The following is a 112,958-nucleotide window of genomic DNA, read 5'->3' on the forward strand; positions in this document are numbered from 1 at the left end:
CCTGGGCGGGCCAATCAACAAGGCCGCGTATGCGTTCTCTGTCGGCTTGCTGGCGGCGTCCAGCGGTGCGCCGATGGCGGCGACCATGGCGGCCGGCATGGTGCCGCCGATCGGCATGGGCATCGCGACCTTCCTGGCCCGGCGCAAGTTTGCCCAGACCGAACGCGAGGCCGGCAAGGCCGCGATGATTCTGGGCCTGTGCTTTATCTCCGAAGGCGCGATCCCGTTTGCTGCCAAGGACCCGCTACGGGTGATTCCGGCCAGCATCGCCGGTGGCGCGTTGACCGGCGCGCTGTCGATGTACTTCGGCTGCAAACTGGCGGCGCCCCATGGCGGCCTGTTTGTGCTGGTGATCCCGAATGCGATGAACCATGCGCTGCTGTACTTGCTGGCGATTGCCGCCGGTAGCGTGTTGACGGGGTTGGTGTACGCGCTGATCAAACGCCCGGAAGCGGTGGAACTGGCGGTCACACCCGCCCAAGCCTGACGCTGTGGAAAATGTGGGAGGGGGCTTGCCCCCGATGGCGATGTGTCAGTCACCCAATGAATGGACTGACCCACCGCCATCGGGGGCAAGCCCCCTCCCACATTAAGATCTGCGAGGCTTTGAAGGCGGTGTCATATCGGCTTCATCCCTGCGTGTTCTAGTTGCCCTTTTGATACTCAAGAGGGCATCTGCATGAGCCATTTCGATCTCGGCCGTCGCCGCGTGATGCAAGCCGTCGGCGCGGGCCTGTTGCTGCCGGGGCTGGCGCCGGCGGTGATTGCGTCGGTGAAGGACCGGCCGCAACTCACCGATGGCGTGCAGTCCGGCGACCTGCTCGGCGACCGCGCGATGATCTGGAGCCGCAGCGACCGCCCGGCGCGGATGGTGGTGGAATGGGACACCCGCAGTGTGTTCAGCAACCCACGCCGATTCGTCTCGCCGCTGGCCGACAACCGCAGCGACTTTACCGCCCGCGTCGAACTCACCGGCCTGCCCGCCGACCAGGCGATTTTCTACCGCGTGCAGTTCGAAGACGCCCAGACCGGCGTCGCCAGCGAGCCCTGGTTCGGCCACCTGCGCAGCGTGCCGCAACAGCGTCGCGATATTCGTTTTGTGTGGAGCGGCGATACCGTCGGCCAAGGCTTCGGCATCAACCCGGACATCGGCGGCATGCGGATCTACGAAGCCATGCGCCTGCGCCTGCCGGACTTTTTTATCCACAGCGGCGACACCATCTACGCCGACGGCCCGGTGCCGGCGCAACTGACCACCGAAGGCGGGCGCATCTGGCGCAACATCACCACCGAGGCCAAGAGCAAAGTCGCTGAAACCCTCGATGAGTATCGCGGTAATTACCGCTACAACCTGCTGGATGAAAACGTGCGGCGCTTTAACGCCGAAGTGCCGCAGATCTGGCAGTGGGACGACCACGAAGTGGTGAACAACTGGTCGCCGAGCAAGCAGCTCGATGAGCGTTACCAGACCAAGGACATCAACACCCTGGTCGGCCATGCGCGTCAGGCCTGGCTGGAATATTCACCCATGCGTCGGCAAAGCGCCGACGGCGGCGGGCGGATTTATCGCAAGCTCAGTTACGGCCCGCTGCTGGATGTGTTCGTGCTCGACATGCGCAGCTATCGCGGGCCCAACGATGACAACCTGGGCGGCGCCAAACCCTTCCTCGGCCGAGAGCAACTGGACTGGCTCAAGCGCGAACTCAAGGCGTCCCAGGCCCAATGGAAGGTGATCGCCGCCGACATGCCGATCGGCCTCGGCGTGCCCGACGGCGAAGTCAGCCCGGGCGTACCGCGCTGGGAAGCGATCGCCAACAACGACCCCGGCCCGGCGCAAGGGCGCGAGTTGGAAATCGCCGAGCTGCTCGGGTTTCTGCGCGCGCAGCAGGTGCGCAACCATGTGTGGTTGACGGCGGATGTGCATTACTGCGCGGCGCATCACTACCACCCGGATCGGGCGGCGTTCCAGGACTTCGAGCCGTTCTGGGAGTTTGTCGCGGGGCCGTTGAATGCGGGGAGCTTCGGGCCCAATCCGCTGGATAAAACCTTTGGTCCGCAGGTGGTGTTCGAGAAAGCACCGCCGGCGCAGAACACCTCGCCGTTTGCCGGGTTCCAGTTTTTCGGCGAAGTGCAGATCGATGGGCAGACGGCGGAGTTGACGGTGATGCTGCGTGATCTGGATGGGGTTTCAGTGTTCGAGCAAAAGCTGCAACCGGTCTGATTGAGGGTGCAGTCAAAAACTGATTGGAGTGCAGTCAAAAACTGACTTGGAGTGCAGTCAAAAACTGATTTGGAATACAGTCAAAAACTGTGGGAGGGGGCTTGCCCCCGATAGCGGTGTGTCAGTAACCCATGAGTTGACTGATCCACCGCCATCGGGGGCAAGCCCCCTCCCACATAAGTTCTTCAGTGGTTAGAGGATCTCAGTAGACATCGCGGCGATAGCGGCCCTGTTCGATCAAGCGCTCCACCGCCTCACTGCCCAGCACCTCATGCAGCACCTGATCCACCCCCGCGGCCATCCCCTGCAAACTGCCGCACACGTAAATCGCCGCGCCGTCCGTCAGCCATCGACGCAACACGTCCGCCGATTCGCGCAGGCGATCCTGCACGTAGATCTTTTCCTCCTGGTCGCGGGAAAACGCCAGGTCCAGCAGCGCCAGGTCACCGCTGGCCAGCCAGCCTTGCAGTTCGTCCTGACACAGGTAGTCGTGGGCGATGGTGCGTTCGCCGAACAACAGCCAGTTGCGCTGCTGACCGTCGGCAATGCGTGCCTTGAGCAAGCTGCGCAAACCGGCGAGGCCAGTGCCGTTGCCCAGCAGGATCAACGGCGCAGGCGCGTCCGGCAGGTGGAAACCACTGTTGCGGCGCAGGCGCAGGCTGATGCTCGAGCCGAGGGCCGCGTGTTCGGTCAGCCAGCCCGAGCCAAGGCCGAGGGTGCCGTCTGGATGACGTTCCTGGCGCACGATCAACTCCAGCACGCCGTCGCTGGGAATCGAGGCGATGGAGTATTCGCGCATGCCCAGGGGCGCCAGCGCGTTCACCAGCGCCTGGGCATGCAGGCCCACCAGATGGGCGCGGTTGTCCGGTAATTGGCGGGTGGCCAGGGCCTGGTCGAGGGTGTGCGCCAGGCCGTCGATCAGCACGCTCTCGCTGCCGGCCAGGCCCAGGCCTGCGAGGAACTGCGCGATGGCCCGGCTGCCGTTGCGCGGCAGGATTTCCACCAGGTCGCCGGCCGTCCAGCGTTGCCCTGACGGCACGCTCAGCTCCAGCAGGTACACAGCCGAACCGACACTGCCAGGGTTGAGCAAGGTGCGCTGCTTCAAGCTGCAGTTTTCATACTGTGCGCTCGGCCACGCCGCTGTCGGTGCGTGCCCGGTGAGTTGCCCCAGCTGTTGTTGCCAGTGCTGCAGGGCATGGGTGTCGCCGCTGTCGACTTCCACGGGGGCGAACAACGGGGTGCCGCCCTGGTTGGTCAGCCAGAAGTGCAGGCGCCGCGCAAAGCCGCAGAAGTGCTGGTACTGGCGATCGCCGAGGGCCAGTACCGAGTAGTTCAAGCCTTTGAGGGACAGGTCCTGCCCGAGCACGCTGCGCTCGAAGCCACGGGCGCTGTCGGGGGCTTCGCCGTCGCCGAAGGTGCTGACCACGAACAGCACATTTTCTGATTGGCGCAGTTGGTCCTGGCTGACGCTGCCCAGCGGCTGCACGTTCACTGGCAAGCCCGCGGCCTGCAGTTGCCCGGCGGTCTGCCAGGCCAGTTGTTCGGCAAAACCGCTCTGGCTGGCGAAGCCGATCAGCCAGGCCGGCGCATGGCTGTGATTGGCGCTGAGGCGCTCGCGGGCATCGCGTACCTGGCGTTTTTTACGGCGACGGTCGAGGTACAGCAGCCAGCCGGTGATGAAGAACAACGGCATGCAGAGCGCGCTGATGGTGAGGATGATCCGCCCCACCAGGCCGAAGTAACTGCCGGTGTGCAGCGCGTAGAGGCTGGTCAGCAATTGAGCCTTGAGGCTCTTGCTGGCGTAGCGCTCGTGGGATTTCACCGCGCCGGTGGCCGGGTCCAGGTTGATCTGGTTCAGCGCGCGGTCGTGGGGCGAGTTTTTCAGCAGGTAAAACACCGTGGCCGGCTGCCCGGCGACTGCCGGCATGCGGATGTTGTAGGCACTCAAGTCGGGGCCGGCGCTGCTGTAGATGCTGCTCCAGATCGCCGCGTAGTTGGCTTCCGGCGTCGGACCCGCGGGCGGTGGGCCGCGTTTGCGCATCCGTTCGTTCTGCGGGGCGTCGGACAGCAGCTTGTTCAGGCCCTGGTTGTACCATTCGTAGGACCACGACAGGCCGGTCAGCGCCGCCAACAGATAGAACAACAGGCACCAGGTGCCGAACACCGAGTGCAAGTCCCAATTGAAGCTGCGACCTTTTTTGCGCCAGTCCAGGGTCAGCCACACGCGCCAGTTCGCCACCTGGCGCGGCCAGCGCAGGTACAGGCCGGACAGGCAGAAGAACAGCAGGATCAGCGTGCAGGCCCCGGTGATTTGCCGGCCGGTGTCGCCCATGGCCAGGAAGCGGTGCAGTTGCAGGAGAAACCCGAACACGTCCTGGCCGACGGCGTCACCCATGTAGTCGCCGGTGTAGGGGTCGAAGTAACGCATCTGGCCGCGCCGTTCACCCGGCGGCGGGGTGAAGAACACGCGTGCGGCGGTGCCGCTGTCGGTTTCCACCCACAGCATCGACACGTGCTTGCCTTCGCTGGCTTCGAGCTTGCGCACCAGCTCGGCGGGCGGCAGTACCCCGGCGTCGCGTTTTGCCACGCTCAGCACGCTGGGGTTGAGCGCGCGCAGTATTTCATCCTGGAACGACACCGCCGCCCCGGTGATCCCCATCAAGGCCAGCACCAGCCCGGCAGTGATGCCGAAGAACCAGTGCAACTGGAACAGGGTTTTCTTCAACACGTCGGACCGCCTCGCTCATCTGGATATCTGTAGCACGGCGCGCATTATGCCGTGGGTTGTCGAGAAACTTTGTTGTTTAACACGCAAAAGCCCCACGCATCGATGCGTGGGGCTGTTGGCTGCGGGTTGACCGTTTAGAAGTGGAAGCTGGTGGTCAACAGCGCGGTGCGCCCGGCCGCCTGGTTGGCGAAGTGGGTCGAGAAGGCCTTGTCGTAGTAGGTTTTGTCGGTCAGGTTCTGCACGTTCAGTTGCAGATCGACGTTCTTGGTCAGCTTGTAGCTGGCCATGGCGTCGTAGCGTGTGTAGGACGGTACATACACGGTGTTGCCGGCATCGCCGTAGACCTCGTCGACATAGAACGCACCGCCGCCGATGGTCAGCTTCGACGTGATGTCGTAGGTGGTCCACAGGCTGAAGGTGTTCTTCGGCGTATTGGGCATTTGGTTGCCCTCGCTGGAGCCGGCGCTGAGCACCCCGTTGCGCCCGTTGCGTCCGGATTTGACCAGCTCGCTGTCGAGATAGCTGTAGCCGGCGAACACTTGCCATTGATCCGTGAGTTTGCCGCTGGCCGAGAGTTCGAGGCCATCGACGCGGGATTCACCGGCGTTCTCGTAGGTCAGGGCATCCACCAGAATGCGCGTGTTCTTCTTCTCGGTGCGGAACACGGCAGCCGTCAGCGAAAGGCGGTCGTGGAACAGATCCCACTTGGTGCCCAGCTCGTAGTTGACGGTTTCTTCCGGTTGCAGGTCGCTGGTGGCGGCGCCGGCGGACAGTGGGTTGCCGTCGGAGCCTTCACCGACCAGACCACCGGCCGGCGTGGCCGAGGTGGCGTAGGACGCATAGATGCTGGCGTTCTCCACCGGCTTCCAGACCAGGCCGGCCTGCCAGTTGAAGAACTGGCTGTCGTCTTTGATCTTGGTGCGCCCGGCGGTGGCGTTGGTGTTGGCCTCGGTGTCGAAGGTGTCATAGCGCAGGCCGACGTTCAGCAGCCATTTCGGGTCCAGTTCGATGGTGTCGAACACGTAGGCGCCGCGGCTGGTGGCTTTGGTGTTGGTGCCGTTGTAGTTGCGCGCGATGCTGCCGGTCCAGGCGTCGTCCGGGTTCGGGTTGCTCAGCGAGGTGCATTGGCCGCCCAGGCTGCCTTTGGCCACGGTGCAGACCGGGTTGGCGTTGGGGCTGATGGCGTAGCTGCTGACACGGGTTTCTTCGCCGGTGAACTCGAGGCCGGTGGAGTAGGTGTGCTTGAAACCCAGCGCGTGGAAGTTGCCGAACAGATCGGTCTGGTTGGTGGTGGTCTCGGTGGTCGACACGCGGCTGTTGGCGCGGCGCCACACGGTACCGAACTTGTTGACGTTGAGTTTGCTGTCATCCGGTTGCGTGAGGATATAGTCCTGGCCGGTGTTGCCATGGCGCAGGGTGTTTTTCAGCGTCATGTTGTCGTTCAGGTCGTGTTCGACGGAGACCGTGCTGATATCGGCGCGGGTCTTGCGGAAGTCGCGACTCTTCAGGCCGTAGAAGTTATTGCTGTCGCCGCCGTCGTTGGGTTTGTCGTGTACGTGGGCGGTGGCGGTCGCGGAGCCGTAACCGTAGGGGATCCCCGAATCCGGCAGGTCGTCGCTTTCCATGTGGTAGTAGCTGACGTTGACGCGGGTCGGCGTGCCCAGGCCAAAGGTCAGCGACGGTGCCACGCCCCAACGGTCGTAATTCACCGCGTCGCGGCCGGCGACGTTTTGTTCGTGGCTCATCAGGTTCAGGCGGAACGCGGCGCTGTCGTCGAGGAATTGGCGGTTGACGTCGAGCACGTAGCGGCGGGTCTGGTCGGAGCCGTAGGTGAAGCCGCCGTTGGTGAAGTCGCGCGCCTGGGGTGTCTTGCTCACCAGGTTGAGGCTGCCGCCGGCCGAGCCACGCCCGCCGAACGAAGAGTTCGGGCCTTTGCTGACTTCGATCGATTCGATGTCGAAGATCTCACGGCTCTGGCCGCCGGTATCGCGCACGCCGTCCAGGTAGGTGTCGCCCTGGGCGTCAAAACCGCGGATGAACGGGCGGTCGCCCTGGGGGTTGCCGCCTTCACCGGCGCCGAAGGTAATGCCGGGCACGGTGCGCAAGGCATCCTGCAACGAGGTGGCGGCGGTGTCCTTGAGCACTTGCTGTGGCACCACGGTGACCGAGCGCGGCGTGTCCACCAGCGGCGCAGTGTACTTTTGCGAAGAGGCTTTTTCGACCTGATAGGAGGTGGCGTCCTGTGCTTCCCCGGTGATGCTGGTGGCGCCCAGGGAGATGCTGTTGCGCTGGCCTTTCTGTTCGGTGTCGTCGGCCGCTTGCGCCAGATGGGCGACAGAGCTGGCGCCGAGTGCAACGCCGATGGCCGAAGCCAGCAGGCGTGGTGAACTGGCAGGTGTTTTTATGCAAGTGCGCGACATGACGTGTCCTTTCCCCAAGGATGTGAGGCCGCGGAATATAGGCTGAACAAGACTTTGTATCAATTGCGACTTATTGCTATTCGTAGCTAATTTACATTCTTTACACTTTTTCCTTACGGTTTTTACGATCTCGTTCGTCTTCGGGTTTTACAGAGAGGATAAGAATCAATACCATTAACGTCTTTCCGCTCTCAGGTAGTGCTCATGTTGCTGCATATTCCCGACCTGTTCTCTCGTGAGGAAGTGCAGCGCATTCGCCAAGCCCTGGAAACCGCCGACTGGGCCGACGGTAGAATCACCGCCGGGCACCAGTCCGCCAAGGCCAAGCACAACCTGCAATTGCCCGAAGGCCACCCGCTGGCCAAGGAAATCGGTACGGCGATGCTGGAGCGGTTGTGGCAAAACCCGTTGTTTATGTCGGCGGCGTTACCGCACAAAGTCTTCCCGCCGCTGCTCAACTGCTACACGGCCGGGGGCAGTTTCGACTTTCATATCGACAATGCCGTGCGCCAGCCCAAGGGCAGCCAGGAGCGGGTGCGTACCGATCTGTCGTCCACGCTGTTCTTCAGCGACCCGGAGGACTATGACGGCGGCGAACTGGAGATCCAGGACACCTTCGGCGTGCAACGGGTCAAGCTGCCCGCCGGCGATATGGTGCTGTACCCCGGCTCCAGCCTGCATAAAGTCAACGCCGTGACCCGCGGTGCGCGCTACGCCTCGTTTTTCTGGACCCAAAGCCTGGTGCGCGAAGACAGCCAGCGCACCCTGCTGTTCGAGATGGACGGTGCGATCCAGCAACTGACCGCGGCGGTCCCGGACCACCCGGCGTTGATCCAGCTCACCGGCACTTACCACAACCTGTTGCGTCGCTGGGTCGAGGTCTGAGCATGGGCTTTTTATTGCGCCGTGAAGAAGTGCTCAACGTCGAGCAGTTGCAGCGCATGCTCGACGACTCGCCAGTGCGCGCGGCCCAGGCGATCCTGATCGCGGCCAGGGAGGGCGTGGTGGATGCCCAGGCCTTGCTCGGGCAGATCCTGCTGGAAGGGCGCGGCATCGAGCGCGATGAAGCGCTGGCACTGCGCTGGTTCCAGATTGCGGCGCAGGGCGGGCACCTGATGGCGCGCAATATGCTGGGGCGTTGCCGCGAGCATGGCTGGGGCTGCGTCGCCGACGAAGCGGCGGCGGCGCGGAACTATCGGCTGGCGGCCGAAGCAGGGTTGGATTGGGGGCAATACAACTACGCCAACCTGCTGGCCACCGGTCGCGGTGTCGCCGAGGACCAGGCGCACGCGCTGAGGTGTTATCGCCAGGCGGCGGAGCAGGGCCACGCCAAGTCGATGAACCTGTTGGGGCGCTATCTGGAAGAGGGCCGGTTTTGCCCGAGGGATCCGGACGCTGCCGTGGCGTGGTATCGACGCTCAGCCGAAGCCGGGGATTTCCGTGGGCAGTTCAGTTACGCGGCGGTGCTGGCCGACAGCGGCCAGATCGAGGCGGCGCTGGTGTGGTTGCGCAAGGCGCTGGCGGGCGGCAATCTGAAGTTTTTGCGGGTGGCGCACAAGGCGCTGGCGCAGGCGAATGATCCGCGGATTCGGGCGATGGCCGATGCCTATGAGCAACATGCCATGACCTGTTTCTGAGCGATAAAAAAACCCATGACAGGTCATGGGTTTTTTGTTCGCCGCCGTCTTACACGTAATACGACTTCAACGGCGGAAAGCCATTGAACTCAACCGCGCTGTAGCTGGTGGTGTACGCACCGGTCGACAACCAGTACAACCGATCACCGATCGCCAGGTTCAACGGCAGGCCGTACTTGTAGTTTTCGTACATGATGTCGGCGCTGTCGCAGGTAGGACCGGCGATCACCACTTCTTCCATCTCGCCTTTCTTCTCGGTCCAGATCGGGAACTTGATGGCTTCGTCCATGGTTTCGATCAGGCCGGAGAACTTGCCCACGTCCGTGTACACCCAACGCTCGACGGCGGTGCGCGATTTACGTGCCACCAGCACCACTTCGCTGACCAGGATGCCGGCGTTGGCGATCAACGAACGGCCCGGTTCCAGGATGATTTCCGGCAGGTCGTCGCCGAAGTCTTCCTTGAGGAAACGGATGATTTCCTCGGCATAGGTTTCCAGGCTGTTGGTGCGGGTGATGTAGTTGGCCGGGAAGCCGCCGCCCATGTTGATCAGCTTGAGGTGGATGCCGTCTTCTTCCTTCAGGCGCTCGAAGATCACTTTGACCTTGGCGATCGCCGCGTCCCACACGCTGATGTCGCGCTGTTGCGAGCCGACGTGGAACGAGAGGCCATACGGCACCAGGCCCAGGTCGCGGGCGAGGATCAGCAGGTCCATGGCCATGTCGGTCTGGCAGCCGAATTTGCGCGACAGAGGCCAGTCAGCCGTGGTCGAGCCTTCGGTGAGGATACGCACATAGATTTTCGAGCCCGGCGCGGCCTTGGCGATGTTGCGCAGGTCGGCTTCGGAGTCGGTGGAGAACAGGCGCACGCCCTTCTCGTAGAAGTAGCGGATGTCCTTGGATTTCTTGATGGTGTTGCCGTAGCTGATACGGTCGGGGCTGACGCCGCGGGCCATGACCTTGTCCAGCTCGTAGATCGAGGCGATGTCGAAGCTCGACCCCTTGTCTTTCAACAGGTCGATGATCTCGACGGCAGGGTTGGCCTTGACTGCGTAATAGATTTTGGCGAATTCGAAACCGGCGCGCAGGTCATCGTAGGCCTGGCTGATCATCGCGGTGTCGATCACCACGAACGGGGTTTCTTGCTTGTCGGCGAACGCCTTCATTTTGTCAAAAGTGGCGCGCGCGAAATAATCTTCGACGTTGATCGACATGCTGGGAACTCCTAAGGGCAAACTAAATTGATCAATGGGTGCAAATGAACGTCCTCCGTATCCCCACTTTGGTTCGCCTACTTCCCAAGGCATGTCGCCGAAAGCAAAAAGGCCATGGGATAAGCTTCCCTTGGCCTTGCTGTCTCGTCGTCAGTACTTGAGCCGGATGGATCGTTTCCAGCATGGACGTTCGGCGCGAACTTTAGGGCGTGAGGGGCTTGAGATCAACTAAAAATGTCGCGTTTTTGCACGCGTTCGTCGCGGGACCGGGTGCAGCTACTTATGTAACCGACCGGTGTGACGGATTGATGTTCCCCGCAGGCGGATAATCAGGGGGATTTCCCTGACACACCACGGACCAAATGTGGGAGGGGGCTTGCCCCCGATGGCAGTGTGTCAGTCATGAATATATTGACTGATACACCGCCATCGGGGGCAAGCCCCCTCCCACAGTTTTAAGCGTGTTGTGTCAGGTCAGGCCAGGGCGGTTTCGGCAGGCGAAACGATACTGGTCTTGCCCCCGCGCGACTTGCCGGAGCTCAGGTACTCGGCAATCGATTCCTGGGTCACTTCGCCCAAAAACACCCGCTCGGCGTCCATCACCGGCAACCATGAACGGTTGAACTCGTACATGCGCGACAACAGGATGCGCAAGTGCTCGTCATACGCGGCCGTGGCGTTGAATTCGCGCAGGTATTGACCGCAAGTGCCGGTCTGACGGTGCAGGTCGCGACGGCGCACATAGCCCAGCGCCTTGTTGTCGGCGCAGGTGACCACCACATAGCGGCGGTCGAGTTCGTCCATCAGCTCCAGGGCATCGGCCACCGGGGTTTCCGGGCTGACCGACGGGGCGTTGTCTGCCGCGTCTTCGGCTTTTACCAGCAGCAGACGCTTGAGGGTGCTGTCCTGGCCGACGAAGTTGCTGACGAACTCATCCGCCGGGTGCGCCAGCAGGGTGTCCGGGTGGTCGATCTGCAGCAGTTTGCCGGCGCGGAAGATGGCGATCTTGTCACCCAGCTTGATGGCTTCGTCGATGTCGTGGCTGACCATGATCACGGTCTTGTTCAGCGCGCGCTGCATCTCGAAGAACTCGTTCTGGATCATCTCGCGGTTGATCGGGTCGACCGCGCCGAACGGCTCATCCATCAGCAGCAACGGTGCATCCGCGGCCAGCGCCCGGATCACGCCGATGCGCTGTTGCTGGCCACCGGACAGCTCACGCGGGTAGCGGTGCAGGTACTGCTTGGGCTCGAGCTTGATCATGCTCATCAACTCGCGGGCGCGGTCGTGGCATTTCTGCTTGTCCCAGCCCAGCAACTTGGGCACGACCACGATGTTTTCCTCGATGGTCATGTTCGGGAACAGGCCGATCTGCTGGATCACGTAGCCGATGTTGCGACGCAGGGTCACTTCGTCGAGGTCGGTGGTGTCTTCGCCGTTGATCAGGATCTTGCCCGAGGTGGGCTTGATCAGGCGGTTGATCATTTTCAGCGTGGTGCTCTTGCCGCAGCCCGAGGGGCCGAGGAATACGCAAATCTCGCCTTCGTTGACGGTCAGGCTTACGTCGTTCACGGCGGAGACAGTCTTGCCGTTGCTTTGGAAAGTCTTGGTCAGGTGTTGAAGTTCGATCATTTGAGCAGTCCTTTTGGAGTCAGCGAGCGTTGCAGCCATTGCAGAAGCAGGTCGGCGAAGATGGCCAGGAGACTGACCAGCACGGCGCCGACGATCAGCATCGACATGTCGCTGCGGCTGATGGAAGCCAGAATAAGTACACCCAGGCCGCCGGCGCCGATGGTGGCGGCGATGGTCATCACGCCGATGTTCATCACCACGGCGGTGCGTACACCGGCGAGGATCACCGGTACGGCGATGGGCAGTTCGACCATGCGCAGGCGCTGGCCGAAGGTCATGCCGATGCCTTTGGCGGCTTCGCGGATGCCCGGTTCCACGCCGGTCAGGGCCAGGTAGGTGTTACGCATGATCGGCAGCAGGGAGTAGAGGAACACGGCGGTGATCGCCGGCATTGGCCCCAGGCCCTGGCCGAATTTGGAGTAGAACGGCAGCAGCAGGCCAAACAGGGCGATGGACGGCACGGTCAGCAGCACAGTGGCGCTGGCTTGCAGCGGGCCGGCCAGGCTCGGGAAGCGGGTCATCAGCACGCCGAGGGGCACGCCGACGACAATCGCGAGGATCACGGCAATGCCGACCAGGGTGATGTGCTGCCAGGTCAGGTGCAGGACTTGGGCCCAATCAAGATGGGAAAAGGCGTTTAAAAATTCCATGTCTTCTCCTCTTAGTTGAGTGGATGCTGGCGCAGGAAGTCGGCGGCGACGGCGGATGGGCTTTCATGGTCGACGTCGACCCGCGCGTTCAGTTCGCGCATGGTTGTATCGTCAAACAGTGCGGCCAGTGGCTTCAGATCGGCGGCCAGTTGCGGATGAGCGTCCAGGTACACCTGACGCACCACCGGCGCGGCGGTGTAGTCCGGGAAGTAGTGCTTGTCGTCTTCGAGCAGCTTCAATTTGAAGGCATTCAGGCGACCGTCGGTGGTGTACACCAAGCCGGCAAACACCTGGCCGTTACGCAACGCGGTGTAGACCAGCCCGGCGTCCATCTGCCGGGTGTTTTTGCGGGTCAGGTTCATGTCGTAGAGCTTGACCATGCCGCCCATGCCGTCGGAACGGTTGGCGAACTCGGTGTCCAGGGCCACCAGGCGCGTGGCCTTGGTTTTTTCCGCGAGGGCTTGGGTCAGATCGCTGATCGTGTTGATCTGCGGGAATTCCTGGGCCACGTTCTCAGGCAATGCCAGCGCGTAGGTGTTGCTGAATTTCGATGGCGAAAGCCAGACCAGGCCTTTTTTCGCGTCGAGTTCTTTCACCCGAGCGTAGGACTGTTCGCTGTCGAGCTTCTCGTCCACATGGTTGTAGGCCACCAGCGACACGCCGGTGTATTCCCAGATCAGGTCCAGTTGCCCGCTTTCCTGGGCACTGCGCGCCAGGTTGCTGCCCAGGCCGCCGGTCACGCGGGTGTCGTAACCCTTGGTGCGCAGGTACTGGGAAGTGATTTCGGCGAGCAGGGTCTGTTCAGTGAACACCCGTGCGCCGATGCGGATGACCGGTTTTTCAGCGGCTTGCGCAACCCCTGCAAACAGCAGGACGCAGCTCAATATCAATGTCAGTTTTTTCATGTGAATTCCTTTGCCGAGCCTTAAGACGCACGCACTCCGCGTTCCAGCCAGAGGCGGCTGCCCATGGTCACCAGACCGTCGAGCAGCAGGGCCAACAGCGCGGTACACGCGGCGCCGAGCAGCAATTGCGGCTGATTGTTCAGGGCGATGCCGGGGAAGATCAGGCTGCCCAGGCTGTTGGCGCCGATCAGGAACGCCAGCGGCGCGGTGCCGACGTTGATCGCCAGGGCCACGCGCACGCCGCCGATGATGATCGGCACGGCGTTCGGCAACTCGACGCGAAACAGCACCTGGCGCGGGGTCATGCCGATGCCGGTGGCGGCTTCTTTCAGCGAGCCCTGGACGTTTTTCAGGCCTTCGTAGGTGTTGCGCACGATGGGCAGCAATGAAGCGAGGAACAGCGCGAAGATCGCCGGGCCGCTGCCGATGCCGAGGACGCCGAGGGCGATGGCCAGTACGGCCAGGGGAGGGACGGTGTTGCCGATATTGAAGATCTGCATGAAGCGTTCGGCGCGCCCGACCATGTTCGGGCGGCTGAGCAGGATACCGGCGGGGAGGCCCACAATCAGGGCGGCCAGCATGGAGACTAGGACGAGAATCAGGTGAGCTTGCAGGTAAAACAACAAATCGTCGCGGTACAGTTCGATGGTGTTGATGCCGATCCAGTGGATCAGCAGGGCCAGGAGAGCGACGACAACCGCTCCTCCTATCAGCCCTTTGCCATAGCGAATAGCCACAGGCGGACTCCTTTTTTCTTCTGTCGGCGAACACATTCCTGCGTGGCATGCCACTGCTGGCTGCCGTTGAATGTGGTCGCGAAAAGCAGCTCGCCCATGCCGGCAAAAGCGGCATGAGGTCAAGCCATGAGCGTAGCCTCGTCAGGCTAACTTGCTGATTTTTCAGCCCCTGTTTCGAGTGCGGTTGCAGGGGAGTGGACGTCTCTACCTTTTAAAAGGTTCCATACTTGGCAGTATTTAGCCACCCCCAACCGGGTGAACGGTGGTCCGGCACCCTGGGTTTGCGCTATACTCGCCGCCCTTTTTTGACTCACCTGCCAGGCGATTTCCCATGACCCACCAGGCCGCCGAAGTCGCGAAACGCCGCACTTTCGCCATTATTTCCCACCCCGATGCCGGTAAAACCACCATCACCGAGAAGCTCTTGCTGATGGGCAAGGCGATCGCAGTGGCCGGCACGGTGAAATCCCGCAAATCCGACCGCCATGCCACCTCCGACTGGATGGAAATGGAAAAGCAACGGGGTATTTCCATTACCACGTCGGTCATGCAGTTCCCGTATCGCGATCACATGATCAACCTGCTCGACACCCCGGGCCACGAAGACTTCTCCGAAGACACCTACCGCACCCTGACCGCGGTGGACTCGGCCTTGATGGTCCTCGACGGCGGTAAGGGCGTCGAGCCGCGCACGATTGCGTTGATGGACGTCTGCCGCCTGCGCGACACGCCGATCGTCAGCTTTATCAACAAACTCGACCGCGACATCCGCGATCCGATCGAGCTGCTCGACGAAATCGAAGCGGTGCTGAAGATCAAGGCGGCGCCGATCACCTGGCCGATCGGTTGCTACCGCGACTTCAAGGGCGTGTACCACCTGGCCGACGACTACATCATTGTCTACACCGCCGGCCACGGTCACGAACGCACCGATGTGAAAATCATCGAGAAGCTCGACTCCGACGAAGCCCGCGCCCACTTGGGCGATGAGTACGACCGCTTCGTCGACCAGCTGGAACTGGTGCAGGGCGCCTGCCACGAGTTCAACCAGCAGGAATTCCTCGACGGCCAACTGACCCCGGTGTTCTTCGGTACCGCATTGGGCAACTTCGGTGTCGACCACGTGCTCGACGCCGTGGTGGACTGGGCCCCGCGCCCGCTGGCCCGGGTCGCCAACGAGCGCACCGTGGAGCCGGTGGAAGAGAAATTCTCGGGCTTCGTGTTCAAGATCCAGGCGAACATGGACCCCAAACACCGCGACCGTATCGCCTTTATGCGAATCTGCTCCGGCAGGTACGAAAAAGGCATGAAGATGCGCCACGTTCGCACCGGCAAGGACGTGCGAATCGGCGATGCCCTGACGTTCTTCTCCTCCGAGCGTGAACAGCTCGAAGAAGCCTACGCCGGCGACATCATCGGCTTGCACAACCACGGCACCATCCAGATCGGCGACACCTTCACCGAAGGCGAAACGCTGGGCTTCACCGGCATCCCGCACTTCGCCCCGGAACTGTTCCGCCGCGTGCGTCTGCGCGACCCGCTGAAATCCAAGCAACTGCGCCAAGGCTTGCAGCAACTGGCGGAAGAGGGCGCGACCCAGGTGTTCTTCCCCGAGCGCAGCAACGACATCATCCTCGGCGCCGTCGGTGTGCTGCAGTTCGATGTGGTCGCCAGTCGCCTGAAAGAGGAATACAAGGTCGAATGCTCCTACGAGCCGATCACTGTGTACTCCGCGCGCTGGATCGAGTGCAGCGATAAGAAGAAGTTGGAAGAGTTCTCCAACAAAGCCGTGGAAAACCTCGCGGTCGACGGCGGCGGTCACCTGACCTACCTGGCGCCGACCCGGGTCAACCTGGCGCTGATGGAAGAGCGTTGGCCGGATGTGAAATTCCGTGCGACCCGCGAGCACCATTAAGCTCTGAGCGGTGGACAAGAGGGCGAAGCTGTCATGGCTTCGCCCTTTTTTATGTCTGCCGAAAATCCAAAATGTGGGAGCAGGCTTGCCTGCGATGCAGGCACCTCAGTCCATCAGGCACACCCAGTGGATGCCATCGCAGGCAAGCCAGCTCCCACAGTCAGGTTTTCATTAGTCAGGGGAATTGGCGCTAACCCCGCTTCCGGTCTAGCGTTTCGACTACGACACCCACTCACCGACGGAAATAGGAGACAAGGGTGCGTATAACTAAACGTGCCATTCCTCTGGTGCTACTGGTGTCCTTGGGGATCTCAAGCGCCGGGGCACATGGGCTGCAACTGGCCGACGCCGGAACGCCCCAGTGGAAAGACACTGGCCCCGTCACCAAGAAAAAACAGAAGGAGGTCAACTCCGGCGGCTGGCAGCCGCAGTCCCAACCCGCGCCCAAGGAGGATGCGGAAAACCCTTATAATGAAGGCGAAGACAGTGAAACCTACGACGATGGCGACAGCTAGTCGTAAATTCCGGGCAATAGAAAACCCCTTCTTCCCCGGCAGATGCGCAACAAGGGAGAAGGTTTTTTCAACGGATCAAAATCACGCTGTAGGATTTTTCTGTACGATCTTTCCCTGTCATTTGTGGTTCTACTCTTCTTTTGCGTGACCTCGCGTTTTGCTCTCGACGCTGAAGTCACTATCGATTAGTTTCTAATCCATTGGCAAATCTGAAAAAGCAAAGAGCCGCGGGCTAGAGTGTTCCGCGTTACTATCATCGAGTCTGGCTTCATTAATCGATGGGCTTGCGCGAGATGTCAATCAAGCGTCGATAAGTGCAATCATAAATCAGTACTGTGAATTCAGAATTTAAATGTGTAATAACGTTTCTTGACGACGTGGATCGGTGCGTGATATTCAAGTCGGCGTTGAAACGATATGCGCAATGGATAGCTCATTTTCTTCAAGGTCTCGCATGCGATGGATTGTATTAGTGTAAAAAATTTGTCCAAAACCTACCTGATTAAAGAGCGCTCGGAAGGGCCGCTCGGTTGGCTGACAAGTCTGGTATCTCCCAAGAGTTCAGAGAAGACGGCTGTTGACGATATTTCATTTACTGTCAAGCAGGGTGAGGTCGTAGGCTTTCTCGGACCGAATGGCGCAGGTAAAACCACTACATTGAAAATTCTGTCGGGGCTGCTCTATCCGACGGCAGGACAAATATCGGTTCTCGGTTATAAACCACAATTGCGGAGCAAGGAATTTCTCAAGTCCATCTCGCTGATCATGGGGCAACGTCAACAGTTGATCTGGGACTTGCCGGCCATGGAAACTTTCCGGCTGAATCAGAAGATATTCGAAATCTCCGATGAACAGTTCAAGCAGACCTATGGCTATCTGGATGAATTGCTTAAGGTATCGAAGTTGGCCAAGGCGCCGGTGCGAACCCTGTCGCTTGGCGAGAAAATGAAGTGTGAGCTGGTCGCATCGTTACTTCATGACCCCAAGGTTCTTTTTCTCGACGAGCCGACTATCGGACTCGATGTCGGGGTGCAAAAGATAGTTCGTTCATTTATTCGGGACTATGGCCGCGAGCGCAATGTGAGCGTTCTGCTGACGTCGCATTACATGCAGGATATTGAAGCCCTGTGTGAGCGAGTCGTTGTCGTTTCCGATGGCAAGATCTCCTTCGATGACACCCTGGAGTCGCTGCGTAAACGCATGTCGGATCACCGCATCATTACGGTGGAATTGTCTGAAAGCGTTATGGCTTCGGCACTTGGCCGGTACGGTCTGGTGCGCTCCGCAGACGGCTTTGTGCATGAGTTGCTGGTGCCGGCTGCTGAGGTGGTGTGTGTCTGTTCGCAGGTTCTGGCCGAGCAGCCGGTCATCGACATTTCCATCGGTGATCCACCGATCGAAGAGGCTCTGCTGAAGCTGTTCATGGCCTCTCAGGCCGACGCCGGGCAAAAGGTCAAGGGTGCGCCCGGGGAGTGTGTCGCGTGAGCCGGTTTGCCATGAAAGTCGCAGGCGTTGCGCGCACAGCCATTCGTCGCAAGGTTGCGCATCGCGCAGAGTTGTTTGTATTGGTACTCGCCTCTTTGGTGCCGTTATTCATGATGGTCATCTGGATGGGCATTGCAAAGGATGCCGCACTGGAAGGTTTTACCCCGGCCAGGTTTGCCGCTTACTTTGCGCTGGTATTTCTGGTTGGCGAAATCGTCTCCAGTACAGCTGCTGAAGAAGTAGAGAGCGACATTCATTCGGGGGATATTGGCAGTTTCCTGTTGAAGCCATTCAATATTGCCTTCTATTACTTTCTGGGTGAAATGGCTTCGGCGATGGTCAGAGTCATACCGATATTTTTCCTGGTGGCTGGCGTATTCCTATTTTCCGAAGCGGGTAAGTATTTGCACCTGAGCTATCTGATGCCTGCACTGCTCGGAGTCATACTGGGTTTTGCCATCAACTATTTACTTTATTTCATCGGCGGGCTTGCGGCGTTCTGGTCCGATCAGGCAAGTGCCTTTGATCTGGTGTTGACTTACATGCTCACGCTGTTTGGTGGGGTCCTTGCTCCGTTGACGCTTTATCCGGGCTGGATGCAGTCGGTACTTGAGTGGTCACCGTTCCCTTACATTATTAGCTTTCCAATCAGAATCATCATGGGCGAGTTGACAAACGAACAGTTGGTTAATGGATTGCTATTTCAGGTTGTGCTGGTTGCTGCACTTTCGTTGTTGGCTAATTTTATCTGGGCCAAAGGTGTAAAACGTTATTCGGTGTTCGGATAATGAAGACGTTGAGCGCAGTCAAGGCGCTTCTGACAGCAAGGTTGCAGGCCAATATGAAAGACCGCGTGCCGGTCTTTGTCAGCCTGTTGAATACAGCCCTACTGGGATTGTCCGTTTATGTCGTGATTGAGATTTTCTTTGGGAATGTCGAGACAATTGGTGGCTGGAATAAACAGCAGTCGATTGTGTTGTATGGTGCCTTTATCCTTATTCGCTCCTTTGTACAAATGGTGGTATTGCCCAACTGCGAGGCCGCCTCGAAGTTGATCATCAGCAAGTCCATTGATACTTATTTGTCCAAACCGGTTGATGTGCAAACCATTCTGGCCTTTGGGCAGTTGCGCCTCTGGCATATTTTCGGGGTCCTGCTGGGGCTGGGTCTGATGCTGGGTGGCAGTCGTGCGCAAGGGCAACTGACATTGCAGACGCTCGGCGCTTTCTTGGTCTTCATGGTCCTCGCGTGTGCGCTGGTTTATTCGGTCTGGTTCAGCATTGCCAGTCTGGCGTTCTGGACCAAGAAAACCGGCAACATTTCCCACCTGTTGTTTATGTTTCTGACCACCGGACGGTTCCCGTCCGGCGCGTATCCGGAGTGGATCCAGGTCGTGATCATGACCGTAGTCCCTGTCTTTTTCATCATGGAAGTGCCCGCGCAATCAGCGATGGGGATGACGACGGGGCGGTCTTTGGCGGGCGCTGTACTGGCGACTCTGGCCTTCTTGCTGTTGTCTCGATTGCTTTGGCATTGGGGGGTCAAGAAATACCTTCGAGAGGGCGCCTGACACTCGCAACACCGAAAAAAGCCCCTCCCGCCAGGCTGATGCGCAACCTGACGGGAAGGGCTGTAGAACGCTGTGTCACCGCGCCCCCCACAGGGGAGCGCGACGCTCGCTTCAGGCGACGAACTGCTCCGCATAGTGGCAAGCCACCTGGCGGTTATCCAACGCCCGCAACTGCGGCTCCTCGCTGCTGCACCGCGCCGTCGCATACGGGCAGCGCTTGTGGAAAGCGCAGCCGGACGGCGGGTTCAGCGGGTTGGGCAGTTCGCCGACGATCTTGATCTTCGGCTTGTTCGGGTCCGGGTGGATGGTCGGTGTGGCCGACAGCAGCGCCTGGGTGTACGGGTGCAGGGGGCGCGCGTAGATGTCGCCCTTGGGGCCGACTTCCACCGGGCGCCCGAGGTACATCACCATCACGTCGTCGGCGACGTGTTGCACCACCGCGAGGTTGTGGGAAATGAACACGTAGGCGGTGTTGAATTCCTGCTGCAGGTCCATGAACAGGTTGAGCACCTGGGCCTGGATCGACACGTCCAGCGCCGAGGTCGGCTCATCCGCCACCAGCACTTTGGGTTGCAGCATCATCGCCCGGGCCAGGGCGATCCGTTGGCGCTGGCCGCCGGAGAACATATGCGGGTAGCGCTGATAGTGCTCAGGGCGCAGGCCCACCTGCTTCATCATCGCCTGGACCTTTTCGCGGCGTTCGGCGGCGGACAGGTGGGTGTTGATCAGCAGCGGTTCAGCCAGTTGATCGCCGACTTTCTGCCGCGGGTTCAACGAGGCATACGGGCTCTGGAACACCATCTGCACGTCTTTGCGCAATTGCTTGCGCTGCGCCTTGTCGGCGCCGGCGACTTCCTGGCCGGCGATTTTCAACGAGCCCGACGACGGCTCTTCAATCAGCGTCAGCGCACGGGCCAGGGTGGATTTGCCGCAGCCCGACTCGCCCACCACGGCGAGGGTCTTGCCGGCTTCCAGTTCGAAGGACACCCCATTGAGGGCGCGCACGGTGGCGTGGCCCTTGAACAGGCCTCGGGACACTTCGTAGTGACGGGTCAGGTCGCGGGCGGTAAGAACGACGGCCATTACGCCACCTCCTGATTCAAGGGGTAGAAGCAGCGCGCGAGGCTGTTCGATTTAGGGTCCAGGCCCGGGCGGGTCTGGCGGCAGCTGTCTTGCACGTAGGGGCAACGCGGCGACAGCAGGCAGCCTTGCGGGCGGTCATAACGGCCGGGCACGATGCCGGGCAGCGTGGCCAGGCGCGCGGCACCGAGGCTGTGTTCCGGAATCGCCTTGAGCAGCGCTTCGCTGTAGGGATGCGCCGGAATGTCGAACAGTTGCGGCACCTGGCCGACTTCCACGGCTTGGCCGGCATACATCACACACACGCGCTGGGCGGTTTCCGCAACGACCGCGAGGTCGTGGGTGATCAGCACCAGGCCCATGTTCTGCTCTTTCTGCAGGGCCAGCAGCAGGTCCATGATCTGGGCCTGGATGGTCACGTCCAAGGCGGTGGTCGGTTCGTCGGCGATCAGCAACTTCGGCTCGCCGGCAATCGCCATGGCGATGGCCACGCGTTGGCTCATACCGCCGGACAGTTGGTGCGGGTAGGCATCCATCCGGCTGGCGGCGCCGGGGATCTCGACTTTTTCCAGCAGTTCGATGGCACGCTTGCGTGCTTGCTTGCTGGACATCTTCAGGTGCAGGCGCAGCACTTCTTCGATCTGGAAACCCACGGTGTAACTGGGGTTCAGCGCGGTCATCGGGTCCTGGAACACCATCGCCAGGTCTTTGCCGACGATCTGCCGACGCTGGCGGTTGCTCAGCTTGAGCATGTCCTTGCCGTCGAAGTTCAGGGCGTCGGCGGTGACGATGCCGGGGTGTTCGATCAGGCCCATCAGCGCCATCATGGTCACGGATTTACCCGAGCCCGACTCGCCCACGATCGCCAGGACTTCGCCTTTGTCGACGCTGATGTCGAGGCCATCGACCACCGGCACGGCGGTCTTGTCGCCGAAGCGCACGTTGAGATTCTTGATTTCTAACAGTGACATGGGAATCTCCTCAGGCGGCGTTCTTGAGTTTCGGGTCCAGCGCGTCGCGCAGGCCGTCGCCCATCAGGTTGATTGCCAGCACGCTGAGCAAAATGGTCAGACCCGGCAGGCTCACGACCCACCAGGCGCGTTCGATGTAGTCACGGGCCGAAGCCAGCATGGTGCCCCACTCCGGCGTTGGCGGTTGCACGCCCAGGCCGAGGAAGCCCAGCGCGGCGGCATCGAGGATCGCCGAAGAGAAACTCAAGGTCGCCTGCACGATCAGCGGCGCCATGCAGTTGGGCAACACGGTGATGAACATCAGGCGCGGCAGGCCGGCACCGGCGAGGCGGGCGGCGGTCACGTAGTCGCGGTTGAGTTCGCCCATCACCGCAGCGCGAGTCAGACGCACGTAGGACGGCAGCGAGACGATGGCGATGGCGATCACGGTGTTGATCAGGCCAGGGCCGAGGATCGCGACAATGGCGACGGCCAGCAGCAGTGATGGCAGGGCCAGCATGATGTCCATCAGGCGCATGATGGTCGGGCCGAGCAGGCGCGGGAAGAACCCGGCGAACAGCCCGAGCAGGATGCCCGGAATCAGCGACATCACCACCGACGACAAGCCGATCAGCAGCGACAGGCGCGAGCCCTGGATCAAGCGCGAGAGCAAGTCACGGCCGAGTTCGTCGGTGCCGAGCAGGAACTGGATCTGCCCGCCTTCCAGCCACGACGGCGGGGTCAGCAGGAAGTCGCGGTATTGCTCGCTGGGGTTATGCGGCGCCACCCACGGGGCGAACAGCGCGCAGAACACGATCAGCAACATGAACAGCAGGCCGGCAACCGCGCCTTTGTTCTTGGAGAAGGCTTGCCAGAATTCTTTGTACGGCGACGGGTACAGCAGGCTCTGATCGACTGCTGACACTGGAGTAGGTGTGGTCATGGTCATGATCTCAGCGCTGGTGACGGATGCGTGGGTTGGCGAAGCCGTAGAGGACATCCACCACGAAGTTCACCAGGATCACCAGGCAGGCGATCAGCAGGATGCCGTTTTGCACCACCGGGTAGTCCCGTGCGCCAATGGCTTCGATCAGCCATTTGCCGATGCCGGGCCACGAGAAGATGGTTTCGGTCAATACCGCACCGGCCAGCAGGGTGCCGACTTGCAGGCCGACCACGGTGAGCACCGGGATCAGCGCGTTCCGCAGGCCATGGATGAACACCACGCGCGCCGGCGACAGGCCTTTGGCCTTGGCGGTGCGGATGTAGTCTTCGCGCAACACTTCGAGCATCGACGAACGGGTCATCCGCGCAATCACCGCCAGCGGGATGGTGCCGAGCACGATGGCCGGCAGGATCAGGTGGTGCAGGGCGTCCCAGAACGCATCAGGCTCGTTGGCCAGCAGGGTGTCGATCAGCATGAAGCCGGTGCGTGGCTCGATGTCGTAGAGCAGGTCGATACGCCCGGAAACCGGGGTCCAGCCCAGGCTCACCGAGAAGAACATGATCAGGATCAGGCCCCACCAGAAGATCGGCATCGAATAGCCCGCGAGGGAGATGCCCATCACCCCGTGGTCGAACAGCGATCCTCGCTTCAAGGCCGCGATCACCCCCGCCAACAGGCCCAGGATACCGGCGAACAACAGGGCGGCCATGGACAGCTCCAGGGTCGCCGGGAAGAGTGCGGTGAACTCGGTCCACACGCTGGTGCGCGTGCGCAGGGATTCGCCAAGGTCGCCTTGGGCCAGCTTGCCGATGTAGTCCAGGTACTGCGCATACAACGGCTTGTTAAGGCCAAGGCGTTCCATTGCCTGTGCGTGCATCTCGGGGTCGACCCGGCGTTCGCCCATCATGACTTCTACGGGGTCGCCTGGAATCATGCGGATCAACGCAAACGTCAGCAACGTGATGCCGAAGAAGGTGGGGATCAATAACCCCAATCGGCGGGCAATAAAACTAAACATCTTGTGGTGTACCTCAATCAGCCGGTTAGGCAGGTCCGGCACCGTCAACGTCGACGGTGCCGAGCGTTTTTTCTTATTTACTTCACCTGGGTGGTGGCGAAGTTATTGGTCGTCAGTGGGCTTTGGGTATAACCCTCGACGTTTTTGCGCATGGCGGTGAACATTTTCGGATAAGCCATGGGGATCCACGGTTGATCCTTGTCAAAGACGTCCAGTGCTTGTTCATAGAGTGCAGCGCGCTGGGTGGGTTCAGCGATGGCGCGCGCCTTGTCGATCAGGTCCTGAAATTCTTTATTACACCAACGGGCGTAGTTTTCGCCGTTCTTGGCCGCATCGCAACTCAGGTTCGGGGTGAGGAAGTTGTCCGGGTCACCGTTATCGCCGGCCCAGCCTGCAGAGACCATGTCGTGCTCGCCCGCTTTGGCGCGTTTGAGCATCTCGCCCCACTCCATCACCTTGATGTTGACCTTCAGGCCGATCTGGGCCAGGTCCGCTTGCATGCGCTGGGCGCCGAGCATCGGGTTGGGGTTGGTCGGGCCGCCGCCGTTACGGGTGAACAGGGTGAACTCGGTGCCCTCCGGCACGCCGGCTTCCTTGAGCAGGGCGCGGGCCTTGTCGAGGTCGCGTGGCGGGTTTTTCAACGTGTTGTTGAAACCCAGCAACGTCGGCGGATACGGACCGGTGCCGACAACTGCGTTGCCTTTGCCGTACAGGGCCTCAGTGTAGCCGGCCTTGTCGAACGCGATGTTGATCGCGTGACGCACCCGTGCGTCGCTCATGTATTTGTGGGTGGTGTTCAAGGCAGTGTAGCTGGTGGTCATGGCCGCCAGTTCATCGACTTTCAGGTTCGGGTCTTTCTTGATGCTCGGGATGTCGTCGGGCTTCGGATACAGCGCGATCTGGCATTCGTTGGCCTTGAGCTTCTGCAGGCGCACGTTGTTGTCGGTGGTGATCGCCAGGATCAGCGGGTCGGCCGGCGGCTTGCCGCGGAAGTAGTCCGGGTTGGCCTTGAAGCGCACCTGGGCGTCCTTGGCGTAGCGGGTGAAGATGAACGGGCCGGTGCCGACCGGCTTGGCGTTGAGGTCATCGGTCTTGCCGGACTTGAGCAACTGGTCGGCGTATTCGGCCGAGTGAATCGACGAAAACGCCATGGCCAGGTCGGCCAGGAACGGTGCTTCCGGACGGGTCAGGGTGAAGACCACGGTGTGATCGTCGGTCTTCTCGACGCTCTTGAGCAGTTCCTTGAAGCCCATGCTTTCGAAGTACGGGTAGCCCACGTTGGACTTGGTGTGCCACGGGTGTTTCGGGTCCAGCTGGCGCTGGAAGCTCCAAAGCACGTCGTCGGCGTTCAGGTTGCGCGTGGGTTTGAAATAGTCGGTGGTGTGGAACTTGATGTCGTCACGCAGGTGGAAGGTGTAGGTCAGGCCATCGGCGCTGATTTCCGGCAGGGCCTTGGCCAGCGCCGGGATCACTTCGGTGGTGCCGGGCTTGAAGTCCACCAGACGGTTGAACAGGGTTTCGGCGGCGGCGTCGGCGGTGACGGCCGTGGTGTACAGGACCGGATCGAAACCTTCCGGGCTGGCTTCGGTGCAGACCACCAGCGGTTTGGCCGAAATGCCGACCGCCACGCTCAACAGCGCAGCGGCAATGGCAGCTTGTAACGGGAGCATGTTCATTCGGAGCCCTCTGCAATCGATGGGACCAGACGAGCATAGAGGGCGGGCTCGTCCTGAGCCCGCCGTCTACCTGGCGCTGATTAAAGGATGTTGAACGGGATGGTGGTGACCAAACGGAACTCTTTGATGCTGCCGTCGGACTGGAACTCACTGCCACGGTGCTCAACGTAGGTCGCACGAATGCCCGTGGCTTTGAGTGGGCCGCTCTGGATTGCGTAAGAGGCGCCTACACCGTATTCCTGGTGTTTTTCGCCGTCTTGGCTCTGGATGCCGTCATAGGCGAACTTGGCCCGACCACCGTTGCCGGTGTAGTGGGTGCCGTCGATGCCCCAGCCGCGCGCTGAGTAAGCGTTGAACTTCAGGCCTGGCACACCGTATTCGGCCATGTTGATGGCGTAGGCGATCTGGAAGGACTTCTCGTTCGGGCCGTTGAAGTCCGAGGTCAGGGAGTTGGCCAGGTAGATGCCGTTGGTTTCGTGCAGGTAGTCGAAGTACTCGTTACCGTTCACTGCCTGGTACGCGAAGGTCAGACTGTGCGCCTGGTGGGTCAGGCCGAGCGACAGCGAGTAGGTGTCGTTGTCGATTTCGCCCATCAACTTTTTGCCTTCGTCGACGGTCTTGTAGTAGTTCAGGCCGGTGGTCAGGCCCAATACCGAGCTGTCGCCCAGTTCATGGGTCGCGCCGAAGTAGTACTGGTTCCAGAAGTCTTTGACGTTGGCGGCGAAGATGCTGGTTTTCAGGCTTTTCAGCGGCTGGTAGTTCAGGCCCAGGGTCGACACCTTGTCGGTTTCAGCGCCGTTGCCGTATTCACTGCGGAATTTTGACAGGCTCTGTTCGGTACGTGGCGAAACGCGGTCGAACACGCCGCCCTGGAACGACAGGTTGCTGAACTCTTCGCTGTTGAAACTCACCCCTTCGAAGCTCGAAGGCAGCGCACGGTTGCCGATGGTATCGACGATGCCGCTGCTGAAGTTCTGGCGACCGGCGGTCAGGGTGGTGTTGGAGACGCGGAACTGCACGTTGGCCAGGCCCAGTTTGCTCCACTGGTCGACTGCATCGCCGTTGGAGTCGGCCAGGGTACGGTTGGAGCCGCCCTTGATGTCACGCTTGCTGCGGTCCAGGACCAGTGCGTTGTAGACCGCCAATTCGGTCTTGACGCCCACGGTACCCTGGGTGAAACCCGAGCTGGCGTTGAGGATGGTGCCCTGTACCCAGTTGGTACGATTGCGGTCGGTGCGGGTTTCGCCGTGCTTCTTGTACTCGAAGGTGCCCCCACGGTACTTGCTTTCATGGGAGTACCAGTTACGCGTGGTGCCGCCCAGGCTGAAGTCCTCGATAAAACCCTTGGCTTCGCTTTGAGCGCTGGTGCCGGCCAGTGTGGTGGGAACGAAGTCCTGGCTCTGGGTTTCCGCGTAAGCGGTCGCCGTGATGCTGCTGATGGCCAGGGCCAGAAGCGCTTTGCTGCTCAGTTTCATGGGTGAAGCTCCTTTGGTTCTCTTTTTTTATGCCGGTCTTTTAGGCGAACCGGCTATTGGTGTGTAACTCGTTCAAGCATTTGCAAACGTTTGCTGTAGGAAATTTCCCAACAGAAGGCTGCAAGTTTGCCGGAGAGTGTTATCCACTCCCCGCAATCCGGTTATTTTCTTATGGGGTGATACTGACGCCCGAGAACACGTTGCGGCCGAAGGGGCTCACTTGGAAACCTTCGACTTTGGCGCTTAACGGCTGGTTGACCGTCGAGTGGGCGACTGGTGTGATCGGCACCTGCGCTTTGAGCAGTTGCTGTGCCTGTTTGTACAGAACAGTCCGTTGTTCGCGGTCGGTGACGACCTTGGCTTGCTTGATCAGCTTGTCGTATGCCGGGTCGCACCACATGGAGTAGTTGTTCCCGCCGATGGCGTCGCAGCTGTAGAGGGTGCCCAACCAGTTGTCCGGGTCGCCGTTGTCGCCGGTCCAGCCGATCAGGCTGATATCGTGCTCACCGTTCTTGGTGCGCTTGATGTACTCGCCCCACTCGTAGCTGACGATCTTGACCTTGAGGCCGATCTTGGCCCAGTCGTTCTGCAGCATCTCGGCCATCAGCTTGGCGTTGGGGTTGTACGGCCGTTGTACCGGCATCGCCCACAGGGTGATCTCGGTGCCTTCCTTCACGCCGGCGGCCTTGAGCAGTTCCTTGGCTTTTTCCGGGTTGTAGGCGGCGTCTTTAATGCTGTCGTCGTAAGACCACTGCGTCGGTGGCATGGCGTTGACCGCCAGTTGCCCCGCGCCCTGGTACACGGCGTTGAGGATGCTCTGCTTGTTCACCGCCATGTCCAGCGCCTGGCGCACTTCGAGCTGGTCGAACGGTTTGTGGCGCACGTTGTAGGCGATGTAGCCGAGGTTGAAACCTGGCTTGGTCAGCAGTTGCAGCTTGGGGTCGGCCTTGAGAGCGTCGACATCCGCCGGACGCGGATGCAGGGTGATCTGGCATTCGCCGGCCTTGAGCTTTTGCACCCGCACCGACGCGTCGGTGTTGATGGCGAAGATCAACTGGTCGAGCTTGACCCGGCTCGGGTCCCAGTACTGTTTGTTGCCGGCGTAACGGATCTGCGAGTCTTTCTGGTAGCGCTGGAAGACGAACGGGCCAGTGCCGATCGGCTTCTGGTTGATGTCGCTGGGCTTGCCCTGCTTGAGCAACTGCTCGGCGTATTCGGCCGACAGAATGGAGGCAAAGCTCATGGCGATATTTTGCACGAACGCCGCGTCGACCGTGTTCAGTGTCATCACCACGGTGTGCGGGTCGGTTTTCTCGACCTTGGCGATGTTCTTGTTCAGGCTCATCCCGTTGAAGTATGGAAACTCGGTGGGGTAGGCCTTGCGAAACGGATGGTCGGGGTCAAGCATGCGGTTGAAAGTGAACAACACGTCGTCGGCGTTGAAGTCCCGCGTGGGCTTGAACTCTTTATTGCTGTGGAATTTCACCCCTTCGCGCAGGTGGAAGGTGTAGGTCAGGCCATCTGGCGAAATATTCCACTTGGTTGCCAGCCCCGGTACGACGCTGGTCGCGCCCTTTTCAAACTCAACCAGGCGGTTGTACAGCGGCTCGGCCGCATCGTTGTCGGTGGCGGTGGTGTACTGCGCGGTGTCAAAGCCCGCCGGGCTGCCTTCAGAGCAAAACACCAGGCTCTTTTTTTCGGCGGCGTGGCCCATCGTGGCCACAGCCAGCAGGCTGGTACCAAAAATTGCGGATAGAACGGTGGTATGGCGCATGACGATCCCGATCCTTGTTTGTAGTTGTCATCAGCGAGCAATCCCCCCGGCATACGGCCAGGGGGACATCACTGATTCCACGCACAGCAAGTGCCCATCAGATTGGAGCCTCTGCTGTCCTACGACGTTAGGGGTCGAGGACTTCGCAGTAAATGCGCAAAATCTGACTGACCTTGTAGGCAACGGAGCCGCGAATCGAAGTTCATTGCCGTAGGACGGCAGCGAGCGCGAATGTGGTCTGTTTCCTACTGGCCTGGCGGATGCAATAACGGCGACGTTATGAAACGTCGCCGCGATTGGTCCTTACTTGCCGCTGACGCTCACGCCGTAGAAGGAGTTCAGGCCAAACGGGCTGATCTTGAAGTCCTGTACGGTGTTGCGCATGGGTTGATACACCGTCGAGTGCGCGATAGGTGTCATCGGGACTGCATCTTTGAGGATATGTTGCGCCTGCTTATACAGCTCGGTGCGTTTGGCCACATCCGAAGTGGCCTTGGCTTCTTTCACGATGCCGTCGAATTTCTTGTCGCACCATTTGGAGAAGTTGTTACCGGCCAGCGAATCGCAGCCGAACAGTACGTTCAGCCAGTTGTCCGGGTCCCCATTGTCGCCGCTCCAGCCAATGATCATGGCCTGGTTCTCGCCGCCTTTGGAACGCTTGATGTACTCGCCCCATTCGTAGCTGACGATGTTGACCTTCAGGCCGATCTGTTTCCAGTCGTTCTGCAGCATCTCGGCCATCAGCTTGGCGTTCGGGTTGTACGGACGCTGGACCGGCATGGCCCACAGGGTGATCTCGGTGCCGTCCTTGATCCCGGCTTCCTTGAGCAGTTCCTTGGCTTTGGCCACGTCGTGCGGGGCATCTTTGATGGTGGTGTCGTAGGACCACTGGGTCGGCGGCATGGCGTTGACCGCCAATTGGCCCGCGCCCTGGTACACGGAGTCGATGATCTGCTGCTTGTTCACCGCCATGTCCAGCGCCTGGCGCACGCGCAGGTCGGACAGCGGGTTAGGCGCGGTCTGGCCCTTAAGCACCGGCATGACGTTGTAGGCGATGTAGCCCAGGTTGAAACCGGCCTGGTGCGGCAGTTTCAAGTCCTTGTCGTCGCCCAGTGCCTTGAGGTCGGCCGGACGGGGGAACAGGGTGATCTGGCATTCGTTTTTCTTGAGCTTCTGGATACGTACCGACGGGTCGGTGGTGATGGCGAAGATCAGGTTGTCGATCTTCACGTCTTCAGGTTTCCAGTAGTCCTTGTTGCCGGTGTAACGAATGTTCGAGTCTTTCTGGTAGCTCTTGAACACGAACGGGCCGGTGCCGACAGGTTTCTGGTTGATGTCCTGCGGCGTGCCGTTTTTCAGCAGTTGCGCGGCGTACTCGGCCGACTGGATCGACGCGAAGCTCATCGCCAGGTTCTGGATGAAGGCGGCGTCCACGGTGCCAAGGGTGAACTTGACGGTGTGGGCATCGACTTTCTCGATGTTCTTGATGTTGGTGTCCATCCCCATGTCCGTGAAGTACGGGAACTCGGTGGGGTAGGCCTTACGGAACGGATCGTCTTTGTTGATCATCCGGTTGAAGGTGAACAGTACGTCGTCGGCCGAGAACTCGCGAGTGGGCTTGAAGTACGGGGTGGTGTGGAACTTGACGCCTTCGCGCAGGTGGAAGGTGTACGTCAGGCCATCCGGGGACACGTCCCAACTGGTGGCCAGGCCAGGAACGACGGCGGTGCCGCCACGTTCGAACTGGCTCAGACGGTTGAACATGGTTTCGGCCGAAGCATCGAAGTCTGTTCCGGTGGTGTACTGGCCTGGATCAAAACCGGCCGGGCTCCCTTCGGAGCAGAACACCAGGTTAGTCGCCGCTTGGGCGAAAGGCGCTGCGGCCATAAGGCCAGCGCTAACAAGTAACGGAATGACTGCGTGTTTAAGCATGTTGGCCTCATGATTTGTTGTCATTTTTGGTAGTGAGGGCGACCTCGTGAGTCGGCCTGCGGATACTTATGCAGGGGCCATACCCATTGCAAGATGCTGAACGGTTGCAAGGATGAAAGAGTGGTACGAACGTACAGGAATGTCGCAAATATGAAAGTTTCGACATAAATGCGTACATTTGGAGGGCTTTTTCGGTGCCGCACGAGCACCAAAAAGGCCCAACCGAGGCGTGTTGTGCACTCGATTGGGGCGTTGCTGTTACTTATCGAGACTCACGCCGTAGAACGGCGTCAGGCCAAAGGGGCTGATTTTGAAGTCCCGCACTTCCTTGCGAAGTGGCTGGAAAACCGTCGAGTTCGCAATAGGCGTTATAGGTACTTGTTCTTTAAGGATTTTTTGTGCCTGCTGATACCACTTGATACGCTGCTCGCGGTCGCTGCTGACCTTGGCCTGTTGCACCAGCTTGTCGTAGGCCGGGTTACACCATTTGGCGTAGTTGCTGCCCTTCACCGCGGCACAGCTGTAGAGCACGCCGAGCCAGTTATCCGGGTCGCCGTTGTCGCCGGTCCAGCCGTAAATCATCGCATCGTGCTCGCCATTCTTGGCGCGCTTGATGTATTCGCCCCACTCATAGCTGACGATGTTGGCCTTGATGCCGATGTTGGCCCAATCCTGTTGGATCATTTGTGCCGACATTCGCGCATTCGGATTGGACGCGCGTTGTACGGTCATCGCCCACAAGTTGATGGTCGTACCGGGTGCAACCCCTGCTTCTTTTAGTAGCGCCCGCGCTTTGGTCGGGTCGAACGGGGCATCTTTGATCGTCGGGTCATAAGACCACTGCGCCGGAGGCAAGGCGTTCTGCGCCAGTTGCCCGGCGCTCTGGTACACGGCCTTGATGATCGCCGGTTTATCGATGGCCATGTCCAGGGCCTGGCGCACCTTGAGTTGATCCAGCGGCGGATGCGTCACGTTGTAGGCCAGAAAACCCAGGTTGAACCCTGCTTGCTGCAACACGCGCAGGTTGGGGTCTTGTTTCATCACCTCGATGTCGGCAGGGCGCGGGTAACCGCTGACCTGGCATTCGCCGGCCTTGAGTTTCTGCAGGCGCGACGCGGCGTCCGGGGTGATCGCGAACACCAGGTTGTCGAGCTTCACATCCTCGGGTTTCCAATACTGTTTATTGGCGATGTAGCGAATCTGCGAGTCCTTTTGGTAACGCTTGAACACAAAAGGCCCGGTGCCCACCGGTTTTTGGTTGATGTCTGCGGCGTTGCCGGTCTTCAGCAGTTGCGCGGCGTACTCGGCCGATTGCACCGAGGCGAAACTCATCGCCAGGTTCTGTACGAACGAGGCATCGACGTTGTTCAGGCTGAAGCGCACGGTGTGCTCGTCCAGTTTGTCGACGCTTTTGATCGTGGTGTTCAAACCCATGTCGGTGAAATACGGCGACTCGGACGGGTAGGCCTTGCGAAACGGGCTGTCGGCATCCAGCAGGCGGTTGAAGGTGAACAACACGTCATCGGCGTTGAAGTCGCGGGTGGGCGTGAAGAAATCGGTGGTGTGGAACTTGACGCCGTCACGCAGATGGAAGGTGTACGTCAGACCGTCGTTGGAGACCTCCCAACGGGTCGCCAGGCCGGGTTCGACCTCGGTGCCGCCGCGCTTGAACTGGGTCAGGCGGTTGAACACGGTTTCGGCGGAGGCATCGAAATCGGTGCCGCTGGTGTACTGGCTGGGGTCGAAGCCGGCGGGGCTGGCTTCGGAGCAGTAGACCAGGGTGCTGGCCGCCTGGGCCATGGGCATAAAGGCCAGCAGGCCGGCAGCGAGGAGCAGCGGTTTGAAGATGGTTCTTTCCATGGAGACCCCTGAAGTGGCAGGCATATAAAGCTGCGCGCACGAAAAAACGGCGGTCACCGAGGTTACCGCCGTTACGTGTTATCAGAAAGTCGCCGGTGTTATTTCACCTCGACGATACTCGAGGCGGTCAGGGTGAAGGGGGCCTTTTTATTGATGGCGTAAGGATTTGCGTCTGGGTCCAGTTCGTTGGATTCAGCAATCTCGAAGGTGCGTTGTGCGCTGACCTCCATATTGGGAATTTCAGCCGCATCTTTATCCAGATCGAGTAATGTCATTTTCGCGTCAAATTGAACCTTGGCCGTATTTGTTTCTGGATCGTAGGTGATGATGTAATGGGTGTCCTTGCCTTTGAAGCCGACATGCTCTTGCAGTTGGTTCATTTTTAACTCGACCGATGTGGGAGCGACACTGCCCTGATGAGCCACTTCAGATATGCGCGAGCGTAAGAGCGGGTCGGGAATGGCCTCTTCGAACTGCTTGAGTCGCTGGCGCAGCGTTTCACCATCCGCGCTGCCTGAGGCATCCAGCTCCACGGTCGTATAACCGTCTGGTTGTTTTATCCTTACGCTGTAATGGTCGCGGTTCAAGTCCTTCAGGAAGTTTGGCGAGTAGGGCGTTGTACTGTACTCATTAGGCTGCGACTTTTCGCTGGAATAAACTTCGAAGTTGTCTTCGTCGACGGTCCAGGAAATATTGAGTTTACGTTTAAGTACGTCCCCTTCTTTATAATTGCTGACGGATTGTTGGTAGGTGGTGTCGTTGTTGTAGTTAAAGACTTCGTCAAACTTATCGGCACCACTTGTCTTGGGATCGCCCAACGCTTCGAATCCATCTGAAAGTTTTGGCGGTATCTTGGCAGCCTCTGTGGGAGGGGACGAAGGGGCGCGATTCCAAGGCCAGCCACCTTGGCCTCTGGCGGTGGACCACTGTCCGTCACCGTTGGCGTATACGGTCAATACAGGCTTCCTGGTATTGGGGTCAATGATCTGGACATAGTTATCACTGAGTTTGAAATCACTTCTGATCTCATACACTTTTTGCAAACCCGTATCGTCGGCATAGCGGATGAACCAGCGTTTTTCGTCGGTGGCCTGATAAATGCCTTTGGTGTTGGGCACTGCGTTCTCAATGAGTTTCTCGCCATTGGGCAGCGCATATTTGCTGATGTCCCCCGACTGGCTGGGGCGCAACCGGTTGATTGGCGGAATTCCATTCTGAGCGTCGTCGCCCGGCGGTAACTGTGGGTGACCCGCATCGCCTTTGTTTTTCCAGACGCCCGCCTCATCAGGCTTGGCAATAATGCCGCTATTGGCCAGCTTGGACGGATCTTCTGGGTGCTGAACACGCAGTATGTAATGCGCCCCATCCCCGGCGTCCGGCGTATTGCTGGCGAAGTATTTTCTCCCGTTAAACTCCACCTCTTGCATACCCGGAAAGGAGGCTGACGGAGGCGGCGCTGGATTTACGTTTACTTCAGGCGCGCCTCCCATTGAAACGGGAGCTTGATTTGCGGTAGATGGAAGTTCGGGGGCCCGCACCAACTCAAAATCGCTTGTCGCTGCGTTGTATCGCCAGTTGTAATTCAGGCCGATAGCCGCGGTGCCGGTATTTTCGCCCAGCCCGGCTTCTATCCCGATCGGTGTAAGTTCATGTGCAAGTTGCAGGCTGGATATAACCGCCGCGGCATTGCCGCCAACGCGATCCTGCGCCGTCATGCCATAGATGCCGTCATGTATGCCGAAGGCAATAATACCTACGTTGCCCAGGACGGGAACGTAGCCGAAGGTATTGCCCCAAAAATCTTTCGCACCCTTCCAACCTTGTTGTGAGGAGCCAAATACTTGGGTTTGGTCACTCCATACCGCATTCTTGGCATTTAAGTCTTGGTAGCTGGTAGCAATGCTGTCATTGAGGTTGCCATATTTCAAATGATAGTCGCTACCTCGTGATCGCGTGTAATTAAATACCTCGCGAACTGGTATGGCTTGATCCTTGACGAGGTTTTGATAACCTGGGTAGTTGGCGTGATTACCCTCAATCAAGTTATCGAGTACTTCCCCCGCCTTGGGCCAATGTGCATCTATGCCGCCTTGTCTGTCGCGGGCATTGAAACTTTTTTGCAAGTTGTCACGATTGCTTTTAGCCCAGTTGGCGAAATCATCATCGCCTTTTATTTCGTGGGCGGCACCGTTCTTCAAGTCGACCATCACACCCTTGTTGGGTCTGTGCTCATAATTACCGTCGTAGGGCGTGTAAGGAATAAATGCATACCCCGCCATTGGGTAGCCGTAAATGTTGGGGACGATGACTTGTCCATTTTGCTCAAGCGTGCGCTTGATGGCGGTTTGAGCTTCGGGGCTTAACAGTTTAAAACTTTCACTGTCGTTGGACAGGCTCTGCAAGGTTCCCTTCAATACATAGGCGTCCGCTTTTCCGGAGCGTTTTGCCAGGGTGCCGGAAGCGTCCCGCATCGAGCTGGCTATTTCATTTTCCCAATGATCTTGGAGTGTCTGGCCGACGGATTCCAGATTATTGATTTTACCCCGGTCGCTTGACGCGATTTCCATTTCTTGGAAGTTGATCGGGCCGCCACGTTGGACTTTATCGTGCGCAAGAGAGCCCGCAGCAATTTCCCACGCAAAGTAAGTGCGCTTTTGAGTGTTGGTCAATGTCTCGGGTTTCCCCTTGCCTGTATAAGAGCTGAACGTCACCGTGAACTTTTCGTGCGGGTCGTAGCCGGCGGATAATAAACCACCACTAAAGTATCCTGCGGGTTCCATAAACTGGCGCGCGCGCTGGAATTTGATATTTCTTTCACCTTCGCTACCGTTTTCTATTTGGCCAATCTGCGTATTTACGCGATTGGCATAGCCGTCGATACGCTGTTCTCGTTGCGTAAGTGTGTAGTTCGCGTTGGGGGCGGAAACGGTGGTTGACCCATAAATGGTGGTCGTGCGGGCCTCAAGTTCCGGATCAGGGGAAGAGGTTGCAATCGGTTTTTGTTCAACCCCTGTCTTTTTTGACTCTGGCTCACTCTCCTCTCCCGACCATTTTTTTTGTGGAGCGGATGAGTCATTAATCGACCTGGCGTGACGACTTTGTACGGAGAGTGGGGGGATTAACGAGGGTGGCTGGAGGAACGGATTGATATTCATGATCGGCTCGATGTAGGCGTGAAGTTCATAAACACTGTTCGTTTTTCGAAACGCATATGCCCGAATTAAGCCCGGATTAATCGGCGGGCGGGAAATTAAGTCAGACGTGAAATTGACCTCTGTTATGGGCTGTTGCGTAACTTCTTAATCTAGGTTGGGAGAATGATGAAAATAGGTGGTTATATAAGACTGAACAGTTCCACGTCATTGCATGGGGCTCGTGCTAGACGTCTGTATTAAAGAAAGGCTTGCAGTATTCTGAAAAAATCCTACGTTAAAGTGATTCGAACCATCATCACGTCCCTTGCTTTGAGCCGGTTGGCTGCGGTTGTGTCTGCTTCAGGTCACGCCTGCCTCGGCTCCATTCCCATGGCTGATCGACCGTCCAAAAAAAACGGCGCAAGCCCTTCGGGGCCGCGCCGTTTTCGTGTGCTTCAAAAGGCTTATTGCAGGACTTCGATCACCCCATCGGCACTCATGCTTACCTGACTGGTACCGGCTTCCACTTCCGGCGTCGGCGCCGAATCCATCATGGCGGCTTTCATCATCATCCCGCCGCGTGCGTAAGGTTGTGGATAACCATTGGTGTTGAAGTTCAGGTTGACGATCTTATAACCCTTGCCGCCCAACGCATCGGTGGCCAGTTGGGCGCGAGCCTTGAATGCGCTGACCGCGTCCTTGAGCAGGGCGTCTTCGCTGGACCTGCGCGTGGTGTCAGCGATGGCGAATTCCATGTTTTGCATTTTCAGGGTGTTGAGCAACTCGCCGGTGAGCTTGGACAGCGCCGGGAAGTCTGCGCTCTCCAGGCGCAGTTCGGCGCGTTCACGCCAACCGGTGATCTTCTGATTCTTATTGTCGTAGATCGGGTAGCTGTTGCGGCTGCCCTGACGCAGGGTCACGGCCTTGACTTCGCGGGCCTGCCCCAGGGCCTGGTTCATGGTGGTGGTGATGTCGGCGGCGAGCTTGGCGGGGTCGGCGTTCTGGGATTCGGTATAGAGCGTCACGATCATCTTGTCGCGGGCCACTTCCTGGCTGACTTCGGCGCGCAGGGCGATCTGGTTGTAATGCAACTCATCGGCGGCGACGGCCGGGAGGCTGGCCAGGGTGCTGGCGCTGAGGGTGAGAGCGGCTGCGTTGCGAATGAAACGGGACATGGAAGCTCCTTGGAATGTTCGTATCGGTATGACTGTAGACGGTGGTGCCGGGTTCTTCGGGTTTACACATTCACTACAAGTTGTCGCAGTGCCGACGAACGGTCATTCAGCGCCCCTGCGTCAAAGAGCCACACGCGCCGTGTCTGCCGGTCGGCTTCGTTTATACTCCTGCCGATCCGCCTGCAGCGCTCACCGGGAGAGCTCATGCTCGCCGCCGTAAAACTGACTTCCGCCACCCGCCAGAACCTCTGGCGCCTGACGTTCATTCGCACCTTGGTATTGGCCGCGCAGGCCGGTTCCGTCGGGCTTGCCTATTGGTTCGACCTGCTGCCGCTGCCGTGGCTGCAACTGAGCGTGACCCTGGGTTTTTCCACCGTGTTGTGTGCGTTTACCGCCATCCGGTTGCGCACCACCTGGCCGGTGACCGAGCTGGAATACGCCCTGCAGTTGGCCTGCGACCTGTTTATCCACAGTGTGTTGCTGTATTTCTCCGGTGGTTCCACCAATCCGTTCGTTTCGTATTACCTGGTGCCTTTGACCATTGCGGCCGTGACCTTGCCGTGGCGCTACTCGGTGATACTCTCCGGCATTGCCCTGACCCTGTACACCTTGCTGCTGGCGCAGTTCTACCCGCTGCAGACGTTCCCCATCGCCCGGGAAAACCTGCAGATCTACGGGATGTGGCTGAGCTTCGCGCTGTCGGCCGCAGTCATCACCTTTTTTGCCGCGCGCATGGCCGAAGAACTGCGCCGCCAGGAAGAACTGCGCGCCATCCGCCGCGAAGAAGGCCTGCGCGACCAGCAACTGCTGGCCGTCGCGACCCAGGCCGCCGGTGCGGCCCATGAGTTGGGCACGCCCCTGGCGACCATGAGCGTGCTGCTCAACGAAATGACCCAGGACCACCACGATCCGGCGCTGCAAGAAGACCTCGGCGTGCTGCGCGAGCAGGTCAAGCAGTGCAAGCAAACCTTGCAGCAACTGGTGCGCGCCGCCGAAGCCAACCGCCGCCTGGCGGTGGAGATGCAGGACGTGACCCAGTGGCTCGACGAAGCCCTGAACCGCTGGCACCTGATGCGCCCCGAAGCCAGTTACCGTTTCCACCTGCTGGGGCAGGGCAGCGTGCCGCGCATGGCGCCGCCGCCGGACCTGACCCAGGCCCTGCTCAACCTGTTGAACAATGCCGCCGATGCCTGCCCCGAAGGCCTGGAAGTGCAGCTGGACTGGGACACGGAAAACCTCACCATCAGCATTCGTGACCACGGCGCAGGCGTGCCGCTGGCTATTGCCGAGCAGATCGGCAAACCTTTCTTTACCACCAAGGGCAAAGGCTTCGGCCTCGGCCTGTTTTTGAGCAAGGCCAGCGTGACCCGCGCGGGCGGCTCAGTGAAGCTCTATAGTCATGAGGAAGGCGGCACGCTCACCGAGCTGCGCCTGCCCCGTGTCGCACGAGGAGATATCGATGAGTGATGAGATCCAAGTCGAAGGCGAAGAACTGCCGCACCTGTTGCTGGTAGATGATGACGCTACCTTTACCCGCGTCATGGCGCGTGCCATGAGCCGTCGCGGTTTCCGCGTCAGCACCGCGGGCTCCGCGGAAGAGGGCCTGAGCATCGCCCAGGCCGACCTGCCGGACTACGCCGCGCTCGACCTGAAAATGGACGGCGACTCCGGCCTGGTGCTGCTGCCCAAGCTGCTCGAACTCGATCCGGAAATGCGCGTGGTGATCCTCACCGGTTATTCCAGCATTGCCACCGCTGTCGAAGCCATCAAGCGTGGCGCCTGCAACTACCTGTGCAAACCGGCGGACGCCGACGATGTGCTGGCCGCCTTGCTCTCCGAGCATGCCGACCTCGACACCCTGGTGCCGGAAAACCCGATGTCGGTGGACCGCCTGCAGTGGGAACACATCCAGCGCGTGCTGACCGAGCATGAAGGCAATATCTCGGCCACCGCCCGCGCGCTGGGCATGCACCGGCGTACCCTGCAACGCAAGCTGCAGAAGCGCCCGGTACGGCGCTGAACCCTAGGAACAGAACGCGGGATATCGTGCTGTGCTTGAGCCTCGAACACTTGAGTTTTCAGCATTTTATCCTGTGTTGCGGGTAGGTATGGAAGGCTGAGTATTTTTGGGCTGGCGACCTTCAATACATATCGCACACGTTTTCCATGTTCACTCGGTTGAGAAAGAGTGCTCATGGCTGTTTGGGCGGGAAATACACGGGTTTATATTCAACTGTAGAATCTTCATATTTTGGGGGCTCTCCCGGCGGAGCGCTATTGATGGTGGTCGGTTGGCCGTCGTTTTTATTTATTTTTGTAACGCTATAGTCATTATGGTCGGCTTGTAGTTTCGCTTCAGCTATGCGCTCAGCCTCTTGACGCGTAATTTTTGGATTTGACGCCATGATTTGAGTGACGTACTTGTCTCGATAGTTTTTCAGTGTGGTTGAGCCAAAATTTGTGAACACCCCTCCCTCAAAAGCCTTGACGGGCTTATTGATCTCTTTTTGAAATTTTGCAGCGAACGAGCTTCCACGCCCTTCGCCTGAATGACAAACTATAAGCCGTACAGAGTCATATGTTTCTGGATCTATACCTTTGCTTTTCAATAAGGCTATTAGTTTTTTTGGTGAGTAACCTTTTCCGTCGATCACAACTTTTGAGTCTTCGCCAAAGAACGTACCGGGCCGATATGGTTTAGAACCATGTGCAACAATGTTGAGTCGTCTTCCGGCTTTGTAAGTGTCCTCAAAGGTATGGACTTCATTGCCAACAATTTTCAGATTCTTCATCGGGCCGCCCATTTTGACTTCGACAGTCGGAGCGTCCCCTTCCGCTTCGATTTCAGCAGGCGGCTCATGTTCAGGGTTCAGTTCGTTCGGTTTGGATTCCTCGCCAGGTTTGATTTCGCTAGCGGCGGCTTCCTCCCCCGATTTGCCAGTCTTCGCGATATGTGGGAGCACGGCGATCGCGGCGTTGAAAAAACCGAATATGATGCGTTGGTTGCCAGTCGGTTTGCCATGTACTTTGTCGTCAATGCCAATCCCTGCCTCGGTTATCCCGCTGGCCAGATAGAATGCATCCAATGTCAGTGCCACTTCAGGCATTACAAAAGCCAGCGGAGTCAGGAATAGTGCTGCTTTTGCAGCCTTTTCCAAGCCGGAAATAATATTATTCTTGATGACGTCCCTGTCACTGGTGATATCCACCGCGGCATCCGAATAAGAGCGATCTTTCTGACGTGTCGTGATTTCATCGAAAGGCGAGTGACTGGGTTCTGCCTTAATGAAGTCTTGTGGGTCCCAGAAGCCGCTGAAAGCCCGATGATCATAGGAAAGTAATCCCCCCGGAGTTTCGCGTTTTTCAGGCCAGGTACCGAGTCCGGCCAGCGTCTCGTCTATGCCTGCTTGTGCATAGCCGTTAGGTTTGTCTTTGAGCGGGAAGTGCCCGGCCATCGCTTCGCGTTTGACGGGGTCCGCCATTTGCTCGGCGAACCATGCTTTCATTTCGGTCTGGCCGTTGAAGGTGTGAATGGGGGAAGAGTTTCCCGGTATGTGCAACAGCGTGAGCGGTGGGAGTTTTTTACCGTTGGCATCAAACCTGACCTTTTTGTCCGTGATGTACATAAGGTCGGTAGACTGAAAGTTCCCGACTTTCAGCATCCCAACTTCAATGTCGGGATCCTTTGGTGGATTCTTTTGTAAGTCTTCAAGCTTGATGTCCGGCCACGACGCCTGGTTGCCTGCTAACCCGGAAGCTCGCATGACCAGATCACGGCCTTCCTTACTGAGGCTTTGTTCTTGATGCTGGCTCATGGCGGCTTTGACAAGCGACGATTTGGCCAGCAATGGATACTTCTTCTCGTGGTTGCTCCAGAACTCATTCAGGAATTGATCGTAGGGCTTTTGATAGTCCGCCTTCCAGATCAGTTTTTTGAACTCATCGGGCGTGATTGCGCTCTGGTTTCCTCCGTTGTAAACCGGAGCAGGTTCTTCCGAGGACTCTATGTAAATACCTTGGTAGGTATGGGTGATGTCCGCCTTTTCAGTGTAAGGGTTGAAGCGACTGCCGAAGTTGAAGACGCCAGGGGTATGTGTCTCCAATTCGGGTTTAACGATGACCTCAGGGCCTCCGGCGTAGAAAGGTACTTGGTAACCTGCACCCGTTGGCGTGTCCTGTGCGTTGGTAATGAGCGCCTCGGTCAATGAGATTCGCTTGATGATTTTCGCGGGGTAAGGTTTTTCCCCGGTGGTGTTGTAGTCATACGTAACCAGGTAGGTGTTGTCGGGATCTATATTCCATTTTTCTTTTTCGGCTGGGGTCGCTGCCTGTGCCGCCATCTCGGCAAATTTTTTTTTCAGAAAAATAGAGGCTTCTTCTTTAACTGTTTTGAAGGCGCCGGAAATCTCCTGTGTAACCGGGTCGACGTTGATGTTGGAATCAGAGTTGACGGGCTCAGGGGCTTTCTCACCCACCCCGATGCCTTTGTTTGGATCAGGATTTACATTGACTTCGACGTATCCGCCCTTTGAAGAATTGGTGTTTGGTACGACTTCCTGCACCACTTCTTGATTGTTAGGTGGGGAGGAATCTATTGAGCGTCTATGGCGCGGATGTGCGCTTGCTTCTTGATGACCGTTGCGGTCGGAAGGTAATGCAGGCTCAGTTGGCAGGTGGAGGAGATTAATGGGAGGGAGAGCAATCTGCATAAGAGCGTCCAGTAATTCAATGTGGTATCAATAGTTACCTATGTGGTTTTGTGTCGCGGGAAGGTTCCTGTTTTGGGTGGGTGTTTTTACTCTATGAGGTAGGCCCTGACTCTTTCGATTGACTCTTCAAGCTGCAAAGCGTCCGGTATGGCGCTGAACGAAGTCTGAACAATCTGCTTCAAGCTGGACGGAACCCTGAACCGATCGTCTATGATCGGTTCAAACGCCTGTTACATTTTCTTACAGAGCCTGAACGATGAATCAGAACGCTGAGTATTCCGCGGTCAACGACGCGGTGCGTGGGCACTTTTTTCGCCGAACCTGGGCGATGATCACGCCCTATTGGCGCAGTGAAGAAAAGGGCAAGGCATGGTTGCTGTTGTTGGCGGTGATTGGTTTGTCGCTGTTCAGCGTCGCGATCTCCGTGTGGATCAACCACTGGTACAAGGATTTCTACAACGCCCTGGAACATAAGGACACGGCGGCCTTCTGGCAACTGATCGGCTATTTCGGCGGCATCGCTGCGGTGGCGATCCTCGGTGCGGTTTATCGCTTGTACCTGACCCAGATGCTGACCATCCGCTGGCGGGCCTGGTTGACCGAAAAACACTTCGCACGCTGGCTCAGCGACAAAAACTACTACCAGCTGGAGCAGGGCGGTTATACCGATAACCCGGACCAGCGGATCTCCGAAGACCTCAACAACTTCACCTCCAGTAGCTTGAGCCTCGGCCTGGGCCTGCTGCGCAATGTGGTCAGCCTGGTGTCGTTTTCGATCATCCTGTGGGGTGTGTCGGGCAGCATCGAAGTGTTCGGTATCACCATTCCCGGCTACATGTTCTGGTGTGCATTGCTCTATGCCGCCGTGGGCAGTTGGCTGACGCACCTGATCGGGCGTCGCTTGATCGGGCTGAACAATCAACAGCAACGCTTCGAGGCGGATTTGCGCTTCTCGATGGTCCGGGTCCGCGAGAACGCCGAGAGCATCGCCTTGTACAACGGCGAGCCCAACGAAAATCGCCGTTTGAGCCAACGCTTCGGCCTGGTCTGGCATAACTTCTGGGACATCATGAAAGTGTCCAAGCGCCTGACTTTCTTCACCGCCGGCTACAGCCAGATCGCAATCATCTTCCCGTTCATCGTCGCCGCGCCGCGCTACTTCACCGGCAAGATCGAGCTGGGCGAGCTGATGCAAATCAACTCGGCGTTCGGCAACGTCCAGGAGAACTTCAGCTGGTTTATCGGCGCGTACACGGAGCTGGCCAGTTGGCGCGCCACCAGTGATCGTCTGCTGAGTTTCCAGCAGGCCATGGGCGATAACGAGCAGCGCCCTGCGGCCATCGACGTGCGCCCGGAAGGCGAGCGCCTGGTGGCAGAGAAGCTCGGCATGGACCTGGCCGATGGCCGCCACTTGCTCGCCGGCGCCGACATGGTCGTCGAGCCGGGCCAGCGCCTGATGCTCAGCGGGCGTTCCGGCAGCGGTAAAAGTACGTTGCTGCGTGCCATGGGCCAGCTGTGGCCGGCGGGCCATGGCAGCATCCGCCTGCCGGCGGCGCGTTACCTGTTTCTGCCGCAGAAGCCGTATCTGCCGATCGGCACGTTGAAGGCCGCGCTGAGTTATCCACAGGACGACGGCGTGTACATGGACGAACGTTATGCACAGGTCCTGGAAACCTGCCGCTTGCCGCATCTGGTCGCGCGGCTGGACGAAGCCAACCACTGGCAGCGCATGCTCTCGCCCGGCGAGCAACAGCGCCTGGCCTTTGCCCGTGCGTTGTTGTTCGCACCGCAGTGGCTGTACATGGACGAAGCGACATCGGCCATGGATGAAGAGGATGAGGCGACGTTGTACCAGGCGTTGATCGATGAGCTGCCGGGGCTGAGCATCGTCAGCGTCGGCCATCGCAGCAGCCTCAAGCGCTTCCATGGGCGGCATGTGCGGATCGAAAGCGGCCACCTGCAAGAACAACCCGTGTCCTGAGGGCCGGACTCGGTCAGTGTGGGAGGGCGCTTGCTCCCGATAGCAGTGTGTCAGTCAGCCCATATATCAACTGATCCGCCGCTATCGGGAGCAAGCTCCCTCCCACAATGGCATCCCCGCTGGTCTGGAGATTGAGGCCCAACAAAAAGCCCGGCTGATCATCGATCAGCCGGGCTTTTTTACAGCGCCTGAAAAGACTTACTTCTTCAAGCCGTAATGCTCATCCAGCATGCCAGGGGCGTTCGGCGTTTTTGGCGCGTAGTCCCGTGGCGGCTCCTGGTTTTCCCGTGGCGGGGTCAGGCGTTCCCGTGGGGTTTGCGGTGCATCGGAATGCAGCGCGGCCAGCAGGCGCTGACGGGTGATGTCGTCGAGCGCCAGGCGGTTGGCGCCGTCGGCGAGGTGATCCTGTACTTCCTGGTAGCTCTGGGTGAGCTTCTTGACCAGGGTCGCGGTGCTGTTGAAGTGGGTAACAACCTCGTTCTGATAACTGTCAAAACGTTCCTGAATGTCATCCAACTGACGCTGCGTGCGGTTAGGCGCGGCATTCGGCAGCAAGCGAGCAACCAGGAATCCAATGGCGACACCGGCAACCAGGGCAAGAGTCGGCAACAACCAAACTAAGAGCGAGTGTTCCACGAGTCCTTCCTCTATAAACGGCTTTGCTTTACGTTAACGGCTCGGACCTGCGCTGTATACCGCGATTAAGCTCGCAATGATGCCATGCACAGACTTTTAGCTAGACGAGTCGACCCTTTGAGAGGTCACGGAGTTCATTCCTTGCTCATGCGTGAAACCCCTGTTTTGATCGATGGCCCGGTAGGCCAATTGGAAGCCCTGTACCTGGATCAGCCCGTGCCACGTGGCCTGGCGCTGATCTGCCACCCTAACCCGGTGCAGGGTGGGACCATGCTCAATAAAGTTGTTTCGACCCTGCAACGCACCGCCCGCGATGCCGGTTTGATCACCTTGCGATTCAATTACCGTGGCGTCGGTGCCAGCGCCGGCACCCATGACATGGCCAGCGGCGAAGTGGACGATGCCGAAGCGGCCGCCACCTGGTTGCGCAAGAAACACCCCGACCTGCCGATCACCTTGTTCGGTTTTTCGTTTGGTGGCTATGTCGCCGCCAGCCTCGGCGGTCGTCTGGAAGCCAAGGGCGAAAAGCTCGCGCACCTGTTCATGGTCGCCGCCGCGGTGATGCGCCTGGGCGATGCCGACCTGCTGCCGCAGAACTGCCCGCTGACCCTGATCCAGCCGGAAACCGACGAAGTGGTCGACCCGCAATGCGTCTACGACTGGTCCGCCGCCCTGAAACGCCCCCATGAGCTGCTGAAAGTGGCAGAATGCGGACACTTTTTTCATGGCAAGCTCACCGATCTCAAGGATCTGGTGCTGCCGCGCCTCTCGAATTGATAGCAGTCTGATAAGCGATTACCCATGACGACTCGTACCCGTATCCTCACCGGCATCACCACCACCGGCACGCCGCACCTGGGCAACTACGCCGGTGCGATCCGCCCGGCGATCCTTGCCAGTCAGGACGCCAATGCCGACTCCTTCTACTTCCTGGCCGACTACCACGCCCTGATCAAATGCGATGACCCGCAGCGCATCCAGCGCTCGCGTATGGAAATCGCCGCGACCTGGCTGGCCGGTGGCCTGGATGTGAACCGGGTGACGTTCTATCGCCAGTCCGACATTCCCGAGATCCCCGAGCTGACCTGGCTGCTGACCTGCGTCGCCGCCAAGGGCCTGCTCAACCGCGCCCACGCCTACAAGGCGTCGGTGGACAAGAACGTGGAAAACGGCGAAGACCCGGATGCGGGCATCACCATGGGCCTGTACAGCTACCCGGTGCTGATGGCGGCGGACATTTTGATGTTCAACGCGCACAAGGTGCCGGTGGGCCGCGACCAGATCCAGCACGTGGAAATGGCCCGCGACATCGGTCAGCGCTTCAACCACCTGTTCGGCAACGGTAAAGAGTTCTTCACCCTGCCCGAGGCGGTGATCGAAGAAAGCGTCGCCACCTTGCCGGGCCTGGACGGTCGCAAGATGTCGAAGAGCTACGACAACACCATCCCGTTGTTCACCAGCGCCAAGGACATGAAAGACGCGATCTCGCGGATCGTCACCGACTCCCGCGCGCCCGGCGAAGCCAAGGACCCGGACAATTCGCACCTGTTCACCCTGTACCAGGCGTTTGCCAGCAAGGCCCAGGAACAGGAATTCCGCGCCGAGTTGCTGCAAGGCCTGGGCTGGGGCGAGGCGAAGAACCGTCTGTTCCAACTGCTGGACGGGCAACTGGGTGAAGCCCGTGAGCGTTACCACCAATTGATGTCGCGCCCGGCGGACATGGAAGACCTGCTGCTGATCGGCGCCAAAAAAGCCCGCGCCGTGGCCGCGCCGTTCCTCGCCGAGCTGCGTGAGGCCGTTGGCCTGCGTTCGTTCGTCAACCAGGCCGCGGCGCCGGTCAGCACCAAGAAAAAGGCCGCGAAAGCCGCGCGTTTCGTGAGTTTCCGCGAAGACGACGGCAGCTTCCGCTTCCGCCTGCTGGCGGCCGATGGCGAGCAACTGCTGCTGTCGCGCAATTTTGCCGATGGCAAGGCGGCGGGCGCCGTGACCAAGCAATTGCAAAGCGGCGCCGCGCTGGACGTGCGCCCTGAAGCCCTGAGCTTCAGCGTATGGCTGGACGACGCTGCGGTTGCCGACAGCGCGCCATTCGCCGACACCGCGTCGCGCGATGCCGCCATCGAAGCCCTGCGCGTCGCGCTGACCCCCCTCGAGGATTAACCCGACCAAGGGTTGATTGCCATTATCCGGGGCCGTCGTTACAGTGACGGCCCGTTTTTGTTGCCTTGCTAACGAAATTATGACGCCCCTAGAACGATATCAAGCTGATCTGAAACGCCCTGAATTCTTCCATGACGCGGCCCAGGAAACGGCGGTGCGTCATTTGCAGCGTCTGTACGAAGACCTGGTCGCGGCCTCGCAGAGTAAGCCAGGGATGCTCGGCAAGCTGTTTGGCAAGAAAGACCGCACGCCGGTCAAGGGCCTGTACTTCTGGGGCGGCGTGGGTCGCGGCAAGACCTACCTGGTGGACACGTTCTTCGAAGCGCTGCCGTTCAAGGAAAAGGTCCGCACGCACTTCCACCGCTTCATGAAGCGCGTCCATGAAGAGATGAAAACCCTGCCGGGCGAGAAAAACCCGTTGACCATCATCGCCAAGCGGTTCTCCGCAGAGGCGCGGGTGATCTGCTTCGATGAGTTCTTCGTCTCCGACATCACCGACGCCATGATCCTCGGCACCCTGATGGAAGAGCTGTTCAAGAACGGCGTGACCCTGGTCGCCACCTCGAACATCGTGCCCGATGGCCTGTACAAGGACGGCCTGCAACGCGCGCGCTTCCTGCCGGCCATTGCGCTGATCAAGCAGAACACCGAGATCGTCAACGTCGACAGCGGCGTCGATTACCGCCTGCGGCACCTGGAGCAAGCGGAGTTGTTCCACTTTCCGCTCAACGACGCGGCGCAAGATAGCCTGCGCAAAAGCTTCCGCGCCCTCACGCCGGAATGCACCCATGCGGTGGAAAACGACAAGTTGATCATCGAAAACCGCCAAATCATCGCGCTGCGTACCTGCGATGACGTGGCCTGGTTCGACTTCCGCGAACTGTGCGACGGCCCGCGCAGCCAGAACGACTACATCGAACTGGGCAAGATCTTCCACGCCGTGATCCTCAGTGGCGTGGAGCAGATGAGCGTCAGCACCGACGACATCGCGCGCCGCTTTATCAACATGGTCGACGAGTTCTACGACCGCAACGTCAAGTTGATCATCTCGGCGGAAGTCGAGCTCAAGGACCTCTACACCGGCGGTCGCTTGAACTTCGAATTCCAGCGCACCCTGAGCCGCCTGCTGGAGATGCAGTCCCACGAGTTCCTGTCGCGGGCGCACAAACCCTAAGCACGACGCAGTAAAAAGTGTGGGAGGGGGCTTGCCCCCGATAGCGGTGTATCAGTGCCAGATGTACTGACTGATACACCGCTATCGGGAGCAAGCCCCCTCCCACATTTTGTCTCTGTACAGCCCTGATTACGCGGCTTGCTGGAATTGCTGGCGGTACTGGTTCGGTGACAGCTCGGTGTGCTGCCTGAACAGCCGCGCAAAGAAGCTCGCATCGTCGTAGCCCACCTCATAACTGATGGTCTTGATGCTCTTGCGGCTGCCCGAGAGCAGCCCTTTCGCCGTCTCGATGCGCAAGCGTTGCAGGTAATGCAGCGGCTTGTCGCCGGTGGCGGTCTGGAAGCGGCGCATGAAGTTGCGGATGCTCATGCCGTGCTCCCGGGCCACGTCCTCGAAGCGGAACTTGTCGGCGAAATGCTCTTCGAGCCAGTGCTGGATCTGCAGGATGATCACATCCTGGTGCAGCTTCTGCCCGCCGAAACCGATCCGTCCCGGCGAATAGTTGCGCTGCACTTCGTAAAGAATATCGCGGGCCACGGCCTGGGCGATGTTGGCGCCGCAGAAGCGTTCGATCAGATAGATATAGAGGTCGCAGGCCGAGGTGGTGCCGCCGGCGCAGTACAGGTTGTCGGCGTCGGTCAGGTGCTTGTCCTGGTTGAGCTGGACCTTGGGGAAGCGCTCGCTGAAGGCAGTGAAGAAACGCCAGTAGGTGGTCGCCTCCTTGCCATCGAGCAGCCCGGCTTCGGCCAGCCAGAACACCCCGGTCGCTTCGCCGCAGAGCACCGCGCCGCGGGCGTGCTGTTCGCGCAGCCACGGCAGCACTTGCGGGTAGCGCGTACTCAGGGCATCGAAGTCATCCCAGAAGGCCGGCAGCACGATGATGTCGGCGTCTTCCAGGCCGCCGTCCACCGGCATGATCACATCACTGAAGCTGCGCACCGATTGCCCGTCGGGGCTGACCAGGCGCGTTTCGAACGCGGGAGTCAGGCCCAGGCCTTGTTGTTTGCCGTAACGCAGGCTGGCGAGGTGGAAGAAATCCTTGGCTTGCATGAGGGTGGAAGCGAACACCCGATCAATGGCCAAAATGCTGACGCGCCGCAAGGGCGTGGAGATTTGGTTAGACATAATTTCATTTATTCTTATAGGGGAAAGTGGTCACCAGACGGCTGGATCGTCTTATTTTTTGTCGCATGTGTCCAGTGTCCTGTGACGCCTTCGCGGCATAGGCTCTGTGGTTCGTCTTTGTCCGACAATCCACGCAGGTGACCTCATGATCCCCAGAACGTTGTTCAGCCCGGAACACGAACTCTTCCGCCAGAGCGTGCGTATCTTCCTTGAAAAAGACGCTGCGCCGTTCCATGCGCAATGGGAGAAGCAGGGCTATATCGACCGTGCGCTGTGGAACAAGGCCGGCGAGGCGGGGATGTTGTGTTCCCATCTGCCGGAGGAGTACGGCGGCCTGGGCGCGGACTTTCTCTACAGCGCGGTGGTGATCGAAGAGATCAGCCGCCTGGGCCTGACCGGCATCGGCTTCTCCCTGCATTCGGACATTGTCGCGCCGTACATCCTGCATTACGGCAGTGAAGCGCTGAAGCACCAATACCTGCCCCAATTGATCTCCGGCGAGAAGGTCACGGCCATCGCCATGACCGAGCCGGGCGCCGGGTCCGACCTGCAAGGGGTCAAGACCACGGCGGTGCTGGACGGCGATGAGTATGTGATCAACGGCTCCAAGACCTTCATCACCAACGGCTTTCTCGCCGATCTGGTGATCGTGGTCGCCAAGACCGACCCCAAGGCCGGCGCCAAGGGCACCAGCCTGTTCCTGGTGGAGGCCGCTACGCCGGGCTTCGACAAGGGCAAGCGCCTGGAAAAGGTCGGCATGAAGGCCCAGGACACCTCGGAGCTGTTCTTCCAAGATGTCCGTGTGCCCAAGGAAAACCTGCTGGGCCAGGCGGGCATGGGCTTCGCCTACTTGATGCAGGAGCTGCCGCAGGAGCGCTTGACCGTGGCGATTGGCGCGCTGGCGTCAGCCGAAGCGGCGCTGCAATGGACCCTCGATTACACCCGTGAGCGCAAGGCCTTCGGCAAGGCGATTGCCGACTTCCAGAACACCCGCTTCAAACTGGCGGAGATGGCCACCGAGATCCAGATCGGCCGCGTGTTCGTCGATAAATGCCTGGCGTTGCACCTGGAGGGCAAGCTCGACGTGCCCACCGCCGCGATGGCCAAGTACTGGGCCACGGACCTGCAATGCAAGGTGCTCGACGAGTGTGTGCAATTGCACGGCGGCTACGGCTTCATGTGGGAATACCCGATCGCCCGCGCCTGGGCGGATGCGCGGGTGCAGCGGATTTATGCGGGGACCAATGAGATCATGAAGGAGATTATTGCGCGGGCGCTTTGATTTCGATGGTGTGGCTGAGGGCCTCATCGGGGGCAAGCCCCCTCCCACGTTTTACTGGGTTCACACGGCTAAGTGTGGGAGGGAGCTTGCCCCCGATAGCGGTCTAGAGATCAATCAAGGTGCTGGATTAGGATGATCCTTCTGAATCGCCTCAATCCCCTCCAGCACCTCTTTCGACAGTTTCAGGTCAGCGCTGGCAAGGTTGCTGTCCAGTTGCTCCAGGCTCGTCGCACCAATGATGTTGCTGGTCACGAACGGCTGCTGCGTGACGAACGCCAACGCCATCTGCGCCGGGTCCAGGCCGTGTTCGCGGGCCAGGGCCACATAACGGCTGCACGCTGCTTCCGACTGCGGGTTGAAATAGCGGCTGAAGCGGCTGTATTCGGTCAGGCGGGCTTTTGCCGGGCGCGTACCGCCTTCGTATTTGCCGCTGAGCATGCCGAATGCCAGGGGCGAATAAGCCAGCAGACCGCACTGTTCGCGAATGGCGATTTCCGCCAGGCCCACTTCAAAGCTGCGGTTGAGCAGGTTATAGGGGTTCTGGATCGACACCGCGCGGGTCCAGCCGCGGGCTTCGGCCAGGGCGAGGAACTTCATGGTGCCCCACGGCGTTTCGTTGGACAGACCGATGTGGCGGATCTTGCCGGCCTTCACCTGCGCGTCCAGCGCTTCGAGGGTTTCCTCCAGCGGCGTCAGGTCGTCTTCGTCCTTGTGCTTGTAGCCCAGTTGGCCGAAGAAGTTGGTGCTGCGCTCCGGCCAGTGCAACTGGTAGAGGTCGATCCAGTCGGTCTGCAGGCGCTTGAGGCTGGCATCCAGGGCGTCGACGATGTGCTGGCGGTTGTGGCGCAGGTGGCCGCCGCGGATATAGTCGATGGTGTTGCCGGGGCCGGCGATCTTGCTGGCGAGAATCCAGTCGGCGCGGTCGCCGCGGCTTTTGAAGTAATTCCCGATGTAGCGCTCGGTGGTGGCATAGGTGTCGGCCTTGGGCGGCACCGGGTACATTTCCGCCGTGTCGAGGAAGTTGATCCCCGCGGCCTTGGCCCGTTCGATCTGCGCGAAGGCCTCTGCCTCGCTGTTCTGCTCGCCCCAGGTCATGGTGCCCAAGGCTATCGCGCTTACGTGCAGATCGGTACGGCCCAGCTGTCGATAATCCATCGGGTGCTCCTTCGGGGAAAACAATCATAAAAGCAGGTTGAATTTTTTTTCGCAATCTGCATAATTGCCCACCTCTTTCTGCAGTGGAAGTGATGCGCCGCCTGCCGAAGAATCTTGCCGTTGAACGGACGCGCCGACCCGAGCCCCCGATAGCGTCTGTATCCGGCTGCCTTTGACTTGTCAAAGTACGCACTATTCAGTAAGATCCGCCGTCTAATTTACAGGGCGGCCCCTGAGGCTATTAAAGAATGACAACTTTTACTGCAAAACCGGAAACAGTTCAGCGCGACTGGTTTGTCGTCGACGCCGCTGGTCAGACTCTGGGTCGTCTGGCCACTGAAGTCGCCAGCCGTCTGCGTGGCAAGCACAAGCCTGAATACACCCCTCACGTTGACACCGGTGACTACATCGTGATCATCAACGCTGAGCAGGTACGTGTTACCGGCAACAAAGCGCAAGACAAAATGTACTACCGTCACTCCGGTTTCCCAGGCGGCATCAAGTCTTCCAATTTCGAAGGTCTGATCGCCAAGAAGCCTGAGGCCCCGATTGAAATCGCGGTTAAAGGCATGCTGCCGAAGGGCCCACTGGGTCGCGATATGTTTCGCAAGCTGAAAGTCTATGCGGGCGCTGCTCACCCTCATGCTGCTCAGCAGCCCCAAGAACTGAAGTTTTAACGGAATAGTTCATTATGTCGGCGACTCAAAATTACGGCACTGGCCGTCGCAAAACCGCAACCGCACGCGTTTTCCTGCGTCCGGGCACTGGTAACATCTCGATCAACAACCGCACTCTGGACAACTTCTTCGGCCGCGAAACTGCCCGCATGGTAGTTCGTCAGCCGCTGGAATTGACCGAGACTGTTGAAAAGTTCGACATCTACGTCACCGTTATCGGTGGCGGTGTAAGTGGTCAAGCTGGCGCAATCCGCCACGGTATCACTCGCGCTCTGATGCAGTACGACGAAACCCTGCGTGGCGCTCTGCGCAAAGCTGGCTTCGTGACTCGTGATGCTCGTGAAGTTGAACGTAAGAAAGTCGGTCTGCGTAAAGCGCGTAAGCGTCCGCAGTACTCGAAGCGTTAATTCGCTTTACGTTGCACAAAAACGCCCAGCCTCCTTACGGAGCTGGGCGTTTTTTATTGCCTGCTATTTATGCATAAATTTCGGCGTGACAACTTGCCACAGCCGTAGACCCCCTATACTACAAGGCTTGGAGCTGGAGCTCCGGGTAATTCCCTTGTCAGGGGTGGGGCTTTTCATTACCATTCGGCAAAATTTTTATAAGTTCAGATTTAATACTTAGTAGACGCCTGATTTAACAGGCCAAAAAGCTGATGGGAGAGGACTGAATGAGCAATGACGGCGTGAATGCAGGCCGGCGTCGCTTCTTGGTAGCAGCCACATCCGTGGTGGGTGCTGCAGGAGCGGTGGGGGCTGCGGTCCCGTTCGTGGGGTCATGGTTTCCCAGTGCCAAGGCGAAAGCCGCAGGTGCACCGGTGAAGGTGAATATCAGCAAGATCGAGCCAGGCCAGCAGATGATTGCTGAGTGGCGCGGTCAGCCGGTCTTCATTGTTCGTCGAACGGAGGAAATCCTGGGAAATCTGAAAAAGATCGAAGGCCAGTTGTCTGACCCCAAATCTGAGTTTTCCGACCAACCCGCCTACGCCAAAAACGAAGCACGTTCGATCAAGCCAGAGATTCTGCTGCTGGTCGGGCTGTGTACCCACCTGGGATGCTCACCTACTTTCCGCCCTGAAGTGGCGCCGGTCGACCTGGGCAAAGATTGGGTCGGCGGCTATTTCTGCCCCTGCCACGGTTCGCACTACGACCTGGCCGGACGCGTCTACAAGTCGCAACCTGCTCCACTGAACCTACCCGTGCCTCCGCATAACTACGAATCTAACGACATCATTGTCATTGGCCTCGACAAGGAGAACGCGTGATGAGTAAGTTCATGGATTGGGTGGATGCGCGCTTCCCCGCCACCAAAATGTGGGAAGACCATCTCAGCAAGTATTACGCGCCAAAAAACTTCAACTTCTTCTACTTCTTCGGCTCCCTGGCACTGCTGGTGCTGGTCAACCAGATCGTCACTGGCGTCTGGCTGACCATGAGCTACACCCCTTCGGCGGAGGAGGCATTCGCTTCCGTCGAATACATCATGCGTGACGTCGAGTACGGCTCGATCCTGCGCCTGTTGCACTCCACCGGCGCCTCGGCGTTCTTCATCGTGGTCTACCTGCATATGTTCCGTGGTTTGCTCTACGGTTCGTACCAGAAGCCTCGTGAGCTGGTGTGGGTGTTCGGCATGCTGATCTACCTGGCGCTGATGGCTGAAGCCTTCATGGGCTACCTGCTGCCGTGGGGCCAGATGTCGTACTGGGGCGCCCAGGTGATCATCTCGCTGTTCGGTGCGATCCCGGTGATCGGCAACGACCTGACGCAGTGGATCCGTGGTGACTACCTGATCTCGGGCATCACCCTGAACCGCTTCTTCGCCTTGCACGTAGTGGCCTTGCCGATCGTGATTCTCGGCCTGGTGGTGCTGCACATCCTGGCGCTGCACGAAGTGGGTTCCAACAACCCCGACGGTGTGGACATCAAGAAGCACAAGGACGAGAACGGCATCCCGCTGGATGGCATCCCGTTCCACCCGTACTACACCGTGAAAGACATTGTCGGTGTCGTCGTGTTCCTGTTCGTGTTCTGCTCGATCGTGTTCTTTTTCCCGGAGATGGGTGGTTATTTCCTGGAAAAACCTAACTTCGAACAGGCCAACGCCTTCAAGACACCTGTGCATATTGCCCCGGTCTGGTACTTCACGCCGTTCTACGCGATCTTGCGGGCGATCCCCGACAAGCTCATGGGCGTAATCGCCATGGGTGCGGCCATCGCGGTGCTGTTCGTGCTGCCTTGGCTCGACCGAAGCCCGGTCAAGTCCATGCGCTACAAGGGCTGGCTGAGCAAGATCTGGCTGTGGGTGTTCTGCATTGCGTTCGTGATCCTGGGTGTGCTGGGCGTCCTGGCGCCAACCCCTGAGCGCACGTTGCTGTCGCAGGTCTGCACCTTCTTGTACTTCGCCTACTTCATTCTGATGCCGTTCTATACCCGGCTAGAGAAGACCAAACCGGTTCCGGAAAGGGTGACTGGCTGATGAAAAAATTATTCGTTGCATTGATGCTTGCGGCGCTGCCGCTACTGTCCTTCGCTTCCGAGCAAGGCCCTGAGTTGGAAAAAGTCGCTATCGACGTGTCTGACAAAGCGGCCATGCAGGATGGCGCACGCACGTTCGCCAACTATTGCATGGGTTGCCACAGCGCCAAGTTCCAGCGTTACGAGCGTGTTGCCGATGACCTGGGCATCCCGCACGAGGTGATGCTCGACAAGCTGGTGTTCACCGGCGCCAAGATTGGCGACCACATGAATATCGGCATGCAGCCAGCGGACGCCAAGAACTGGTTCGGCGCTGCGCCGCCCGACCTGACTTTGGTGGCGCGGGTTCGCGGCACCGATTGGCTCTACGGCTACCTGAAATCCTTCTACGAAGACCCTGCGCGTCCATGGGGCGTGAACAACGTGGTGTTCCCGAACGTCGGTATGCCTAACGTTCTGGTCGGCCTGCAGGGTCGCCAAGTGATAGGATGCAAGCAGGTTCAGGTAGTCGAGGGCGGCAAGAAGCAATTTGACCCGTTGACCGGCACGCCGCTGACACATGAAGCGTGCGATCAACTGACCATCGTGCCCAAGTCCGGCGCGCTGAACGAAGAGCAGTTCGACGAGAAGGTCAAGAATCTCGTGACCTTCCTGGCCTACTCGGCCAACCCGGTCAAACTGCAGCACCAGCGCATTGGTACGTATGTCTTGCTGTACCTGGCTTTCTTCTTCGTATTCGCTTATCTGCTCAAGCGCGAATACTGGAAGGATGTGCATTGATCCAACCGTAAGCAATTGCTGTTAATCTTGCGCGCCCAGCGGCATCTCTAACCCGTAGCGACCTGGTCATCAGGTACTACTGAGATGCTCTCTGGGCGCGCTCGTTTTTGAGCTTTCGATAATTTCAACAAGCGAGGAGGACCGCCATGGGCGTGACCAATCGGTTGGCCTGTTACTCCGACCCCGCCGACCACTATTCCCACCGAGTACGCATCGTGCTCGCAGAGAAGGGTGTCAGCGCCGAGATCATCAGTGTGGAGGTGGGTCGTCACCCGCCGAAGCTGATCGAAGTGAACCCTTACGGCAGCTTGCCCACCCTGGTCGATCGTGACCTGGCGTTGTGGGAGTCAACCGTGGTGATGGAATATCTGGATGAGCGTTACCCGCATCCGCCTTTGCTGCCGGTGTACCCGGTGGCGCGTGCCAACAGCCGCCTGCTGATCCATCGGATTCAGCGCGACTGGTGCGGGCTGGTGGATTTGATTCTGGATTCGCGCAGCAAAGAGGCGGCCCGTGTCGTGGCGCGCAAGGAATTGCGCGAGAGCCTGACGGGCGTTTCGCCATTGTTCGCCGACAAGCCTTTTTTCCTCAGTGAGGAACAAAGCCTGGTGGATTGCTGCCTATTACCCATACTCTGGCGCTTGCCGATTATGGGCATTGAACTGCCGCGGCCGGCCAAGCCGCTGCTTGATTACATGGAGCGCCAGTTTGCGCGTGAGGCTTTCCAGGCGAGTCTGTCTGGTGTCGAACGCGATATGCGCTAAGGCTTAAGGAGCCGTTGATGAACTCCAGTCGACCCTACCTGGTTCGCGCGCTCTATGAGTGGATTGTGGACAACGATTGCACCCCGCACATGCTGGTCAATTCTGAGTTTCCTGCGGTTCAGGTTCCGCAGGGTTTTGCCAGCGACGGGCAGATTGTGCTGAACGTATCGCCCAGCGCAGTGCGCCACCTGCACATGGACAACGAGGCAGTCAGCTTCGAAGGGCGTTTCGGCGGTGTGCCGCATACGCTGTACGTGCCGATTGGCGCCATCCTCGGGATCTACGCCCGGGAAAATGGCCAAGGCATGGTGTTCGATCTGGAGTCGCCTTTCGAGGATGACGAAGCGATCGACGGGGAAGATGGCGATGATGTGCCGCCACCGGATACCGAGCCACCGCGTCCAAGCGGCCGGCCGAGTCTGAAAGTGGTGAAGTAAGCGGCTTTTGCCTTCGGGCGCGGCTGAAAAATGCCTCGGCGGTTGCCGGGGCATTTTTTTGCCTGGCCGTTGTAGATGAAAGTCATGCCTGGAACGGTGATCGTACAACCGCCATGGGCTATGATGCCTGTTCAGTTCACCAAGAAAGATGACCCAACATGGAAAACACCAACACCGCCCCTCGTCTTCCCCGCAAGCGCCGCAGCCTTGCCCAGGAATTGGTCACGGTGTTGTCCGAGCAGATCCGCGACGGCCAACTCAAGCGTGGCGACAAACTGCCTACCGAATCGGCGATCATGGACGCCCATGGCGTCAGCCGCACGGTGGTGCGTGAAGCCATCTCACGCTTGCAGGCGGCGGGGCAAGTGGAAACCCGTCACGGTATCGGCACCTTTGTCTTGGATACGCCAAGCCCCAGCGGTTTCCGCATTGACCCGGCCACCATCGTGACCCTGCGCGATGTGCTGGCGATCCTGGAACTGCGTATCAGCCTGGAAGTGGAGTCCGCGGGCCTGGCCGCGTTGCGCCGCAGCGACGAACAACTGGCCGGCATGCGTGCCGCCCTCGACGCCTTGAATGAAAGCGCCGCCCATGCTGGCGATGCGGTGGCGTCGGACTTCCAGTTCCACCTGCAGATTGCCCTGTCCACCGGCAATCGCTACTTCACCGACATCATGACGCACCTGGGCACCAGCATCATTCCGCGTACCCGCCTGAACTCGGCACGCCTGGCCCAGGATGACCAGCAGCACTACATGAAGCGCTTGAGCCGCGAGCACGAAGAAATCTACGAAGCGATCGCGCGCCAGGATTCGGATGCGGCGCGGGCGGCGATGCGCTTGCATTTGACCAACAGTCGCGAGCGGCTGCGCCATGCTCACGAAGAAGCAGAGGCGCAGCGGGGTTAAGGGTAGGTCACGACCTCAAGTGCCACATCAGTGATGGGCTCGTTAAGATCGAACGGGACGGTGAGGAATCGTTTAACTACCTCGTATTGGGTAGCGGCACCTTCAAATTCGAGAATATCTCCTTTGTAAATCACGCCATCAAAGGTGATCTGCTTTTTTTTGCCGTCCGGCATATTGAGCTCGTATTTCATGGTCTTCACACGCCAGTGTTGGAGGGTGGAGTGTTGCTTTATCTGCATGCGCAAACGGCCGTGAATACCGGTCCAGATACGTCCCCAGGGCAGGTCTGGTGCCTGCGACGAGAGCGATGCGGTGCGGATAAGCGCTGTGTCACTGCGAGACCGTTATCATCAACGGCTTAGAATAGAACCTTCCCGATTCGCTGTTTATCGCGTATCGCACCTGCACCGTTTGGTTGACGAATGTCTTCAAGTCATCGGCAGCGATATCGAGCTTGAGATTCGACTCCTTCACGTAATCTTCCTTGTTGGGGTCGTACTGTTCGGCGTTCTTTTCCTGCCCTTCGGCTTCCGGGGACTCGGGGTCCGGTCCTACGATGATAGATAGCTGGGCGCTTGCGGGAACCTCATTGGGCTCGGGGATGGAAAACTTTATGCGTGCGCCGCTTGCCAGGCTCACTTGAGCCGGGCAAGAAGCGTCGCCGACAAGGCTCGGGGCTTCAATGGTCATGATTGAGTGCTCCTTTGCACAGAAGCCAGAGAGCCTGGCTCCTATGCGGGGTTATCGCCCTCGTTGAAAATCGGCGTAACTGTTAGAAATCACAGTCACGACAAACGGTACGGCTCAAGCCGGCGTATTGGGTGTGTAGTCCTTCAGCAGCAAGTACGTACTCCACCCCCACCAATCAGCAGTCCAGTGTTTGTCGTTCAGGTCATTCACGTCCTTGCGTCGCAGCACCTTGTCGCCTTCCATCTTGAACAGCGGCGAAAAGTTATTCGCCGGGTTCTGTGCTGCATTCAGGTCCGGCACATACAGCGGCGCCTTGAAGGTGGCCGGGGAGGACGTGACACCGCTGATAAACGCGTCGAAGACCTCATCGGCCGACGCCTGCACGGCGCGTTTGACCTGCGCCCGGTTGGCCGCGTCGCCGGCGTCGAAATAGCGTTTATCGCCGTAGGCATGCCACTCGTCACCGACTGCATTGCGCACCTTGAGCCCGAACTTGCTGTCTTCATCGTGCATGAAGCGGCTGATCAGCGAGCCCAGCTCCCCAGGCGTCACCACGGCGGCCAGCTGTTTGCGCGGCACGCGCAGGTGGCCGGCGGAAAACAGATCGGTCAAGAAGTGATCGGCAAAACTGTTCATCGCGTAGGCCAGCTCCAGCGCCTGGTCGGTGCCGCTTTGATGGGCGATGACGGCTTGTTGCAGCGCCGCCGTATGCCCGGCCAGGTAAGCCGACAACGCCCATTCGCCAAAGTGGTCGGCGTTGTCCGCCGCCAGCTTCAAGTAACGGCCCAGGGGGAACAGTGCCGAGACCGCGCTGCCGCCGCCGGTGATGCGGTTCCACTCTTCAGACAACGTATCTCCGAGCACAGCGTAGGCGTCGTGGGCGGATTTGCCGTCCTTGATCGCCTGGTTGACCGCGTTGATCTCCTTTTGCATCACCGCCAGGATCTTGTGTGCTTCCTCCCGTGACGCCGGCAGTCCTGCCAGTGAGTTGAATGCGGCGTTAAAGCGTTGCACGCGTTCGGCAGGCGAGGCGCCATCGCTGATGGGTTGGCCGGGGATGCCATAAAAGTCACCGCCCAGGGCAATCACTTGCCCGTAAGTCAGCGCCAGGCCGTTGGGCAGGTGCAGCTCGACGAGTCGGGCGGCAATCGCCGGGGCGTCTTTGGCGAAGCGCAACAGTGTGTCGTCGCCGATGGCAGTGTGTTCACCGCCTTCGAAACGCAGGGAGGGTAGGTTTTTTGCGGGTGCTGCGGGTGCTGCGAGTTCAAGACCGGACATGTTAGCTCCTTGCTATGTCGTAGGAATCTTCCTTTATTACTGTATGTATATACAGTTATTCGAGCATAGAGGAAAAAACTCCTACGTCAATGCGCTCTCTCTCAACAGGCGGTTCGATGAATTGCAGTTGACGAAATATTTTATAGTTGTACGATGACGTATGACATAAGCAAAACCAACAACAACCTTTCGCCAGAAAGTCTTTGCCCAGGGTGTTCGAATAATGAATCCACAAGAACTGAAGTCCATCCTCTCTCACGGTCTGCTGTCTTTTCCCGTGACCGATTTCAACGCCCAGGGTGATTTTCACCAGGCCGGCTATATCAAACGTCTGGAGTGGCTGGCTCCCTACGGCGCCACTGCGCTGTTCGCCGCCGGCGGCACCGGTGAGTTTTTCTCCCTCGCGGCCAGCGAATATTCCCAGGTTGTGAAGACCGCGGTGGATACCTGCGCCACCAGCGTGCCGATCCTCGCCGGTGTCGGCGGTTCGACCCGCCAGGCCATCGAATACGCTCAGGAAGCCGAGCGCCTCGGTGCCAAAGGCTTGCTGCTGCTCCCGCACTATTTGACCGAAGCCAGCCAGGACGGGGTTGCCGCCCACGTGGAAGCGGTGTGCAAGTCGGTCAAGATCGGCGTGGTGGTATACAACCGCAACGTCTGCCGCCTGACTGCGCCTTTGCTGGAGCGCCTGGCCGAACGTTGCCCGAACCTGATCGGCTACAAGGACGGCCTGGGTGACATTGAATTGATGGTGTCGATCCGCCGTCGTCTGGGCGACCGTTTCAGCTACCTGGGCGGCCTGCCGACTGCAGAGGTTTACGCCGCTGCCTACAAGGCCCTGGGCGTGCCGGTGTATTCCTCGGCGGTGTTCAACTTCATTCCGAAAACCGCGATGGATTTCTATCACGCCATCGCCCGCGACGATCACGCCACCGTCGGCAAGATCATTGATGACTTCTTCCTGCCGTACCTGGACATCCGTAACCGCAAGGCCGGCTACGCGGTGAGCATCGTCAAGGCGGGCGCCAAAATCGTCGGCTATGACGCCGGCCCGGTTCGCACGCCACTGACCGATCTGCTGCCGGAAGAATACGAAGCCCTGGCCGCGCTGATCGACCAGCAAGGCCCGCAATAACTTATCTATAAGGCCGCTGAGCAATCAGCGGCCTTTTGCGTCAGGAGAAGATTCGTGTCCCAAGCCAAACGTTTTGAAAACTACATCAACGGCCAATGGGTGGCTGGCGCTGATTATTGCGTCAACCTCAACCCGTCGGAGTTGTCCGATGTCATTGGCGAATATGCCAAGGCGGATGTCGTCCAGGTCAACGCTGCCATCGATGCCGCCCGCGCTGCGTTCCCGGCCTGGTCGACGTCCGGTATCCAGGCTCGCCACGACGCACTCGATAAAGTCGGCAGCGAAATCCTCGCCCGACGCGAAGAGCTCGGCACGCTGCTGGCTCGGGAAGAGGGCAAGACCCTGCCTGAAGCCATTGGCGAAGTGACCCGCGCCGGTAATATCTTCAAGTTCTTCGCCGGCGAGTGCCTGCGCCTGTCCGGCGACTACGTGCCGTCGGTGCGACCGGGCGTCAATGTCGAAGTCACCCGCGAAGCCCTCGGCGTGGTCGGCCTGATCACCCCGTGGAACTTCCCGATTGCCATCCCCGCGTGGAAAATCGCTCCGGCCCTGGCCTACGGCAACTGCGTGGTGATCAAGCCGGCGGAGCTGGTGCCGGGCTGTGCCTGGGCCCTGGCAGAAATCATCTCCCGCGCCGGTTTCCCCGCCGGTGTGTTCAACCTGGTGATGGGCAGCGGGCGGGTAGTGGGCGATGTGTTGGTCAACAGCCCGAAAGTCGACGGCATCAGCTTCACCGGTTCGGTCGGCGTCGGGCGTCAGATCGCGGTCAGCTGTGTCTCGCGCCAGGCCAAGGTGCAGTTGGAAATGGGCGGCAAGAACCCGCAGATCATTCTCGATGACGCCGACCTCAAGCAAGCCGTCGAGCTGTCGGTACAGAGCGCGTTCTATTCCACCGGCCAGCGTTGCACCGCCTCCAGCCGCTTGATCGTCACCGCCGGTATTCACGATCAGTTCGTCGCGGCCATGGCCGAGCGCATGAAGTCGATCAAGGTCGGCCACGCGTTGAAAAGCGGCACCGACATCGGCCCGGTCGTCTCCCAGGCCCAGTTGGACCAGGACTTGAAATACATCGACATCGGCCAGAGCGAAGGTGCGCGGCTGGTGAGCGGTGGCGGCCTGGTGACCTGCGACACCGAAGGCTACTACCTGGCGCCGACGCTGTTCGCCGACAGCGAGGCGGCCATGCGGATCAGCCGCGAAGAGATCTTCGGCCCGGTGGCCAACGTGGTGCGCGTGGCGGACTACGAGGCGGCGCTGGCCATGGCCAACGACACCGAGTTCGGTTTGTCGGCGGGCATCGCCACCACCTCGCTGAAATACGCCAACCACTTCAAGCGCCACTCCCAGGCCGGGATGGTGATGGTCAACCTGCCGACTGCCGGCGTGGATTATCACGTTCCGTTCGGTGGCCGTAAAGGTTCATCCTACGGTTCGCGTGAGCAAGGTCGCTATGCGCAAGAGTTCTACACCGTGGTGAAAACCAGCTACATCGGTTCGTAACACTGTAGGAGCGAGCTTGCTCGCGAAAAATCTCAACGAATACGCAGGCATTCAGGGGGCACGCGGTGCCTTTGAGTTTTTCGCGAGCAAGGTCGCTATGCGCAAGAGTTCTACACCGTGGTGAAAACCAGCTACATCGGTTCGTAACACTGTAGGAGCGGGCTTGCTCGCGAAAAATTTCAACGAATACGCAGGCATTCAGGGGGCACGCGGTGCCTTTGAGTTTTTCGCGAGCAAGCTCGCTCCTACAGGGGCGGCGTCCAGCAACACATAAATATCACCCGCAAAAAAAATAATTAGTGGGAGTACTTCTACATGCAAGCGACCAAGCCGACCCATGTCCGCTATTTGATCCTGCTCATGCTGTTCCTGGTGACCACGATCAACTATGCCGACCGGGCCACCATCGCAATTGCGGGTTCCAGCCTGCAAAAAGACCTCGGCATCGACGCGGTCACCCTCGGTTACATCTTCTCTGCATTCGGTTGGGCCTACGTGGCCGGGCAAATCCCCGGCGGCTGGCTGCTCGATCGGTTCGGCTCGAAAAAAGTCTATGCCCTGAGCATCTTCACCTGGTCACTGTTCACCATATTGCAAGGCTATGTCGGTGAGTTCGGGGTCTCCACGGCAGTCGTGGCGCTGTTCATGCTGCGCTTTATGGTGGGCTTGGCCGAAGCGCCATCCTTCCCGGGTAACGCGCGCATCGTGGCCGCCTGGTTCCCCACCGCCGAACGCGGCACGGCCTCGGCGATCTTCAACTCGGCGCAGTACTTCGCCACGGTGCTGTTCGCGCCGCTGATGGGCTGGATCGTCTACAGCTTCGGCTGGCAGCATGTGTTTATCGTGATGGGCGTGATCGGCGTCCTGTTCTCGCTGGTCTGGCTGAAAGTTATCCACAGCCCGCGCCAGCATCCGCTGATCAACGAAGCCGAGTTCAATCACATCGCGGCCAACGGTGCGATGGTCGATATGGATCAGGACAAGGGCAAGGGTAAGAAAACCGACGGTCCAAAGTGGGATTACATCCGCCAGTTGCTGACCAACCGCATGATGCTCGGCGTGTACCTGGGCCAGTACTGCATCAACGGCATCACCTACTTCTTCCTGACCTGGTTCCCGGTGTACCTGGTGCAGGACCGCGGCATGACCATTCTCAAGGCCGGGTTCATTGCCTCATTGCCGGCGATCTGCGGGTTTATCGGCGGTGTGTTGGGCGGGGTGATCTCCGACTACCTGCTGCGCAAAGGCCATTCCCTGACCTTCGCCCGCAAGGCGCCGATCATTGGCGGCCTGCTGATCTCCAGCAGCATCGTGGCCTGCAACTACGTGGATATCGAGTGGATGGTGGTGGGTTTCATGGCCTTGGCCTTCTTCGGCAAAGGCGTTGGCGCACTGGGTTGGGCGGTGGTGTCCGACACCTCGCCGAAACAGATCGCCGGGCTCAGTGGCGGCCTGTTCAACACCTTCGGTAACCTGGCGTCGATCACCACGCCGATTGTCATCGGTTACATCATCAGCACCACCGGTTCGTTCAAATGGGCGCTGGTGTTTGTCGGCGCGAACGCGCTGGTGGCAGTGTTCAGTTACCTGGTGATTGTCGGCCCGATCAAACGCGTGGTGCTCAAAGAGCCGCCAAGCCAAGGGCCTGAGTTGACCAACCTTACCCAAGCGCATTCCTGAAGGGGCCGTGTGATGCAGTTGATTGAACATGCCGACTCGCCGCGCTCGATTCGTTTGCACGAGCGCGACAACGTGGTGATCGTGGTCAATGACCAGGGTGTACCGGCCGGGACCGAGTTCCCGGACGGCCTGGTGACCGTGGATTTCATTCCGCAAAGCCACAAAGTGACCCTCGAAGATATCCCCGAAGGCGGTCGGATCATTCGCTACGGCCAAACCATCGGTTACGCCCTGGCGCCGATCCCGCGCGGCAGTTGGGTGCAGGAAGATCAACTGCGCATGCCCACCGCGCCGCCGCTGGACAGCTTGCCGCTGTCCACCGAGGTGCCAGAGGCCCAGGCGCCGCTGGAAGGCTTTACCTTCGAGGGCTATCGCAATGCGGACGGCACCGTGGGCACGCGCAATATCCTCGGCATCACCACCACCGTGCAGTGCGTCACCGGCGTGCTGGACCATGCGGTCAAGCGCATCAAGGACGAGTTGCTGCCCAAGTACCCGCATGTCGATGACGTGGTGGCGCTGACCCACAGCTACGGCTGCGGGGTGGCGATCACCGCGACGGATGCGTATATCCCGATCCGCACCGTGCGCAACCTGGCGCGCAACCCGAACCTGGGGGGCGAAGCGCTGGTGATCAGCCTGGGCTGCGAGAAATTGCAGGCCGGGCAGGTGATGCACGACAACGACAGTTCCGTCGACCTGAGCGAGCCGTGGCTGTATCGCCTGCAGGATTCCAGCCACGGGTTTAGCGAGATGATCGAGCAGATCATGGCCCTGGCCGAGGTGCGCCTGAAGAAGCTCGACCAGCGCCGCCGGGAAACCGTGCCGGCGTCCGAGCTGATCCTGGGCATGCAGTGCGGCGGCAGTGATGCGTTTTCCGGCATCACCGCCAACCCGGCGCTGGGGTTCGCTTCGGACTTGTTGCTGCGAGCGGGGGCGACGGTGATGTTTTCCGAAGTCACGGAGGTGCGTGATGCCATCTACCTGCTGACTTCTCGTGCGCAAACCAAGGAAATCGCCGAGGAACTGGTACGGGAAATGGACTGGTACGACCGTTATCTGGCCAAGGGCGAGGCGGATCGCAGCGCCAATACCACGCCGGGGAACAAGAAGGGCGGGTTGTCGAACATTGTCGAGAAGTCCCTGGGCTCCATCGTCAAGTCCGGCAGCAGCGCGATCAACGGCGTGCTCGGCCCGGGTGAACGCTTCAAGGGCAAAGGCTTGATCTTTTGCGCCACGCCGGCCAGCGACTTCGTGTGCGGCACCTTGCAACTGGCGGCGGGGATGAACCTGCATGTGTTCACCACCGGGCGCGGCACGCCTTACGGGCTGGCGATGGCGCCGGTGGTGAAGGTCTCGACCCGCACGGAGCTGGCGCAGCGCTGGCCGGACCTGATCGATATCGACGCCGGGCGCATCGCCACCGGGCGTGCGAGCATTGAGGAGTTGGGGTGGGAGTTGTTCCACTTCTACCTGGATGTAGCCAGCGGCAGGAAGCAGACGTGGGCGGAGCAGCACAAGCTGCATAACGACATTACGTTGTTCAACCCGGCGCCGATTACTTGAGACCGAGTCGCCGTTATCGGGGGCAAGCCCCCTCCCACATAGGGTCTGCGGTGTTCATCCGTTGTGTGTCTGACGCCTTCATCGGGGGCAAGTCGAGTCGTCGCACCGCCCCTCCCACACTGAGTCTGCGTCAGACACACAACGGCGACCCTATGTGGGAGGGGGCTTGCCCCCGATAGCGGTCTATCAGGCGCCATTGGGCCGTATGGCTTATCATTAGCCCCCTAACAACGCCCACCAAGGTTCTCCCCGGCATGCTGGTTATCTTCCTCACCACCCTCACCATCACCGCGCCGGTGTTTGCCATGTTGTTCCTCGGTGTGCTGCTCAAGCGCATCAACTGGATCAACGACAGCTTTATCCACACGGCATCGTCCCTGGTGTTCAACGTCACCATGCCGGCGCTGCTGTTTCTCGGCATCCTGCATGCCGACCTGCATTCGGCGCTCAAGCCGGGTTTGCTGATCTACTTCGCCGTCGCCACGCTGTTGAGCTTTGCCCTGGCCTGGGGCTGGGCGATTTTGCGCTGCAAGCGTGAAGACCGGGGCATCTACGCCCAGGGTGCGTTTCGCGGCAACAACGGGGTGATCGGCCTGGCGCTGGCGGCCAGTATGTACGGTGATTACGGCATCTCCCTCGGCGCGATCCTCGCGGCGCTGGTGATCCTGTTCTACAACACGCTGTCGACCATTGTGCTGGCGGTGTACAGCCCGGTGATCAAGTCCGACCCGTGGAGCATCTGCAAAAGTGTGCTGGCCAACCCGCTGATCATCAGCGTGATCGTGGCCGCGCCGTTCGCCTATTTCCAGATCGGCTTGCCGGGCTGGCTGGAAAAATCCGCGCAGTACCTGGCCGATATGACGTTGCCGTTGGCGCTGATCTGCATCGGCGGCACCTTGTCGCTGGCGGCGTTGCGCAAGAGCGGCAACATGGCGCTGAGCGCGAGCTTGATGAAGATGGTCTGGCTGCCGGTGGTCGCCACCCTGGGGGCGTGGTTGCTCGGGTTTCGCGGGCCGGAACTGGGGATTCTGTTCCTGTACTTCGGCGCACCGACTGCAGCCGCGAGCTTCGTGATGGCCAGGGCGGCGCAGGGGAATCATGAGCTGGCGGCGGCGATTATCGTGATCACCACCTTGATGGCGGCGGTGACCACGAATATCGGGATTTTTGTGTTGCAGGCGGGCGGGTGGATCTGAGCTGTGCCGGTGATAGCTACCTGACCATCACTGCTTGTCCGCCTGATACGCCTCAATCACTTCCTGCGCCGCGCGAAACGCCTCGATCGCCGCCGGTACACCGGCATACACCGCGCAATGCAGCAGCGCTTCGCGGATTTCTTCGACGGTGCAGCCATTGTTCAGCGCGCCGCGCACATGGCCTTTGAGTTCCTGCGGGCACTTGAGCGCGGTGAGGGCGGCGAGGGTGATCAGGCTGCGCGTCTTCAGCGGCAAGCCTTCGCGGTTCCACACGCTGCCCCAGGCATGTTCGTTGACGAAGTCCTGCAGCGGCTGGGTGAATTCGGTGGCGTTGCCCAGGGCGCGGTCGACGAACGCATCGCCCATCACCTGACGACGCATTTCAACTCCGGGCTTTTTCTGATCGGTCATTGCGATTCCCTCTTGTGTTGGCGGCGCCAGGCTCGCAGCGTGCTGAACAACAGGAAAGCCACCAGCACTGGCAGGACGTAATACAGCATCAGTTGTTCAAGTTTGTTGGCCAGGCGCATGCCGGTGGTGAATGCCATCACATGCAGCCCATACGCCAGGTACAAGCCCAGCAGCACCAGGCCTTCGGCACGGGTCACGCGGTAGCCGGTATAAAACACCGGCAGGCACAACACCACCACGCCGAGCATCACCGGCAGGTCGAAATCCAGGGCATTGGGCGACACCGACAGCGGCGAGGGCGCGAGCAGCGCGGTCAGCCCCAGTACGCCCAGCAGGTTGAACAGGTTGCTGCCGATCACGTTACCCACGGCGATATCCCGCTGGCCGCGCAGGGCCGCGATCAGCGAGGTGGCCAGGCACGGCAGTGAAGTGCCGACGCCGATCAGCGTCAAGCCGATGATGCGTTCCGACAGGCCCAGGTCGCTCGCCACATCCACCGCCGCACCCAGCAACAAATGCCCGGCCAGCACCAGCACCAGCAAGCCGCCGAACATCAGCAATACGCTGCTCAACCAGGGCGCCTTGGCCACCGTGTCCAGCGTGCGCGGGCGCCGTGAGTGGCGGGTCTGGTAGTGCAGCACGCCGAGGTAGGCCAGCAGGGCCGCGAGCAGCAGCGAACCGTCGAGTGGTGTCAGTTCTTCATTGGCCGCCAGGGTAAACACCAGCAGGCCGGCGAGGATCATCACCGGGATATCCAGGCGCACCAGTTGCCGCGAGACCCGCAGCGGAATGATCAGCGCCGACAGGCCCAGGGTGACGAGGATGTTGAAAATGCTGCTGCCGATCACACTGCCCACGGCAATGTCGGTATTGCCGGCGAGGGTGGCTTGCAGGCTGACGGTCATCTGCGGCGCACTGCTGCCGAAGGCGACGATCGTCAGGCCGATGATCAGCGGGCGGACCTTGAGGCTGGCAGCCAGGCGCACCGCGGCGCGCACCAGGATTTCGGCGCCGACGATCAGCAGCACCAGGCCGCTGATCAATTCGATCAGGCTCCAGGGCGAGAGGGCGGTTAATCCGAAAATGGCCAGGGCTCCGTCGTCAATTGCTCAGGGCTTGCACACGAACCCGTGCGGTGCCGCTGCTCAGCATGCCCAGTTGCGCGGCGGCCTGGCGCGACAGATCGATCAGCCGCCCACGGGTGTGCGGGCCGCGATCGTTGATGCGTACCACCACGGATTTGTCGGTATTGAGATTGGTCACCTTGACCTGCGTGCCGAAAGGCAGGCGCCGATGGGCGGCGGTCAGGGCGTTCTGGTTGAAAGGTTCACCGCTGGCGGTTTTTTTGCCATGGTGCTTGGCGCCGTAGTAAGACGCGGTGCCGGTTTCGTCGTAGCCGTTGGGGTCGATGAGGCTGCTGGCGCAACCGGCCAGCAAAGAGAACACGGCTAAAAGGCCAAGTAAGCGCTTCATTCAAGGTATCCCCTTATCAAATGTGGGAGGGGGCTTGCTCCCGATAGTGGAGTGTCAGTCATTGATGTCTTGACTGAATCACCGCTATCGGGAGCAAGCCCCCTCCCACAGGAGGTCCGAGTCGAGCATGAAATCTCACTCGGCCCTTTCATCGCGATCAGCCTTCGAGCTTGCTTTTCAGCAGTTCGTTCACCTGTTGCGGGTTGGCCTTGCCCTTGGAGGCTTTCATGGCCTGGCCGACAAAGAAGCCGAACATCTTGCCGCGCTTGGCTTCGTCTGCCGCGCGGTACTGTTCGACCTGCTCCGCGTTGGCCGCGAGCATTTCATCGAGCACCGCCGAGATGGCGCCGCTGTCGGTGACTTGCTTGAGGCCGCGCTTCTCGATGATCTCGTCGCTGCTGCCCTCACCGCTGGCCATGGCTTCGAACACGGTCTTGGCGATTTTGCCGGAGATGGTGTTGTCTTTGATGCGCAGCAGCATGCCGCCCAACTGCTCGGCCGAGACCGGTGCTTCGTCGATTTCCAGGCCCTGCTTGTTCAGCAGGCTGCCCAATTCCACCATCACCCAGTTGGCCGCCAGCTTGGCGTCCCCGGCGATGCTCACGACTTTTTCGAAGTAGTCGGCTTGCTCACGGCTCGACGCCAGGACGCTGGCGTCGTAGACCGACAGGCCGAACTGCGCCTGGAAGCGCTCGCGTTTCTGCGGCGGCAATTCCGGCAGGGTGGCGCGCACGTCATTGAGGAACGAGTCCTTGATGACCACCGGCAACAGGTCCGGATCGGGGAAGTAACGGTAGTCGTTGGCTTCCTCTTTGCTGCGCATGGCGCGGGTTTCGTCTTTGTTCGGGTCGTACAGGCGAGTTTGCTGGATCACCTTGCCGCCGTCTTCGATCAGTTCGATCTGGCGACGCACTTCGGTGTTGATCGCCTTCTCGATGAAACGGAACGAGTTGACGTTCTTGATCTCGCAGCGGGTGCCGTACTCGACCTGGCCCTTTGGCCGGACCGACACGTTGCAGTCGCAGCGCAGCGAGCCTTCGGCCATGTTGCCGTCGCAGATGCCCAGGTAGCGCACCAGCGCGTGGATCGTCTTGACGTAGGCCACGGCTTCCTTGGCGCTGCGCATGTCTGGCTCGGACACGATCTCCAGCAACGGCGTGCCGGCGCGGTTCAGGTCGATGCCGGTGGCACCGTTGAACTCTTCATGCAGGCTCTTGCCGGCGTCTTCTTCCAGGTGCGCGCGGGTTACGCCGACACGCTTGATGGTGCCGTCTTCCAGCGGGATATCCAGGTAGCCTTTGCCGACAATCGGCAACTCCATCTGGCTGATCTGATAGCCCTTGGGCAGGTCCGGGTAGAAGTAGTTCTTGCGCGCGAACACGCTGTGCTGGCCGATCTCGGCGTCAATCGCCAGGCCGAACATCACCGCCATGCGTACCGCTTCCTGGTTCAGCACCGGCAACACACCGGGCATGCCCAGGTCTACCAGGCTCGCCTGGGTGTTGGGTTCTGCGCCGAACGTGGTGGCGCTACCGGAGAAAATCTTCGATTGGGTGGCGAGCTGGGTATGAATCTCCAGCCCGATCACGACTTCCCATTGCATAGTGTTCTCCTCAGAAGCCGGTAGGGGTGCGAGTGTGCCAGTCGGTGTTCAACTGGTACTGGTGCGCCACATTGAGCAGGCGGCCTTCCTGGAAGTACGGGGCAAGCAATTGCACGCCGACCGGCAGGCCATCGACGAAACCGGCGGGCATGGACAAGCCCGGCAAGCCCGCGAGGTTGGCGGTGATGGTGTACAGGTCTTCCAGGTACTCGGCGATCGGGTCGCCGGTCTTGGCGCCGATCTTCCAGGCCGGGTTCGGCGTGGTTGGGCCGAGGATCACGTCGACTTCTTCGAACGCCGCCATGAAGTCGTTCTTGATCAGGCGACGGATTTTTTGCGCCTTGAGGTAGTACGCGTCGTAGTAACCGGCCGACAGGGCGTAGGCACCGACCATGATCCGGCGCTGCACTTCGACACCGAAGCCTTCGCCACGGGAACGTTTGTACAGGTCGTTGAGGTCTTTCGGGTTTTCGCAGCGGTAACCGAAACGCACGCCGTCGAACCGCGACAGGTTGGAGGACGCTTCGGCCGGCGCGATCACGTAGTACGCCGGAATCGCGTGCTGGTTGTTCGGCAGGCTGATTGGCTTGATCACGGCGCCGAGCTTTTCCAGCTCCTTGACGCTGTTGTGGACCAGTTCGGCGATACGCGGGTCGAGGCCGGCACTGAAATATTCGTTCGGTACGCCGATGCGCAGGCCTTTGAGCGAGGTATTGAGGCTGGCGCTGTAGTCCGGCACCGGCTCGTCGACGCTGGTGGAGTCCTGTGCGTCGAAGCCTGCCATACCTTGTAACAATATTGCGCAGTCTTCGGCAGTGCGTGCCAGGGTACCGCCCTGATCAAGGCTGGAGGCGTAGGCGATCATGCCCCAGCGGGACACGCGACCGTAGGTCGGCTTCAGCCCGGTGAGGTTGGTGAACGCGGCGGGCTGGCGGATCGAGCCGCCGGTGTCGGTGGCCGTGGCCGCCGGCAGGAAGCGCGCGGCAACCGCCGCCGCCGAACCACCGGACGAGCCGCCTGGCACGCAGTCCAGGTTCCACGGGTTTTTCACCGCGCCGTAGTAGCTCGACTCGTTGGCCGAGCCCATGGCGAATTCGTCCATGTTGGTCTTGCCCAGGGTCACGGCCCCGGCGGCGGCCAGCTTGGACACCACGGTGGCGTCGTAGGGCGCCTTGAAGTTGTCGAGCATCTTCGAGCCGCAGCTGGTGCGAATGCCCTGGGTGCAGAACAAGTCCTTGTGGGCGATCGGTGCGCCCAGCAGCGCGCCGTTCTCACCGTTGGCGCGACGTGCGTCGGCGGCCTTGGCCTGGCTCAAGGCCAGCTCCTCGGTGATGCTGATGAAGCTGTTGACCTTGGGGTCGAGCTCGGCGATACGCGCCAGCAAGGTCTTGGTCAGCTCTTCGGAAGAAAACTTTTTGTCGGCGAGACCGCGGGCGATCTCGGCCAGAGTCATGTGATGCATGAAAGGCTCTTTCCCTTTAGTCGATGACTTTCGGAACCAGATACAGGCCGTTTTCGACCGCTGGCGCGATGGACTGGTAGGCCTCGCGATGATTGACTTCGGTCACGACGTCTGCGCGCAGGCGCTGGGTGGCTTCCAGCGGGTGAGCCAGGGGCTCGATGCCGTCGGTATTCACGGCCTGCATTTGGTCAACCAGCCCGAGAATGCTGTTCAGGGCTGCGGTGGTCTGTGGAAGATCGGCATCATTCAGGCCAAGCGAGGCCAGATGTGCGATTTTTTCCACGTCGGAGCGTTCAAGCGCCATGGGATTCTCCAGTGGAAAACAGAACGGAGGGCGTCCGTGTGTTAGATTGTCGGAACACTACCGCATTTCTACGGTCATATGGCCGCGATTGTGGGGGTTGGTGCGTAGAAAGTCGGCCAATTTAGCACATTGGCGCCTTGCCCAAAATCCCTGTCGTTGTTAGAGTTTGCCGCACTTTTTTACCCACGCGTTGCCTAGGGTCCTTTCCCCATGTTCAAGAAACTGCGTGGCATGTTTTCCAGCGATCTTTCCATTGACCTGGGCACTGCCAACACCCTTATTTACGTGCGCGAGCGCGGTATCGTCCTGAATGAGCCATCGGTTGTGGCTATTCGGACCCATGGTAATCAGAAAAGTGTCGTTGCCGTCGGCACCGAGGCCAAGCGCATGCTCGGCCGAACACCAGGCAATATCGCGGCCATTCGTCCGATGAAAGACGGCGTGATCGCCGACTTCAGTGTCTGCGAGAAGATGTTGCAGTACTTCATCAACAAGGTTCACGAAAACAGTTTTCTGCAGCCCAGCCCTCGTGTGCTGATCTGCGTACCGTGCAAGTCCACCCAGGTGGAGCGTCGTGCCATCCGTGAATCGGCCCTTGGTGCCGGTGCCCGTGAAGTGTTCCTGATCGAAGAGCCGATGGCTGCTGCGATCGGTGCCGGCCTGCCGGTTGAAGAAGCGCGCGGTTCGATGGTGGTGGATATCGGTGGTGGTACCACTGAAATCGCCCTGATTTCCCTGAACGGTGTGGTGTATGCCGAATCCGTCCGTGTGGGCGGTGACCGCTTCGACGAAGCGATCATCACTTATGTGCGTCGCAACTACGGCAGCCTGATCGGCGAATCCACTGCCGAGCGTATCAAGCAGGAAATCGGCACCGCTTATCCGGGTGGCGAAGTGCGCGAAGTCGATGTGCGCGGTCGCAACCTGGCCGAAGGCGTGCCACGTGCCTTCACCCTGAACTCCAATGAAGTGCTCGAGGCTCTGCAAGAGTCCCTGGCCACCATCGTTCAGGCGGTGAAGAGCGCGCTGGAGCAATCGCCGCCGGAGCTGGCTTCCGATATCGCCGAGCGTGGCCTGGTACTGACCGGTGGTGGCGCCTTGCTGCGCGACCTCGATAAGTTGCTGGCCCAGGAAACCGGCCTGCCGGTGATCGTCGCCGAAGACCCGCTGACCTGCGTCGCCCGTGGCGGTGGCCGTGCACTGGAAATGATGGATAAACACACCATGGACCTGCTCTCCAGCGAATAAGTGATTGCTGGTAAGCCCATGTTTCGCCCGCAGGCAGCACTTTGCAGTGCTGCCTGTTGGCGTTTATCTTCTTCAATCTGCATCCAGGCCGGTTAGATGCCGTATGAATAGAGAGAACATTTGCCTGGGAGGAGCGGCCTATTAAACCGCTTTTCGCCAAAGGCCCCTCATTGGGCGTGCGCTTATTGGTGCTGGTCGTGCTTTCGGTCGCGCTGATGGTGGTCGATGCTCGCTTTGCACTGCTCAAGCCTGTGCGTAGCCAGATGTCGCTGGTGTTGATGCAGACTTACTGGATCACCGACCTGCCGCAACGTCTCTACCAGGGCGTGGCCAGCCAATTCGGCAGCCGCACCGAGCTGGTCGCCGAGAACGAAAAACTCAAGACTGAAAACCTGCTGCTGCAGGGGCGCATGCAAAAGCTGGCGGCCCTCACCGAGCAGAACGTTCGGCTGCGCGAGTTGCTCAACTCCTCCGCTCTGGTCAACGAGAAGGTCGAAGTCGCCGAGTTGATCGGCATGGACCCCAACCCCTTTACCCATCGCATCATCATCAACAAGGGTGAGCGCGACGGTGTGGTCCTCGGCCAGCCGGTACTCGATGCCCGTGGCCTGATGGGGCAGGTGGTCGAGTTGATGCCCTACACATCGCGGGTATTGCTGCTGACAGACACCACCCACAGCATTCCGGTGCAGGTCAACCGCAACGGCCTGCGCGCGATTGCCAGCGGTACGGGTAACCCGGAGCGGCTGGAACTGCGTCATGTGGCCGACACCGCGGATATCAAGGAAGGCGACCTGCTGGTCAGTTCCGGCCTGGGTCAGCGCTTCCCGGCGGGTTATCCGGTGGCGACGGTCAAGGAGGTGATCCACGACTCCGGCCAGCCTTTCGCGATTGTCCGCGCCGTGCCGACGGCCGCGCTGAACCGCAGCCGCTACCTGTTGCTGGTCTTCAGCGACAACCGCACCCCGGAAGAGCGCGCCAACGACGCCGCTCAGGCCCAGGAAGCGGAAGACAAACGCAACGGCACCGCGCCGATCATCCCGGCGACCGTACCCAAACCCGCGTCAGCCACACCGCCTGCAACAGCGCCGGCGGTAACTGCGCCCGTGGCCACGCCAGCCAAGCCGGCCGCTCACAGCGCTCGCCCGGTGAAACCGGCGGCGACCAAACCGCCGGCCGCCGCGCCTGCGCCCGCGACGCCCGCCGCCCGGGCAACCACGCGGCAGAGGGAGGAATAATGGCCGGTACTCATTCGCACAATGGCTGGATCGTCTGGCTGACCTTTGCTCTCGGCTTGCTGCTCAGTGTTTCGCCGCTGCCGCAGTTCATGGAAATCCTGCGTCCGCTCTGGCTGGCCCTGCTGCTGGCATTCTGGTCGCTGAACCTGCCGCACCAAGTGGGCATGGTCACGGCAATGTTTCTGGGCTTGGCGGAAGATGTGCTCTATGGCACCTTGCTGGGGCAGAACGCGTTGATCCTGACCTTGATCACCTTCCTGGTGCTCTCATTGCAGCAGCGCCTGCGCATGTTCCCGATGTGGCAACAGTGCCTGGTGATCCTGGTGATCTTCGGCCTGGCGCAGTTGGTGCAGCTGTGGCTCAGTGCCTTGACCGGCAACCGACAGCCGACCTTGGCACTGGTGTTGCCGGCCCTGGTCAGCGCGTTGCTGTGGCCGTGGGTCAGTTTCGGTCTGCGCGGGTTATGTCGCCGCTATAAAATCAATTGAATGGATTGCGAGGCTCTGCCTGGTTATCGAACCCCACAGGGAGAGTCTGCAATGAATTCGCTTTATCTGGCCTCGGGCTCCCCAAGGCGGCGTGAACTGCTGACCCAGATCGGTGTGCCGTTCACCGTGGTCAGCGCCGCGATTGATGAAACGCCTCTTACCAACGAATCTCCCGTTTCCTACGTCGAGCGTCTGGCGCGCGCCAAGGCCGCGGCGGGTTTCGCTGCCCTCGGGGAAACCTCCGGGGCCTGTGTGCTGGGCGCCGACACGGCGGTGATCGTCGACGGCCAGATCCTTGGCAAACCGGTGGATCAGGCCGACGGCCTGGCCATGTTGCTGGCGCTGTCAGGGCGTGAACATGAAGTGCTGACGGCCGTTGCTCTCACGGACGGTCAGCGCTGTGACACCCGATGTGTAAGCAGTCGCGTACTTTTTCGTGGGATTTCTGTCGAGGAGGCTACAAGCTACTGGCACAGTGGCGAACCTCAGGACAAGGCCGGGGGTTATGCTATCCAGGGGCTGGGCTCGGTGTTCGTGGCCGGGCTCAATGGCAGTTATTCCGCCGTGGTCGGCTTGCCGGTGTGCGAAACCGCGCAGTTGCTTGGCCAATTCGGCATACCCTGTTGGCAAAACCTTACCGCGCGCTGAACGCCGTACACCAGCGCCCAGCCTTAAGCGATCGGCCACTATTGTGAAAACGCCTGAACGAGACCCAGCCATGAGTGAAGAGATTCTGATCAATATCACGCCGATGGAATCGCGCGTGGCGGTGGTAGAGAACGGTGTTCTGCAGGAAGTTCACGTCGAGCGCACCCAGAAGCGCGGGATCGTCGGCAACATCTATAAAGGCAAGGTCGTGCGCGTATTGCCCGGCATGCAGGCCGCCTTCGTCGATATCGGCCTGGATCGCGCCGCGTTTATCCATGCCTCGGAAATTTCCCTGCGTGAAGGCCCGGCGGTGGAAAGCATCAGCGCCCTGGTGCATGAAGGGCAGAGCCTGGTGGTGCAAGTCACCAAGGACCCCATCGGCTCCAAAGGTGCGCGGCTGACCACGCAACTGTCGATTCCTTCGCGCTACCTGGTGTACATGCCGCGCACCGCCCATGTCGGCATTTCCCTGAAGATTGAAGACGAAGCCGAGCGCGAGCGTCTGAAAAAAGTGGTCAGCGACTGCGTTGCCGCCGAGGGCATCAAGGAAGCGGGTGGGTTTATCCTGCGCACCGCCGCCGAAGGCGCCGGTGCCGATGAAATCCTCATGGATATCCGCTATCTGCGGCGCCTGTGGGACCAGATCGGCACACAGATCAAGACCGTCGGCGCCCCCAGCGTGATCTATGAAGACCTGGGCCTGGCCCTGCGCACCTTGCGTGACCTGGTCAGCCCCAAGATCGAGAAAATTCGCATCGACTCGCGGGAAACTTTCCAGCGCACCACGCAATTTGTTGCCGAACTGATGCCGGAAATTGCTGACCGCCTGGAGCATTACCCTGGCGAGCGGCCGATCTTCGACTTGTATGGCGTCGAAGACGAAATCCAGAAAGCCCTCGAACGCAAAGTGCCGCTCAAGTCCGGTGGCTACCTGGTGGTGGACCCGGCCGAAGCCATGACCACCATCGACGTCAACACCGGTGCGTTCGTGGGGCACCGCAACCTTGAAGAGACCATCTTCAAGACCAACCTCGAAGCGGCCACTGCGATTGCCCGCCAATTGCGCCTGCGCAACCTGGGCGGGATCATCATCATCGACTTCATCGACATGGAAGATGAAGAACACCAGCGTCAGGTGCTGCGCACCCTCGAGAAGCAGCTGGAACGTGATCACGCCAAGACCAACATCATCGGCATCACCGAGCTGGGCCTGGTGCAGATGACCCGCAAGCGCACCCGCGAAAGTCTCGAGCAAGTGCTGTGCGAGCCGTGCAGCAGTTGCCAGGGGCGCGGTAAATTGAAGACCCCTGAAACGGTTTGCTACGAGATTTTCCGGGAAATCCTACGAGAGGCACGAGCCTACCAGGCTGAAGGTTATAGAGTGCTTGCCAACCAGAAAGTGGTCGACCGCTTGCTGGATGAAGAGTCCGGTAACGTGGCTGAACTGGAAGGGTTTATCGGGCGCACCATTCGTTTTCAGGTCGAAACCATGTACTCCCAGGAACAATACGACGTGGTGCTGCTCTGATTTTCATTCATTGGCTTTCCCTGAACCCGACAGACCTGGATCTGCGGTCCGACTACTGCCTGAGGGTCGCTTGACATGGAGCGTCTGACACGCTTTTTTGCCGCTTTGACCCGCTGGGGCCTGGGCCTGTGCGCCCTGCTGCTGGTATTGGCGGCGCTGTACGTGAGCCTGGGGCGTGAATTGACCCCGCTGGTCGCCGAATACCGCGCAGAAATCGAAGCCAAGGCCCAGGCCGCGGTGGATATGCCGCTGCAGATCGGTCGCCTTGAAGGCCGCTGGAGCGGTTTCGCCCCTGTGTTGCTGGCTCATGACGTGATGGTGGGCGAGGGCAGCAATGCCTTGCGCCTGGACCAGGTGCAGGTGGTGCCGGACATCTGGGCCAGCCTGATGGCGCGCGACGTGCGTATTGCCCACCTGGAAGTCAGCGGCCTGCAACTGAGCGCCAGGGAAGACAAGGATGGCCACTGGGCGCTGCAAGGCCTGCCGGTGCAGGACGACCAGCCGCTGGACCCGGAACAGTTGCTCAAGCGCATGCAGAGTGTCCAGCGCGTGTCGTTGCTGGATAGCCAGGTCACGTTGCAGCCGTTCGACCAGGCGCCGCTGACCTTCACGTATGTGGGCCTGAGCTTGCAAACGGGCGCGACCCGCCAACGCCTGGACGCCCGCCTGACCCTGCCGGATGGCCAACCCCTGGCCCTGAGCCTGCGCACGCAGATCCGCGCCAGTGCCTGGAAAGACGCTGAGGTCCAGGCCTACCTGAGCCTGCCCCAGAGCGATTGGGCCAAATGGGTCCCGGCCAGGTTGACCCAGCAGTGGAAACTCACGCAGTTCAAGGCTGGCGGTGAATTCTGGCTGACCTGGGCCAAAGGCACCGTGCAAAGCGCGGTGGTGCGCCTCAACTCGCCGCAAGTGAAGGGCAGCTACGCCGACCGCAAGCCGGTCCACATTGAAAACCTCGCCCTGACCGCCTACCTGCAACGCAGTGAGAGCGGCCTCAAGGTGCTGTTCGATTCGTTGGCGATGAACATCGGCGATAGCCGTTGGGAATCGCGTCTGCAATTGCAGCAACGCCTGGCCACCGACAAGGCGCAGGAAGTCTGGAACCTGCAGGCCGACCGCCTCGACCTGACCCCGATCACCCCGTTGCTCAATGCCTTGGCGCCGTTGCCGGAAGGTTTCGCCAAGACGATCGAACACCTCAAGGCCACCGGTCTGCTGCGCAATGTGCTGGTGGATTTTCGTCCGCAGGACACGACCGATCAGAAAGTCAGCTTTGCCGCCAACCTCGAGCGGGTGGGCTTCGACGCCTACTTCGGCGCTCCTGCCGCACGTAACGTTTCCGGCAGCATCAGCGGCGACCTGGGGCAGGGCGAGCTGCGCATGGACAGCAAGGACTTTTCCCTGCACCTCGACCCGATCTTCGCCAAGCCCTGGCAGTACATCCAGGCCAATGCGCGCCTGACCTGGAAGCTCGATCAGCAAGGTTTCACCCTGATCGCGCCGTATATCAAGGTGCTGGGCGAGGAAGGCAAGGTCGCCGCCGACTTCCTGATTCGCCTGCATTTCGACAATAGCCAGGAAGACTACATGGACCTGCGGGTCGGCATGGTCGATGGCGATGGACGTTTCACGCCTAAATACCTGCCGGCGGTGCTGAGCCCGGCGCTGGATGAATGGCTGCGTACCGCGATTCTCAAAGGCGCGGTCGATGAAGGCTTCTTCCAGTACCAAGGCTCGCTGAATCACGGTGCGTTGCCGGCTTCGCGCAATATCAGCCTGTTTTTCAAGGTGCATGACGCTGAGTTGGCGTTCCAGCCGGGCTGGCCCCATGTGAGCAAGGTCAACGGCGAAGTGTTTGTCGAGGAGAGCGGTGTCCGCATCCTGGCCAGCAAGGGCCAACTGCTCGATACCGGCGTCAAGGACATCTACGTCAATATCCCCCACGCGCCCGCGGGCAAGGACAGCCACTTGCTGCTCACCGGTGAGTTTGCCGGTGGCCTGGGTGATGGCGTGAAAATCCTCCAGGAAGCACCGATAGGCACCGCTTCGACCTTTGCCGGTTGGAAAGGCGAGGGCGATCTACAGGGCAAGCTGGACCTGGATATCCCGCTGGCCAAGGGCACCGAACCGAAGATCGTGGTGGATTTCCAGACCGACAAGGCGCGCCTGCAATTGGCTGAGCCGCCTCTGGACCTGAGCCAGCTCAAGGGGGATTTCCGCTTCGACAGCGCCAAGGGCCTGAGTGGGCAGAGCATCACGGCGCAAGCCTTCGATCGGCCGATCACCGCGCAGATCTTCGCGGATGGCAAGCCGGGCAGTATCAGCACCCGCGTTACCGCCAAAGGCCAGGTCACGGTCAAGCGCCTGACGGACTGGTTGAAAATCAGCCAGCCGCTGCCGGTGTCTGGTGATATTCCGTACCAGTTGCAGCTCAATCTGGACGGTGCCGACAGCCAGTTGAGGGTCAGCTCCAACCTCAAAGGCGTGGCAGTGGACCTGCCGGCGCCGTTCGGCATGGCGGCCAGCCAGGGTCGTGACAGCGTGTTCCGCATGACCTTGCAGGGCGCCGAGCGCCGCTACTGGTTCGATTACGGCGACCTGGCGAACTTCACCTTTGCTGCGCCGCCGGATAAATTCAGCGACGGCCGCGGCGAGTTGTTTCTCGGCGATGGCGATGCGCTGCTGCCCGGTGGCAAGGGCCTGCGCATTCGCGGTGTGCTGTCGGAACTGGACATCGACCCGTGGAAGAAACTCATCGATCGCTACGCGGGCAACGACCCGGGAGGCAGCGCGAAACAGCTGTTGAGCGGCGCCGACTTCAAGGTGGGCAAGTTGACTGGCTTTGGGCAGCAGTTCGACCAGGTCAACCTCCAGCTTGACCGCAAACCCTCGGCTTGGGGCCTGCAGTTCGACAGCCAGCAGGCCAAGGGCACGGTCAACCTGTCGGACGCCAAGGGCGCACCCATCGCGGTCAACCTGCAGTACGTGAAGCTGCCGGCGGTGGACCCGACGGTACAGGCGGATGAAAATGCGCCGGACCCATTGGCCGACATCGATCCCAAGGATATTCCAGCGCTGGACATCAGCATTGATCAACTGTTCCAGGGGCCGGACCTGATCGGCGCGTGGTCGCTGAAGATCCGACCGACCGCCAAGGGCCTGGCCTTCAACAACCTGGACCTGGGCCTCAAGGGCATGCTGCTCAAGGGCGCTGGTGGTTGGGAAGGCGCGCCGGGCGACAGCAGCAGTTGGTACAAAGGGCGCCTGGATGGCAAGAACATTGCCGATGTCCTCAAGGGCTGGGGCTTTGCGCCTACCGTGACCAGTGAAGATTTCCACCTGGACGTGGATGGTCGTTGGCCGGGCTCCCCCGCCTGGGTCGGGCCCAAGCGTTTTTCCGGCAGCCTGGATGCAACATTCCGCAAAGGCCAGTTCGTTGAAGTGGAAGGTGGCGCCCAGGCGCTGCGGGTGTTCGGCCTGCTTAACTTCAACTCCATCGGCCGTCGGTTGCGCCTGGACTTCTCCGACCTGCTCGGCAAAGGCTTGAGTTATGACCGGGTCAAAGGCTTGCTCGCGGCCAGCAACGGGGTGTTTGTGACCCGCGAGCCGATCACCCTGACGGGGCCGTCGAGCAACCTGGAGCTTAATGGCACCCTGGACCTGGTGGCTGATCGCGTGGATGCCAAGCTGCTGGTGACATTGCCGGTGACCAACAACCTGCCGATCGCCGCGCTGATTGTCGGCGCGCCGGCCATTGGTGGCGCGCTGTTCCTGATCGACAAGCTGATCGGCGACCGGGTTTCGCGGTTTGCCAGCGTGCAGTACAAAGTCGAAGGACCATGGAAAGACCCGAAAATCAGCTTCGACAAGCCATTTGAAAAACCAAACTGAGAGCCTGTGGAGTAGCATGGCTGCATGCCATTTATGGAGTGTCGGCCCATGTCCTTTGCGGTAATTCAAATGGTCAGCCAGAGCGATGTGCTGGCCAACCTGGCCCAGGCCCGGCGCCTGCTGGAGCAAGCGGCGGCAAAGGGTGCGCGGCTGGCGGTGCTGCCGGAAAACTTCGCCGCCATGGGCCGCCGCGATGTGGCCGACATCGGCCGCGCCGAGGCGTTGGGTGAAGGACCGATCCTGCCATGGTTGAAACAGACCGCCCGCGACCTCACCTTATGGATAGTGGCTGGCACTTTGCCGCTGCCGCCCAAGGATCAACCGAACGCCAAGGCCAACGCCTGCTCGTTGCTGATCGATGAGCATGGCGAGATCGTCGCCCGCTACGACAAGCTGCATTTGTTCGATGTCGACGTGGCGGACGCGCGCGGTCGCTATCGTGAATCCGATGACTATGCTTTCGGGAGCAACGTTGTGGTGGCGGATACGCCGGTCGGCCGCTTGGGCCTGACGGTGTGTTACGACCTGCGCTTCCCGGAGTTGTACAGCGAGTTGCGTGCGGCGGGGGCTGAACTGATTACCGCGCCCTCGGCCTTCACCGCGGTCACCGGTGCCGCCCATTGGGATGTGCTGATTCGCGCGCGGGCCATCGAGACCCAGTGCTATCTGCTGGCGGCCGCCCAGGGCGGGGTGCATCCGGGGCCACGGGAGACTTATGGCCACGCGGCGATTGTCGACCCCTGGGGGCGCGTACTGACGCAACAGGATCAAGGCGAAGCGGTGTTGCTGGCCGAACGCGACAGCAGTGAACAGGCGTCGATACGGGCGCGCATGCCGGTGGTCAACCACCGGCGCTTTTTCTCGCAGGGCGCGCAGCGGCCTGCTTCAGAACGATGAATTTAAGGCCAAACCTATGAGCGAGTTGTTGTCCTCAGTCAGCGAACACCTCCTGGCACCCGGTGGCGTGACCATCGAAAGCCTGCAAACCGTGCTGGGCGATCTGGCCGGGCCGGGCATCGACGCGGCCGACCTGTATTTCCAGGGGCAGATTTCCGAGTCGTGGGCTTTGGAAGACGGGATCGTCAAGGAAGGCAGTTTCAACCTCGACCAGGGTGTCGGCGTGCGCGCGCAATCCGGTGAAAAAACCGGTTTCGCCTACAGCAACGCGATCACCCTGGAAGCCTTGGGCCTGGCCGCCCGGGCTGCCCGTTCGATTTCCCGCGCCGGCCAGAACGGTACGGTGCAGGCATTCAGCACCCAGGACGTGGCCCAGTTGTACGCGCCGGATAACCCCCTGGAAGTGATCAGCCGCGCAGAAAAAGTCGATCTGCTCAAGCGTATCGATGCCGCGACCCGCGCCCTCGACCCGCGTATCCAGCAAGTCACGGTGAGCATGGCCGGGGTGTGGGAACGCATCCTGGTGGCGTCCACCGACGGCGGCCTGGCGGCGGATGTGCGGCCGCTGGTGCGTTTCAACGTCAGTGTGATCGTCGAACAGAACGGCCGCCGCGAGCGCGGTGGGCATGGAGGAGGCGGGCGTACCGACTACCGTTATTTCCTCGCCGAGGACCGCGCCATGGGTTATGCCCGTGAAGCGCTGCGCCAGGCGCTGGTCAACCTGGAAGCCATCCCCGCACCGGCCGGCACCTTGCCGGTGGTGTTGGGCTCGGGCTGGTCTGGCGTACTGCTCCACGAAGCCGTGGGCCATGGCCTGGAAGGCGACTTCAACCGCAAGGGCAGCTCGGCCTACAGCGGGCGCATGGGCGAGATGGTCGCCTCCAAGCTGTGCACCATTGTCGATGACGGCACCCTGGCCGGTCGCCGTGGCTCGTTGAACATCGATGACGAAGGCACGCCGACCGAATGCACCACGCTGATCGAAAACGGCGTGCTCAAGGGTTACATGCAAGACAAGCTCAACGCCCGCCTGATGGGCGTGGCGCGTACCGGTAACGGCCGTCGCGAATCCTACGCGCACCTGCCGATGCCGCGCATGACCAACACTTACATGCTCGCCGGCGAAAGTGACCCGGCGGAAATCATCGCCTCGGTGAAACGCGGGATCTACTGCGCCAACCTCGGCGGCGGCCAGGTGGACATCACCAGCGGCAAGTTCGTGTTCTCCACCAGCGAGGCGTACCTGATCGAAGACGGCAAGATTACCGTGCCGGTCAAAGGCGCGACGTTGATTGGCAACGGGCCGGAAGCGATGAGCAAGGTGTCGATGGTCGGTAACGACCTGGCATTGGACAGCGGCGTGGGTACGTGCGGCAAGGATGGGCAGTCGGTGCCGGTGGGCGTGGGTCAGCCAACCTTGAAAATTGACGCGATCACCGTGGGTGGCACGGGGTCGTAAGAGCGGGAGCTTCGGGTGGCGAAGACCGCCACCCGGGGAAGAGGATCAACGCAGGCCGCGTTGAGTCTCGTCCAGCTCACGGATGTACTTGAAGATTTTACGGCTGGTGGCCGGCGCCTTGTTTTGCGCCAGTTCGTGCTGGGCCTGACGGATCAGGGAGCGCAGTTGCTGGCGGTCCGCGTCCGGGTAGTCCAGTACGAATTTCTCCAGCACCGCGTCATCGCCCGAGATCAGGCGGTCACGCCAACGTTCCAGGTTGTGGAAGCGTTCGTTGTACTGGCGAGTGGAGGCATCGAGTTGATCGAGCAGGGTCAGAATCGCGTCAGTGTCCTGATCGCGCATCAGCTTGCCGATGAACATGATGTGCCGTTTACGCGCGATATTCGCGGTGTGCTTGGGTGCATCCGCCAGAGCCCGGCGCATTTCGTCGGTCAGAGGCAGTTTTGCAATCAAGTCCGGCTTGAGCGTTGTAAGGCGCTCGCCGAGGTCAACCAGAGCATGCAGCTCGCGTTTGACCTGGGTTTTGCTTTTCTCCCCATCGAGGGAGTCGTCGTAAGAATCAACCATGGTGGCAGTCCGCAAAGAAACGCCGCCATGATAACCAGTCGGGGGCCGCTTGTCCGGCCCGGTCGCTCGATGGCCTTAACCGAAAGCAGAATTTGAGTGGAGAAAACCATGAGTGCAGCCCAAAGCGTCGGTCCGCAAGCGTTACCGGCACTGCAGGAACAAGTCGAGCAGATCCTTGCCGAGGCCAAGCGCCAGGGGGCCAGTGCCTGCGAGGTGGCTGTGTCCCTGGAGCAGGGGCTGTCGACGTCGGTACGTCAGCGGGAAGTCGAAACCGTCGAATTCAACCGCGACCAGGGGTTTGGTATCACCTTGTACGTCGGCCAGCGCAAAGGCTCGGCCAGCACCTCGGCGAGTGGGCCGGAAGCGATTCGCGAGACGGTGGCCGCCGCATTGGCGATTGCCAAGCACACGTCCGAGGATGAAAGCTCGGGCCTGGCCGACAAGGCGTTGATGGCCAAGGATCTGCAGGATTTCGACCTGTTCCATGCCTGGGACATCACCCCGGAACAAGCCATCGAACAAGCGCTGACCTGCGAAGCGGCGGCGTTCGATGCCGACCCGCGGATCAAGAATGCCGACGGCACCACCTTGAGCACCCACCAGGGCTGCCGCGTGTACGGCAACAGCCATGGTTTTATCGGCGGTTATGCGTCGACGCGTCACAGCCTGAGTTGCGTGATGATCGCCGAAGCCAACGGCCAGATGCAGCGCGATTACTGGTACGACGTGAACCGTCAGGGCGAGTTGCTGGCCGATCCGGTCAGCATTGGCCGGCGTGCCGCGCAACGTGCCGCGAGCCGCCTGGGCGCCCGCCCGGTGCCGACCTGTGAAGTGCCGGTGCTGTTTTCGGCGGAACTGGCCGGCGGTCTGTTCGGCAGTTTCCTGGGGGCGATTTCCGGCGGCAACCTGTACCGCAAATCGTCGTTCCTCGAAGGTGCGATTGGCCAGAAGCTGTTTCCGCAGTGGCTGACCATCGACGAGCGTCCACACCTGATGCGGGCGATGGGCAGTTCGTCGTTCGACGGCGATGGCCTTGCGACCTATGCCAAGCCGTTCGTCGAAAACGGTGAGTTAGTCTCCTACGTGCTGGGCACGTATGCCGGGCGCAAACTGGGCCTGCCGAGCACCGCGAACGCTGGTGGCGTGCATAACCTGTTCGTGACCCACGGCGAGGAAGACCAGGCGGCGCTGTTGCGACGCATGGGGCGTGGCCTGCTGGTGACTGAATTGATGGGCCAGGGCTTGAACATGGTCACCGGTGATTATTCCCGTGGCGCGGCGGGTTTCTGGGTAGAAAACGGTGAGATTCAGTTTGCTGTCCAGGAAGTGACCATCGCCGGCAATATGCGCGACATGTTCAAGCAGATCGTTGCCGTGGGTAACGACCTGGAGCTGCGCAGCAATATCCGTACAGGTTCGGTCCTGATCGAGCGGATGACAGTCGCCGGCAGTTAATCCTTCCGACGCTTCACCAAAAGGCGCGCCATCTGCAGGATGGCGCGCCTTTTTTTGTGGCTGCATTCCCGGTTGATTGGCTTGCCACTCTTGTGTTGATTGTCAATATCATTTAATAATAAATATCATTATCGAATGAGTGCGGATCATGAATGCTGTCCTGCATGAGGACCCCTACCTGGAAAGCTGGCGTTGGATGAGTCGTCAGATTCGCTGCTGCCTCGAGCCCAATGAACCGCGCCTGATCGAACATTACCTCAATGAAGGTCGATACCTCGCCTGTTGCACCGCGACTCATCCATGGACGATCGCTGAAACGGCTTTCCGCCTGCTGATCGACACCGCCACGGACATTGCCTTGCCGTGGCATTGGCGATCCCAGTGCCTGGACCAGGCCTGGCGCCCGCTGCACGACCTGGAAACACTCTCCCACTGTGCCTGCCGCCTCAAGCGCTGGCAGGCCTTTGCCTGGCAATTGGCGACGTGCGAATTGCTGCCTTCGATTTCCGTTTCTGACTGGGTGCAAGGATCTTCCGATGAGTAATAACCGTATCGAACGCGACAGCATGGGTGAACTGCAAGTCCCCGCCGAGGCCTTGTACGGCGCGCAAACCCAGCGCGCGGTGAACAACTTTCCGATCAGCCACCAGCGCATGCCGGCGCCGTTCATTCGTGCGCTGATCCTGGCCAAAGTGGCAGCGGCCAAGGTCAACGTCGACCTCAAGCAGATCAGCGAAGGGCAGGGCAAGGCCATTGTCGATGCTGCCCTGGGCTTGCTGGACGGTGACTTCATGCCGCACTTTCCGGTGGATATCTTTCAGACCGGTTCCGGCACCAGTTCCAATATGAACGCCAACGAAGTGATCGCGACCCTGGCCAGCCGTTTGCTCGGTGAGGCGGTCAACCCCAACGATCACGTGAACTGCGGCCAAAGCAGCAACGACATCATCCCGACCACCATCCACGTCAGTGCGGCGTTGGTGCTGCATGAGCAAACGCTGCCTGCGTTGCTGCATCTGGTGCAGGTCATCGAACGGAAGGCCGAAGAGGTCCACCCCTTCATCAAGACCGGTCGCACGCACCTGATGGACGCCATGCCCGTGCGTATGAGCCAGGTGCTCAATGGCTGGGCGCAGCAGCTCAAGGCCAATATTGCGCACCTGCAGGACCTGTTGCCCAGCCTGCAAGCCCTGGCCCAGGGCGGCACGGCTGTCGGTACCGGGATCAACGCGCATCCGGAGTTTGCGCCGCGTTTCAGCCAACAACTGAGCAGCCTGACCGGCGTGCAATTCACCCCGGGCAAGAACCTCTTCGCGTTGATCGGCTCCCAGGACACCGCCGTCGCCGTCTCCGGCCAGTTGAAAGCGATCGCTGTGTCATTGATGAAAATCGCCAACGACTTGCGCTGGATGAATTCCGGGCCCCTGGCTGGCTTGGGCGAAATCGAACTGGAAGGGTTACAGCCCGGTTCTTCGATCATGCCGGGCAAGGTCAACCCAGTGATTCCGGAAGCGACCGCCATGGTCGCCGCACAAGTCATCGGCAATGACACGGTGATCACCATTGCCGGGCAATCCGGCAACTTCGAGCTGAATGTGATGCTGCCGATCATCGCCCAGAACCTGCTCGGCAGCCTCGAACTGCTGGCCAATTCCAGCCGCCTGCTGGCGGACAAGGCCATTGCCAGTTTCAAGGTCAACGAGGCCAAGCTCAAGGAAGCGTTGTCGCGCAATCCGATCCTGGTGACCGCACTCAACCCGATCATTGGTTACCAAAAGGCCGCTGAAATCGCCAAGCAAGCCTATCAGCAAGGTCGCCCGGTGATTGATGTCGCCCTCGAGCACACCGACTTGCCGCGCAGCCAACTGGAAGTCCTGCTGGACCCGGAAAAGCTCACAGCTGGCGGCGTGTAATCACCGACCCTGCTTTGGAGGCTGACCATGGAGCATTGGAAACGCACGATCGAACGGGCCAATCGCTGCTTTATGCAGGGCGAGTTGGTCGACGCTCGCGAAGCCTATTTACAAGCCCTGGCCCTGGCTCAAGTGTTGTTCGAGCGCTGGGCAAACGCCGACGAAGCAGTGGCGGCTTGCGTCATTTCCCATCACAACCTGGCGGACCTGCACCTGCGCCTGAACCAGCCGGAAGAAAGCGCGGAATACCTCTGCGCCATCCACCAACGGCTGTTACAGGCGCTGCAGGACCAGCGCCTCAGCCCGCAACTGCGCGACGCGGCGTTGCGCCAGAGCAGCAAGACCTACGTCGAACTGTTGAATTTCATCAGCGATCACGGCGAATACCCCCGTACCCATCGCTTGCTGGGCGGTACTGCGGCGCAACCGACCCCTCCTCAATACGGAGCACACTGATATGCCCTACACCTTGCCTGCCTTGCCTTACGCCTACGATGCCCTGGAACCGCATATCGATGCGCAAACCATGCAAATTCACTACACCAAGCACCACCAGACTTACATCAACAACCTCAATGCCGCCGTGGAGGGCACCGAGTTTGCGGGCTGGCCGGTAGAGAAGCTGGTGTCGAGCGTCCAGCAACTGCCCGAGCAACTGCGCACCGCGGTGATCAATCAGGGCGGTGGGCATGCCAACCACTCGTTGTTCTGGGCGGTGATGTCGCCCAAAGGCGGCGGCAAACCCGATGGCGCGCTGGGCCAGGCGATCAATGAGCAACTGGGCGGTTTCGACAGCTTCAAGGAGGCCTTCACCAAGGCCGCGTTGACCCGCTTCGGCAGCGGCTGGGCCTGGTTGAGCGTGACCCCGCAGAAGACCCTGGTGGTGGAGAGCAGCGGCAATCAGGACAGCCCGCTGATGAGCGGCAACACACCGATCCTCGGCCTGGATGTGTGGGAGCACGCCTACTACCTGCTGTACCAGAACCGGCGTCCTGAATACATCAATGCCTTCTACAGTGTCATCAACTGGCCGGAAGTCGCCGCCCGCTACCAGGCCGCCCTGGCCTGATATCACGCCGTATAACACGACCTAAGGCCGATCATGGGTACTGAAACACTGGCGATCAGCAGCGTGCGAATGTTTCGTTACGCATTTGGCTCGCTGCTGCTATTGGCAGGTATTGCATTGCTGGTGGCTCAAGGATTCGCCTGGCTGGACCTGGAGCCGCGCATCCTGCGGGCCCTGCAAGGTGGGGCGATCTGTGCGCTCGGCACCGCGTTGGGCGCCGTACCGGTGTTGGTTATCCGGCGCATGCCGGCAGCAGTGAGCGATACCTTGCTGGGCTTTGGTGCCGGCGTGATGCTCGCGGCCACGGCGTTTTCGTTGGTCGTGCCGGGCATTGCCGCCGCTGAAGGCCTGGGGTTCAGCCCTTGGGGCGCGAGTGGCTTGATCAGCATTGGTATCATGCTGGGAGCGTTCGGCTTGTACCTGGTCGATCGCAAGGTCTCCGGGGCCAGCCCGGAAATGCTGGTCGGTACGCCGGAGCATCCGGTGATCCCGCCACGCATCTGGCTGTTCGTGTTTGCCATCATCGCGCACAACATCCCGGAGGGTATGGCAGTTGGCGTCTCGGCGGGCGGCGGCATGCCGGATGCCGACAGCCTGGCCATGGGCATCGCTTTGCAGGATGTGCCCGAAGGCCTGGTGATTGCGTTGGTGCTGGCCGGGGCAGGGATGTCGCGGTTCAAGGCGTTCCTGATCGGTGCGGCTTCGGGCTTGGTCGAGCCGATATTCGCAGTGCTTTGTGCCTGGTTGGTGAGTCTGGCGCAGGTGCTGCTGCCGTTAGGCTTGGCGTTGGCTGCTGGCGCGATGCTGCTGGTGGTCACTCACGAGGTGATCCCCGAATCGCGGCGCAATGGCCATGAAAAGCTCGCCAGCCTGGGACTGTGCATCGGGTTTTGCTTGATGATGGTGATGGATACTGCATTGGGCTGAAGCTGTTGCGGCTTCAGCCTCTGTCTCGTCGGGTGGGTTTATTCACCCTCATCAAAGAAGTTATTGATCAGCTTGGTCAAGGCGTCCATCGCTTCCTGCTCTTGCTCGCCTTCGGTCTTCAAATGAATCTTGGTGCCCTTGCCGGCGGCGAGCATCATCATCGCCATGATGCTCTTGCCGTCGACCATGGTTTCCGGAGTGCGTCCAGCGCGAACCTGGCAGGGGAACTGCCCGGCAATGCCGACGAACTTGGCTGAGGCGCGGGCGTGCAGGCCCAGCTTGTTGATGATTTCAATTTCCAGAACGGGCATCGCGGGGGTGTTCCTTTCAGCTAAGGTCGCGGTGGCGAACCTGGACGTTCTTGAGGGTTTGTTGCAGCATCTGGCCCAGGCGTTCGGTCAGGTAGACGGAACGGTGGTGGCCGCCGGTGCAGCCGATGGCAATGGTGACATAGGCCCGGTTGCTGGCGGCAAAGCGCGGTAGCCATTTGAGCAGGTAGCTGGAGATGTCCTGGAACATCTCCTCGACATCCGGTTGCGCGGCCAGGTAGTCCGCCACCGGCTGATCCAGCCCCGACTGGTCCCGCAACTCCGGCTTCCAGTAAGGATTGGGCAGGCAGCGCACATCGAATACCAGATCGGCGTCCACCGGCATGCCACGCTTGAAGCCAAACGACTCGACCAGAAAGGCCGTGCCGGGCTCGGGCTGGTTCAGCAGGCGGAGCTTGATGGCATCGCGCAGTTGGTACAGGTTGAGGCTGGTGGTGTTGATCTTGAGGTCGGCGAGGTCAATGATCGGCCCCAACAGCTTGGTCTCGTCCTCGATGGCTTCGGCCAGCGAACGATGCGGGCTGCTGAGGGGGTGACGTCGACGGGTCTCGGAGAAGCGTTTGAGCAGGGTTTCTTCGTCTGCGTCCAGGTACAGCACATCACAGTGAATGTGCTTGGCGCGCACTTCCTCAAGCAGTGCCGGGAACCGCGAGAGGTGGCTGGGCAGGTTGCGGGCGTCGATCGACACGGCGACCAGCGGCTGTGCCAGTTCGGTGTGGATCAGCGCGCGCTCCGCCAACTCCGGCAGCAGGCCGGCGGGCAGGTTGTCGATGCAATAGAAGCCGTTGTCCTCAAGAACATTGAGGGCGGTGCTTTTACCTGAGCCGGAGCGGCCACTGACGATGATCAAACGCATGATTACTGCTCGTCTTGTTCAGCCAGGACAACCTGATACAACGCCTCATTGCTGCTGGCACTGCGCAGTTTGTCGCGTACTTCCTTGCGGTCAAGCATGCTGGCGATCTGCCGGAGCAGTTCCAGGTGTGCATCGGTGGCGGCTTGCGGGACCAGCAACACGAACAGCAGGTCGACCGGGGCACCGTCGATGGCGTCGAAATCGATGGGAGCGTCCAGGTGCAGCAGGGCGCTGACAGGTGTCTCGCAGCCTTTGAGGCGGCAGTGAGGAATGGCGATGCCGTTACCAAAACCGGTCGAGCCGAGTTTTTCACGGGCAATCAGAGCCTCGTAGACATCTTGCATCTCCAGCTCAGGCACTTGTTTGCTGATCAGGTTGGCAATCTGTTCGAGGGCTTTCTTCTTGCTGCCCCCCGGCGCGTTCACAAGGGAACGGCCGGGAGTCAGGATGGTTTCAAGTCGGATCATGGGTGGGGAGTGTTAGCGGCCGGTGCCCTGTAGGAGGCTCTGCTGCTTTTCCTTATGCTTTTTGATTTGGCGATCCAGCTTGTCGGTCAGGTCGTCAATGGCGGCATACATATCAGAATGCTCAGCATTGGCGACGACTTCTCCGCCGGGTATACGCAAGGTGGCTTCGATTTTCTGCTTCAGCTTTTCGACAGTCATAATGACTTGCACGTTGGTGATCTTGTCGAAATGCCCCTCAATTCGTTTGAGTTTTTCGCCGATATAGGTGCGCAGCGCGTCGGTCACTTCCAGTTGGTGTCCACTGATATTGACTTGCATACAGCTTCTCCTTCGTTGCCAGTGCATAAAGCGGCAGGCAGAGATGCCTGCCACTGGAACGCTGTGGCCTGCCCGTCACATCAAACGCTTACGCTCGCTGGAAGGCGCGATCCCAAGGGACTCGCGGTACTTGGCGACGGTTCGACGGGCGACCTGAATGCCTTGTGCCTCCAGTAAACCAGCGATCTTGCTGTCACTCAACGGCTTTTTCTGATTTTCCGCGGCAACCAGTTTTTTGATGATTGCGCGGATCGCCGTGGACGAGCATTCGCCGCCTTCGGAGGTGCTGACATGGCTGGAGAAAAAGTATTTCAGCTCATATATACCCCGTGGGGTATGCATGAATTTTTGCGTCGTTACCCGGGAAATCGTCGATTCGTGCATGCCCACCGCTTCTGCGATGTCGTGCAGGACCAGCGGTTTCATCGCTTCGTCGCCGTACTCAAGGAAGCCGCGCTGGTGCTCGACGATTTGCGTGGCCACTTTCATCAGGGTTTCGTTGCGGCTTTGCAGGCTCTTGATGAACCAGCGCGCTTCCTGCAGTTGGTTGCGCATGAAGGTGTTGTCGGCGCTGGTGTCGGCGCGACGGACGAATCCGGCATATTGCGGGTTGACCCGCAGGCGCGGCACCGATTCCTGGTTCAGCTCCACCAGCCAGCGTTCGTTGTCTTTGCGCACGATCACATCGGGGACGACGTATTCGGCTTCGCTGGACTCGATCTGCGAGCCCGGACGCGGGTTGAGGCTCTGCACCAGCTCGATGATGTGGCGCAGGTCGTCTTCCTTGAGCTTCATGCGGCGCATCAGTTGGCTGTAGTCGCGGCTGCCCAGCAGGTCGATGTAGTCGGTGACCAGGCGTTGGGCTTCAACGAGCCAAGGGGTCTTGGCGGGCAGCTGGCGCAATTGCAGCAGCAGGCACTCGCTGAGGTTGCGCGCGCCAATGCCGGCGGGCTCGAACTGCTGGATGCGGTGCAGGACGGCTTCGATCTCGTCCAGTTCGATGTCCAGTTCCGGGTCGAAGGCTTCAAGAATCTCTTCGAGGGTCTCGTCCAGATAGCCCTGGTTGTTGATGCAGTCGATCAGGGTCACAGCGATCAGGCGATCGGTGTCGGACATCGGCGCCAGGTTCAATTGCCACAGCAAGTGGCTCTGCAGGCTCTCGCCGGCGGAGGTGCGGGTGGTGAAGTCCCACTCGTCGTCATCATTGCTGGGCAGGCTGCTGGCGCTGGTCTGGTAGACGTCTTCCCAGGCGGTGTCCACGGGAAGTTCGTTGGGAATGCGTTCGTTCCATTCGCCTTCCTCCAGGTTGTCCACCGTAGGGGCGGTTTCCTGGTAAGAGGGTTCCTGCACGTCGGAATTGGGTTTTTGCTCGATGTTGTCGGCCAGCGGGTCTGCATTATCGAAGTCGTCGCCTTCTTCCTGGCGTTCGAGCATCGGATTGGACTCCAGGGCTTCCTGGATTTCCTGTTGCAGGTCCAGTGTCGACAATTGGAGCAGGCGGATGGCCTGTTGCAGCTGCGGTGTCATCGTCAGCTGCTGGCCCATTCTCAGGACTAGCGATGGTTTCATGGCAGGGGCTTAACACCTTATTCGCCGGCGCAATGCGCCATCCACGACAGGGCGCGTGAGCGCCAAACATAAGCAAATTATATGCCTGATATTGGAGGCTTTGCCTAGAGCGCGGTAACAATAAAAATCCGGAGGTTTTCATTGACTCCCGCGCACCTTGGCGAACGGCCTGCCACCGCCTTTTTTTCCAGGCAGGCCTACAGGCGGAACTCGTGGCCCAGATACACTTCCTTGACCAGTTCGTTGGCCAGGATCGTGGCCGAATCGCCTTCGGCAATCAGTTGCCCATCGTTGACGATATACGCGGTTTCGCAGATATCGAGGGTCTCGCGGACGTTGTGGTCGGTGATCAGTACACCGATGCCCTTGGCCTTGAGGTGATGGATGATCTGCTTGATGTCGCCGACCGAGATCGGGTCGACACCGGCAAACGGTTCGTCCAGCAGGATGAACTTCGGTGCAGTGGCCAGGGCGCGGGCAATCTCCACGCGGCGGCGTTCACCGCCGGACAAACTCATGCCGAGGTTGTCGCGAATGTGGTTGATGTGGAATTCCTGCAGCAGGCTTTCCAGCTCCTTGCGGCGGCCGTCGCGGTCGAGTTCCTTGCGGGTCTCGAGGATCGCCATGATGTTATCGGCAACCGACAGTTTGCGGAAGATCGACGCTTCCTGGGGAAGATAGCCGATACCGGCGCGCGCACGGCCGTGCATCGGCTGGTGGCTGACGTCGAGGTCGTCGATCAGGATGCGACCTTGGTCCGCCTGGACCAGGCCGACGATCATATAGAAACAGGTGGTCTTGCCGGCACCGTTGGGGCCAAGCAGGCCGACGATCTGGCCGCTGTCGATCGACAAGCTGACGTCGCGCACGACCTGACGGCCTTTATAGGCCTTGGCCAGATGCTGGGCTTTCAGGGTTGCCATTACTCGGCCTTCTTCTTCGGCTGGATAACCATGTCGATACGTGGACGCGGTGCGGTGACCTTGGTGCCGTTGGCGCGACCGGCGTTGGCAACCTGCTTCACGGTGTCATAGGTGATTTTTTCACCTTCCGTGGAGTTGCCGTCGGGGCTGAGTACCTTGGCCTGGTCGATCAGCACGATGCGATTTTGCTGGGCGTGATACTGGATGGTTTTACCGTAGCCCTTCATCGGGGCGGTGTCGGTGGCAGACTGCTTCTGTTCGAAGTAGGCCAGGTTGCCCACCGAGGTCACGACGTCAATGTCGCCAGCAGGGGTGCGAGTCAGCGTCACCGTGTTGCCGGTGATCTTCATCGAACCCTGGGTAATGATCACACCGCCGGTGTAGGTTGCGACGCCTTGCTTGTCATCGAGCTGTGCATCGTCGGCCGAAATGTGGATCGGTTGCTGGCTATCGTTCGGCAGAGCCCAGGCGCTCACGCTTCCCAGTGCTGCGCCCAGACTGAGCAAAATAGGGAGGGTTTTAACGAGCCTCATACTGTCCTCTTACGTTCGATAGCAGGTGTATCCTGCTTTCTTTCAAATACGCTTTCATTCCCTTGCCAGTCGATACACCGCCAGCGCCGTCGATTCTAACGTCTTGCTCGGTCTGCGCATATTGCTTCTGTGGGAATACGGTCATGCGACTGCTGGTGATGATGGTGTCGCGGTTCTGTGCGTCGGTCCGTGCGACGCGCACCGAGTCGATCAGTTCCACTTCGGTGCCGTCCGGGTTGACTTCGCCACGCTTGCTGGTGACGTGCCAAGGGAATTCGGTGCCGCGATACAGATTCAAATCGGGGTTGGTCAGCAGGGTGACTTCGGACGCTTTCAGGTGCTCGACCTTGTCCGAGGTCATTTCATACTGCACCTTGCCATCGGGCAGGAACTGCACGCTGTAGGCATTGGTGGCGTAATAGTCGATAGCGCCTTGGTCAACCTGCGCCACAGGCTGGTCGAGAAAGCGCTCCGGGCTGATATTCCAGTAGCCAACCGCCAGGAGCAGCGCGGCGATGACCCCGAATAGCAGGAAGTTGCGAATCTTTTTGCTCAGCATAAAACGCTCTATAGGTAGGCGGCGTGGGCCGCTTCAAGGCTACCCTGGGCACGCAGGATCAACTCGCAGAACTCGCGGGCGGCGCCTTCGCCGCCACGGGCCGTGGTGATGCCGTGGGCATGCTCGCGAACAAATGCCGCCGCATTGGCGACAGCCATGCCCAGGCCCACCCGGCGGATCACCGGCAGGTCGGGCAGGTCGTCGCCCAGATAGGCAACCTGCTCATAGCTTAGGTTGAGTTGGCCAAGAAGCTCGTCCAGGACGACTAGTTTATCCTCCCTGCCCTGATACAGGTGAGGAATCCCCAGGTTTTGTGCGCGGCGTTCCACAACCGGGGTTTTCCGACCGCTGATAATCGCGGTTTGCACGCCCGCCGCCATGAGCATCTTGATGCCCTGGCCGTCGAGGGTGTTGAACGACTTGAATTCGCTGCCGTCCTCGAGGAAGTACAGGCGGCCATCGGTCAGCACGCCGTCAACGTCGAAAATCGCCAATTTGATGTGCTTGCCGCGTTGCAACAGGTCGCTGGTCATTTACATCACTCCCGCACGCAGCAAGTCGTGCATGTTCAGGGCGCCAATCGGGCGGTCATTGCCATCGACCACCACCAGCGCGCCGATCTTATGGTCTTCCATGATCTTCAGGGCTTCGGCCGCCAGCATTTCTGCGCGTGCAGTCTTGCCGTGGGGAGTCATCACCGCATCGATGGTGGCGGTGTGGATATCGATAGTGCGGTCCAGGGTGCGGCGCAGGTCACCGTCGGTGAATACGCCGGCCAGGCGCCCGTCGGCTTCCAGGATCACGGTCATGCCCAGGCCCTTGCGGGTCATCTCCATGAGTGCGTCCTTCAGCAGAGTGCCGCGCTGTACGTGGGGCAGTTCATCGCCGGAATGCATGACGTTTTCCACTTTCAGCAGCAGGCGTCGGCCCAGTGCGCCGCCCGGATGGGAAAACGCGAAGTCTTCCGCCGTAAACCCACGTGCTTCCAGCAGCGCCACGGCCAGGGCATCGCCCATGACCAGCGCGGCGGTGGTGGAGGAGGTTGGCGCCAGGTTCAGCGGGCAGGCTTCAGCGGTCACATGAACATTCAGGTTCACTTCGGCAGCCTTGGCCAGCGTCGACTCCGGGTTGCCGGTGATGCTGATCATCTGGATGCCCAGGCGCTTGATCAACGGCAGCAAGGTCACGATTTCGTTGGTGGTGCCGGAGTTGGACAGTGCGAGGATGATGTCATCCTTGGTGATCATGCCCATGTCGCCGTGGCTGGCTTCGGCCGGGTGGACGAAAAACGCCGTGGTCCCGGTGCTTGCCAGGGTGGCGGCGATCTTGTTGCCGACGTGACCGGACTTGCCCATGCCGACCACGACCACGCGGCCTTTGCTGGCCAGAATCATCTCGCAGGCGCGTACGAAATCCACGTCGATATGGGCCAGCAAGCCTTCTACGGCTTCAAGCTCGAGGCGGATGGTGCGTTGTGCGGATTGGATAAGATCGCTGGATTGGCTCATGTCTGAAATCGTATAGCCTGACGAAAAGTCGACGATTATAACGATAATGATCAATTCCCTCACGCAAGTTCGTCAGTCTTTAGTCGTCAGGCGCTTCAGATTCATTCCTCGGTAACATAGCCAGCAACGGTTTTTCCCTGTCTCCAATCTGAACAAGCGCTGTTCCGGCCTTGGGGGCGCTGTACCAGCAGTGATATAGTTCGCCGCCAGTTCGGTCCACCCAGCCCATGTGGCTAACTATATGTTGGGCAACCGTTGCAAACGTTTGTCACAAGCGTGGTGTCTGAGTGAGAGGCTGCATCCCAAGGAGTTTAGATGAGTGCCGATAACGCCTACGCGGTCGAGCTGAAGGGCCTTACCTTCAAGCGCGGGACGCGCAGCATCTTCAATAACGTCGATATTCGCATTCCCCGCGGCAAGGTCACCGGCATTATGGGGCCTTCCGGTTGCGGCAAGACCACCCTGTTGCGTCTGATGGGCATGCAATTGCGCCCCAGTGCCGGCGAAGTGTGGGTCAACGGCCAGAACCTGCCGACGTTGTCGCGCAGCGATCTGTTCGATGCGCGCAAGCACATGGGGGTGCTGTTCCAAAGCGGTGCATTGTTCACCGACCTCGATGTGTTCGAGAACGTAGCGTTTCCGCTGCGGGTACATACCCAACTGTCCGACGAGATGATTCGTGACATTGTGTTGCTGAAGCTGCAGGCCGTGGGCCTTCGCGGCGCCATCGACCTGATGCCGGATGAACTGTCCGGCGGCATGAAGCGTCGCGTCGCCCTGGCGCGTGCCATTGCCCTCGATCCGCAGATTCTCATGTATGACGAACCCTTCGTGGGCCAGGACCCGATCGCCATGGGCGTGTTGGTGCGCCTGATCCGCCTGCTCAACGATGCGTTGGGGATCACCAGTATCGTGGTCTCCCACGACCTGGCCGAAACCGCGAGCATCGCCGATTACCTCTATGTAGTCGGTGATGGCCAGGTACTGGGGCAGGGCACGCCGGAAGAACTGATGAACGCTGACAACCCGCGCATTCGCCAATTCATGACCGGCGATCCCGATGGCCCGGTGCCTTTTCATTTTCCGGCAGCGGACTACCGCTCAGATCTTCTGGGGAAGCGCTGATGCGCAAGACATCTCTTATCGAAAAGGTGCGCCTTTTCGGGCGTTCCGGCATCGACATCATCGAAGTGCTCGGACGTTCGACGATATTCCTGTTTCACGCCTTGCTCGGCCGTGGCGGCATTGGCGGCAGCTTCGGCCTGCTGATCAAGCAACTGCACTCCGTTGGTGTGATGTCCCTGGTGATCATCGTGGTTTCCGGGGTTTTCATCGGCATGGTGCTGGCGTTGCAGGGCTTCAATATCCTCTCCAGCTACGGCTCGGAGCAGGCGGTGGGGCAGATGGTCGCCCTGACGCTGTTGCGTGAGCTCGGCCCGGTCGTCACGGCCCTGTTGTTCGCCGGGCGCGCCGGTTCCGCGCTGACCGCCGAAATCGGCAACATGAAGTCCACCGAGCAGTTGTCCAGCCTCGAGATGATCGGCGTGGACCCGCTCAAGTACATTGTTGCCCCGCGCCTGTGGGCCGGCTTCATTTCCCTGCCGCTGCTGGCGATGATCTTCAGCGTGGTGGGTATCTGGGGCGGTTCGTGGGTGGCGGTGGACTGGCTGGGGGTCTATGAAGGCTCCTACTGGTCCAACATGCAAAACAGCGTGAACTTCAGCGGCGATGTGTTCAATGGCATCATTAAGAGCATTGTCTTCGCCTTTGTCGTGACCTGGATCGCCGTATTCCAAGGCTATGACTGTGAGCCCACTTCAGAAGGGATCAGTCGCGCCACCACCAAGACCGTTGTGTACGCCTCGCTGGCGGTACTGGGCCTTGACTTTATTTTGACCGCCTTGATGTTTGGAGATTTCTGATGCAAAACCGCACTGTGGAAATCGGTGTCGGCCTTTTCTTGCTGGCTGGCATCCTGGCTTTACTGTTGCTGGCCCTGCGAGTCAGCGGCCTTTCGGCCAGCCCCACCGCCGATACCTATAAACTTTACGCGTACTTCGACAATATCGCGGGTTTGACTGTCAGAGCTAAAGTGACCATGGCCGGTGTAACCATCGGCAAGGTCACGGCGATCGATCTGGACCGCGACAGCTTCACCGGGCGTGTGACGATGCAACTGGACAAGAAGGTCGATAATCTGCCGACTGACTCCACGGCATCGATCCTCACCGCAGGTTTGCTGGGCGAGAAATACATCGGTATCAGCGTAGGCGGGGAAACCGCTCTGCTCAAGGATGGTTCGACCATCCACGACACACAGTCGTCGCTGGTGCTCGAGGACCTGATCGGTAAATTCCTGCTCAATACGGTCAATAAAGACGCTAAATGAGGAATCTGTTCATGATCTCTACCTTGCGACGTGGTCTGCTGGTACTGCTTGCAGCACTGCCGTTGATGGCCAACGCGGCAGGTTCTGCGCACGAACTGGTGCAGGACACGACCAGCAAAATGCTGGCTGACCTGAAAGCCAATAAAGAACAGTACAAGCAAGACCCTACCAAGTTCTATGACTCGCTCAACACCATTGTCGGCCCGGTCGTGGATGCCGAAGGCATTTCGCGCAGCATCATGACGGTGAAGTATTCGCGCAAGGCGACGCCTGCGCAGATGCAGACATTCCAGGAAAACTTCAAGAAGGGCCTGTTTCAGTTCTACGGCAACGCCCTGCTCGAGTACAACAACCAGGGGATCACTGTCGACCCTGCCAAGGATGAGTCGGGCGATCGCACCAGCGTCGGCATGACCGTCAAGGGCAGCAACGGCGCCATCTATCCAGTGCAATACACTCTGGAGAAGGTCAGCGGTGAGTGGAAGCTGCGTAACGTGATCATCAACGGCATCAACATCGGCAAACTGTTCCGTGATCAGTTCGCCGACGCGATGCAGCGCAATGGCAACGACCTCGACAAGACCATCAATGGTTGGGCCGGTGAAGTGGCCAAGGCCAAGGAAGAGACCGATAAAGCCGCCGGGAAGCCCGCGCAATGACCGAGGCGGCTGTTCGTATCGGCGATGCCGGCGAGTTGTTCCTCAGCGGCGTGCTGGATTACCGCACCGGGCCCGACCTGCGCAAGCAGGGGCAGGCGCTGATCCAGGCGAGCACCGCACCGTCGCTGGTGCTCGATTGCTCGGCGGTGACCAAGTCCAGCAGCGTCGGCTTGTCGTTGCTGCTGTGCTTCATGCGCGACGCCGAGGCGGCCAAAAAGCCGGTGAGCATTCGTGCGTTGCCCGACGACATGCGTGAAATTGCCGACGTTTCCGGTCTGACCGAGCTGTTGGCGCATCCTTAATACACATATTCAAGAAAGCCCCCCGTCAGAGTCCTGCTATGCGGGGTTCGCAGGCGCGGGGCTTTTTTGTATGATGTGCGACCCGCGCGCACTGGGCGCCGATAGAGGTTGAGCATGCAGGCCCTAGAAGTTAAGAGCTTCCTTGAAGGAAAGCTGCCGGAAACGAACGTAGAAGTTGAAGGCGAAGGCTGCAACTTCCAGCTGAATGTGATTAGCGATGAACTGGCGGCATTGAGCCCGGTCAAGCGTCAACAGCAGGTCTATGCCCATTTGAACCCGTGGATCACCGATGGCAGCATCCATGCGGTCACTATGAAATTTTTCAGCCGCGCGGCCTGGGCCGAGCGCACCTGAGCCCCCAAGGCGTCGAGATTCTTATGGATAAATTGATTATTACCGGTGGTGCCCGCCTTGATGGCGAGATCCGCATTTCCGGTGCGAAAAACTCCGCCTTGCCGATCCTGGCAGCGACCTTGCTGTGCGATGGCCCTGTGACCGTGGCCAACCTGCCGCACCTGCACGACATCACCACCATGATCGAACTGTTCGGTCGCATGGGCATTGAGCCGGTGATCGACGAAAAACTGTCGGTTGAAATCGACCCGCGCACCATCAAGACCCTGATCGCCCCGTATGAGCTGGTGAAAACCATGCGTGCGTCGATCCTGGTGCTCGGCCCGATGGTTGCCCGTTTCGGCGAAGCCGAAGTGGCCTTGCCTGGCGGTTGCGCGATCGGTTCGCGTCCGGTCGACCTGCACATCCGTGGCCTTGAAGCCATGGGCGCCACCATCGACGTCGAAGGCGGCTACATCAAGGCCAAGGCGCCGGAAGGCGGCCTGCGTGGCGCCAACTTCTTCTTTGATACCGTTAGCGTGACCGGTACCGAGAACATCATGATGGCCGCTGCCCTGGCCAACGGCCGCAGCGTCTTGCAAAACGCCGCGCGCGAGCCGGAAGTGGTCGACCTGGCCAACTTCCTGATCGCCATGGGCGCCAATATCAGCGGCGCCGGTACCGACACCATCACCGTCGAAGGTGTAAAACGCCTGCATTCGGCCACCTACAAGGTGATGCCGGACCGCATCGAGACCGGGACCTACCTGGTTGCCGCCGCCGTCACCGGTGGCCGCGTCAAGGTCAAGGACACTGATCCGACCATCCTTGAGTCCGTGCTGGAAAAACTCAAGGAAGCCGGCGCTGAAATCACCACCGGTGAAGATTGGATCGAGCTGAACATGCACGGCAAGCGGCCAAAAGCCGTCAACGTGCGGACCGCTCCGTACCCGGCGTTCCCGACCGACATGCAAGCGCAGTTCATCTCCCTGAACGCGATTGCCGAAGGCACCGGCGCTGTGATCGAGACCATCTTCGAAAACCGCTTCATGCACGTGTACGAACTGCACCGCATGGGCGCGAAGATCCAGGTCGAAGGCAACACGGCCATCGTGACCGGCATCGACAAGCTCAAGGGCGCGCCCGTCATGGCCACCGACCTGCGGGCTTCGGCCAGCCTGGTGATCTCCGCACTGTGCGCAGAGGGCGACACCTTGATCGACCGCATCTACCACATTGACCGTGGCTACGAGTGCATCGAAGAAAAACTGCAGATGCTCGGCGCGAAGATCCGCCGCGTACCGGGCTAGTCCCCGCTGCACGGGCGCAGGGATGCGCCCGCCCGGGGTGTGCAATTGCGTATTCCGGCTGAATGTGTTTCAAATCGAGGCTGTAATGGCCTCGATCTGTGTCTGGCGCCGTTTGCGACCAGACCGCAATAGCCTGATGAAGGACTGACGTTTCCCATGTTGACCATCGCACTGTCCAAGGGCCGCATCCTTGACGACACTTTGCCGCTTCTGGCTGAAGCGGGCATCGTGCCGACCGAGAATCCGGACAAGAGCCGCAAGCTGATCATCCCTACGACCCAGGACGACGTTCGCCTGCTGATCGTGCGGGCTACCGATGTGCCGACCTATGTTGAACACGGTGCCGCCGACCTGGGTGTCGCCGGTAAAGACGTATTGATGGAATACGGCGGCCAGGGCCTGTACGAGCCGTTGGACCTGCGTATTGCCCTGTGCAAGCTGATGACCGCCGGCCGTGTCGGTGATGTCGAGCCTAAAGGTCGCCTGCGGGTGGCCACCAAGTTCGTCAATATCGCCAAGCGTTACTACGCCGAGCAAGGCCGTCAGGTCGATATCATCAAGCTGTACGGCTCGATGGAACTGGCGCCGCTGATTGGCCTGGCCGACAAGATCATTGACGTGGTCGACACCGGCAACACCCTGCGCGCCAACGGTCTGGAGCCCCAGGATTTCATTGCTGACATCAGCTCCCGGCTGATCGTCAACAAGGCATCGATGAAGATGCAGCACGCGCGTATCCAGGCGTTGATCGACACCCTGCGCAACGCAGTGGAGTCTCGACACCGCGGTTGACTCACCCGCGTAGCCAAACGGCTGCGCCCGTCTATCCGCTTCATAGCCAGAATTCTCAGGTGCCCAAGCGGAAACGACTGCTGGGAAGGTGCGCTGACGTTCAATAACGAATCGCGCCTTACCCCAAAAGGCAAGTTATGTTAGTAGAAGATTTTTTTTCAATACCTAGCGACACGTAGCCGCCTGCCTTTTGAGGCAAGGCCCTACGGGTTGGTACTGTGGCCGCGCCATGCCGCGTTGCGGGACTTGGTAAGGAAACTACCCTTACCGGCGTCCCGCGCCTTGCCTGGCACGGCCACAGCACCAACGCGATTCGTTATTGAACGTCAGCGCACCTTCGGGCGCCTGAGTTTTTGCCAATCCTATGAGGCCCTCGCTATGACCACGTCCACTGCAATTGCCCGACTCAACGCTGCCGACCCGGATTTCGCCCATCATCTGGATCATCTGCTGAGTTGGGAAAGCGTGTCCGACGACTCGGTCAACCAGCGGGTGCTCGATATCATCAAGGCCGTGCGCGAGCGCGGTGACGCCGCGCTGGTGGATTTCACCCGCCAGTTCGACGGCCTGGACGTCAAGTCCATGTCAGACCTGATCCTGCCGCGCGAACGCTTGGAGCTGGCCCTGACGCGCATCACCGCGCCGCAGCGCGAAGCCCTGGAACTCGCGGCGGCGCGGGTGCGCAGCTACCACGAAAAACAGAAACAGGATTCCTGGAGCTACACCGAGGCCGACGGCACCGTATTGGGCCAGAAGGTCACGCCGCTGGACCGCGCCGGCCTGTACGTGCCGGGCGGTAAAGCCTCGTACCCGTCGTCGGTATTGATGAACGCGATTCCCGCCAAGGTGGCCGGTGTGACCGAAGTGGTCATGGTGGTGCCGACCCCGCGCGGTGAGATCAACGAGCTGGTCCTCGCGGCCGCCTGCATCGCCGGTGTCGACCGCGTGTTCACCATCGGCGGCGCCCAGGCTGTCGCGGCGTTGGCCTACGGCACCGAAAGCGTGCCGATGGTCGACAAGGTGGTCGGTCCCGGCAACATCTATGTCGCCACCGCCAAGCGCCATGTATTTGGCCAGGTCGGTATCGACATGATCGCCGGTCCTTCGGAAATCCTCGTGGTGTGTGATGGCCAGACCGACCCGGACTGGATCGCCATGGACCTGTTTTCCCAGGCCGAGCACGATGAAGACGCCCAGGCGATTCTGGTCAGCCCAGATGCCGAGTTCCTCGACAAAGTCGCCGCCAGCATCAACAAGCTGCTGCCGACCATGGACCGCGCCGAGATCATCGAGAAGTCGATCAACGGCCGTGGTGCGCTGATCCTGGTGCGCGACATGGAGCAGGCCATCGAAGTGGCCAACCGCATCGCGCCGGAACACCTGGAATTGTCCGTGGCCGACCCACAGGCCTGGCTGCCGTCGATTCGTCACGCGGGCGCGATCTTCATGGGCCGTCACACCAGCGAAGCCCTGGGCGACTATTGCGCGGGCCCCAACCACGTGTTGCCGACCTCCGGCACCGCGCGCTTCTCGTCGCCGCTGGGGGTGTATGACTTCCAGAAGCGTTCGTCGATCATCTTCTGCTCGCCACAAGGTGCTTCCGAGTTGGGCAAGACCGCCTCGGTACTGGCCCGTGGCGAATCCTTGAGCGCCCACGCCCGGAGCGCCGAATACCGCATCCTTGAAGACAATAAGGGGAACTGAGACATGAGCAAATTCTGGAGCCCCTTCGTCAAGGAGCTGGTGCCTTACGTACCCGGTGAACAGCCCAAGTTGACCAAGCTGGTCAAGCTCAACACCAACGAAAACCCCTACGGCCCGTCACCCAAGGCGCTGGCGGCCATGCAGGTCGAGTTGAGCGACAATCTGCGCCTGTACCCGGACCCCAACAGCGACCTGCTCAAGCAGGCCGTGGCCCGCTATTACGGGATCGACGCCGGCAAAGTGTTCCTCGGCAACGGTTCCGACGAAGTCCTGGCACACATCTTCCACGCGCTGTTCCAGCACGACTTGCCGCTGCTGTTCCCGGATATCAGCTACAGCTTTTATCCGGTGTACTGCGGCCTCTATGGCATCAAATTCGACGCGGTGCCGCTGGATGAGCAGTTCCAGATCCGCGCGGCGGACTACGCCAGGCCGAACGGCGGGATCATCTTCCCTAACCCGAACGCGCCGACCGGCTGCGTGCTGGCCCTGGACGCGGTGGAGCAGATCCTCAAGGCCAGCCCGGATTCGGTGGTGGTGGTGGATGAAGCCTACGTCGACTTCGGTGGCGAAACCGCCATCAGCCTGGTGGATCGCTACCCGAACCTGCTGGTCACCCAGACCTTGTCCAAATCGCGCTCACTGGCCGGTTTGCGCGTGGGCCTGGCCGTGGGCCACCCGGACCTGATCGAGGCGCTGGAGCGGGTCAAGAACAGCTTCAACTCCTATCCGCTCGATCGCCTGGCGATTGTCGGCGCAGCGGCGGCGTTCGACGACCGCGAGTACTTCGAGAAGACCTGCCGGTGGGTGATCGACAGCCGCAACAAGGTGGTCGCGCAATTGGAAGGCAAGGGCTTTGAAGTGTTGCCATCGGCTGCGAACTTCATCTTCGCGCGGCACCCACGGCACGACGCCGCCGGCCTGGCGGCCAAGTTGCGTGAGCAAGGCGTGATCGTGCGGCACTTCAAGCAGGCGCGGATTGATCAGTTCCTGCGGATCAGCATCGGTACGCCGGAGCAGAACCAGGCGCTGATCGATGGCCTAGGCGAGCTCTAAGTCACACTGAAGATCTAACAATGTGGGAGGGGGCTTGCCCCCGATAGCGGCAGATCAGTCGATTAGATGTCGACTGGCACTCCGTCATCGGGGGCAAGCCCCCTCCCACATTCAGTTTTGCAATGCTGGTTAGATCAACGGCTCATCCGGCTTCTTGTGCTTCCAGCCATCATTGCCCGGCAGCAGCAGGTTCAAGCCAATCGCTACCACCGCACACAGGGCGATGCCCTTCAGGCCGAAATCGTCCGGCCCGGTGCCGGTGCCGATCAGCACACCGCCAATCCCGAACACCAACGTCACCGACACAATCACCAGATTGCGGGCTTCGCCCAGGTCGATCTTGTGGCGGATCAGCGTGTTCATGCCCACGGCGGCGATCGAGCCGAACAGCAGGCACAGAATCCCGCCCATCACCGGCACTGGAATGCTCTGCAGCAGTGCGCCGAACTTGCCGATAAACGCCAGGCTGATGGCAAAGATTGCCGCCCAGGTCATGATCTTCGGGTTGTAGTTCTTGGTCAGCATCACTGCGCCGGTCACTTCGGCGTAGGTGGTGTTCGGCGGGCCGCCAAACAGGCCGGCGGCCGTGGTGGCAATCCCGTCACCCAGCAGGGTGCGGTGCAGGCCGGGCTTCTTCAGGTAGTCGCGACCGGTCACGCTGCCCACTGCAATCACGCCGCCGATATGCTCGATCGCCGGGGCCAGGGCCACTGGGACGATAAACAGAATCGCCTGCCAGTTGAACTCCGGCGCGGTGAAGTGGGGCAGGGCGAACCACGGTGCGGCGGCAATTTTGGCCGTATCGACCACGCCGAAGTAGAACGCCATGGCAAAGCCCACCAGCACGCCGGAGATGATCGGCACCAGGCGGAAAATGCCCTTGCCGAACACGGCCACGATCAGGGTGGTCAGCAGCGCCGGCATCGAGATCAGCATCGCCGTCTGGTAATGGATCAGCTCGGCGCCATCGCCGGATTTACCCATCGCCATGTTGGCGGCAATCGGCGCCATGGCCAGGCCGATGGAAATGATCACCGGCCCGATCACCACCGGCGGCAGCAGCCGGTCGATGAAACCGGTGCCCTTGATCTTCACCGCCAACCCCATGAAGGTATAAACGAAACCGGCCGCCATCACCCCGCCCATGGTCGCCGCCAGGCCAAACTGGCCCTTGGCGAGAATGATCGGGGTGATAAAGGCAAAGCTCGACGCCAGAAACACCGGCACCTGCCGCCCGGTTACCAGTTGGAACAGCAACGTGCCCAGACCGGCGGTGAACAGGGCGACGTTTGGATCAAGACCTGTGATCAGCGGCATCAACACCAACGCGCCAAATGCCACAAAGAGCATTTGTGCGCCAGACAGGATCTGGCGCCAAAGCGGGTCGTTGAATTCATCCTGCATGCTCACGCGTCCTTCTGCTTGGTACCGAAGATCTTGTCACCGGCGTCGCCCAGGCCTGGGATGATGTAGCCGTTTTCATTCAGGCGCTCATCGATGGACGCGGTGTAGATCTGCACGTCCGGGTGGGCCTTCTCGACGGCGGCGATGCCTTCGGGCGCGGCGACCAGCACCATGGCGCGGATGTCCTTGCAACCGGCCCTCTTCAGCAGGTCGATGGTGGCAACCATGGAACTGCCGGTGGCGAGCATCGGGTCGATGATCATCGCCAGACGCTCGTTGATTTCCGGTACGAGTTTTTCCAGGTAGGTGTGGGCCTGCAACGTTTCTTCATTGCGAGCCACGCCCACGGCGCTGACCTTGGCGCCGGGGATCAGGCTGAGGACGCCTTCGAGCATGCCGATGCCGGCGCGCAGGATCGGCACCACGGTGATTTTCTTGCCAGCGATCTTCTCGACCTGGACGGGGCCGGCCCAACCGGGGATCTCGTAGCTTTCCAGGGGCAGGTCTTTGGTGGCTTCGTAGGTGAGCAACGCTCCGACTTCCTGAGCAAGCTCACGGAAGTTCTTCGTGCTAATGTCGGCGCGGCGCATAAGGCCGAGCTTGTGTCGGATCAGCGGATGGCGGATCTCGCGAGTGGGCATGGGAAAGGCTCCGGCGGCGGGCAAAAAAACCGGCCTAGATTAATCTATCCGAGGGTGTTGTCCTATAGACATCTAGCACGTTAGTCCATTAAGGCTTGAACGTTGCGCCTCACATGCGTACCTTTGCCCGCTTTTCTTGCCACAGCACCCCCTGGAGAGCGCCATGTCCGCTGATCTCGAGCATATCCGTCAAATCATGCGCGAGGCTGACTGCCTGTACACCGAAGCGCAAGTCGAAGAGGCGATCGCCAAGGTCGGCGCACAGATCACCCGCGAAATGGCCGACACCAACCCGGTGGTCTTCTGCGTGATGAACGGTGGTCTGATCTTCGCCGGCAAATTGCTGACCCATCTGCACTTCCCGCTGGAAGCGTCCTACCTGCACGCTACACGTTATCGCAACGAAACCAGCGGCGGCGACCTGTTCTGGAAAGCCAAGCCGGAAGTCTCGTTCATCGACCGCGACGTGCTGATCATCGACGACATCCTCGATGAAGGGCACACCCTGAGCGCGATCATCGACTTCTGCAAACACGCCGGCGCGCGCAAAGTCCATACCGCGGTGTTGATCGACAAAGACCACGACCGCAAGGCGCGCCCCGAAATGAAGGCCGATTTCGTCGGCCTGCCGTGCATCGACCGCTACATCTTCGGTTACGGCATGGACTACAAAGGTTACTGGCGCAACGCCAATGGGATTTACGCCGTTAAAGGGATGTAATGCATGGCCCGCTTTCTTGATCAGACGCTGTTTGCTGAATTGGCCGAGAAGGCGGCCGCCAGCCCCCGTGGCCGGCACCACCACAACTTCCACGAGATGGAAGAGCCCTGCCATCGCCTGGCCGTGGGCTTGCAACCCAGCACCTACGTGCCGCCTCATCGGCATCTGAGTGCGGACAAGGCGGAAACCCTGCTGGTACTCCAGGGGCGCCTGGGGGTGCTGTTGTTCAGCGACAGCGGTGAAGTGATCGCCAAGCGCGTGATGCAGGCGGGCGGCGAGTGTTCGGGCATCGATCTGCCGCCGGGGGTATTCCACGGTTTGGTGGTGCTGGCGCCTGACACGGTGATGTTCGAGTGCAAGGCCGGGCCGTACCGACCGGTGGGCGAGGGTGAATTGGCCGACTGGGCACCTCGCGAAGGCGATGCCGATGTGGCCGAGTATCAACGCTGGATGCTTGCCCAGTTCGATTGAGCTACAGTGCTGGGCCATCTTTCCCGGAGCGGCCCATGAGCCTGTTGATTCGCACCTGCGCCGCCCTGGCGCTGACCCTCAGCTTGCCGCTGGCCGCCGCCCCGGCGCCGATGCACAGCCAATTCCTGCCGCCCGACGACCTGGCCCTGCGCGCCGAAGCGCCCGATCAGCAGCAACTGTTGCAAGTCACCGAGTATGCCGTGGTGGTCGGTAATCAGCGCCAATCCACGCAGCAGCCGATCCCGGTGACGTCGCCGGTGATGATTCGCCTCAAGGGCAAGTCCTTGAACAAAGGCGCAAGCATCGCCCAGGTGATCGTCAATTTCGACGCCGAAAGCAAAAGCCTGAAAAAGCCGGTGTTCGATGACAAGACCAAGACCCTGACCTTGTCCTACCCCGCGACCCAATACCGCGTGATCGTCGACCTGCTGCGCAATGACACGGTGTATGTGCAGTTCCTCAGTTATGCCAACGGGCATATCTGGGCGGATCTGCATACCGGCGTGGTACGCACCAAGTAGCCAGCACCCTGACGAACCCAATGTGGGAGGGTGCTTGCTCCCGATGACGGTGTGTCAGTCGACAGCTAATTGACTGATCCAGCGCAATCGGGAGCAAGCCCTCTCCCACAGTGGTTCTCAGCGCTTTCGCCGCCCGCGCCTCGCAGGTAGACTTCAAACCCCATGTAAATGTCCGCAGGCTGGAGTCGGTAATGCGTAAAGATAAGAAACAGGTGATTGGTGACGAGATCGGCGACGATCAGATCAAGTTGTTCCTGGACTTCGAACCCGTCGACGCGACTTCACCCTCCCTGCACAAACTGATCAAGGCCTATCGTGGCCTGCGTATCGACGACTTCGAGCGCTTCCTGGGCTTCTTCAAGGCCGCCGGCCTGGACCTCGATGGCAAGGACGAGCATGGCCAGACCTTCGTCGACCTGATCAAGGACCAGCGCAACGCCGCCGAGTACATTGAATTGATCGATAACGCCCGCGGCTGATCGCAGGCGAAAAAAAGCCCCGCGGCTCATATCGAGAAGCGGGGCTTTTTTTATTTCGAGTGGCCTTAAGCGTAGCTTTGGGCTTCGTTGTTTTGCTCAACCAGTTCCAGGCTGATGTTGTTCTGCGCGTTGATCTTGCGGTACAGCTCGGCATCGGTCTCCAGGACCTTTTCACGGGCCGGGAAGATCTCGTGCAGTTTGGCCGCCCACTCGCCGGCAGCCTTGGTCGGGAAGCAGCGTTCGATCAGTTCGAGCATGATCGACACCGTCACCGAAGCGCCCGGGGACGCGCCCAGCAGCGCCGCCAGCGAGCCGTCTTTGGCCGCGACCAGCTCGGTGCCGAATTGCAGCACGCCGCCTTTTTTCGGGTCTTTCTTGATGATCTGCACCCGTTGGCCGGCCACTTCCAGGCGCCAGTCTTCGGCTTTGGCTTGCGGGTAGAAGCGGCGCAGGGATTCCAGGCGCTGTTCCATGGACTGCATCACTTCGCTGACCAGGTACTTGGTCAGGTCCATGTTGTCCCGGGCCACGGCCAGCATCGGGCCGATGTTGCCGGCGCGCACCGACAACGGCAGGTCAAGGAACGAGCCGTGCTTGAGGAACTTGGTGGTGAAACCGGCGTAAGGCCCGAACAGCAGGGACGTCTTGCCGTCGACCACGCGGGTGTCCAGGTGCGGCACGGACATCGGTGGCGAACCCACGGCGGCCTGGCTGTAGACCTTGGCCTGGTGGTGCTTGACCACTTCCGGGTTGTCGCAACGCAGCCACTGGCCACTGACCGGGAAACCGCCGAAACCTTTGCTTTCTTCGATGCCCGAGGCTTGCAGCAGCGGCAGGGCCGCGCCACCGGCGCCGAGGAACACGAACTTGGCGTCCACGTCGCGGCTGTTGCCGCTGTTGACGTCCTTGATGCTCACGGTCCAGCCCGCGCCATTGCGCTTGAGGCCGGTCACGCGTTTGCTGTACTTGACCTGGGCATCGGGCGCGCTGGTCAGGTGGTTCAGCAACTGGTTGGTCAGGGCGCCGAAGTTGACGTCGGTGCCGTTCTGCACACGGGTCGCGGCGATTTTCTCGTCGAGCGGGCGGCCTGGCATCATCAGCGGTATCCACTCGACCATCTCATTGCGGTCTTCGGTATAGCGCATATCCGAAAATGCATGATGCTGGCTGAGGGTTTCAAAGCGCTTCCTGAGGAAGGCTACGCCTTTGTCGCCCTGCACGAAGCTCAGGTGCGGCACCGGGGTGATAAAGGACTTGGACGAGCCAAAGGTGCCTTTTTTGGTCAGGTACGCCCAGAACTGCTTCGACACCTCGAACTGGGTGTTGATGTGGACAGCTTTCTTGATGTCGATGGAACCATCGGCGGCCTGGGGTGTGTAATTCAGCTCACACAGCCCGGCGTGGCCGGTACCGGCGTTGTTCCACGGGTTGGAACTCTCCGCGGCTCCCGAGTCCATCAGCTCAACGACTTCCAGCTTGAGGCCGGGGTCGAGCTCTTTGAGCAGTACGGCCAGGGTGGCACTCATGATGCCGGCCCCTACCAGTACTACGTCGACTGCTTCGTTATGCGCCATTTAACGCGTCTCCAAAATCTGCAGCACCAAATTGACGGCATGGCTGCCAGGAGTGACGGGGCGGTTCACGTGTTGCCCCAGGTTACCCATGGCCAGGATCGCCATGTCCGATTCGCAATTCTTTGCAAGTTCAGCGCACGCTTCCTGCCGGGCTAATCCGCCTATGAACGCATTCATGGGCTGCCGTGGCAATTCGACTTATGGTCAAAGCGTGCGATCCGTGCAATCAATCCGTAGCGGACAGGCTCAAGCCCCGGAGCACTCGGTCCTGTGTGATTGGGCTGTTCCAGACGCTGATGGTGCTTGTACAAACGCCAAACTATTCATTTGCTCGCCACACTCTTGTGAAGTTGTGAAAACCCGTTTTTTCACGCTCTTTTGAAGACGTGAACCTCAAAAAAGGGCTGCCCCAGCCTGGCACCTGGCCCGGAAAACCTTGCCGGCATGCGGCAAAACGGGCAAACAACTCAAGTGGCCGAGCGCAATGGCAGCTCTGGCAGATTCGGTAAAGGCGGGTGGTTTGCAAAGAAAACAGCAAGCGCGCCAGCTTCACACGATCTGTGTGGGCGGCTCTCTGTGGGCGATCTGGGGGGGCTAATACCGAAGCATTAACGATGTTGCGAGGCCCGATCAGGAGACGTCCTTATAATCGGGGGGAGATTGTAGCGAAGAACGCCAAGGAAATGGGCGTGTTTTATGACTTTTATTAGGCGTTCGGTCAGGCGGCCAACGGCTGGTGATGCGGCGACTGCGTCGCGCGTGGGCTGATACGCGCGCTGGCGGGCAGCGGGCGGTGCATCCAGCTCAAGCGGATTTCTTCGATTTCCACCCAGCCATCACCGACCGGAGGCTGGCTGCACTCTTTGAAAGCCTGGCAGCGACCTTGCACATCGAGCAGGGCAAATTGGCGAAGGGCGGGCTTGCGGGTAAACAGCGACCAGAGAAAATGCATGAAGTCAGCCTCCTGAGATTGAGGCCAAGCACGCCTGCCGGGGATGACGGGCCCATGTATCGGCTGTGACATATCGGTGACATCGAACCCCTACAATGCCTGCGGGTCTTAGGTTGTAACTGACGCTAGTTCCCGGCGAGGGCCGCCCGCTATAATGCCGGCCTGTCGGTACTCGATTTCTGGAGAGAAGAGCATGTTGCAACGCCTGTTGTTCGGTTTGATCACTGTGACCAGTTTGACCCTGGTTGGCTGCGCCAATAGCCCGCAACAACTCAGCCCGCAACCGAAGCTCACCACGCAGTTGGCCCCGGTGGGTCACGGTCAGCCGGTGTCGGTGCGTGTGGTGGATGGTCGTCCTTCGCCGACCCTGGGCTCCCGTGGTGGCCTGTATCCGGAGACCGCGCTGGTGTCGGTGAGCGGTGCCGATGTGCTCCCCAAACTGCAAGCCCAGGCTGAAGCAGCGGTGCGGTTGCTCGGCTTTACCCCGGCCAACTCGCCGGGCGCGCCGCAGTTGACCATCACCCTGGCCGAGCTGAAATACCAGTCGCCCAAAGACGGCCTGTACGTGACGGAGGCCACTATCGGCGCGACGTTCAGGTCCGACGTGAGCGCCGGCACCCGGCGCTACAGCGGCCGTTATGGTGCATCCCTCAACCAGCGCTTCGGCATGTCGCCCAACCAGGAGACCAACACCAAGCTGGTCAGCGATGTCCTGAGCGACGCCCTGACCCGTCTGTTCAAGGACCCAAGCATCGGCCAACTGCTCAGCTCGCAATAACGCTCAATAACAAGCCGGGCTCAGCGCTGAGCCCGGCTTTTTTGTGCCCGTCGTTTCATGCCGCGGTGTCGATACCGAAGTCGAGCAGGCTTATCCCGGTCAGCAGGTCCGTCTCCGGCAGGTCCGCATGCTGGTGCCCGCCAAGGGCGCAATACACCAGCCAGTGGCGGTCCTGGACGTTGAACGCGAGGCCGCCGATCAGCGCCTCTTGCTCATCGCTTGGGGCTATCAAATACAGTCGATCCTGGTTTTGCGCGTGCAACATGACAAGCTCCCGAGCGTTCGAAGGGCCACAGAGTGAACGGTTAAGGTGACGTTCAGGTGACGCCGTAAATTACTCGATACATTAGCCGTCAATGGGGAAGGAGCTTTTAGGCGCAGGAGGCGACTACCGTTCAGGTTTGTATCTGAATGGATACCAAGGCACTGTTTCAACGAGGTGTGTGATGGCGCTGCCCGGACTGCTGATCAATGTTGTTGCTCTATCAGTGGCCTGCTCTGGGGCTGCACTGCTATTCATTACCCGTTTGAAGGAACAGCGCGCCATGGCCAGGCTCGCCGCGCAAAGCGAAGAGCGCGCCATCGACCAGCCCATGCTGTTTCTGGATGTCCGCACCGAACGGGCGCATCGCCTGGCTTATCGTGTTGGTTTCGCCTGCCTGGGGCTGGCGCTGCTGGTTTCATGGATCAGCACGCGTTTTTAGTTGCACCCTGAAACGACTGTGGGAGCGGGCTTGCTCGCGACAACGGAGTTACAGTCGGTACCGCTGTGACTGAACCACCGCATCGCAGGCAAGCCCGCTCCCACAGGTTTGGCCAGGTGTATTACAGCGGGATTCCCGCCTTGACCCGATATTGATTGCGCACTGGCGTTGCATATTGCACCACCAGGAACGGCCGGTGTTCGACCGGGCACTCGCTCAAGCGGCGCTCCCACTCTGCCTTGGCCTTGGCCAACTCGTCGGCCGGGAAGATATCCGCTGCCTTGGGTACCTGCAGTTGCGGGTCGGCGTCACTCCACTGGGCGTAGGCCAGGTAGTGAACCGGGAACAGGCGATAACCTCCGAGAATCTGCCGGTCCATTTCCACGGCGAGCAGCTTGGTGTCTTCGAAGCGCTCGGTGATCGGCGGCGCAAAGTTCACATGCACCCGGCCCTTGTAGCCGGTAATGCCCAGGGCAATGCTCACATCGTCTTCACCCGGTGCCTTGGTGTAGGTGCCCGTGGTGGCGCGGATGTACAGCTCGCGAGCCTTGGCCAAGTCGCATGGGTCGT

The 112,958-nt window shown here is 60.1% G+C and carries 107 protein-coding genes (2 of these 107 only partly in view); 59 read left to right on the forward strand and 48 right to left on the reverse strand.

Annotation, left to right across the window (positions count from 1 at the left end; all coding sequences use genetic code 11):
* Together MOQ67_RS05485 and MOQ67_RS05490 are read left to right on the forward strand one after the other, a co-directional pair.
* Nucleotides 1-487: the end of a PTS fructose-like transporter subunit IIB gene (locus MOQ67_RS05485; protein ID WP_104903956.1), read on the forward strand. The gene continues 1,232 nt to the left of window position 1, outside the view; 487 of the gene's 1,719 nt are visible here — the last part of the coding sequence; its start codon lies off the left edge, out of view; it ends in the stop codon at nucleotides 485-487.
* 192 nt (nucleotides 488-679) lie between these two features.
* Nucleotides 680-2,221 (forward strand): alkaline phosphatase D family protein, encoded by a 1,542-nt coding sequence (locus MOQ67_RS05490; RefSeq protein WP_102617151.1) that lies wholly within the window; start codon nucleotides 680-682, stop codon nucleotides 2,219-2,221.
* 202 nt (nucleotides 2,222-2,423) lie between these two features.
* On the opposite strand, the gene MOQ67_RS05495 is transcribed toward MOQ67_RS05490, so the two are convergent.
* Together MOQ67_RS05495 and MOQ67_RS05500 are read right to left on the reverse strand one after the other, a co-directional pair.
* Nucleotides 2,424-4,949: a PepSY domain-containing protein gene (locus MOQ67_RS05495; RefSeq protein ID WP_198717412.1), complete on the reverse strand. Its 2,526-nt coding sequence runs from the start codon at nucleotides 4,947-4,949 to the stop codon at nucleotides 2,424-2,426.
* Nucleotides 4,950-5,083: 134 nt separating this feature from the next.
* Nucleotides 5,084-7,369 carry a TonB-dependent receptor gene (locus MOQ67_RS05500; protein WP_046488125.1) on the reverse strand — a complete coding sequence of 762 codons (2,286 nt, stop codon included), beginning with the start codon at nucleotides 7,367-7,369 and terminating at the stop codon, nucleotides 5,084-5,086.
* Nucleotides 7,370-7,573: 204 nt separating this feature from the next.
* On the opposite strand from MOQ67_RS05500, the gene MOQ67_RS05505 reads away from it, so the two are divergent.
* Both MOQ67_RS05505 and MOQ67_RS05510 read left to right on the forward strand, forming a co-directional pair.
* Nucleotides 7,574-8,254, forward strand: a complete 681-nt coding sequence (locus MOQ67_RS05505; protein ID WP_448675874.1) for a Fe2+-dependent dioxygenase — start codon at nucleotides 7,574-7,576, stop codon at nucleotides 8,252-8,254.
* Nucleotides 8,255-8,256: 2 nt separating this feature from the next.
* The gene (locus tag MOQ67_RS05510) at nucleotides 8,257-9,006 is read left to right on the forward strand and encodes a tetratricopeptide repeat protein (RefSeq protein ID WP_198717413.1); all 750 of its coding nucleotides are present in this window, start codon (nucleotides 8,257-8,259) and stop codon (nucleotides 9,004-9,006) included.
* Between the two features lie 49 nt (nucleotides 9,007-9,055).
* Here the strand turns inward: MOQ67_RS05510 and MOQ67_RS05515 are convergent, their stop codons facing one another.
* From MOQ67_RS05515 to MOQ67_RS05535, 5 genes are all read right to left on the reverse strand, one after another.
* Nucleotides 9,056-10,219, reverse strand: coding sequence for a type III PLP-dependent enzyme (locus tag MOQ67_RS05515; protein WP_017845449.1), 1,164 nt, complete (start codon nucleotides 10,217-10,219; stop codon nucleotides 9,056-9,058).
* A gap of 474 nt (nucleotides 10,220-10,693) precedes the next feature.
* Nucleotides 10,694-11,851: an osmoprotectant ABC transporter ATP-binding protein OsmV gene (locus MOQ67_RS05520; RefSeq protein ID WP_017845448.1), complete on the reverse strand. Its 1,158-nt coding sequence runs from the start codon at nucleotides 11,849-11,851 to the stop codon at nucleotides 10,694-10,696.
* Entirely contained in the window at nucleotides 11,848-12,501 is a 654-nt protein-coding gene (locus MOQ67_RS05525; protein ID WP_017845447.1) for an ABC transporter permease, read from the reverse strand. Before MOQ67_RS05525 ends, MOQ67_RS05520 begins: the two co-directional genes overlap by 4 nt.
* A gap of 11 nt (nucleotides 12,502-12,512) precedes the next feature.
* Nucleotides 12,513-13,406, reverse strand: coding sequence for a glycine betaine ABC transporter substrate-binding protein (locus MOQ67_RS05530; protein ID WP_017845446.1), 894 nt, complete (start codon nucleotides 13,404-13,406; stop codon nucleotides 12,513-12,515).
* Nucleotides 13,407-13,426: 20 nt separating this feature from the next.
* Entirely contained in the window at nucleotides 13,427-14,143 is a 717-nt protein-coding gene (locus MOQ67_RS05535) for an ABC transporter permease (protein ID WP_046384714.1), read from the reverse strand.
* A gap of 331 nt (nucleotides 14,144-14,474) precedes the next feature.
* Between MOQ67_RS05535 and MOQ67_RS05540 the strand changes: the two genes are divergently transcribed.
* From MOQ67_RS05540 to MOQ67_RS05560, 5 genes are all read left to right on the forward strand, one after another.
* The gene (locus MOQ67_RS05540) at nucleotides 14,475-16,058 is read left to right on the forward strand and encodes a peptide chain release factor 3 (protein ID WP_017845444.1); all 1,584 of its coding nucleotides are present in this window, start codon (nucleotides 14,475-14,477) and stop codon (nucleotides 16,056-16,058) included.
* A gap of 257 nt (nucleotides 16,059-16,315) precedes the next feature.
* Complete coding sequence (locus tag MOQ67_RS05545; RefSeq protein ID WP_169881213.1) at nucleotides 16,316-16,573, forward strand: hypothetical protein; 258 nt, start codon at nucleotides 16,316-16,318, stop codon at nucleotides 16,571-16,573.
* Nucleotides 16,574-17,056: 483 nt separating this feature from the next.
* Nucleotides 17,057-18,058, forward strand: coding sequence for an ABC transporter ATP-binding protein (locus MOQ67_RS05550; protein ID WP_275959203.1), 1,002 nt, complete (start codon nucleotides 17,057-17,059; stop codon nucleotides 18,056-18,058).
* Entirely contained in the window at nucleotides 18,055-18,846 is a 792-nt protein-coding gene (locus MOQ67_RS05555) for an ABC transporter permease (protein ID WP_079442848.1), read from the forward strand. Before MOQ67_RS05550 ends, MOQ67_RS05555 begins: the two co-directional genes overlap by 4 nt.
* Nucleotides 18,846-19,628, forward strand: coding sequence for an ABC transporter permease (locus MOQ67_RS05560; RefSeq protein WP_198718299.1), 783 nt, complete (start codon nucleotides 18,846-18,848; stop codon nucleotides 19,626-19,628). The genes MOQ67_RS05555 and MOQ67_RS05560 overlap by 1 nt, the downstream gene beginning before the upstream one ends.
* Nucleotides 19,629-19,739: 111 nt before the next feature.
* Here the strand turns inward: MOQ67_RS05560 and MOQ67_RS05565 are convergent, their stop codons facing one another.
* The 11 genes from MOQ67_RS05565 to MOQ67_RS05615 form a co-directional block, all read right to left on the reverse strand.
* Entirely contained in the window at nucleotides 19,740-20,711 is a 972-nt protein-coding gene (locus MOQ67_RS05565) for a peptide ABC transporter ATP-binding protein (RefSeq protein ID WP_017845442.1), read from the reverse strand.
* A complete protein-coding gene (locus MOQ67_RS05570) occupies nucleotides 20,711-21,679 on the reverse strand; it encodes an ABC transporter ATP-binding protein (protein ID WP_102617145.1) in 969 nt (322 codons plus the stop codon). Before MOQ67_RS05570 ends, MOQ67_RS05565 begins: the two co-directional genes overlap by 1 nt.
* Before the next feature lie 10 nt (nucleotides 21,680-21,689).
* Nucleotides 21,690-22,601 carry an ABC transporter permease subunit gene (locus MOQ67_RS05575; protein WP_026139829.1) on the reverse strand — a complete coding sequence of 304 codons (912 nt, stop codon included), beginning with the start codon at nucleotides 22,599-22,601 and terminating at the stop codon, nucleotides 21,690-21,692.
* Between the two features lie 10 nt (nucleotides 22,602-22,611).
* The gene (locus MOQ67_RS05580; RefSeq protein ID WP_017845439.1) at nucleotides 22,612-23,622 is read right to left on the reverse strand and encodes an ABC transporter permease subunit; all 1,011 of its coding nucleotides are present in this window, start codon (nucleotides 23,620-23,622) and stop codon (nucleotides 22,612-22,614) included.
* A gap of 77 nt (nucleotides 23,623-23,699) precedes the next feature.
* Nucleotides 23,700-25,298, reverse strand: a complete 1,599-nt coding sequence (locus tag MOQ67_RS05585) for an ABC transporter substrate-binding protein (RefSeq protein WP_017845438.1) — start codon at nucleotides 25,296-25,298, stop codon at nucleotides 23,700-23,702.
* A gap of 80 nt (nucleotides 25,299-25,378) precedes the next feature.
* Nucleotides 25,379-26,773 (reverse strand): OprD family outer membrane porin, encoded by a 1,395-nt coding sequence (locus MOQ67_RS05590; RefSeq protein WP_017845437.1) that lies wholly within the window; start codon nucleotides 26,771-26,773, stop codon nucleotides 25,379-25,381.
* Nucleotides 26,774-26,942: 169 nt separating this feature from the next.
* Nucleotides 26,943-28,487 (reverse strand): ABC transporter substrate-binding protein, encoded by a 1,545-nt coding sequence (locus MOQ67_RS05595; protein ID WP_371918420.1) that lies wholly within the window; start codon nucleotides 28,485-28,487, stop codon nucleotides 26,943-26,945.
* A 363-nt stretch (nucleotides 28,488-28,850) separates the two neighbouring features.
* Nucleotides 28,851-30,479 carry an ABC transporter substrate-binding protein gene (locus MOQ67_RS05600; RefSeq protein WP_026139828.1) on the reverse strand — a complete coding sequence of 543 codons (1,629 nt, stop codon included), beginning with the start codon at nucleotides 30,477-30,479 and terminating at the stop codon, nucleotides 28,851-28,853.
* A 258-nt stretch (nucleotides 30,480-30,737) separates the two neighbouring features.
* Entirely contained in the window at nucleotides 30,738-32,339 is a 1,602-nt protein-coding gene (locus tag MOQ67_RS05605; protein WP_102617143.1) for an ABC transporter substrate-binding protein, read from the reverse strand.
* A gap of 98 nt (nucleotides 32,340-32,437) precedes the next feature.
* Nucleotides 32,438-35,494 (reverse strand): hypothetical protein, encoded by a 3,057-nt coding sequence (locus MOQ67_RS05610; RefSeq protein WP_448675875.1) that lies wholly within the window; start codon nucleotides 35,492-35,494, stop codon nucleotides 32,438-32,440.
* 443 nt (nucleotides 35,495-35,937) lie between these two features.
* Nucleotides 35,938-36,648 carry an SIMPL domain-containing protein gene (locus tag MOQ67_RS05615; protein ID WP_017845432.1) on the reverse strand — a complete coding sequence of 237 codons (711 nt, stop codon included), beginning with the start codon at nucleotides 36,646-36,648 and terminating at the stop codon, nucleotides 35,938-35,940.
* Nucleotides 36,649-36,852: 204 nt separating this feature from the next.
* Between MOQ67_RS05615 and MOQ67_RS05620 the strand changes: the two genes are divergently transcribed.
* Nucleotides 36,853-38,115, forward strand: coding sequence for an ATP-binding protein (locus MOQ67_RS05620; RefSeq protein ID WP_017845431.1), 1,263 nt, complete (start codon nucleotides 36,853-36,855; stop codon nucleotides 38,113-38,115).
* Nucleotides 38,108-38,668, forward strand: a complete 561-nt coding sequence (locus MOQ67_RS05625) for a response regulator transcription factor (RefSeq protein WP_004372278.1) — start codon at nucleotides 38,108-38,110, stop codon at nucleotides 38,666-38,668. The genes MOQ67_RS05620 and MOQ67_RS05625 overlap by 8 nt, the downstream gene beginning before the upstream one ends.
* 172 nt (nucleotides 38,669-38,840) lie before the next feature.
* Here the strand turns inward: MOQ67_RS05625 and MOQ67_RS05630 are convergent, their stop codons facing one another.
* The gene (locus MOQ67_RS05630) at nucleotides 38,841-41,357 is read right to left on the reverse strand and encodes a dermonecrotic toxin domain-containing protein (RefSeq protein WP_232925458.1); all 2,517 of its coding nucleotides are present in this window, start codon (nucleotides 41,355-41,357) and stop codon (nucleotides 38,841-38,843) included.
* Between the two features lie 256 nt (nucleotides 41,358-41,613).
* Between MOQ67_RS05630 and MOQ67_RS05635 the strand changes: the two genes are divergently transcribed.
* The gene (locus tag MOQ67_RS05635; RefSeq protein WP_198717374.1) at nucleotides 41,614-43,338 is read left to right on the forward strand and encodes an ABC transporter ATP-binding protein/permease; all 1,725 of its coding nucleotides are present in this window, start codon (nucleotides 41,614-41,616) and stop codon (nucleotides 43,336-43,338) included.
* 198 nt (nucleotides 43,339-43,536) lie between these two features.
* Here the strand turns inward: MOQ67_RS05635 and MOQ67_RS05640 are convergent, their stop codons facing one another.
* A complete protein-coding gene (locus MOQ67_RS05640) occupies nucleotides 43,537-43,974 on the reverse strand; it encodes a YhcB family protein (protein ID WP_003171734.1) in 438 nt (145 codons plus the stop codon).
* A gap of 147 nt (nucleotides 43,975-44,121) precedes the next feature.
* Between MOQ67_RS05640 and MOQ67_RS05645 the strand changes: the two genes are divergently transcribed.
* The 3 genes from MOQ67_RS05645 (at nucleotide 44,122) to zapE (ending at nucleotide 47,305) form a co-directional block, all read left to right on the forward strand.
* A complete protein-coding gene (locus MOQ67_RS05645) occupies nucleotides 44,122-44,751 on the forward strand; it encodes an alpha/beta hydrolase (RefSeq protein WP_169884761.1) in 630 nt (209 codons plus the stop codon).
* 24 nt (nucleotides 44,752-44,775) lie between these two features.
* Nucleotides 44,776-46,131 (forward strand): tryptophan--tRNA ligase, encoded by a 1,356-nt coding sequence (locus tag MOQ67_RS05650; RefSeq protein WP_017845427.1) that lies wholly within the window; start codon nucleotides 44,776-44,778, stop codon nucleotides 46,129-46,131.
* 79 nt (nucleotides 46,132-46,210) lie between these two features.
* The gene (gene zapE, locus MOQ67_RS05655; protein WP_026139826.1) at nucleotides 46,211-47,305 is read left to right on the forward strand and encodes a cell division protein ZapE; all 1,095 of its coding nucleotides are present in this window, start codon (nucleotides 46,211-46,213) and stop codon (nucleotides 47,303-47,305) included.
* 129 nt (nucleotides 47,306-47,434) lie between these two features.
* Here the strand turns inward: zapE and MOQ67_RS05660 are convergent, their stop codons facing one another.
* On the reverse strand, nucleotides 47,435-48,355 hold the full coding sequence (locus MOQ67_RS05660) for a GlxA family transcriptional regulator (RefSeq protein WP_169850558.1): 921 nt from the start codon (nucleotides 48,353-48,355) through the stop codon (nucleotides 47,435-47,437).
* 220 nt (nucleotides 48,356-48,575) lie between these two features.
* Here MOQ67_RS05660 and MOQ67_RS05665 point away from each other — a divergent pair, with 220 nt between their 5' ends.
* Nucleotides 48,576-49,712, forward strand: a complete 1,137-nt coding sequence (locus MOQ67_RS05665; protein WP_198717375.1) for an acyl-CoA dehydrogenase family protein — start codon at nucleotides 48,576-48,578, stop codon at nucleotides 49,710-49,712.
* 114 nt (nucleotides 49,713-49,826) lie between these two features.
* On the opposite strand, the gene MOQ67_RS05670 is transcribed toward MOQ67_RS05665, so the two are convergent.
* The gene (locus MOQ67_RS05670) at nucleotides 49,827-50,867 is read right to left on the reverse strand and encodes an NADP(H)-dependent aldo-keto reductase (protein WP_448675876.1); all 1,041 of its coding nucleotides are present in this window, start codon (nucleotides 50,865-50,867) and stop codon (nucleotides 49,827-49,829) included.
* Between the two features lie 248 nt (nucleotides 50,868-51,115).
* On the opposite strand from MOQ67_RS05670, the gene rplM reads away from it, so the two are divergent.
* The 8 genes from rplM (at nucleotide 51,116) to MOQ67_RS05710 (ending at nucleotide 56,910) form a co-directional block, all read left to right on the forward strand.
* Nucleotides 51,116-51,544, forward strand: coding sequence for a 50S ribosomal protein L13 (gene rplM, locus MOQ67_RS05675; protein WP_010568039.1), 429 nt, complete (start codon nucleotides 51,116-51,118; stop codon nucleotides 51,542-51,544).
* A 14-nt stretch (nucleotides 51,545-51,558) separates the two neighbouring features.
* Nucleotides 51,559-51,951: a 30S ribosomal protein S9 gene (gene rpsI / locus MOQ67_RS05680; protein ID WP_003171743.1), complete on the forward strand. Its 393-nt coding sequence runs from the start codon at nucleotides 51,559-51,561 to the stop codon at nucleotides 51,949-51,951.
* Nucleotides 51,952-52,217: 266 nt separating this feature from the next.
* The gene (gene petA, locus MOQ67_RS05685) at nucleotides 52,218-52,811 is read left to right on the forward strand and encodes a ubiquinol-cytochrome c reductase iron-sulfur subunit (RefSeq protein WP_026139825.1); all 594 of its coding nucleotides are present in this window, start codon (nucleotides 52,218-52,220) and stop codon (nucleotides 52,809-52,811) included.
* Nucleotides 52,811-54,022 carry a cytochrome b gene (locus MOQ67_RS05690; RefSeq protein WP_017845421.1) on the forward strand — a complete coding sequence of 404 codons (1,212 nt, stop codon included), beginning with the start codon at nucleotides 52,811-52,813 and terminating at the stop codon, nucleotides 54,020-54,022. Before petA ends, MOQ67_RS05690 begins: the two co-directional genes overlap by 1 nt.
* Nucleotides 54,022-54,801 (forward strand): cytochrome c1, encoded by a 780-nt coding sequence (locus tag MOQ67_RS05695; protein ID WP_046384697.1) that lies wholly within the window; start codon nucleotides 54,022-54,024, stop codon nucleotides 54,799-54,801. The genes MOQ67_RS05690 and MOQ67_RS05695 overlap by 1 nt, the downstream gene beginning before the upstream one ends.
* 146 nt (nucleotides 54,802-54,947) lie before the next feature.
* A complete protein-coding gene (locus MOQ67_RS05700; protein ID WP_010568030.1) occupies nucleotides 54,948-55,565 on the forward strand; it encodes a glutathione S-transferase N-terminal domain-containing protein in 618 nt (205 codons plus the stop codon).
* A gap of 17 nt (nucleotides 55,566-55,582) precedes the next feature.
* Nucleotides 55,583-56,002, forward strand: coding sequence for a ClpXP protease specificity-enhancing factor (locus tag MOQ67_RS05705; protein ID WP_017845419.1), 420 nt, complete (start codon nucleotides 55,583-55,585; stop codon nucleotides 56,000-56,002).
* A 158-nt stretch (nucleotides 56,003-56,160) separates the two neighbouring features.
* Nucleotides 56,161-56,910, forward strand: a complete 750-nt coding sequence (locus tag MOQ67_RS05710) for a FadR/GntR family transcriptional regulator (protein WP_017845418.1) — start codon at nucleotides 56,161-56,163, stop codon at nucleotides 56,908-56,910.
* Here MOQ67_RS05710 and MOQ67_RS05715 read toward each other — a convergent pair.
* From MOQ67_RS05715 to MOQ67_RS05725, 3 genes are all read right to left on the reverse strand, one after another.
* The gene (locus tag MOQ67_RS05715) at nucleotides 56,907-57,101 is read right to left on the reverse strand and encodes a hypothetical protein (RefSeq protein ID WP_032804233.1); all 195 of its coding nucleotides are present in this window, start codon (nucleotides 57,099-57,101) and stop codon (nucleotides 56,907-56,909) included. The two genes, MOQ67_RS05710 and MOQ67_RS05715, sit on opposite strands and share 4 nt — an antisense overlap.
* Nucleotides 57,102-57,240: 139 nt before the next feature.
* Nucleotides 57,241-57,600 (reverse strand): hypothetical protein, encoded by a 360-nt coding sequence (locus MOQ67_RS05720; protein ID WP_198717376.1) that lies wholly within the window; start codon nucleotides 57,598-57,600, stop codon nucleotides 57,241-57,243.
* A gap of 114 nt (nucleotides 57,601-57,714) precedes the next feature.
* Nucleotides 57,715-58,878, reverse strand: coding sequence for a phospholipase (locus MOQ67_RS05725; protein WP_198717377.1), 1,164 nt, complete (start codon nucleotides 58,876-58,878; stop codon nucleotides 57,715-57,717).
* Nucleotides 58,879-59,101: 223 nt separating this feature from the next.
* Between MOQ67_RS05725 and kdgD the strand changes: the two genes are divergently transcribed.
* From kdgD to MOQ67_RS05750, 5 genes are all read left to right on the forward strand, one after another.
* Nucleotides 59,102-60,013 (forward strand): 5-dehydro-4-deoxyglucarate dehydratase, encoded by a 912-nt coding sequence (gene kdgD / locus MOQ67_RS05730; protein ID WP_046484710.1) that lies wholly within the window; start codon nucleotides 59,102-59,104, stop codon nucleotides 60,011-60,013.
* 54 nt (nucleotides 60,014-60,067) lie between these two features.
* A complete protein-coding gene (locus tag MOQ67_RS05735) occupies nucleotides 60,068-61,513 on the forward strand; it encodes an aldehyde dehydrogenase family protein (RefSeq protein ID WP_079442861.1) in 1,446 nt (481 codons plus the stop codon).
* A gap of 315 nt (nucleotides 61,514-61,828) precedes the next feature.
* Entirely contained in the window at nucleotides 61,829-63,193 is a 1,365-nt protein-coding gene (locus MOQ67_RS05740) for an MFS transporter (protein WP_046384693.1), read from the forward strand.
* Between the two features lie 12 nt (nucleotides 63,194-63,205).
* The gene (garD, locus tag MOQ67_RS05745; RefSeq protein WP_198717378.1) at nucleotides 63,206-64,759 is read left to right on the forward strand and encodes a galactarate dehydratase; all 1,554 of its coding nucleotides are present in this window, start codon (nucleotides 63,206-63,208) and stop codon (nucleotides 64,757-64,759) included.
* Nucleotides 64,760-65,013: 254 nt separating this feature from the next.
* A complete protein-coding gene (locus MOQ67_RS05750; RefSeq protein ID WP_126585797.1) occupies nucleotides 65,014-65,955 on the forward strand; it encodes an AEC family transporter in 942 nt (313 codons plus the stop codon).
* 27 nt (nucleotides 65,956-65,982) lie between these two features.
* On the opposite strand, the gene MOQ67_RS05755 is transcribed toward MOQ67_RS05750, so the two are convergent.
* The 6 genes from MOQ67_RS05755 to gatC form a co-directional block, all read right to left on the reverse strand.
* Nucleotides 65,983-66,366: a carboxymuconolactone decarboxylase family protein gene (locus MOQ67_RS05755; RefSeq protein ID WP_017845409.1), complete on the reverse strand. Its 384-nt coding sequence runs from the start codon at nucleotides 66,364-66,366 to the stop codon at nucleotides 65,983-65,985.
* A complete protein-coding gene (locus MOQ67_RS05760) occupies nucleotides 66,363-67,409 on the reverse strand; it encodes a calcium/sodium antiporter (protein ID WP_017845408.1) in 1,047 nt (348 codons plus the stop codon). The genes MOQ67_RS05755 and MOQ67_RS05760 overlap by 4 nt, the downstream gene beginning before the upstream one ends.
* Before the next feature lie 58 nt (nucleotides 67,410-67,467).
* A complete protein-coding gene (locus MOQ67_RS05765; RefSeq protein ID WP_026139824.1) occupies nucleotides 67,468-67,839 on the reverse strand; it encodes a septal ring lytic transglycosylase RlpA family protein in 372 nt (123 codons plus the stop codon).
* A gap of 157 nt (nucleotides 67,840-67,996) precedes the next feature.
* Nucleotides 67,997-69,442: an Asp-tRNA(Asn)/Glu-tRNA(Gln) amidotransferase subunit GatB gene (gene gatB / locus MOQ67_RS05770; protein ID WP_169884777.1), complete on the reverse strand. Its 1,446-nt coding sequence runs from the start codon at nucleotides 69,440-69,442 to the stop codon at nucleotides 67,997-67,999.
* A 10-nt stretch (nucleotides 69,443-69,452) separates the two neighbouring features.
* Entirely contained in the window at nucleotides 69,453-70,904 is a 1,452-nt protein-coding gene (gene gatA / locus MOQ67_RS05775) for an Asp-tRNA(Asn)/Glu-tRNA(Gln) amidotransferase subunit GatA (RefSeq protein WP_057004249.1), read from the reverse strand.
* Between the two features lie 16 nt (nucleotides 70,905-70,920).
* Nucleotides 70,921-71,208 carry an Asp-tRNA(Asn)/Glu-tRNA(Gln) amidotransferase subunit GatC gene (gatC, locus tag MOQ67_RS05780; protein WP_017845404.1) on the reverse strand — a complete coding sequence of 96 codons (288 nt, stop codon included), beginning with the start codon at nucleotides 71,206-71,208 and terminating at the stop codon, nucleotides 70,921-70,923.
* Nucleotides 71,209-71,418: 210 nt separating this feature from the next.
* On the opposite strand from gatC, the gene mreB reads away from it, so the two are divergent.
* The 8 genes from mreB to tldD all read left to right on the forward strand — a co-directional run bounded on the left by mreB (nucleotide 71,419) and on the right by tldD (nucleotide 82,605).
* Entirely contained in the window at nucleotides 71,419-72,456 is a 1,038-nt protein-coding gene (mreB, locus tag MOQ67_RS05785; RefSeq protein ID WP_002555108.1) for a rod shape-determining protein MreB, read from the forward strand.
* Between the two features lie 140 nt (nucleotides 72,457-72,596).
* On the forward strand, nucleotides 72,597-73,694 hold the full coding sequence (mreC, locus tag MOQ67_RS05790) for a rod shape-determining protein MreC (RefSeq protein WP_082118786.1): 1,098 nt from the start codon (nucleotides 72,597-72,599) through the stop codon (nucleotides 73,692-73,694).
* Nucleotides 73,694-74,182, forward strand: a complete 489-nt coding sequence (mreD, locus tag MOQ67_RS05795; RefSeq protein ID WP_026139904.1) for a rod shape-determining protein MreD — start codon at nucleotides 73,694-73,696, stop codon at nucleotides 74,180-74,182. The genes mreC and mreD overlap by 1 nt, the downstream gene beginning before the upstream one ends.
* 51 nt (nucleotides 74,183-74,233) lie before the next feature.
* The gene (locus MOQ67_RS05800) at nucleotides 74,234-74,830 is read left to right on the forward strand and encodes a Maf family protein (protein ID WP_198717713.1); all 597 of its coding nucleotides are present in this window, start codon (nucleotides 74,234-74,236) and stop codon (nucleotides 74,828-74,830) included.
* 70 nt (nucleotides 74,831-74,900) lie between these two features.
* Nucleotides 74,901-76,358: a ribonuclease G gene (gene rng / locus MOQ67_RS05805; protein WP_046384684.1), complete on the forward strand. Its 1,458-nt coding sequence runs from the start codon at nucleotides 74,901-74,903 to the stop codon at nucleotides 76,356-76,358.
* Between the two features lie 75 nt (nucleotides 76,359-76,433).
* A complete protein-coding gene (locus MOQ67_RS05810) occupies nucleotides 76,434-80,249 on the forward strand; it encodes a YhdP family protein (protein WP_198717714.1) in 3,816 nt (1,271 codons plus the stop codon).
* 48 nt (nucleotides 80,250-80,297) lie between these two features.
* A complete protein-coding gene (locus MOQ67_RS05815) occupies nucleotides 80,298-81,146 on the forward strand; it encodes a carbon-nitrogen hydrolase family protein (RefSeq protein WP_017845994.1) in 849 nt (282 codons plus the stop codon).
* Nucleotides 81,147-81,162: 16 nt separating this feature from the next.
* Nucleotides 81,163-82,605, forward strand: coding sequence for a metalloprotease TldD (tldD, locus tag MOQ67_RS05820; RefSeq protein ID WP_046384681.1), 1,443 nt, complete (start codon nucleotides 81,163-81,165; stop codon nucleotides 82,603-82,605).
* Nucleotides 82,606-82,650: 45 nt separating this feature from the next.
* Here the strand turns inward: tldD and yjgA are convergent, their stop codons facing one another.
* Entirely contained in the window at nucleotides 82,651-83,172 is a 522-nt protein-coding gene (gene yjgA / locus MOQ67_RS05825; RefSeq protein ID WP_010567685.1) for a ribosome biogenesis factor YjgA, read from the reverse strand.
* Nucleotides 83,173-83,280: 108 nt separating this feature from the next.
* Here yjgA and pmbA point away from each other — a divergent pair, with 108 nt between their 5' ends.
* The 6 genes from pmbA (at nucleotide 83,281) to MOQ67_RS05855 (ending at nucleotide 88,536) form a co-directional block, all read left to right on the forward strand.
* Entirely contained in the window at nucleotides 83,281-84,627 is a 1,347-nt protein-coding gene (pmbA, locus tag MOQ67_RS05830; protein ID WP_017845992.1) for a metalloprotease PmbA, read from the forward strand.
* A 148-nt stretch (nucleotides 84,628-84,775) separates the two neighbouring features.
* Nucleotides 84,776-85,171 carry a FagA protein gene (locus tag MOQ67_RS05835; protein WP_169884779.1) on the forward strand — a complete coding sequence of 132 codons (396 nt, stop codon included), beginning with the start codon at nucleotides 84,776-84,778 and terminating at the stop codon, nucleotides 85,169-85,171.
* The gene (locus MOQ67_RS05840) at nucleotides 85,164-86,540 is read left to right on the forward strand and encodes a class II fumarate hydratase (RefSeq protein WP_198717715.1); all 1,377 of its coding nucleotides are present in this window, start codon (nucleotides 85,164-85,166) and stop codon (nucleotides 86,538-86,540) included. Before MOQ67_RS05835 ends, MOQ67_RS05840 begins: the two co-directional genes overlap by 8 nt.
* Before the next feature lie 27 nt (nucleotides 86,541-86,567).
* The gene (locus tag MOQ67_RS05845) at nucleotides 86,568-86,996 is read left to right on the forward strand and encodes a hypothetical protein (RefSeq protein WP_017845989.1); all 429 of its coding nucleotides are present in this window, start codon (nucleotides 86,568-86,570) and stop codon (nucleotides 86,994-86,996) included.
* A gap of 1 nt (nucleotide 86,997) precedes the next feature.
* Nucleotides 86,998-87,609, forward strand: a complete 612-nt coding sequence (locus MOQ67_RS05850; protein WP_046484647.1) for a superoxide dismutase — start codon at nucleotides 86,998-87,000, stop codon at nucleotides 87,607-87,609.
* Between the two features lie 33 nt (nucleotides 87,610-87,642).
* Nucleotides 87,643-88,536 (forward strand): ZIP family metal transporter, encoded by an 894-nt coding sequence (locus tag MOQ67_RS05855; RefSeq protein WP_017845987.1) that lies wholly within the window; start codon nucleotides 87,643-87,645, stop codon nucleotides 88,534-88,536.
* 38 nt (nucleotides 88,537-88,574) lie between these two features.
* On the opposite strand, the gene MOQ67_RS05860 is transcribed toward MOQ67_RS05855, so the two are convergent.
* The 10 genes from MOQ67_RS05860 to MOQ67_RS05905 all read right to left on the reverse strand — a co-directional run bounded on the left by MOQ67_RS05860 (nucleotide 88,575) and on the right by MOQ67_RS05905 (nucleotide 95,598).
* Nucleotides 88,575-88,847, reverse strand: coding sequence for an HPr family phosphocarrier protein (locus tag MOQ67_RS05860; RefSeq protein ID WP_017845986.1), 273 nt, complete (start codon nucleotides 88,845-88,847; stop codon nucleotides 88,575-88,577).
* A gap of 16 nt (nucleotides 88,848-88,863) precedes the next feature.
* Nucleotides 88,864-89,721 carry an RNase adapter RapZ gene (gene rapZ / locus MOQ67_RS05865; RefSeq protein WP_017845985.1) on the reverse strand — a complete coding sequence of 286 codons (858 nt, stop codon included), beginning with the start codon at nucleotides 89,719-89,721 and terminating at the stop codon, nucleotides 88,864-88,866.
* A gap of 2 nt (nucleotides 89,722-89,723) precedes the next feature.
* Nucleotides 89,724-90,188, reverse strand: a complete 465-nt coding sequence (ptsN, locus tag MOQ67_RS05870) for a PTS IIA-like nitrogen regulatory protein PtsN (protein ID WP_026139903.1) — start codon at nucleotides 90,186-90,188, stop codon at nucleotides 89,724-89,726.
* A gap of 12 nt (nucleotides 90,189-90,200) precedes the next feature.
* Nucleotides 90,201-90,506 carry a ribosome hibernation-promoting factor, HPF/YfiA family gene (gene hpf / locus MOQ67_RS05875; protein WP_017845983.1) on the reverse strand — a complete coding sequence of 102 codons (306 nt, stop codon included), beginning with the start codon at nucleotides 90,504-90,506 and terminating at the stop codon, nucleotides 90,201-90,203.
* A gap of 75 nt (nucleotides 90,507-90,581) precedes the next feature.
* Nucleotides 90,582-92,075, reverse strand: coding sequence for an RNA polymerase factor sigma-54 (locus tag MOQ67_RS05880; protein WP_026139902.1), 1,494 nt, complete (start codon nucleotides 92,073-92,075; stop codon nucleotides 90,582-90,584).
* 197 nt (nucleotides 92,076-92,272) lie between these two features.
* Complete coding sequence (lptB, locus tag MOQ67_RS05885) at nucleotides 92,273-92,998, reverse strand: LPS export ABC transporter ATP-binding protein (protein ID WP_017845981.1); 726 nt, start codon at nucleotides 92,996-92,998, stop codon at nucleotides 92,273-92,275.
* Entirely contained in the window at nucleotides 92,998-93,531 is a 534-nt protein-coding gene (lptA, locus tag MOQ67_RS05890; protein ID WP_026139901.1) for a lipopolysaccharide transport periplasmic protein LptA, read from the reverse strand. Before lptA ends, lptB begins: the two co-directional genes overlap by 1 nt.
* Nucleotides 93,518-94,090, reverse strand: coding sequence for an LPS export ABC transporter periplasmic protein LptC (gene lptC / locus MOQ67_RS05895; protein ID WP_017845979.1), 573 nt, complete (start codon nucleotides 94,088-94,090; stop codon nucleotides 93,518-93,520). The genes lptA and lptC overlap by 14 nt, the downstream gene beginning before the upstream one ends.
* Before the next feature lie 8 nt (nucleotides 94,091-94,098).
* Complete coding sequence (locus MOQ67_RS05900) at nucleotides 94,099-94,623, reverse strand: KdsC family phosphatase (RefSeq protein ID WP_017845978.1); 525 nt, start codon at nucleotides 94,621-94,623, stop codon at nucleotides 94,099-94,101.
* The gene (locus MOQ67_RS05905; protein WP_017845977.1) at nucleotides 94,624-95,598 is read right to left on the reverse strand and encodes a KpsF/GutQ family sugar-phosphate isomerase; all 975 of its coding nucleotides are present in this window, start codon (nucleotides 95,596-95,598) and stop codon (nucleotides 94,624-94,626) included.
* A 315-nt stretch (nucleotides 95,599-95,913) separates the two neighbouring features.
* On the opposite strand from MOQ67_RS05905, the gene MOQ67_RS05910 reads away from it, so the two are divergent.
* The 10 genes from MOQ67_RS05910 (at nucleotide 95,914) to hisC (ending at nucleotide 104,143) form a co-directional block, all read left to right on the forward strand.
* Nucleotides 95,914-96,723 carry an ATP-binding cassette domain-containing protein gene (locus MOQ67_RS05910; protein ID WP_003171811.1) on the forward strand — a complete coding sequence of 270 codons (810 nt, stop codon included), beginning with the start codon at nucleotides 95,914-95,916 and terminating at the stop codon, nucleotides 96,721-96,723.
* Nucleotides 96,723-97,520: a lipid asymmetry maintenance ABC transporter permease subunit MlaE gene (mlaE, locus tag MOQ67_RS05915; RefSeq protein ID WP_017845976.1), complete on the forward strand. Its 798-nt coding sequence runs from the start codon at nucleotides 96,723-96,725 to the stop codon at nucleotides 97,518-97,520. The genes MOQ67_RS05910 and mlaE overlap by 1 nt, the downstream gene beginning before the upstream one ends.
* The gene (gene mlaD, locus MOQ67_RS05920) at nucleotides 97,520-97,987 is read left to right on the forward strand and encodes an outer membrane lipid asymmetry maintenance protein MlaD (RefSeq protein ID WP_017845975.1); all 468 of its coding nucleotides are present in this window, start codon (nucleotides 97,520-97,522) and stop codon (nucleotides 97,985-97,987) included. Before mlaE ends, mlaD begins: the two co-directional genes overlap by 1 nt.
* A gap of 11 nt (nucleotides 97,988-97,998) precedes the next feature.
* Nucleotides 97,999-98,646 (forward strand): MlaC/ttg2D family ABC transporter substrate-binding protein, encoded by a 648-nt coding sequence (locus tag MOQ67_RS05925; protein ID WP_046484638.1) that lies wholly within the window; start codon nucleotides 97,999-98,001, stop codon nucleotides 98,644-98,646.
* A complete protein-coding gene (locus MOQ67_RS05930; RefSeq protein ID WP_017845973.1) occupies nucleotides 98,643-98,948 on the forward strand; it encodes an STAS domain-containing protein in 306 nt (101 codons plus the stop codon). The genes MOQ67_RS05925 and MOQ67_RS05930 overlap by 4 nt, the downstream gene beginning before the upstream one ends.
* A gap of 114 nt (nucleotides 98,949-99,062) precedes the next feature.
* A complete protein-coding gene (locus tag MOQ67_RS05935) occupies nucleotides 99,063-99,302 on the forward strand; it encodes a BolA family protein (RefSeq protein ID WP_017845972.1) in 240 nt (79 codons plus the stop codon).
* Nucleotides 99,303-99,325: 23 nt separating this feature from the next.
* Nucleotides 99,326-100,591, forward strand: coding sequence for a UDP-N-acetylglucosamine 1-carboxyvinyltransferase (gene murA, locus MOQ67_RS05940; RefSeq protein ID WP_017845971.1), 1,266 nt, complete (start codon nucleotides 99,326-99,328; stop codon nucleotides 100,589-100,591).
* A 156-nt stretch (nucleotides 100,592-100,747) separates the two neighbouring features.
* Nucleotides 100,748-101,383 (forward strand): ATP phosphoribosyltransferase, encoded by a 636-nt coding sequence (gene hisG, locus MOQ67_RS05945; RefSeq protein WP_017845970.1) that lies wholly within the window; start codon nucleotides 100,748-100,750, stop codon nucleotides 101,381-101,383.
* A 378-nt stretch (nucleotides 101,384-101,761) separates the two neighbouring features.
* Nucleotides 101,762-103,087 (forward strand): histidinol dehydrogenase, encoded by a 1,326-nt coding sequence (hisD, locus tag MOQ67_RS05950; protein ID WP_017845969.1) that lies wholly within the window; start codon nucleotides 101,762-101,764, stop codon nucleotides 103,085-103,087.
* A gap of 3 nt (nucleotides 103,088-103,090) precedes the next feature.
* The gene (gene hisC, locus MOQ67_RS05955) at nucleotides 103,091-104,143 is read left to right on the forward strand and encodes a histidinol-phosphate transaminase (RefSeq protein WP_046384673.1); all 1,053 of its coding nucleotides are present in this window, start codon (nucleotides 103,091-103,093) and stop codon (nucleotides 104,141-104,143) included.
* 129 nt (nucleotides 104,144-104,272) lie between these two features.
* Here hisC and MOQ67_RS05960 read toward each other — a convergent pair whose 3' ends face one another.
* Both MOQ67_RS05960 and upp read right to left on the reverse strand, forming a co-directional pair.
* On the reverse strand, nucleotides 104,273-105,547 hold the full coding sequence (locus tag MOQ67_RS05960; protein ID WP_017845967.1) for a uracil-xanthine permease family protein: 1,275 nt from the start codon (nucleotides 105,545-105,547) through the stop codon (nucleotides 104,273-104,275).
* Between the two features lie 2 nt (nucleotides 105,548-105,549).
* A complete protein-coding gene (gene upp / locus MOQ67_RS05965; protein WP_017845966.1) occupies nucleotides 105,550-106,188 on the reverse strand; it encodes a uracil phosphoribosyltransferase in 639 nt (212 codons plus the stop codon).
* Nucleotides 106,189-106,351: 163 nt separating this feature from the next.
* Here upp and MOQ67_RS05970 point away from each other — a divergent pair, with 163 nt between their 5' ends.
* The 4 genes from MOQ67_RS05970 to MOQ67_RS05985 all read left to right on the forward strand — a co-directional run bounded on the left by MOQ67_RS05970 (nucleotide 106,352) and on the right by MOQ67_RS05985 (nucleotide 108,380).
* Nucleotides 106,352-106,909 carry a hypoxanthine-guanine phosphoribosyltransferase gene (locus tag MOQ67_RS05970; RefSeq protein WP_017845965.1) on the forward strand — a complete coding sequence of 186 codons (558 nt, stop codon included), beginning with the start codon at nucleotides 106,352-106,354 and terminating at the stop codon, nucleotides 106,907-106,909.
* Nucleotides 106,910-106,912: 3 nt separating this feature from the next.
* Nucleotides 106,913-107,380, forward strand: coding sequence for a WbuC family cupin fold metalloprotein (locus tag MOQ67_RS05975; protein ID WP_017845964.1), 468 nt, complete (start codon nucleotides 106,913-106,915; stop codon nucleotides 107,378-107,380).
* A gap of 35 nt (nucleotides 107,381-107,415) precedes the next feature.
* Nucleotides 107,416-107,901 carry a hypothetical protein gene (locus MOQ67_RS05980; RefSeq protein WP_017845963.1) on the forward strand — a complete coding sequence of 162 codons (486 nt, stop codon included), beginning with the start codon at nucleotides 107,416-107,418 and terminating at the stop codon, nucleotides 107,899-107,901.
* Nucleotides 107,902-108,092: 191 nt separating this feature from the next.
* The gene (locus MOQ67_RS05985) at nucleotides 108,093-108,380 is read left to right on the forward strand and encodes a PA4642 family protein (protein ID WP_017845962.1); all 288 of its coding nucleotides are present in this window, start codon (nucleotides 108,093-108,095) and stop codon (nucleotides 108,378-108,380) included.
* Nucleotides 108,381-108,445: 65 nt separating this feature from the next.
* Here the strand turns inward: MOQ67_RS05985 and mqo are convergent, their stop codons facing one another.
* Both mqo and MOQ67_RS05995 read right to left on the reverse strand, forming a co-directional pair.
* A complete protein-coding gene (mqo, locus tag MOQ67_RS05990) occupies nucleotides 108,446-109,954 on the reverse strand; it encodes a malate dehydrogenase (quinone) (RefSeq protein ID WP_017845961.1) in 1,509 nt (502 codons plus the stop codon).
* A gap of 718 nt (nucleotides 109,955-110,672) precedes the next feature.
* Entirely contained in the window at nucleotides 110,673-110,906 is a 234-nt protein-coding gene (locus tag MOQ67_RS05995) for a hypothetical protein (RefSeq protein WP_017845960.1), read from the reverse strand.
* A gap of 193 nt (nucleotides 110,907-111,099) precedes the next feature.
* On the opposite strand from MOQ67_RS05995, the gene MOQ67_RS06000 reads away from it, so the two are divergent.
* Nucleotides 111,100-111,684, forward strand: coding sequence for a YajG family lipoprotein (locus MOQ67_RS06000; RefSeq protein ID WP_017845959.1), 585 nt, complete (start codon nucleotides 111,100-111,102; stop codon nucleotides 111,682-111,684).
* A gap of 55 nt (nucleotides 111,685-111,739) precedes the next feature.
* Here MOQ67_RS06000 and MOQ67_RS06005 read toward each other — a convergent pair whose 3' ends face one another.
* Entirely contained in the window at nucleotides 111,740-111,949 is a 210-nt protein-coding gene (locus MOQ67_RS06005) for a hypothetical protein (protein WP_017845958.1), read from the reverse strand.
* 181 nt (nucleotides 111,950-112,130) lie between these two features.
* Here MOQ67_RS06005 and MOQ67_RS06010 point away from each other — a divergent pair, with 181 nt between their 5' ends.
* Nucleotides 112,131-112,388 (forward strand): hypothetical protein, encoded by a 258-nt coding sequence (locus MOQ67_RS06010; RefSeq protein ID WP_102617129.1) that lies wholly within the window; start codon nucleotides 112,131-112,133, stop codon nucleotides 112,386-112,388.
* A 121-nt stretch (nucleotides 112,389-112,509) separates the two neighbouring features.
* Here MOQ67_RS06010 and MOQ67_RS06015 read toward each other — a convergent pair whose 3' ends face one another.
* Nucleotides 112,510-112,958, reverse strand: partial view of a 1-acyl-sn-glycerol-3-phosphate acyltransferase gene (locus MOQ67_RS06015; RefSeq protein ID WP_169850554.1) — the end only. Its footprint extends 715 nt past the window's final position; only the last 449 of its 1,164 coding nucleotides appear in the window; its start codon lies off the right edge, out of view — the gene reads right to left on this strand; its stop codon occupies nucleotides 112,510-112,512.

It is taken from the genome of Pseudomonas sp. LY-1 (assembly GCF_053502595.1).

Coding starts and splice junctions, on each gene's coding strand:
- MOQ67_RS05660 (WP_169850558.1), bottom strand. CDS start 48,355: ATGCAAGCCAAGGATTTCTTCCACCTCGCCAGCCTGCGTTACGGCAAA.
- gatB (WP_169884777.1), bottom strand. CDS start 69,442: ATGCAATGGGAAGTCGTGATCGGGCTGGAGATTCATACCCAGCTCGCC.
- MOQ67_RS05575 (WP_026139829.1), bottom strand. CDS start 22,601: ATGACCACACCTACTCCAGTGTCAGCAGTCGATCAGAGCCTGCTGTAC.
- MOQ67_RS05700 (WP_010568030.1), top strand. CDS start 54,948: ATGGGCGTGACCAATCGGTTGGCCTGTTACTCCGACCCCGCCGACCAC.
- MOQ67_RS05525 (WP_017845447.1), bottom strand. CDS start 12,501: ATGGAATTTTTAAACGCCTTTTCCCATCTTGATTGGGCCCAAGTCCTG.
- MOQ67_RS05970 (WP_017845965.1), top strand. CDS start 106,352: ATGTCCGCTGATCTCGAGCATATCCGTCAAATCATGCGCGAGGCTGAC.
- MOQ67_RS05635 (WP_198717374.1), top strand. CDS start 41,614: ATGAATCAGAACGCTGAGTATTCCGCGGTCAACGACGCGGTGCGTGGG.
- MOQ67_RS05750 (WP_126585797.1), top strand. CDS start 65,014: ATGCTGGTTATCTTCCTCACCACCCTCACCATCACCGCGCCGGTGTTT.
- MOQ67_RS05900 (WP_017845978.1), bottom strand. CDS start 94,623: ATGACCAGCGACCTGTTGCAACGCGGCAAGCACATCAAATTGGCGATT.
- petA (WP_026139825.1), top strand. CDS start 52,218: ATGAGCAATGACGGCGTGAATGCAGGCCGGCGTCGCTTCTTGGTAGCA.
- MOQ67_RS05560 (WP_198718299.1), top strand. CDS start 18,846: ATGAAGACGTTGAGCGCAGTCAAGGCGCTTCTGACAGCAAGGTTGCAG.
- MOQ67_RS05530 (WP_017845446.1), bottom strand. CDS start 13,406: ATGAAAAAACTGACATTGATATTGAGCTGCGTCCTGCTGTTTGCAGGG.
- MOQ67_RS05755 (WP_017845409.1), bottom strand. CDS start 66,366: ATGACCGATCAGAAAAAGCCCGGAGTTGAAATGCGTCGTCAGGTGATG.
- MOQ67_RS05670 (WP_448675876.1), bottom strand. CDS start 50,867: ATGGATTATCGACAGCTGGGCCGTACCGATCTGCACGTAAGCGCGATA.
- hisC (WP_046384673.1), top strand. CDS start 103,091: ATGAGCAAATTCTGGAGCCCCTTCGTCAAGGAGCTGGTGCCTTACGTA.
- MOQ67_RS05880 (WP_026139902.1), bottom strand. CDS start 92,075: ATGAAACCATCGCTAGTCCTGAGAATGGGCCAGCAGCTGACGATGACA.
- MOQ67_RS05600 (WP_026139828.1), bottom strand. CDS start 30,479: ATGCTTAAACACGCAGTCATTCCGTTACTTGTTAGCGCTGGCCTTATG.
- MOQ67_RS05540 (WP_017845444.1), top strand. CDS start 14,475: ATGACCCACCAGGCCGCCGAAGTCGCGAAACGCCGCACTTTCGCCATT.
- upp (WP_017845966.1), bottom strand. CDS start 106,188: ATGCCCACTCGCGAGATCCGCCATCCGCTGATCCGACACAAGCTCGGC.
- hisD (WP_017845969.1), top strand. CDS start 101,762: ATGACCACGTCCACTGCAATTGCCCGACTCAACGCTGCCGACCCGGAT.
- gatC (WP_017845404.1), bottom strand. CDS start 71,208: ATGGCGCTTGAACGCTCCGACGTGGAAAAAATCGCACATCTGGCCTCG.
- MOQ67_RS05665 (WP_198717375.1), top strand. CDS start 48,576: ATGATCCCCAGAACGTTGTTCAGCCCGGAACACGAACTCTTCCGCCAG.
- MOQ67_RS05715 (WP_032804233.1), bottom strand. CDS start 57,101: ATGAAATACGAGCTCAATATGCCGGACGGCAAAAAAAAGCAGATCACC.
- MOQ67_RS05590 (WP_017845437.1), bottom strand. CDS start 26,773: ATGAAACTGAGCAGCAAAGCGCTTCTGGCCCTGGCCATCAGCAGCATC.
- MOQ67_RS05910 (WP_003171811.1), top strand. CDS start 95,914: ATGAGTGCCGATAACGCCTACGCGGTCGAGCTGAAGGGCCTTACCTTC.
- garD (WP_198717378.1), top strand. CDS start 63,206: ATGCAGTTGATTGAACATGCCGACTCGCCGCGCTCGATTCGTTTGCAC.
- MOQ67_RS05995 (WP_017845960.1), bottom strand. CDS start 110,906: ATGCATTTTCTCTGGTCGCTGTTTACCCGCAAGCCCGCCCTTCGCCAA.
- MOQ67_RS05510 (WP_198717413.1), top strand. CDS start 8,257: ATGGGCTTTTTATTGCGCCGTGAAGAAGTGCTCAACGTCGAGCAGTTG.
- MOQ67_RS05605 (WP_102617143.1), bottom strand. CDS start 32,339: ATGGAAAGAACCATCTTCAAACCGCTGCTCCTCGCTGCCGGCCTGCTG.
- MOQ67_RS05490 (WP_102617151.1), top strand. CDS start 680: ATGAGCCATTTCGATCTCGGCCGTCGCCGCGTGATGCAAGCCGTCGGC.
- ptsN (WP_026139903.1), bottom strand. CDS start 90,188: ATGATCCGACTTGAAACCATCCTGACTCCCGGCCGTTCCCTTGTGAAC.
- MOQ67_RS05935 (WP_017845972.1), top strand. CDS start 99,063: ATGCAGGCCCTAGAAGTTAAGAGCTTCCTTGAAGGAAAGCTGCCGGAA.
- MOQ67_RS06010 (WP_102617129.1), top strand. CDS start 112,131: ATGGCGCTGCCCGGACTGCTGATCAATGTTGTTGCTCTATCAGTGGCC.
- lptA (WP_026139901.1), bottom strand. CDS start 93,531: ATGAGGCTCGTTAAAACCCTCCCTATTTTGCTCAGTCTGGGCGCAGCA.
- MOQ67_RS05835 (WP_169884779.1), top strand. CDS start 84,776: ATGAATGCTGTCCTGCATGAGGACCCCTACCTGGAAAGCTGGCGTTGG.
- MOQ67_RS05815 (WP_017845994.1), top strand. CDS start 80,298: ATGTCCTTTGCGGTAATTCAAATGGTCAGCCAGAGCGATGTGCTGGCC.
- MOQ67_RS05845 (WP_017845989.1), top strand. CDS start 86,568: ATGGAGCATTGGAAACGCACGATCGAACGGGCCAATCGCTGCTTTATG.
- MOQ67_RS05855 (WP_017845987.1), top strand. CDS start 87,643: ATGGGTACTGAAACACTGGCGATCAGCAGCGTGCGAATGTTTCGTTAC.
- MOQ67_RS05610 (WP_448675875.1), bottom strand. CDS start 35,494: ATGAATATCAATCCGTTCCTCCAGCCACCCTCGTTAATCCCCCCACTC.
- pmbA (WP_017845992.1), top strand. CDS start 83,281: ATGAGTGCAGCCCAAAGCGTCGGTCCGCAAGCGTTACCGGCACTGCAG.
- mreB (WP_002555108.1), top strand. CDS start 71,419: ATGTTCAAGAAACTGCGTGGCATGTTTTCCAGCGATCTTTCCATTGAC.
- MOQ67_RS05570 (WP_102617145.1), bottom strand. CDS start 21,679: ATGTCACTGTTAGAAATCAAGAATCTCAACGTGCGCTTCGGCGACAAG.
- MOQ67_RS05615 (WP_017845432.1), bottom strand. CDS start 36,648: ATGTCCCGTTTCATTCGCAACGCAGCCGCTCTCACCCTCAGCGCCAGC.
- MOQ67_RS05765 (WP_026139824.1), bottom strand. CDS start 67,839: ATGAAGCGCTTACTTGGCCTTTTAGCCGTGTTCTCTTTGCTGGCCGGT.
- MOQ67_RS05650 (WP_017845427.1), top strand. CDS start 44,776: ATGACGACTCGTACCCGTATCCTCACCGGCATCACCACCACCGGCACG.
- zapE (WP_026139826.1), top strand. CDS start 46,211: ATGACGCCCCTAGAACGATATCAAGCTGATCTGAAACGCCCTGAATTC.
- tldD (WP_046384681.1), top strand. CDS start 81,163: ATGAGCGAGTTGTTGTCCTCAGTCAGCGAACACCTCCTGGCACCCGGT.
- MOQ67_RS05595 (WP_371918420.1), bottom strand. CDS start 28,487: ATGGGCCACGCCGCCGAAAAAAAGAGCCTGGTGTTTTGCTCTGAAGGC.
- MOQ67_RS05840 (WP_198717715.1), top strand. CDS start 85,164: ATGAGTAATAACCGTATCGAACGCGACAGCATGGGTGAACTGCAAGTC.
- MOQ67_RS05725 (WP_198717377.1), bottom strand. CDS start 58,878: ATGTCCGGTCTTGAACTCGCAGCACCCGCAGCACCCGCAAAAAACCTA.
- MOQ67_RS05585 (WP_017845438.1), bottom strand. CDS start 25,298: ATGAACATGCTCCCGTTACAAGCTGCCATTGCCGCTGCGCTGTTGAGC.
- MOQ67_RS05925 (WP_046484638.1), top strand. CDS start 97,999: ATGATCTCTACCTTGCGACGTGGTCTGCTGGTACTGCTTGCAGCACTG.
- MOQ67_RS05620 (WP_017845431.1), top strand. CDS start 36,853: ATGCTCGCCGCCGTAAAACTGACTTCCGCCACCCGCCAGAACCTCTGG.
- MOQ67_RS05520 (WP_017845448.1), bottom strand. CDS start 11,851: ATGATCGAACTTCAACACCTGACCAAGACTTTCCAAAGCAACGGCAAG.
- MOQ67_RS05515 (WP_017845449.1), bottom strand. CDS start 10,219: ATGTCGATCAACGTCGAAGATTATTTCGCGCGCGCCACTTTTGACAAA.
- MOQ67_RS05695 (WP_046384697.1), top strand. CDS start 54,022: ATGAAAAAATTATTCGTTGCATTGATGCTTGCGGCGCTGCCGCTACTG.
- MOQ67_RS05905 (WP_017845977.1), bottom strand. CDS start 95,598: ATGAGCCAATCCAGCGATCTTATCCAATCCGCACAACGCACCATCCGC.
- murA (WP_017845971.1), top strand. CDS start 99,326: ATGGATAAATTGATTATTACCGGTGGTGCCCGCCTTGATGGCGAGATC.
- mqo (WP_017845961.1), bottom strand. CDS start 109,954: ATGGCGCATAACGAAGCAGTCGACGTAGTACTGGTAGGGGCCGGCATC.
- MOQ67_RS05980 (WP_017845963.1), top strand. CDS start 107,416: ATGAGCCTGTTGATTCGCACCTGCGCCGCCCTGGCGCTGACCCTCAGC.
- MOQ67_RS05850 (WP_046484647.1), top strand. CDS start 86,998: ATGCCCTACACCTTGCCTGCCTTGCCTTACGCCTACGATGCCCTGGAA.
- MOQ67_RS05690 (WP_017845421.1), top strand. CDS start 52,811: ATGAGTAAGTTCATGGATTGGGTGGATGCGCGCTTCCCCGCCACCAAA.
- MOQ67_RS05975 (WP_017845964.1), top strand. CDS start 106,913: ATGGCCCGCTTTCTTGATCAGACGCTGTTTGCTGAATTGGCCGAGAAG.
- MOQ67_RS05985 (WP_017845962.1), top strand. CDS start 108,093: ATGCGTAAAGATAAGAAACAGGTGATTGGTGACGAGATCGGCGACGAT.
- mlaD (WP_017845975.1), top strand. CDS start 97,520: ATGCAAAACCGCACTGTGGAAATCGGTGTCGGCCTTTTCTTGCTGGCT.
- MOQ67_RS06000 (WP_017845959.1), top strand. CDS start 111,100: ATGTTGCAACGCCTGTTGTTCGGTTTGATCACTGTGACCAGTTTGACC.
- MOQ67_RS05630 (WP_232925458.1), bottom strand. CDS start 41,357: ATGCAGATTGCTCTCCCTCCCATTAATCTCCTCCACCTGCCAACTGAG.
- MOQ67_RS05710 (WP_017845418.1), top strand. CDS start 56,161: ATGGAAAACACCAACACCGCCCCTCGTCTTCCCCGCAAGCGCCGCAGC.
- lptC (WP_017845979.1), bottom strand. CDS start 94,090: ATGCTGAGCAAAAAGATTCGCAACTTCCTGCTATTCGGGGTCATCGCC.
- MOQ67_RS05580 (WP_017845439.1), bottom strand. CDS start 23,622: ATGTTTAGTTTTATTGCCCGCCGATTGGGGTTATTGATCCCCACCTTC.
- rpsI (WP_003171743.1), top strand. CDS start 51,559: ATGTCGGCGACTCAAAATTACGGCACTGGCCGTCGCAAAACCGCAACC.
- hpf (WP_017845983.1), bottom strand. CDS start 90,506: ATGCAAGTCAATATCAGTGGACACCAACTGGAAGTGACCGACGCGCTG.
- lptB (WP_017845981.1), bottom strand. CDS start 92,998: ATGGCAACCCTGAAAGCCCAGCATCTGGCCAAGGCCTATAAAGGCCGT.
- MOQ67_RS05960 (WP_017845967.1), bottom strand. CDS start 105,547: ATGCAGGATGAATTCAACGACCCGCTTTGGCGCCAGATCCTGTCTGGC.
- MOQ67_RS05860 (WP_017845986.1), bottom strand. CDS start 88,847: ATGCCCGTTCTGGAAATTGAAATCATCAACAAGCTGGGCCTGCACGCC.
- MOQ67_RS05645 (WP_169884761.1), top strand. CDS start 44,122: ATGCGTGAAACCCCTGTTTTGATCGATGGCCCGGTAGGCCAATTGGAA.
- MOQ67_RS05720 (WP_198717376.1), bottom strand. CDS start 57,600: ATGACCATTGAAGCCCCGAGCCTTGTCGGCGACGCTTCTTGCCCGGCT.
- MOQ67_RS05740 (WP_046384693.1), top strand. CDS start 61,829: ATGCAAGCGACCAAGCCGACCCATGTCCGCTATTTGATCCTGCTCATG.
- MOQ67_RS05500 (WP_046488125.1), bottom strand. CDS start 7,369: ATGTCGCGCACTTGCATAAAAACACCTGCCAGTTCACCACGCCTGCTG.
- kdgD (WP_046484710.1), top strand. CDS start 59,102: ATGAATCCACAAGAACTGAAGTCCATCCTCTCTCACGGTCTGCTGTCT.
- MOQ67_RS05505 (WP_448675874.1), top strand. CDS start 7,574: ATGTTGCTGCATATTCCCGACCTGTTCTCTCGTGAGGAAGTGCAGCGC.
- mreD (WP_026139904.1), top strand. CDS start 73,694: ATGGCCGGTACTCATTCGCACAATGGCTGGATCGTCTGGCTGACCTTT.
- MOQ67_RS05930 (WP_017845973.1), top strand. CDS start 98,643: ATGACCGAGGCGGCTGTTCGTATCGGCGATGCCGGCGAGTTGTTCCTC.
- rng (WP_046384684.1), top strand. CDS start 74,901: ATGAGTGAAGAGATTCTGATCAATATCACGCCGATGGAATCGCGCGTG.
- mlaE (WP_017845976.1), top strand. CDS start 96,723: ATGCGCAAGACATCTCTTATCGAAAAGGTGCGCCTTTTCGGGCGTTCC.
- MOQ67_RS05810 (WP_198717714.1), top strand. CDS start 76,434: ATGGAGCGTCTGACACGCTTTTTTGCCGCTTTGACCCGCTGGGGCCTG.
- hisG (WP_017845970.1), top strand. CDS start 100,748: ATGTTGACCATCGCACTGTCCAAGGGCCGCATCCTTGACGACACTTTG.
- rapZ (WP_017845985.1), bottom strand. CDS start 89,721: ATGCGTTTGATCATCGTCAGTGGCCGCTCCGGCTCAGGTAAAAGCACC.
- MOQ67_RS06005 (WP_017845958.1), bottom strand. CDS start 111,949: ATGTTGCACGCGCAAAACCAGGATCGACTGTATTTGATAGCCCCAAGC.
- gatA (WP_057004249.1), bottom strand. CDS start 70,904: ATGCATCACATGACTCTGGCCGAGATCGCCCGCGGTCTCGCCGACAAA.
- MOQ67_RS05800 (WP_198717713.1), top strand. CDS start 74,234: ATGAATTCGCTTTATCTGGCCTCGGGCTCCCCAAGGCGGCGTGAACTG.
- MOQ67_RS05625 (WP_004372278.1), top strand. CDS start 38,108: ATGAGTGATGAGATCCAAGTCGAAGGCGAAGAACTGCCGCACCTGTTG.
- yjgA (WP_010567685.1), bottom strand. CDS start 83,172: ATGGTTGATTCTTACGACGACTCCCTCGATGGGGAGAAAAGCAAAACC.
- MOQ67_RS05705 (WP_017845419.1), top strand. CDS start 55,583: ATGAACTCCAGTCGACCCTACCTGGTTCGCGCGCTCTATGAGTGGATT.
- rplM (WP_010568039.1), top strand. CDS start 51,116: ATGACAACTTTTACTGCAAAACCGGAAACAGTTCAGCGCGACTGGTTT.
- MOQ67_RS05565 (WP_017845442.1), bottom strand. CDS start 20,711: ATGGCCGTCGTTCTTACCGCCCGCGACCTGACCCGTCACTACGAAGTG.